At 34.8% G+C, this 107,603-nt stretch carries 103 protein-coding genes, 3 tRNA genes and 2 rRNA genes (1 of these 108 only partly in view); 13 read left to right on the top strand and 95 right to left on the bottom strand.

Going from position 1 to position 107,603, the window contains the following annotated elements; all coding sequences use genetic code 11:
- The 7 genes from rrf to HMPREF1135_RS00770 form a co-directional block, all read right to left on the bottom strand.
- Window positions 1-117 (bottom strand): 5S ribosomal RNA (gene rrf / locus HMPREF1135_RS00800).
- A 68-nt stretch (window positions 118-185) separates the two neighbouring features.
- Window positions 186-1,717 (bottom strand): 16S ribosomal RNA (locus tag HMPREF1135_RS00795).
- Window positions 1,718-1,902: 185 nt separating this feature from the next.
- Window positions 1,903-1,991, bottom strand: a tRNA-Ser gene (locus HMPREF1135_RS00790).
- Window positions 1,992-2,047: 56 nt separating this feature from the next.
- Window positions 2,048-2,133: transfer RNA gene (locus tag HMPREF1135_RS00785), tRNA-Ser, on the bottom strand.
- A gap of 120 nt (window positions 2,134-2,253) precedes the next feature.
- Window positions 2,254-2,658: a hypothetical protein gene (locus HMPREF1135_RS00780; protein ID WP_007590940.1), complete on the bottom strand. Its 405-nt coding sequence runs from the start codon at window positions 2,656-2,658 to the stop codon at window positions 2,254-2,256.
- Window positions 2,659-2,726: 68 nt separating this feature from the next.
- Window positions 2,727-4,019, bottom strand: coding sequence for a UDP-N-acetylglucosamine 1-carboxyvinyltransferase (locus HMPREF1135_RS00775; protein ID WP_007590939.1), 1,293 nt, complete (start codon window positions 4,017-4,019; stop codon window positions 2,727-2,729).
- Window positions 4,020-4,121: 102 nt separating this feature from the next.
- The gene (locus HMPREF1135_RS00770) at window positions 4,122-6,458 is read right to left on the bottom strand and encodes a hypothetical protein (RefSeq protein WP_007590938.1); all 2,337 of its coding nucleotides are present in this window, start codon (window positions 6,456-6,458) and stop codon (window positions 4,122-4,124) included.
- Between the two features lie 281 nt (window positions 6,459-6,739).
- Here HMPREF1135_RS00770 and HMPREF1135_RS00765 point away from each other — a divergent pair, with 281 nt between their 5' ends.
- Entirely contained in the window at window positions 6,740-7,312 is a 573-nt protein-coding gene (locus HMPREF1135_RS00765; RefSeq protein ID WP_007590937.1) for a TetR/AcrR family transcriptional regulator, read from the top strand.
- 40 nt (window positions 7,313-7,352) lie between these two features.
- Here HMPREF1135_RS00765 and HMPREF1135_RS00760 read toward each other — a convergent pair whose 3' ends face one another.
- From HMPREF1135_RS00760 to HMPREF1135_RS00730, 7 genes are all read right to left on the bottom strand, one after another.
- Window positions 7,353-8,837 (bottom strand): DUF438 domain-containing protein, encoded by a 1,485-nt coding sequence (locus tag HMPREF1135_RS00760; protein WP_007590936.1) that lies wholly within the window; start codon window positions 8,835-8,837, stop codon window positions 7,353-7,355.
- Window positions 8,838-8,981: 144 nt separating this feature from the next.
- Window positions 8,982-9,563: a TerD family protein gene (locus tag HMPREF1135_RS00755; protein WP_007590935.1), complete on the bottom strand. Its 582-nt coding sequence runs from the start codon at window positions 9,561-9,563 to the stop codon at window positions 8,982-8,984.
- Between the two features lie 113 nt (window positions 9,564-9,676).
- Complete coding sequence (locus tag HMPREF1135_RS00750; protein ID WP_007590934.1) at window positions 9,677-10,036, bottom strand: YccF domain-containing protein; 360 nt, start codon at window positions 10,034-10,036, stop codon at window positions 9,677-9,679.
- Between the two features lie 73 nt (window positions 10,037-10,109).
- Entirely contained in the window at window positions 10,110-10,427 is a 318-nt protein-coding gene (locus HMPREF1135_RS00745; protein WP_007590933.1) for an HIRAN domain-containing protein, read from the bottom strand.
- Between the two features lie 110 nt (window positions 10,428-10,537).
- Entirely contained in the window at window positions 10,538-11,527 is a 990-nt protein-coding gene (locus HMPREF1135_RS00740; RefSeq protein WP_007590932.1) for a helix-turn-helix transcriptional regulator, read from the bottom strand.
- Window positions 11,528-11,548: 21 nt separating this feature from the next.
- On the bottom strand, window positions 11,549-12,277 hold the full coding sequence (locus HMPREF1135_RS00735) for an NAD-dependent protein deacylase (RefSeq protein ID WP_007590929.1): 729 nt from the start codon (window positions 12,275-12,277) through the stop codon (window positions 11,549-11,551).
- 110 nt (window positions 12,278-12,387) lie between these two features.
- Window positions 12,388-12,459, bottom strand: a tRNA-Arg gene (locus tag HMPREF1135_RS00730).
- A gap of 269 nt (window positions 12,460-12,728) precedes the next feature.
- On the opposite strand from HMPREF1135_RS00730, the gene HMPREF1135_RS00725 reads away from it, so the two are divergent.
- Window positions 12,729-13,424 carry a DUF542 domain-containing protein gene (locus HMPREF1135_RS00725; protein WP_007590927.1) on the top strand — a complete coding sequence of 232 codons (696 nt, stop codon included), beginning with the start codon at window positions 12,729-12,731 and terminating at the stop codon, window positions 13,422-13,424.
- 60 nt (window positions 13,425-13,484) lie between these two features.
- Here the strand turns inward: HMPREF1135_RS00725 and HMPREF1135_RS00720 are convergent, their stop codons facing one another.
- Window positions 13,485-14,900 carry an alanine/glycine:cation symporter family protein gene (locus HMPREF1135_RS00720; protein ID WP_007590925.1) on the bottom strand — a complete coding sequence of 472 codons (1,416 nt, stop codon included), beginning with the start codon at window positions 14,898-14,900 and terminating at the stop codon, window positions 13,485-13,487.
- 207 nt (window positions 14,901-15,107) lie between these two features.
- Between HMPREF1135_RS00720 and HMPREF1135_RS00715 the strand changes: the two genes are divergently transcribed.
- Window positions 15,108-15,803, top strand: a complete 696-nt coding sequence (locus tag HMPREF1135_RS00715) for a L,D-transpeptidase family protein (RefSeq protein WP_007590923.1) — start codon at window positions 15,108-15,110, stop codon at window positions 15,801-15,803.
- Between the two features lie 46 nt (window positions 15,804-15,849).
- Here the strand turns inward: HMPREF1135_RS00715 and HMPREF1135_RS00710 are convergent, their stop codons facing one another.
- The 14 genes from HMPREF1135_RS00710 to HMPREF1135_RS00645 all read right to left on the bottom strand — a co-directional run bounded on the left by HMPREF1135_RS00710 (window position 15,850) and on the right by HMPREF1135_RS00645 (window position 28,326).
- Complete coding sequence (locus HMPREF1135_RS00710) at window positions 15,850-16,374, bottom strand: DUF2185 domain-containing protein (protein WP_007590915.1); 525 nt, start codon at window positions 16,372-16,374, stop codon at window positions 15,850-15,852.
- A 17-nt stretch (window positions 16,375-16,391) separates the two neighbouring features.
- Window positions 16,392-17,051 carry a hypothetical protein gene (locus tag HMPREF1135_RS00705; RefSeq protein WP_007590913.1) on the bottom strand — a complete coding sequence of 220 codons (660 nt, stop codon included), beginning with the start codon at window positions 17,049-17,051 and terminating at the stop codon, window positions 16,392-16,394.
- A gap of 155 nt (window positions 17,052-17,206) precedes the next feature.
- Window positions 17,207-18,355: a YcjF family protein gene (locus HMPREF1135_RS00700; protein WP_007590906.1), complete on the bottom strand. Its 1,149-nt coding sequence runs from the start codon at window positions 18,353-18,355 to the stop codon at window positions 17,207-17,209.
- A gap of 171 nt (window positions 18,356-18,526) precedes the next feature.
- A complete protein-coding gene (locus tag HMPREF1135_RS00695; RefSeq protein WP_007590905.1) occupies window positions 18,527-19,411 on the bottom strand; it encodes an acetamidase/formamidase family protein in 885 nt (294 codons plus the stop codon).
- Between the two features lie 69 nt (window positions 19,412-19,480).
- Window positions 19,481-20,023 carry a hypothetical protein gene (locus HMPREF1135_RS00690; protein WP_007590904.1) on the bottom strand — a complete coding sequence of 181 codons (543 nt, stop codon included), beginning with the start codon at window positions 20,021-20,023 and terminating at the stop codon, window positions 19,481-19,483.
- Between the two features lie 17 nt (window positions 20,024-20,040).
- On the bottom strand, window positions 20,041-20,607 hold the full coding sequence (locus tag HMPREF1135_RS00685; RefSeq protein WP_007590899.1) for an SMI1/KNR4 family protein: 567 nt from the start codon (window positions 20,605-20,607) through the stop codon (window positions 20,041-20,043).
- A 263-nt stretch (window positions 20,608-20,870) separates the two neighbouring features.
- The gene (locus HMPREF1135_RS00680) at window positions 20,871-22,298 is read right to left on the bottom strand and encodes a class I SAM-dependent RNA methyltransferase (protein ID WP_007590898.1); all 1,428 of its coding nucleotides are present in this window, start codon (window positions 22,296-22,298) and stop codon (window positions 20,871-20,873) included.
- Between the two features lie 57 nt (window positions 22,299-22,355).
- Window positions 22,356-22,619, bottom strand: a complete 264-nt coding sequence (locus HMPREF1135_RS00675; protein ID WP_007590897.1) for a hypothetical protein — start codon at window positions 22,617-22,619, stop codon at window positions 22,356-22,358.
- Window positions 22,620-22,697: 78 nt separating this feature from the next.
- Entirely contained in the window at window positions 22,698-24,902 is a 2,205-nt protein-coding gene (locus HMPREF1135_RS00670; RefSeq protein ID WP_007590896.1) for an ATP-dependent helicase, read from the bottom strand.
- A gap of 59 nt (window positions 24,903-24,961) precedes the next feature.
- Window positions 24,962-25,858 carry a TIGR01212 family radical SAM protein gene (locus HMPREF1135_RS00665; RefSeq protein ID WP_007590894.1) on the bottom strand — a complete coding sequence of 299 codons (897 nt, stop codon included), beginning with the start codon at window positions 25,856-25,858 and terminating at the stop codon, window positions 24,962-24,964.
- A 175-nt stretch (window positions 25,859-26,033) separates the two neighbouring features.
- Window positions 26,034-26,489, bottom strand: coding sequence for a DIP1984 family protein (locus HMPREF1135_RS00660; protein ID WP_007590891.1), 456 nt, complete (start codon window positions 26,487-26,489; stop codon window positions 26,034-26,036).
- A gap of 17 nt (window positions 26,490-26,506) precedes the next feature.
- Entirely contained in the window at window positions 26,507-27,379 is an 873-nt protein-coding gene (locus tag HMPREF1135_RS00655) for a DMT family transporter (RefSeq protein WP_007590890.1), read from the bottom strand.
- A gap of 64 nt (window positions 27,380-27,443) precedes the next feature.
- A complete protein-coding gene (locus HMPREF1135_RS00650; protein WP_007590888.1) occupies window positions 27,444-27,935 on the bottom strand; it encodes an NUDIX hydrolase in 492 nt (163 codons plus the stop codon).
- On the bottom strand, window positions 27,922-28,326 hold the full coding sequence (locus HMPREF1135_RS00645) for an SdpI family protein (protein ID WP_007590886.1): 405 nt from the start codon (window positions 28,324-28,326) through the stop codon (window positions 27,922-27,924). The genes HMPREF1135_RS00650 and HMPREF1135_RS00645 overlap by 14 nt, the downstream gene beginning before the upstream one ends.
- 183 nt (window positions 28,327-28,509) lie before the next feature.
- On the opposite strand from HMPREF1135_RS00645, the gene HMPREF1135_RS00640 reads away from it, so the two are divergent.
- Together HMPREF1135_RS00640 and HMPREF1135_RS00635 are read left to right on the top strand one after the other, a co-directional pair.
- A complete protein-coding gene (locus HMPREF1135_RS00640; RefSeq protein WP_007590884.1) occupies window positions 28,510-29,646 on the top strand; it encodes an exonuclease SbcCD subunit D in 1,137 nt (378 codons plus the stop codon).
- On the top strand, window positions 29,646-32,411 hold the full coding sequence (locus HMPREF1135_RS00635; RefSeq protein WP_007590882.1) for an AAA family ATPase: 2,766 nt from the start codon (window positions 29,646-29,648) through the stop codon (window positions 32,409-32,411). Before HMPREF1135_RS00640 ends, HMPREF1135_RS00635 begins: the two co-directional genes overlap by 1 nt.
- A gap of 64 nt (window positions 32,412-32,475) precedes the next feature.
- Here the strand turns inward: HMPREF1135_RS00635 and HMPREF1135_RS00630 are convergent, their stop codons facing one another.
- From HMPREF1135_RS00630 to HMPREF1135_RS00505, 27 genes are all read right to left on the bottom strand, one after another.
- On the bottom strand, window positions 32,476-35,547 hold the full coding sequence (locus HMPREF1135_RS00630) for a hypothetical protein (RefSeq protein ID WP_007590880.1): 3,072 nt from the start codon (window positions 35,545-35,547) through the stop codon (window positions 32,476-32,478).
- Between the two features lie 246 nt (window positions 35,548-35,793).
- Window positions 35,794-36,675: an Rpn family recombination-promoting nuclease/putative transposase gene (locus HMPREF1135_RS00625; RefSeq protein WP_007590879.1), complete on the bottom strand. Its 882-nt coding sequence runs from the start codon at window positions 36,673-36,675 to the stop codon at window positions 35,794-35,796.
- 247 nt (window positions 36,676-36,922) lie between these two features.
- Window positions 36,923-37,393 (bottom strand): GNAT family N-acetyltransferase, encoded by a 471-nt coding sequence (locus tag HMPREF1135_RS00620; protein ID WP_007590878.1) that lies wholly within the window; start codon window positions 37,391-37,393, stop codon window positions 36,923-36,925.
- Between the two features lie 18 nt (window positions 37,394-37,411).
- Window positions 37,412-38,140 (bottom strand): hypothetical protein, encoded by a 729-nt coding sequence (locus tag HMPREF1135_RS00615; protein ID WP_007590877.1) that lies wholly within the window; start codon window positions 38,138-38,140, stop codon window positions 37,412-37,414.
- Window positions 38,141-38,152: 12 nt separating this feature from the next.
- Window positions 38,153-39,331, bottom strand: coding sequence for a VWA domain-containing protein (locus HMPREF1135_RS00610; protein ID WP_007590876.1), 1,179 nt, complete (start codon window positions 39,329-39,331; stop codon window positions 38,153-38,155).
- A gap of 9 nt (window positions 39,332-39,340) precedes the next feature.
- On the bottom strand, window positions 39,341-41,569 hold the full coding sequence (locus tag HMPREF1135_RS00605) for a DUF5682 family protein (RefSeq protein WP_007590875.1): 2,229 nt from the start codon (window positions 41,567-41,569) through the stop codon (window positions 39,341-39,343).
- A 9-nt stretch (window positions 41,570-41,578) separates the two neighbouring features.
- The gene (locus HMPREF1135_RS00600) at window positions 41,579-42,664 is read right to left on the bottom strand and encodes an ATP-binding protein (protein ID WP_007590874.1); all 1,086 of its coding nucleotides are present in this window, start codon (window positions 42,662-42,664) and stop codon (window positions 41,579-41,581) included.
- 12 nt (window positions 42,665-42,676) lie between these two features.
- The gene (locus HMPREF1135_RS00595) at window positions 42,677-43,510 is read right to left on the bottom strand and encodes a HEAT repeat domain-containing protein (RefSeq protein WP_007590873.1); all 834 of its coding nucleotides are present in this window, start codon (window positions 43,508-43,510) and stop codon (window positions 42,677-42,679) included.
- A gap of 11 nt (window positions 43,511-43,521) precedes the next feature.
- Window positions 43,522-45,063, bottom strand: a complete 1,542-nt coding sequence (locus tag HMPREF1135_RS00590; RefSeq protein WP_007590872.1) for an SWIM zinc finger family protein — start codon at window positions 45,061-45,063, stop codon at window positions 43,522-43,524.
- A 46-nt stretch (window positions 45,064-45,109) separates the two neighbouring features.
- Window positions 45,110-46,354 carry a DNA polymerase IV gene (dinB, locus tag HMPREF1135_RS00585; RefSeq protein WP_007590871.1) on the bottom strand — a complete coding sequence of 415 codons (1,245 nt, stop codon included), beginning with the start codon at window positions 46,352-46,354 and terminating at the stop codon, window positions 45,110-45,112.
- A 4-nt stretch (window positions 46,355-46,358) separates the two neighbouring features.
- Window positions 46,359-47,804 carry a hypothetical protein gene (locus HMPREF1135_RS00580; protein ID WP_007590870.1) on the bottom strand — a complete coding sequence of 482 codons (1,446 nt, stop codon included), beginning with the start codon at window positions 47,802-47,804 and terminating at the stop codon, window positions 46,359-46,361.
- 105 nt (window positions 47,805-47,909) lie between these two features.
- A complete protein-coding gene (locus HMPREF1135_RS00575) occupies window positions 47,910-48,299 on the bottom strand; it encodes a thioesterase family protein (protein WP_007590869.1) in 390 nt (129 codons plus the stop codon).
- A gap of 55 nt (window positions 48,300-48,354) precedes the next feature.
- Window positions 48,355-49,347 (bottom strand): gamma-glutamylcyclotransferase family protein, encoded by a 993-nt coding sequence (locus HMPREF1135_RS00570; RefSeq protein ID WP_007590868.1) that lies wholly within the window; start codon window positions 49,345-49,347, stop codon window positions 48,355-48,357.
- A 120-nt stretch (window positions 49,348-49,467) separates the two neighbouring features.
- Entirely contained in the window at window positions 49,468-49,857 is a 390-nt protein-coding gene (locus HMPREF1135_RS00565) for an immunity 22 family protein (RefSeq protein ID WP_007590866.1), read from the bottom strand.
- A gap of 101 nt (window positions 49,858-49,958) precedes the next feature.
- Window positions 49,959-50,189 (bottom strand): hypothetical protein, encoded by a 231-nt coding sequence (locus tag HMPREF1135_RS00560; protein ID WP_007590860.1) that lies wholly within the window; start codon window positions 50,187-50,189, stop codon window positions 49,959-49,961.
- Between the two features lie 335 nt (window positions 50,190-50,524).
- Complete coding sequence (locus tag HMPREF1135_RS00555; protein ID WP_007590858.1) at window positions 50,525-53,005, bottom strand: SIR2 family protein; 2,481 nt, start codon at window positions 53,003-53,005, stop codon at window positions 50,525-50,527.
- 463 nt (window positions 53,006-53,468) lie between these two features.
- Window positions 53,469-53,681 (bottom strand): hypothetical protein, encoded by a 213-nt coding sequence (locus HMPREF1135_RS00550; protein ID WP_007590857.1) that lies wholly within the window; start codon window positions 53,679-53,681, stop codon window positions 53,469-53,471.
- A gap of 159 nt (window positions 53,682-53,840) precedes the next feature.
- Window positions 53,841-57,128, bottom strand: coding sequence for a DEAD/DEAH box helicase family protein (locus HMPREF1135_RS00545; protein ID WP_007590856.1), 3,288 nt, complete (start codon window positions 57,126-57,128; stop codon window positions 53,841-53,843).
- A gap of 280 nt (window positions 57,129-57,408) precedes the next feature.
- The gene (locus HMPREF1135_RS00540; protein ID WP_007590855.1) at window positions 57,409-58,725 is read right to left on the bottom strand and encodes a PIN-like domain-containing protein; all 1,317 of its coding nucleotides are present in this window, start codon (window positions 58,723-58,725) and stop codon (window positions 57,409-57,411) included.
- A gap of 85 nt (window positions 58,726-58,810) precedes the next feature.
- Window positions 58,811-59,032: a hypothetical protein gene (locus tag HMPREF1135_RS14280; protein ID WP_304411941.1), complete on the bottom strand. Its 222-nt coding sequence runs from the start codon at window positions 59,030-59,032 to the stop codon at window positions 58,811-58,813.
- 147 nt (window positions 59,033-59,179) lie between these two features.
- On the bottom strand, window positions 59,180-60,271 hold the full coding sequence (locus tag HMPREF1135_RS00535) for a restriction endonuclease subunit S (protein ID WP_007590854.1): 1,092 nt from the start codon (window positions 60,269-60,271) through the stop codon (window positions 59,180-59,182).
- A gap of 33 nt (window positions 60,272-60,304) precedes the next feature.
- Window positions 60,305-61,273 carry a site-specific tyrosine recombinase/integron integrase gene (xerA, locus tag HMPREF1135_RS00530; protein ID WP_007590853.1) on the bottom strand — a complete coding sequence of 323 codons (969 nt, stop codon included), beginning with the start codon at window positions 61,271-61,273 and terminating at the stop codon, window positions 60,305-60,307.
- A gap of 121 nt (window positions 61,274-61,394) precedes the next feature.
- Window positions 61,395-62,558, bottom strand: coding sequence for a restriction endonuclease subunit S (locus tag HMPREF1135_RS13620; RefSeq protein WP_007590852.1), 1,164 nt, complete (start codon window positions 62,556-62,558; stop codon window positions 61,395-61,397).
- Window positions 62,559-62,579: 21 nt separating this feature from the next.
- A complete protein-coding gene (locus HMPREF1135_RS00520) occupies window positions 62,580-64,088 on the bottom strand; it encodes a class I SAM-dependent DNA methyltransferase (RefSeq protein WP_007590851.1) in 1,509 nt (502 codons plus the stop codon).
- Between the two features lie 38 nt (window positions 64,089-64,126).
- On the bottom strand, window positions 64,127-65,851 hold the full coding sequence (locus tag HMPREF1135_RS00515) for an N-6 DNA methylase (protein ID WP_007590850.1): 1,725 nt from the start codon (window positions 65,849-65,851) through the stop codon (window positions 64,127-64,129).
- Between the two features lie 228 nt (window positions 65,852-66,079).
- The gene (locus HMPREF1135_RS00510; protein ID WP_007590848.1) at window positions 66,080-66,424 is read right to left on the bottom strand and encodes a hypothetical protein; all 345 of its coding nucleotides are present in this window, start codon (window positions 66,422-66,424) and stop codon (window positions 66,080-66,082) included.
- Between the two features lie 101 nt (window positions 66,425-66,525).
- Window positions 66,526-66,870, bottom strand: a complete 345-nt coding sequence (locus tag HMPREF1135_RS00505) for a hypothetical protein (RefSeq protein ID WP_007590847.1) — start codon at window positions 66,868-66,870, stop codon at window positions 66,526-66,528.
- A 149-nt stretch (window positions 66,871-67,019) separates the two neighbouring features.
- On the opposite strand from HMPREF1135_RS00505, the gene HMPREF1135_RS00500 reads away from it, so the two are divergent.
- The gene (locus HMPREF1135_RS00500) at window positions 67,020-68,060 is read left to right on the top strand and encodes a YeiH family protein (protein WP_007590845.1); all 1,041 of its coding nucleotides are present in this window, start codon (window positions 67,020-67,022) and stop codon (window positions 68,058-68,060) included.
- Between the two features lie 36 nt (window positions 68,061-68,096).
- Here HMPREF1135_RS00500 and HMPREF1135_RS00495 read toward each other — a convergent pair whose 3' ends face one another.
- From HMPREF1135_RS00495 to HMPREF1135_RS00440, 12 genes are all read right to left on the bottom strand, one after another.
- Window positions 68,097-70,301 (bottom strand): hypothetical protein, encoded by a 2,205-nt coding sequence (locus tag HMPREF1135_RS00495; RefSeq protein WP_007590843.1) that lies wholly within the window; start codon window positions 70,299-70,301, stop codon window positions 68,097-68,099.
- 108 nt (window positions 70,302-70,409) lie between these two features.
- A complete protein-coding gene (locus HMPREF1135_RS00490) occupies window positions 70,410-71,966 on the bottom strand; it encodes a type IV secretory system conjugative DNA transfer family protein (protein WP_007590842.1) in 1,557 nt (518 codons plus the stop codon).
- Window positions 71,966-72,571, bottom strand: coding sequence for a ClpP family protease (locus tag HMPREF1135_RS00485; RefSeq protein WP_007590841.1), 606 nt, complete (start codon window positions 72,569-72,571; stop codon window positions 71,966-71,968). The genes HMPREF1135_RS00490 and HMPREF1135_RS00485 overlap by 1 nt, the downstream gene beginning before the upstream one ends.
- A 78-nt stretch (window positions 72,572-72,649) precedes the next feature.
- A complete protein-coding gene (locus tag HMPREF1135_RS00480; protein ID WP_007590840.1) occupies window positions 72,650-73,135 on the bottom strand; it encodes a rhodanese-like domain-containing protein in 486 nt (161 codons plus the stop codon).
- An 81-nt stretch (window positions 73,136-73,216) separates the two neighbouring features.
- Window positions 73,217-73,810 carry an AAA family ATPase gene (locus tag HMPREF1135_RS00475; RefSeq protein WP_007590839.1) on the bottom strand — a complete coding sequence of 198 codons (594 nt, stop codon included), beginning with the start codon at window positions 73,808-73,810 and terminating at the stop codon, window positions 73,217-73,219.
- 22 nt (window positions 73,811-73,832) lie between these two features.
- The gene (locus tag HMPREF1135_RS00470; protein WP_007590838.1) at window positions 73,833-74,504 is read right to left on the bottom strand and encodes a vWA domain-containing protein; all 672 of its coding nucleotides are present in this window, start codon (window positions 74,502-74,504) and stop codon (window positions 73,833-73,835) included.
- An 86-nt stretch (window positions 74,505-74,590) separates the two neighbouring features.
- Window positions 74,591-75,694, bottom strand: a complete 1,104-nt coding sequence (locus HMPREF1135_RS00465; RefSeq protein ID WP_007590837.1) for a macro domain-containing protein — start codon at window positions 75,692-75,694, stop codon at window positions 74,591-74,593.
- Between the two features lie 73 nt (window positions 75,695-75,767).
- The gene (locus HMPREF1135_RS00460) at window positions 75,768-76,247 is read right to left on the bottom strand and encodes a pyridoxamine 5'-phosphate oxidase family protein (RefSeq protein WP_007590836.1); all 480 of its coding nucleotides are present in this window, start codon (window positions 76,245-76,247) and stop codon (window positions 75,768-75,770) included.
- Window positions 76,248-76,319: 72 nt separating this feature from the next.
- Complete coding sequence (locus HMPREF1135_RS00455) at window positions 76,320-78,263, bottom strand: PTS fructose transporter subunit IIABC (RefSeq protein WP_007590835.1); 1,944 nt, start codon at window positions 78,261-78,263, stop codon at window positions 76,320-76,322.
- Window positions 78,264-78,277: 14 nt separating this feature from the next.
- Complete coding sequence (gene pfkB, locus HMPREF1135_RS00450; RefSeq protein ID WP_007590834.1) at window positions 78,278-79,195, bottom strand: 1-phosphofructokinase; 918 nt, start codon at window positions 79,193-79,195, stop codon at window positions 78,278-78,280.
- A 61-nt stretch (window positions 79,196-79,256) separates the two neighbouring features.
- Window positions 79,257-80,492 (bottom strand): VWA domain-containing protein, encoded by a 1,236-nt coding sequence (locus HMPREF1135_RS00445; RefSeq protein WP_007590833.1) that lies wholly within the window; start codon window positions 80,490-80,492, stop codon window positions 79,257-79,259.
- Window positions 80,493-80,505: 13 nt separating this feature from the next.
- Window positions 80,506-81,258, bottom strand: coding sequence for a TraX family protein (locus HMPREF1135_RS00440; RefSeq protein WP_007590832.1), 753 nt, complete (start codon window positions 81,256-81,258; stop codon window positions 80,506-80,508).
- Between the two features lie 201 nt (window positions 81,259-81,459).
- Between HMPREF1135_RS00440 and HMPREF1135_RS00435 the strand changes: the two genes are divergently transcribed.
- The 3 genes from HMPREF1135_RS00435 (at window position 81,460) to HMPREF1135_RS00425 (ending at window position 85,295) form a co-directional block, all read left to right on the top strand.
- Window positions 81,460-81,795, top strand: coding sequence for a nitrous oxide-stimulated promoter family protein (locus HMPREF1135_RS00435; RefSeq protein ID WP_007590831.1), 336 nt, complete (start codon window positions 81,460-81,462; stop codon window positions 81,793-81,795).
- 69 nt (window positions 81,796-81,864) lie between these two features.
- A complete protein-coding gene (locus tag HMPREF1135_RS00430; protein ID WP_007590829.1) occupies window positions 81,865-83,607 on the top strand; it encodes an ABC transporter ATP-binding protein/permease in 1,743 nt (580 codons plus the stop codon).
- Complete coding sequence (locus HMPREF1135_RS00425; protein ID WP_007590827.1) at window positions 83,607-85,295, top strand: amino acid ABC transporter ATP-binding/permease protein; 1,689 nt, start codon at window positions 83,607-83,609, stop codon at window positions 85,293-85,295. The genes HMPREF1135_RS00430 and HMPREF1135_RS00425 overlap by 1 nt, the downstream gene beginning before the upstream one ends.
- Before the next feature lie 50 nt (window positions 85,296-85,345).
- On the opposite strand, the gene HMPREF1135_RS00420 is transcribed toward HMPREF1135_RS00425, so the two are convergent.
- From HMPREF1135_RS00420 to HMPREF1135_RS00380, 9 genes are all read right to left on the bottom strand, one after another.
- Window positions 85,346-85,774: a hypothetical protein gene (locus HMPREF1135_RS00420; protein WP_007590825.1), complete on the bottom strand. Its 429-nt coding sequence runs from the start codon at window positions 85,772-85,774 to the stop codon at window positions 85,346-85,348.
- Window positions 85,775-85,808: 34 nt separating this feature from the next.
- Window positions 85,809-86,108, bottom strand: coding sequence for a type II toxin-antitoxin system RelE/ParE family toxin (locus tag HMPREF1135_RS00415; RefSeq protein ID WP_007590822.1), 300 nt, complete (start codon window positions 86,106-86,108; stop codon window positions 85,809-85,811).
- Between the two features lies 1 nt (window position 86,109).
- On the bottom strand, window positions 86,110-86,358 hold the full coding sequence (locus HMPREF1135_RS00410; protein WP_007590820.1) for a type II toxin-antitoxin system prevent-host-death family antitoxin: 249 nt from the start codon (window positions 86,356-86,358) through the stop codon (window positions 86,110-86,112).
- Between the two features lie 115 nt (window positions 86,359-86,473).
- Complete coding sequence (gene crcB, locus HMPREF1135_RS00405; RefSeq protein WP_007590819.1) at window positions 86,474-86,842, bottom strand: fluoride efflux transporter CrcB; 369 nt, start codon at window positions 86,840-86,842, stop codon at window positions 86,474-86,476.
- Window positions 86,843-87,157: 315 nt separating this feature from the next.
- Window positions 87,158-87,880 (bottom strand): macro domain-containing protein, encoded by a 723-nt coding sequence (locus HMPREF1135_RS00400; RefSeq protein WP_007590818.1) that lies wholly within the window; start codon window positions 87,878-87,880, stop codon window positions 87,158-87,160.
- Window positions 87,881-87,934: 54 nt separating this feature from the next.
- Window positions 87,935-88,210, bottom strand: coding sequence for a hypothetical protein (locus HMPREF1135_RS00395; protein WP_242824830.1), 276 nt, complete (start codon window positions 88,208-88,210; stop codon window positions 87,935-87,937).
- 13 nt (window positions 88,211-88,223) lie between these two features.
- Entirely contained in the window at window positions 88,224-88,733 is a 510-nt protein-coding gene (locus tag HMPREF1135_RS00390; RefSeq protein WP_007590815.1) for a hypothetical protein, read from the bottom strand.
- A gap of 121 nt (window positions 88,734-88,854) precedes the next feature.
- Window positions 88,855-89,361 (bottom strand): YfbM family protein, encoded by a 507-nt coding sequence (locus tag HMPREF1135_RS00385; RefSeq protein WP_007590813.1) that lies wholly within the window; start codon window positions 89,359-89,361, stop codon window positions 88,855-88,857.
- A 34-nt stretch (window positions 89,362-89,395) separates the two neighbouring features.
- The gene (locus HMPREF1135_RS00380; protein ID WP_007590812.1) at window positions 89,396-89,797 is read right to left on the bottom strand and encodes a hypothetical protein; all 402 of its coding nucleotides are present in this window, start codon (window positions 89,795-89,797) and stop codon (window positions 89,396-89,398) included.
- Window positions 89,798-89,911: 114 nt separating this feature from the next.
- Between HMPREF1135_RS00380 and HMPREF1135_RS00375 the strand changes: the two genes are divergently transcribed.
- Complete coding sequence (locus HMPREF1135_RS00375; protein ID WP_007590809.1) at window positions 89,912-90,421, top strand: SMI1/KNR4 family protein; 510 nt, start codon at window positions 89,912-89,914, stop codon at window positions 90,419-90,421.
- A 56-nt stretch (window positions 90,422-90,477) separates the two neighbouring features.
- On the opposite strand, the gene HMPREF1135_RS00370 is transcribed toward HMPREF1135_RS00375, so the two are convergent.
- The 12 genes from HMPREF1135_RS00370 to HMPREF1135_RS00315 form a co-directional block, all read right to left on the bottom strand.
- The gene (locus HMPREF1135_RS00370; protein ID WP_007590807.1) at window positions 90,478-91,047 is read right to left on the bottom strand and encodes a hypothetical protein; all 570 of its coding nucleotides are present in this window, start codon (window positions 91,045-91,047) and stop codon (window positions 90,478-90,480) included.
- A 44-nt stretch (window positions 91,048-91,091) separates the two neighbouring features.
- A complete protein-coding gene (locus tag HMPREF1135_RS00365; protein WP_007590805.1) occupies window positions 91,092-91,739 on the bottom strand; it encodes a DUF4304 domain-containing protein in 648 nt (215 codons plus the stop codon).
- 414 nt (window positions 91,740-92,153) lie between these two features.
- A complete protein-coding gene (locus tag HMPREF1135_RS00360) occupies window positions 92,154-92,327 on the bottom strand; it encodes a hypothetical protein (RefSeq protein ID WP_242824829.1) in 174 nt (57 codons plus the stop codon).
- Between the two features lie 36 nt (window positions 92,328-92,363).
- Window positions 92,364-92,906, bottom strand: coding sequence for a DNA cytosine methyltransferase (locus tag HMPREF1135_RS00355; RefSeq protein ID WP_007590802.1), 543 nt, complete (start codon window positions 92,904-92,906; stop codon window positions 92,364-92,366).
- Entirely contained in the window at window positions 92,899-93,129 is a 231-nt protein-coding gene (locus HMPREF1135_RS00350; RefSeq protein WP_007590799.1) for a helix-turn-helix domain-containing protein, read from the bottom strand. Before HMPREF1135_RS00350 ends, HMPREF1135_RS00355 begins: the two co-directional genes overlap by 8 nt.
- 151 nt (window positions 93,130-93,280) lie before the next feature.
- Complete coding sequence (locus HMPREF1135_RS00345; protein WP_007590797.1) at window positions 93,281-94,738, bottom strand: relaxase/mobilization nuclease domain-containing protein; 1,458 nt, start codon at window positions 94,736-94,738, stop codon at window positions 93,281-93,283.
- Window positions 94,738-95,118 (bottom strand): plasmid mobilization relaxosome protein MobC, encoded by a 381-nt coding sequence (locus tag HMPREF1135_RS00340; protein WP_007590795.1) that lies wholly within the window; start codon window positions 95,116-95,118, stop codon window positions 94,738-94,740. Before HMPREF1135_RS00340 ends, HMPREF1135_RS00345 begins: the two co-directional genes overlap by 1 nt.
- A gap of 336 nt (window positions 95,119-95,454) precedes the next feature.
- Entirely contained in the window at window positions 95,455-96,417 is a 963-nt protein-coding gene (locus HMPREF1135_RS00335; RefSeq protein WP_007590793.1) for an AAA family ATPase, read from the bottom strand.
- Window positions 96,414-97,334 (bottom strand): hypothetical protein, encoded by a 921-nt coding sequence (locus tag HMPREF1135_RS00330; protein ID WP_007590792.1) that lies wholly within the window; start codon window positions 97,332-97,334, stop codon window positions 96,414-96,416. Before HMPREF1135_RS00330 ends, HMPREF1135_RS00335 begins: the two co-directional genes overlap by 4 nt.
- Window positions 97,335-97,426: 92 nt before the next feature.
- Window positions 97,427-97,810, bottom strand: coding sequence for a plasmid mobilization protein (locus tag HMPREF1135_RS00325; protein ID WP_007590791.1), 384 nt, complete (start codon window positions 97,808-97,810; stop codon window positions 97,427-97,429).
- Window positions 97,811-97,821: 11 nt separating this feature from the next.
- On the bottom strand, window positions 97,822-98,892 hold the full coding sequence (locus HMPREF1135_RS00320; RefSeq protein ID WP_007590790.1) for a site-specific integrase: 1,071 nt from the start codon (window positions 98,890-98,892) through the stop codon (window positions 97,822-97,824).
- Between the two features lie 11 nt (window positions 98,893-98,903).
- Window positions 98,904-99,095 carry a hypothetical protein gene (locus tag HMPREF1135_RS00315; protein WP_007392548.1) on the bottom strand — a complete coding sequence of 64 codons (192 nt, stop codon included), beginning with the start codon at window positions 99,093-99,095 and terminating at the stop codon, window positions 98,904-98,906.
- Between the two features lie 162 nt (window positions 99,096-99,257).
- Here HMPREF1135_RS00315 and HMPREF1135_RS00310 point away from each other — a divergent pair, with 162 nt between their 5' ends.
- On the top strand, window positions 99,258-99,860 hold the full coding sequence (locus tag HMPREF1135_RS00310; protein ID WP_007590789.1) for a helix-turn-helix domain-containing protein: 603 nt from the start codon (window positions 99,258-99,260) through the stop codon (window positions 99,858-99,860).
- Between the two features lie 20 nt (window positions 99,861-99,880).
- Window positions 99,881-100,531, top strand: a complete 651-nt coding sequence (locus HMPREF1135_RS00305) for a HEPN domain-containing protein (RefSeq protein WP_007590788.1) — start codon at window positions 99,881-99,883, stop codon at window positions 100,529-100,531.
- Between the two features lie 147 nt (window positions 100,532-100,678).
- Here the strand turns inward: HMPREF1135_RS00305 and guaA are convergent, their stop codons facing one another.
- Together guaA and HMPREF1135_RS00295 are read right to left on the bottom strand one after the other, a co-directional pair.
- On the bottom strand, window positions 100,679-102,232 hold the full coding sequence (gene guaA, locus HMPREF1135_RS00300) for a glutamine-hydrolyzing GMP synthase (RefSeq protein ID WP_007590787.1): 1,554 nt from the start codon (window positions 102,230-102,232) through the stop codon (window positions 100,679-100,681).
- A gap of 98 nt (window positions 102,233-102,330) precedes the next feature.
- Window positions 102,331-103,344 (bottom strand): hypothetical protein, encoded by a 1,014-nt coding sequence (locus tag HMPREF1135_RS00295; protein ID WP_007590786.1) that lies wholly within the window; start codon window positions 103,342-103,344, stop codon window positions 102,331-102,333.
- Between the two features lie 315 nt (window positions 103,345-103,659).
- Here HMPREF1135_RS00295 and glmS point away from each other — a divergent pair, with 315 nt between their 5' ends.
- Window positions 103,660-105,501 (top strand): glutamine--fructose-6-phosphate transaminase (isomerizing), encoded by a 1,842-nt coding sequence (glmS, locus tag HMPREF1135_RS00290; protein WP_007590785.1) that lies wholly within the window; start codon window positions 103,660-103,662, stop codon window positions 105,499-105,501.
- A 375-nt stretch (window positions 105,502-105,876) separates the two neighbouring features.
- Here the strand turns inward: glmS and rpsI are convergent, their stop codons facing one another.
- The 4 genes from rpsI to glyA all read right to left on the bottom strand — a co-directional run.
- Window positions 105,877-106,269 carry a 30S ribosomal protein S9 gene (gene rpsI / locus HMPREF1135_RS00285; protein ID WP_007590784.1) on the bottom strand — a complete coding sequence of 131 codons (393 nt, stop codon included), beginning with the start codon at window positions 106,267-106,269 and terminating at the stop codon, window positions 105,877-105,879.
- 23 nt (window positions 106,270-106,292) lie between these two features.
- Window positions 106,293-106,727: a 50S ribosomal protein L13 gene (gene rplM, locus HMPREF1135_RS00280; RefSeq protein ID WP_007590782.1), complete on the bottom strand. Its 435-nt coding sequence runs from the start codon at window positions 106,725-106,727 to the stop codon at window positions 106,293-106,295.
- Between the two features lie 173 nt (window positions 106,728-106,900).
- Window positions 106,901-107,425: an adenine phosphoribosyltransferase gene (locus HMPREF1135_RS00275; RefSeq protein ID WP_007590781.1), complete on the bottom strand. Its 525-nt coding sequence runs from the start codon at window positions 107,423-107,425 to the stop codon at window positions 106,901-106,903.
- Between the two features lie 61 nt (window positions 107,426-107,486).
- Window positions 107,487-107,603, bottom strand: the 3' end of a protein-coding gene (gene glyA, locus HMPREF1135_RS00270) for a serine hydroxymethyltransferase (protein WP_007590780.1). 1,131 nt of this gene lie beyond the right edge of the window; 117 of the gene's 1,248 nt are visible here — the last part of the coding sequence; its start codon lies beyond the right edge, outside the window; it ends in the stop codon at window positions 107,487-107,489.

Raw genomic sequence — 107,603 nt, 5'->3', positions numbered from 1 at the left:
AGCGGCATCCACCTACTCTCCCATACCGTCTCCAGTATAGTACCATCGGCCGACCAGGTCTTAACCATCGTGTTCGGAATGGGAACGGGTGTGTCCCCTAGACGCATCGACACCGCTAATATTATGTTTTTAGCACCTTTTAATTTAGTACTAAACAGTACTCACAACCCCTACTTTATCCTTAGAAAGGAGGTGATCCAGCCGCACCTTCCGATACGGCTACCTTGTTACGACTTCACCCCAGTTATCCTCCCTGCCTTCGGCAGCTCCTTCCTTACGGTTAGGTCACTGACTTCGGGCATTGATGACTCCCATGGTGTGACGGGCGGTGTGTACAAGACCCGGGAACGTATTCACCGCAGCATTCTGATCTGCGATTACTAGCGATTCCAGCTTCATATAGTCGAGTTGCAGACTACAATCCGAACTGAGACGTTATTTTTGTGATTTGCTTGGCCTCGCGGCTTTGCTTCACTTTGTTTACGCCATTGTAGCACGTGTGTAGCCCAAATCATAAGGGGCATGATGATTTGACGTCATCCCCACCTTCCTCCGGATTATCTCCGGCTGTCTCGTCAGAGTGCCCATCTTACTGCTGGCTACTGACGACAAGGGTTGCGCTCGTTGCGGGACTTAACCCAACATCTCACGACACGAGCTGACGACAACCATGCACCACCTGTATCCCTTGTCCCGAAAGACTAGCTTCATTACAAAGCTATTCAAGAGTATGTCAAGATTTGGTAAGGTTCTTCGCGTTGCTTCGAATTAAACCACATGCTCCACCGCTTGTGCGGGTCCCCGTCAATTCCTTTGAGTTTCATTCTTGCGAACGTACTCCCCAGGTGGAATACTTAATGCGTTAGCTTGCGGCACCGAAGAGTTTACCTCCCCGACACCAAGTATTCATCGTTTACTGCGTGGACTACCAGGGTATCTAATCCTGTTTGCTCCCCACGCCTTCGAGCCTCAACGTCAGTTGTCGTCCAGTAAGCCGCCTTCGCCTCCGGTGTTCCTCCTAATATCTACGCATTTCACCGCTACACTAGGAATTCCGCTTACCCCTCCGACACTCAAGCTATACAGTTTCCAAAGCAGTTCATGGGTTAAGCCCACGCCTTTCACTTCAGACTTGCATTGCCGTCTGCGCTCCCTTTACACCCAGTAAATCCGGATAACGCTTGCCCCCTACGTATTACCGCGGCTGCTGGCACGTAGTTAGCCGGGGCTTCTTAGTCAGGTACCGTCATTTTCTTCCCTGCTGATAGAGCTTTACATACCGAAATACTTCTTCACTCACGCGGCGTCGCTGGATCAGGGTTTCCCCCATTGTCCAATATTCCCCACTGCTGCCTCCCGTAGGAGTTTGGGCCGTGTCTCAGTCCCAATGTGGCCGTTCACCCTCTCAGGCCGGCTACCGATCGTCGCCTTGGTGGGCCTTTACCTCACCAACTAGCTAATCGGACGCGGATCCATCTTATACCTATAAATATTTTACCCCTGCACCATGCGGTGCTGTGGTCTTATGCGGTGTTAGCGGAAATTTCTCTCCGTTATCCCCCTGTATAAGGCAGGTTATCCACGCGTTACTCACCCGTCCGCCACTAAGTCTACCTAAATTCCATCCGAAAACTTCCTTTGGGCAGCTTCGTTCGACTTGCATGTGTTAAGCACGCCGCCAGCGTTCATCCTGAGCCAGGATCAAACTCTCATATAAAAGTTTAATCTAGCCTTCTCGCTAGCTTGCATCTGTTTTCACAGATCTACTGTTTTTTAAAGGTTTTAAATTCTGTTCGAATCTAAACGTTGTTTTTACTGAAATCTCATCAATTATTTTTTTTAAATAATCAAGTTATTTTCAGGGTTGTGTGTACTGTTTAATCTTAAATTATCAAGGATCAACGCAGAAGGAGGGATTTGAACCCTCGCACCGCTATTAACAGCCTACTCCCTTTCCAGGGGAGCCCCTTCAACCACTTGGGTACTTCTGCTTGGTTGCGAGTTATCCTTCTTCTGTTCACCTCTTTGCTTTTGGGCAAAAAGGAAGCGGAGAGGGTGGGATTCGAACCCACGCGCCCTTGCGGACAAACGGTTTTCAAGACCGCCTCGTTATGACCACTTCGATACCTCTCCGTAACTGCCTAATTATAATATCGCAACAAGGCATTAATGTCAAGCATTTATTTCTATTTTTTTCTAAAAAATTTAAAGGCCGTAAAACCCCTTTATTTAAGCCGATTTAACCCCTTTATTCTAATAGACTTCATAAACTATATCGCTGTCTGCTAAAAGATTTTCATCAAACTTTATCAGCAGATAAAGTTCTCCTGCTTGTGTTTCTCCCACACGATATCCAAGTGCAAACATATTATAGCATCCGCTTTTATCAAAAATGATATCACTTAACTCCAATATATCTACATCCTCATTTTTATGTTGCTCTTTGATAATACCCCTTGCCTCTTTATCAAGCCTCTCTATATCATTTATAATCCTTTCAAGAAGGTCCCCTAAATATGATAACAGCTCTTCTTCTCTGTATCCCGAAAAATCAAAGTTTATTTCTTTACCGTATACATTACCTGTAAAACAAATATTATCATCATTACTATGCCACTCTTTTCCGCCACATATATATAGCAGTTCTTCCCTTTTCATATATCCCCTTTTCTTATATTTATTTATTTATATAAAAAGCGGACAGCCAAGCCGTCCGCAAAACATTCTTATACAACCTTGATATTAAACTTTCTTGCCTCAACTTCACTGTCCACTTCTCTTATATCGGCGCCCAATGAAACCAACTTGCCTTCAAAATCTTCATACCCTCTTTTTATATACTTAATATCATCCACTGTGGTCTGTCCCTCTGCTGCAAGCCCTGCCAAAACAAGTGCCGCACCGGCTCTAAGATCCGGTGCTTTAAGCGCCGCTCCTCTAAGTTTTGCTACGCCGATAACCATAGCGGTATTACCCTCTACTTTGATATTTGTACCCATTCTTGCGAGTTCATCCACATATTTAAATCTGTTCTCAAATATACTTTCAACTACCAGACTGCTGCCTGTAGCAAGAGCCAAAGCGGTAGTTATCTGTGGTTGCATATCTGTAGGAAAGCCCGGGTAAGGTAATGTCTTTATATTTGTAGACTTTTGATTGTTCTTCGCAATAACCCTTATTGCATCGTCAAATTCCACAACCTCACATCCCATCTCCATAAGTTTTGCACTTATAGCTTCCATATGCTTCGGTATAATGTTCTTTACAGTAATATCACCTTTTGTAATAGCTGCGGCACACATAAATGTTCCGGCTTCGATCTGATCCGGTATTATGGAATATCTGCTTCCATGTAATGACTTAACACCGTTTATTCTTATAACATCTGTTCCTGCACCCTTTATATCCGCACCCATACTGTTTAAGAAATTTGCAACATCAACAATATGCGGTTCTTTAGCCGCATTTTCTATAACCGTTCTTCCTTCCGCCAATGATGCCGCCATCATAATATTTATAGTGGCACCTACAGATACGGTATCCAAATATATATCCGCCGCAACCAAATCAATGGCATGCGCTTTTACTCTTCCCGACTCAATATCAATCTCAGCTCCCAATGCCTTAAATCCCTTTAAATGCAAATCAATAGGTCTTGATCCTATATTACATCCGCCCGGCAAAGCCACCTCAGCACTCTTATACTTACCCAACAGTGCTCCGATAAAATAGTATGATGCTCTGATTTTTCTTATAAATTCGTCATCAACCAATACATCCTTTACTGAAGATGCATTAATTCTCACGCTATGTCTGTCAAGTCTTTCAACACTTGCACCGATAGCATTTATCGCCTCAAGCATTACATTAATATCTTTTACATCAGGTAAATTTTCTATATAAACATCTTCATCTGTCATTATCGCAGCTGCCAAAATACCAAGTGCCGCATTCTTTGCGCCGCCTATAGCAACCTCTCCTACCAATGGACTTCCACCGTTCATTATATATTGAGCCATTTTTCTCCTCTATATAAAACTATATATTTAAACTTTAATATTTAAGTAAATAAAAACCCAAATCAAATCTTTCTTTTTTATTACGATTACAATTTTATCACATTACATTCTAAAGGTAAAGAAACAAGAAAAGTCATTTTGAGCGCTATTGAATATACTTTGAGCCTCATTTATATCTATTTTCTGTACACTTGCCGTATTTATATCATATACTGTGACACTTTTTGAATCATACGCAGTTATTATAACCGGATTATTTATTGCTGTAAATGTGAACACAGGCTTTTTAACGGTTAAGAAATACATTGCTTCTTTTAATGTTATACCCTGAAATCTTGTAAGCCCGTTATTTTCCCAATAATTTACATATTCTCCGGCTTTGTTTACATCAAAATTTGTATTTGACGCTGTCTCAACAATTGCCCTCGCATACACCATTATACCTTTTCTTCTTACAAATCCCATATCTGTATATGCGGTATCTATAGCATTCACCGGATTATCATATATCCCTTCCAACTTGGAATTAATATAGACATAATACATATTGTCAAGATACGATTTGTTCAAATCAATATTATATTCTATATCGGTACTGTCAATTTGAAGATCCTTAAAGTAATAAGCCTCACCTTCAATCCACTTACCGGTGTCTATGACATAGTTCTTTGCTCTGAAACTGTCCATATAAGATGATACTCTGCTCTCACTTGCCACAGACTTGTTACTGATTATTGTATCCTCTCCCGACCTGGTAAAGTTTTCACCGTCATATTGATAAAGATCAATATGCACACGATTTCCCTTTACATCAATATTGTCAATATATCTGCCGTCATAAGTATATTCCTTTTGTAATTCCAAAAGATTATTGTATATACTCACCTTTTCAAAAATACTTCCTGTAGATTTACCGTTGATTGTATTTGAAATATTTTGAGATTCTATTGCTACTACCAAGTCGCTTCCAATATACCCTATAGGCAACATTATCTCATTTGCATTATCTAATTGCTTATTTTCTCCTGTAGCAAAATTATAAATATTCAATCCGTCTCCGATATTCCAGGATAATAAACTCTTATCCTGACTTATGGAATACTTTCCGTTTTCAAGGTTTTCCGCCACAGTCACATAATTTCCCGACAAAACATCAAGGCCTACAACTTTATCCATAAGCTTAAGATAAAGCATTGCATTATCACCCATATATGCAAGTTCATCTATCGATTCCTTTAAACTTTGAGCATCAATTTCTGTTTTTACAAAAGCCAGCTTTGAAACTTTTTTTGTGCTCTCCATATATTTAAAAAGGCAAACACCTACAGCTCCTATATGAGACGAGTCAACATTATATCCATAACTTATAAAGTACAATCCGTCTCCAAATTTCAGCGGATAAATATAACTGTTTTTTCCTACGCTGTAAACCTGTTCAAGACTTTCCTTTTTACTGTCTGATAAAAAGAGCTTATTATCTGCCAAGAATGCAATTTTCTCGCCTGTATTATCCGATATAGACCTGACATTTTTATTACCGATGCCTAAATCTATTTTCTTATTGTATTCAATATCTTTTGATAAACTTTGATTCATCGTTCTGGTATAATCCAGCATATAAAGTCTTTGTGTACCGGATTTGCAGATAAAATTCTCTTCTATATTATAAACTTTGTTTTCCGAACTTGCAGTAAAGCTGAAATGTATTTCCCCTACCTTACCGTTATAATTTACAAGGCTCACCTCTTTTTCAGAAGGTGTAAGGTTCATTCCGTTATAGCTTATCATATTGAAATCCGACTTCAATGTTACATATTCAAGTCCTCTTGAATTCCCTGTACCGTCACTTTCAAGGTATACGGTATTGTCTTTTGCCGTATTGCCGTCAAAATTATTATTTGAAAAAGTATTTGCCATATCTATAAGTCTTTTGGCAAATTCGGTATTGCTCCTGACTACCCTGCTGTAATAATGAAATGTCTGTCCATTTGTATACAATCTAAGTTCAAGAAAGTATTCTTTATTTTCTTCCACCAGACTTGACAGATGCAAATCTATAATATCGCCATCAAGTTTTGTCCTGTCTCCGCTTTCTACAAGTTCATTAGTATCAAATGTTCTTATACTGTAATCATACTCTTCAATATCTGCAATATTTGCATCTACCACTCTAAACTTCATACTGTAATCATCCAGTACCAATGACAGTATATTGTCGGCAGCCTCAACATCCGTCTCATCACTGTAACCATACATTTTATTTATATAATAATCTCCAAGTACATTATATAATCTCGGTATATTAATATCACTTGCCTCAATATCTCCACCTGTATTGTCAACTTTATTTTTTTTCAAAAAAGAGTATAATAAAAAACCTATTACCGCCAATAGGAATACAAATACAAATATAATATATCTAAATTTCTTAGTTCTCATAAAATTCCCTTATATCACATAATATTTTAAAGTCAAATAGGGCTCTTAACCCCCGGTATTTTATTATACTATACTTTTCACTTTACTTGAAATATTTTTTAATTAAAAAATATTTATTACATACTTAGTTTATACTTGCTTTTTTTACTGTAATTGACTATACTTTTAAGTATATTAATGTACATTGGTTAATTAACTGATATGGAATTCTTAAACATCGTCTATTGTACATTTAGTCGAAAAATTGGAAATTTTATTTTATAACACTATCGGGAGGTTTTATGAACGAAAAAACTGTAGACAGGCGAGTAAGAAAAACCAGATCGCAACTTAGAAAATGTCTGAGTATCTTGCTTGAAACAAAGAAAATCCAAAATATCACTGTAAAAGAACTTGCACAGATGGCAGACATAAACAGAGGAACCTTTTACTTACATTATAAGGATGTATATGATTTGATGGAGCATATACAAGCCGATCTTTTAAAAGAATTTGAAGATATACTTACCAAAATAGCTCCGGATACAGACAACCTTGTACCTTTTATAGAAGCTTTATTTGTATTTATATATGATAACAAAGATATGGCAAAAATATTCCTGCATGACGATTTGGATGCAAACTTCTCTAATGAACTTAGAAATAAATTGCAGACCTGTGTATTCAATAAGTATAAGGCTTTTATAAAGCAAAAGAATATGCCTTATTTTGAATTATATTACGATTTCATTCTTTCAGGAACACTCGGTCTGCTTGTAAGATGGATTGACAGCGAATTTGAGATGTCACCTCATGATCTCGCAGTACTTACTCTCTCATTTATACGCAACGGACTTACAAATATTATGGAATAATAAATCGAGCCTATGAAAAATTCATAGGCTCTTTATTATATCAGTTATTCTGACCTTCTTCTTCAAAATGCTTTCTTGCAAAATCCATATCCTGAACTATTTCCATTGTTCCAAGATATTTTTTATTTTTGTCTCTGACTGCCATATACTTTACAAGCATGTCCTTATTGTTCTTCTTCATCCAGATAGCAACTTCATCTCTGCTTCCGTTTTTAAATCCTGATATTATCTCTCTCACCATCGGCTCTATCTTTGGAGGATGGCATGAATACACATCCCTGTCAATTGCCATTAACGGTCTCTTAAATGCTTTAGGACAATCATTATCATTGAAAAATCTGTTTATATCATCGGCATCTATAAATGTAATCTCAAGAGGCATGGTATCTAAGAGTGCAATAAGCTGCTCCTTTGTAAAATGTCCTCCCGGAAGTACTATCTCACCGTCAATATCGTCAAACTCTCTTTTAACTTTCTCGGCTTTATCAAAACTTTCAGGTACAATATCAAGACAGTTCTCATATCCCTTGCTGTCAAGATAAATATTTAACCAGTCCTCATCTGTAAAGTTCACTGTACATATCGGGAATAAAATATTGGCTTCTTTATAAATCATCTCCTGCATACGGGTGATTACAGCCTTCATATCCTCTATCCATTTCTCATCTTCTTTTTCGATTTTATCAAGTCTTCCAAGCTCATCTCTGATTTCGTCATCTACAGACCACATTACAGTAGCAGGACCCGAAACATTATATTTGGTCTTTAACAAAGTATATAAAAGATCGCCCTTCTTTGCATAATGCATTGAAACTTCTCTTATCTTTGAAAGTAGCGCTCTGTCTATCTCATTGTTTTCCATTTTATCCAGAAATTCATTTATATACTTCTCAAGATTTTCATTTTCTCTTGTAAATGTAGAAAGCGGATGTCCCTTTGTCTCAATAAGCATTTTAGTGTCATCTTCATTTGCACCGCCAGCCATACTCATAGTATTCTTTATTTCATTTTCATTTCCAAGCTCATTGCTTGTTGTTCCATGAAACAGTGCCGAGTGAACGTCACATAATTTTTGAACCTCCTGATACGGCATTCCGGATTCCATCAGTGACTGCTCCGCCTTCATTATTTCACTTGCATCTACAGATTCAAATTTTTCTCTGAAATCTTTTTGAACCGACTCCAAAGATTCACCGTTTGAAAGTCTTATCAAATACTGCTTTAGTAACTCGGTACTGTCTTCAGTGTTATTTGGTATACTCTCCGCTACCCCTTTTAATTCTTTTTCTTCTTTTTTGTCCTCAGCTATCTCATATCCATGCTCTCTAAAAACTTCTTTTATTTTTTCAAGAGGAATGCCCTTCATTTCAGCACCCTTATTTATAGTAATAAAACGCCCCATAGAATTTAACATAACAGGATTTTTTATATCTTTAAATCCGAGACCTGCGAATATTTCAATAAAGTCAGGATATTCCTTTGCCAACTCAAAAACCGGTTTATTTAAATCAAGTATCTTACTCATATCATTCTCCTTTTCCCCATATAAGTTAGTATACCCTAATTATAATCTTATAAAAGACATTTTTCAGTATCATATGTTACAACATAAAAAAATATATAAAAAAGGACTGACACTTGAAAAAGTGCACAGTCCAAATTTTAAAATTTATTCCGCATCTATTCCGTACATATTGCAAAGAGCAGCCAATCCACCCTGATATCCGCTACCTATAGCATTGAATTTCCACTCGTCACCGTTCTTATACAGTTCACCGAATACAACTGCGGTTTCTATAGAGAAGTCCTCACCAAGGTCATATCTTAAAAGTTCTTCACCTGTATTCTCATCAAATATTCTTACAAAGGCATTTGACACCTGACCGAAGTTCTGCCTTCTTGCTTCCGCCTCATAAATAGTTACTGTGAATGCAATCTTTGTGATCTCTGCAGGAACTCTTGAAAGATCGATCTTTATCTGCTCGTCATCACCGTCACCTGCACCTGTAAGATTATCTCCCAAATGACTTATTGCACCTGACGGATGATTAAGGTTTCCAAAGAATACGAAATCATTCTGACTTGAAACCTTACCTGAATCTGTCAAGCAAAATGCTGCCGCATCCAAGTCAAAATCTGCACCTGTATCATAGGCATTTGTATCCCATCCAAGTCCTACCACAACATTCTTAAGTCCCGGATTTCCCTTTGTTAGACTAACTTTTTGACCTTTTTTTAAACTAATTGGCATATTATCCTCCTGATATATCATTGATATATAAATTACCAAAATTTGTTACCTCAATAATATATCAATTATACTCATTTTTCAATCAGCTACCATGTAATTTAAGAATGTCTTCATTAAATCACCCTGGCTCCAAAAGGCATTAATGAAAGTTTAGCCAATTTGAAGAACTGAAGTCCAAAAGGAAAACCTATTATGGTTATACAAAGGATCACACCGGCTGTCGCATGAGCGATTGCCATAGGTATTCCAAGTATAATAAGCCAGATAATATTTACAATCAAACTTGCCGCACCTCCGCCATATACCACTTCTTTTCCGAAAGGGAAAAATGCCAGTCCGGCAAATTTAAAGCATTGTAGACCTAAAGGTATACCTATGACCGTTATACAGCAAAGACAACCTGCAAATATCCACATCAGTCCACTCCAAAGTCCACAGAAAATAAACCACAAAACATTACCCAAAGTACCCATACTTACTCCTTATATTACCTTTATTTTGCGGGCAAGAAGCCATCCTCAGCTTTTACCTTTGTACAATAATAGACTAAATCTTATTATCCAACAAGGATTTTTTTGAAACCTTACATACAATACCGCAATCCGTTTTATATACCACCTTTACTACCGCACTCTCACCTATTTTATCATATAATCTTCCTGCACTGAATGATTCACCAAGCACTGTATATGGGCTGTTTGCCACATACCCGATCTTACCCAGTCCTTCACAAAGAACCTGTATAGCCTCTTTATCATATTCATTATCAGGCTCCTTCTCTAAGAAAAGTTTCATATCTTTTTCCAAAAATTCACTTCCGAAATAATGTCTTGTACCTGTAACTGTTATAAATACCTTTTCCATAACATCCTCCAATATGAGTTTCTCTTTTGATTATAAGATATCATATGTGCTGTCCTTTAAAAATACCATCAAAAAAGACTTTCACTTTTAAAGTAAAAGCCTTATTAAATCTATTCATATTTCATTATAAATTTCTTTGTGTATTCCCTAAGTTCATTAACAACTACTCTTGGAGATACTATTTCCACATCATTTCCAAGGCTGAATATCCACCCGAAAAACTGTGGGCTGACATTTATATCCACAATCAACTCACTGTGGTTTTCATCTATTTTTCTGAAAAGAGTATCTTTTCCGAATCTGTCTATAAATACCCCACACATATGATTTGCAAATTTTATACATACCTTGGTCTTTTCACCATGATACATACCGAATGTCGCCTTTGAGTATTTCGCCATATCAAAGTTTTTAAACTCTTCTTTTCCGGCTCTTTCATCATTTCCAACTTCGATATACATCATCTTATCTACACGGTAATGTTTGATTTTATTATCCCAGTCGTCAAAGGCGATCATATAGTAGTTTTCATCATCCCAAAGCAGTGCCCAAGGACTCACAACAAAATAGCTTCCACCATGTCTTTCCACAAGTTTCTTATCAATATCCCATTTGTAGTATTTGAACTTAATCTTCCTGTTTTGGTTTATAGCAGTATGTATATCATCCACATTGTAATAAACACTTTCATTCATAGTCTTTACACGATCGTTTATCACAATCTGTCTTTGTAATTGCTTGGCCTGATGCTCACTTACAAAATTCTTTACTTTAGAAATCAGGGACTTTGACTTTTTTTGAGTAATAAACTTTGCAGATTGTACAGCGTCAATAAGAAGCTTTACCTCTGCAAGCTCAAACTCTCTTCCTGCGATATGATAAAAGGTCTCTCTACCCCTTTGCTCCTTTATAACATCTATACCCAATTTTGACATATCCTTAAAGTCTTCATAAATGCTTTTTCTCTCGGCACTTACTTCGTACTTCTCAAGCTCCTCAAGTATTTGAGGCATAGTGAGACTATGCTCATCATCAGTCTTCTCTGTCATAATCTTCATAAGATATGTAAATTTAAATTTTTGATTGCTCCCCCTTGGCATAACTCACCTCTTTTTTATTTTCTATTGAACAATTATTCCGCTCATAATCTCTCCGATAGGAGCATTTATAGATAACTCGGCATTTACAGCTTTTCCGGTCTCCGACTTATTTATTACAACAAGATGCTTACCCTGAAAATAGTCAATAAAACCTGCAGCAGGATATACCACCAAAGATGTTCCGCCGATTATAAGAGTGTCTGCAGATGCAATAGCTCTTATCGCAGCGTTTATTACATTTCCGTCAAGCCCCTCTTCATATAGAACCACATCAGGTTTTATCATACCGCCACATTCACAATACGGTATTCCATTTTGATTTTTAACATAATTTGCGTCATAGGATTTTTGACACTTCATACAGTAATTTCTATGTATACTTCCGTGAAGCTCATAGACTGTTTTACTTCCGGCTTTTTGATGAAGTCCGTCAATATTCTGTGTCACTACAGCCTTAAGCTTTCCCGAGCTTTCAAGCTCCGAAAGTTTATTATGTGCTGCATTAGGCTTTGCATCAAGGCACATCATTTTATCCTTATAAAACTCATAAAAAACTTCAGGATATTTCATAAAGAAGCTGTGGCTTACCACCTGCTCCGGTGAATACTTATACTTTTGATGGTAGAGTCCGTCCGCACTTCGAAAGTCCGGAATACCGCTTTCGGTAGAAACTCCGGCACCACCGAAAAATACTATATTGGTACTGTCATCAATAATCTTTTGAAGCTCATTTATCTCTCTTTCGTACATAAGAATCCCCTTTCTTCCCATATACATCAGGTATCTTATACTATTTTATCACAGTAAATATTTACGGCAAGAATAAAAATAGCAATGAATAATTTCATTGCCGTAGTAAATGTTCTCTGCGGGAATCGAACCCACAATTACAGCTTAGGAGGCTATCGTTATATCCATTTAACTAAGAGAACCGATATATAATTATAACAAAAAAAGTATACAACAAATACATACTTCTTTCAAGCTGATTTTAAACCCTACCATTTCATCTGTTTTTGTATCTTTTAAATTCAAAACTATAATTATATTCTTATAATATTTTATTTTGTCTTATTTGTTACAGATTCCGATATTTTATAAGTGTATACTCTTTTATAGATATTGATGTAAGTTCATCTTTATCTATAAAACCGACAGTGAATTTGTTTATGATAATTCACTCACTTTAAGGAGGTATGCTATGATTACAGCTAAAATGTCACTTGCCGATATTGTTAAACAATATCCTCAAACAATTCCTTATCTTAACAACTTACACCTTGACTACTGCTGTGGTGGTCATATGCCACTTGATGAGTCTTTCACAGACGGGAGTATTGACATTACTTCACTTATAAATGAACTTAACAATATAGCTTCGCAGCCTGTTCCACAAAATAAAGAAAGAGTGGAATCCATAGAAGATTTTGAAAAACTAAGCGTTAATGAGATGCTTGATAATCTTGAGGCAACTCATCATGTTACAGAGCGTGAGATGATGGAACAAATCGAAAAGCTTTTAAACAAGATTTTGATAGTACATTATCAGCATCATGGTGCGGAACTTGCAAAGATTCACAACTTATTTGCAAGAATGAAAGCAGAACTTGAAGAGCATTTTGCAAAAGAAGAGAGGCTTATATTCCCGTTGATGCGTTCAAATCATCACCCTGACAAAGAGACTCTTGAATTGATAAGTGAACTTGAAGGTGAACATGTAGATGTAGGCGACATGATTAAGGAAATGCAACAGCTTACAAATAACTTTCAAGTACCGGCTGATACTTGTGTCACATATGCCAATACATTTAAACTTATGAAGGATTTCGTTGAGGATATTTTTGTTCATGTTTTCAAGGAAAACAGTATTACATTCCCTGAATATGCAGAACAATAATAATTAACAAAAGGTCTTAGATTTACAGTTATACATCTGTGAGTCTAAGACCTTTTTACTTTATATTTTATTATGAACGCCACGCTCAAAGAATGAATTTGTCTCTCTTACCACCACTCCGTTTAATGCTATCAAAGCTATCAGATTCGGTATTGCCATAAGTCCGTTACAAATATCCGCAATAGTCCATACCGCTTTAACCGTCATATAAGGACCTATAAAGATACATGCAATATAAACCCATCTGTAAACCGTTATAGCCTTCGGCTTATTTCCTATTATGTACTCAAGGCATTTTTCAGAATAATAGTCCCAGCCGAGAATTGTTGTAAAAGCAAAGAACACCAGACATACCATCAATATAAATGCAGCCACACTGTCCGGGAAAGGCAATCCCATCTGAAAGGCCTTTGTTGTAACAGCTACACCTTCAAGACCCATATCCCATGCACCTGTGATTACTATTGAAAGTCCTGTCATTGTACAGATAATAATAGTGTCTATAAAAGTTCCAAGCATTGAAATAAGCCCCTGTCTTACTTCTTCCTTAGACTGAGCCGCAGCCGCCGCTATAGGTGCACTTCCAAGTCCTGCCTCATTTGAAAATATTCCTCTGGCAATTCCCTTTTGCATGGCTACTATCATAGCACCAAACATACCACCGCCAAAAGCTCTTATTCCAAATGCACCTTGTACTATCTCAATAAGTGCAGCCGGTATCTTTCCCAGATTAAGTATAAGAATAATCATAACCACAGCTACATAAACAATTGCCATAAAGGGTACTATAATCTGCGCCACATTTGAAATTCTCTTTAATCCTCCTATTAGAACCGATGCCACAAAAACGGTCAGTATAATTCCTGATATAATAATAGTAAGAGAATAATCTCTTCCAAACAGATTTACATAATGAACGCTCTCTTTATCAAAGAAGTTTCCTATTGCACTTGTAATACCGTTTATCTGTGTAAAAGTTCCTATTCCAAAGAGCCCTACCATTATACCGAATATAGCAAATATTTTTGCCAGCCATCCAAACTGCTTGCCCATTCCGTTTTCAATATAATAAAAAGGTCCTCCGATAACATGTCCGTCTTTTTCAACGACTCTGTACTTTACAGCCAGAAGACATTCCGCATACTTTGTTGCGGTTCCTACTATAGCTGCTATCCACATCCAAAACAGTGCTCCGGGTCCTCCGGAAACTATGGCGGTAGCTACACCTACAATATTTCCTGTTCCGATTGTGGCCGATAGAGCTGTACAAAGTGCTGCAAAGCTTGATACCTCTCCGCTTCCGTCTTCCTCATCCGATGAGAACATATACTTGATTGCGAGAGGTAACCTCTTTATCTGAAGCCCCCTTAGTCTTACAGTCAAAAATAATCCCGTTGCCAAAATCAAAATAATCAGTGGTAATCCCCAAACAAAGTCATCCACCATGCTCAAAATTTTTGTTATCGTACTCAACATATGCCACCTCTCTTTGTGTATACTTTAGTATGTTATCACATTACACTGTTATATGTCACCTCTTTTTTATGTAAAAAGAAATAATGATTATATTTTTTTAATATTTTTTTCATTGACTAAAACATATTTATCAGTATAAAATCTTATTTATAGAAAATCTTTAATAATGAGATGTATTTACATCTCCAATGCAGAATGGAATAATATATGAAATTGATCAAGAAAATATGTGCAACTTTTATGGTGTTTACAACACTACTTGCAAGTACAACTATAAGCTCCCATGCCGCTCTTCCTGTAGAAAAGCTGGCGGTTTCAAAAACTGCAAGCCATATTGTGCTTATAGTCGGACATAAGAGCAATAAAAACAAGGTGACAGTCAATGACTATACAAAATCGGCTGACGGCACATGGAAAAAGAACTGGTATGTAAACGGTATTGCAGGTACAAACGGTATTTCTCTTCAAAAAGCTGAGGGTGACAGAAAAACACCTGAAGGAGTATTCAGTGCTATGTTTGCCTTCGGACTTAAGGATAATCCGGGAAGTATCTTGGAATATCGTAAAATCGGTGACGATGATTACTGGGTAGATGATTCAAACAGTGCATACTACAATAAATGGGTAAATACATCAAATGTAAAAAAAGACTGGAATTCAGCTGAAGATTTAAAAGCGGCTCATCCTTTCTATAACTATGCATTGGCACTTAACTATAATACAGAAGCCATACCCGGTAAGGGATCAGCAATCTTTATTCATTGTACAAAAACCGACAACGATACTTCATCAGCCGGTTGTGTAAGAATTCCTGAGGAGTACATGAAAAAACTTGTAAACAGCGTAGATGCCGATACAAAGATTGTTATAATTGAAAATGTAGATAAGCTTACAAGCTATTAATAAAAAACGTACCGATTCGGTACGTTTTTTATTTAAAACATTATTCTCAATAATCTGAGAATATACTCTTTAACATTTCCTCCACTTCATTATCAGACAGATCATAATTTTCCTGAACGACCTTTATATTCTCATAAATTTCTGCCAGCTCCTCCGGATCTCTGCTCTCATAGTCCTTTGAGTCTGCAATATTATGTTCATATAAGATCTCATCTATCTCCTGCCTTGCAATTATATTAAAATCATCCTTCACAAGCTGACCGTTTTCATCCCTGAGAAATCCGCTTCCTACAGGTGAGTTCAAAAAAGGAATAATATCCGTATCAATATTGGCAACGGCATTTAAAGTATATACTCCGGCATTTTCAGCATTTGACATATACTCTTCATCCTCATCTCCTGCAGTGAATCTCCATCCGCTGTCTTCTTTGCGGTCGGCATGCTCTCTGTACATATATCCGACTTTCCTGCCTTCTACCATTATTCTGTCGGAAGCTATACAACCCTCAGGACCGTCTGTCTGAAAAAGATCTTTTAAATCTTCAGGTTTTATACAACATTTTTTATTCATTATAAATTACTCCCCTATTAATTTTCTAAAATTTCTTCTATTATTTCGCTTATCTCAATTGTTTTAAAAGGCCATAGATCCGACTTGTTTGTAATATCATCATAAAAATTCTCAAGTGAGTCGGCAGGTGAGAGTACACCAAGACTGTAAGGTTTTAGTTTTATTCTTCCCATCTTTTTTAAATATGGCAGTAGTACACCCAGATCCTTATGATTAAACCAGCAGTCTGTTTCAAGTACAAACTCGGTATTCATTTTCTTATACGCAATACTGCTGTTTAAAAAATCATCTATGGTAGGCTTAAAATCCTGTAATGTTCTTGCACAGGCTATATGATATTCTATCTTTCTCGGTCTAACCTCCAAATCTGAGACAAAACAGATACCATATTTATCCTCAAACTTTATCGAGATAACATCTCCAAGTTCAAAATACGGTTCTCTACTTTTAACAGACTTAGGCTTTTTAATCGGTCTTGGATTCTCACTTTGAATTTGAAGAGCTAATTTATTTAAAGCTTTCTGTCTTGCTTTTACCGCCCTTTCATCTATCTCGTTCCATAGTTTGCTTGCACCTTTTGATATAATTTCCATAGCTTTATTTTTTATATCTTCATCCAAATGTCCTATCTTCCAAAGCGCATAGGCAAGAGATGTCCAGTATATCTCTGTATACAATTCATCTATGCAAAAATTTGCTTCCTCATCAAGCCATTCTCTTTTAATAAGCTCAACATCTATTCCATCCTTATATCACTCCACGATATCATTATAAATATCATAAGCATCATCACTGTCTATAATTTTAACTCCGTCTATCGCCATAAGACTCCTTATTTTGATAATAATTTTGTAAACAGCTTCTTTAAATTAGTTATATTGCCGTTTCTAAAGTCCTCATCTGTGACTATCATATTTATCTTCTCAATTATTTGCTTATTCAGCTTGGATTCAATTACTTTGTTAAGCCAGTCAACATCATCAATTGACTTAATTCCAAGGTAAATTTGCTCATATATGTAGACACATACTTCTCCTATTCCAAGGACTATAGCACCTGCAACAGCTGCATTTATTACAGAAGCCGCCAAATTAATTGCAGGAATTGCCTTTAGTGCATTTATAGCCGCCTTTGCCGCTACACCTACAGTTCCCGCTTCCACCAGAGAAGCTATGAATCTTTTAGAATTCTTGTCGTTCTTAATACCATATATCTTTGCTATAGCATTTATTTCACCGCTTTCCAAAGGTGTCAACAAGACCGCATCGGAAAGCGGAATAGGAATTGCCGCAATTGCCACGGCACTCAAAGTAAAAGTAGCAATTGCAGTTTGTGCAAACGACCTTTTTCTGTTTAGTTTAAATGCCTCGATGTCTTTTTTGGCAGCCTGCGTACCCTCAGGTATCAGTTCATATGTCATATCTATAAGCTCAGTTATACCCTCCTGTGCCACAAATTGCTCTTCATCTATTTCATATATCAAAGCAACTACAGGAATAATCCCCTTCAAGTTTTTTGAACTTTTCAGCTTTCCAAAAACCTCTTCTACCATATGTATATTTTTCTCACGCTCCGGCTTTGAATATGATTTTGTAATTACAACGATAATCGGAACCGAAGGATACATTGATGTTGCTTTAGAAAGACTTTTTATTGCCTCCGGAAATAATTTACTCGATGTACCTTCAACGCAAAACCATATAACATTTATTTCGGAATTCTCTCTTCCCTCTTTAACAGCCGTTTTAGACCATTTCTTTACTGCATTGACAGTCCCCATTCTTTTAAAAAACGAAGGCTCAAATCCTACAGTGTCTATAATGCGAAAATCCAATACATCACTTTCATATACTTTCAGTTCCTTTGTTGTTCCCTTATCACCAAAATCCGTTTCAGCTATTTCTTCACCTAAAACGGCATTGATTAAAGTAGATTTGCCAACACCGGAATCACCTATAACAAGTATATTACCTTTATCCATACTTTTCTCCCTTTATTATTTATTATTCTATTCAGCAACCACTTATTCTCTGATTCCATTATAAAAGCAATTGGTATATAGTCAATGTATTGATATTTAAACTGTAAAAAACCGGAGATGTATTCATTCTCCGGCTAATATTACTATATCAATATTTAATTATACTTTTATCTAAAACAATTCACCCAATATAGTTTTAGGTATGCACATCATAACCGTACGCTCGGGATCTACCACCTGACAAAACCTTAAATCACCAACAGCACTGATTAACATACCGGCATCATTAAATGAAAGTCCAAGCTTCTTTTGCATTACCTCATTTGTGATTCTTACTGCATGAAATACCGCTTTTTCAATCTCTTCGTGAGAATAGATCACACCACAGATATCATCGTTTTCAAGCATCGGTGTCTCAATACTAACACCCTTTATTACAGAGAGTCTCACTGTAACATCAGCTGAAATTTCTACACCGCTGACCATTATTTCTCCGTCTCCCATGGCTGCATGTACATCTCCTAAAGAAAATATTGCTCCGTCATGAAATACCGGGAAATAAAGAGTTGCTCCTTTTGCAATTCTCTTATTGTCCATATTTCCGCCATGATTTCCGGGCGTTCCGCAATTTATAGCTCCGTTCTTTGGTGCTACACCTATTACTCCAATCATAGGATTTACATCAAATACAATATTTTCATTAAAGTAAACCTTATTGTCTTCCACTTTCAAACGCTTTACAGACTCTTCTTTTACTAAAGAGCCAAGTACTCCGTTATCAGGGAGTGCGCACATCACACCTTGGTTTTCAAGTTTAATGTCAAGTATTTCAACCTTCAGCACATCACCTGCAAGAGCATTTTTTACATAAACAGGTCCTGTAGCCGGATTGATACAATCCCAGTTCAGGCTACCGATAGATGAACCCTCTTCACTTAACTGATTATCAAAGCAATCATGTGTACGAAAGATTAGCGTTTCACCGTCCTCAACTTCCGCTACACATTTATTTTTTCCATCAAATGCAAAAACCATTTTGTTCTCTATTATTTTCATATCTTCACAATCCCATATTCTTTTTTACTACAGGATTTTCTCCTTTCTGCTAAATATTCAGTATAATATCTAATTTCTAAGAATACCTTTAAGCTCTCTTATAATACTGTCTACAATGACTAAAGCATTGTCATAGTTTCTTTTTATGATTTCCCATTCCCTTTCAAGCTCTTCATTATTAAAGAAGCTTCTTTCTTCCCTTGAATGTACAGGCTCTAAGCAGGCCTGCGTCTTGTATCTTTCCACAAGAGCTTCCGGATATTCACCATATTTATTCTTATACTTTTTTCGTAATAGTATAAAATCTTTATTATCATATAATATTTCAATAAAAAAATTCCCATACTCATAATCCGGAAGAAGCTTAGAAAAAATCATTCGTATAATATCAGAAGACAAATCATCCGCATGTGTAAAAAATGAGACCTCAGAAAAGTCTCTATTATGAATATAATTATTCCGTATATACAGACAATATGAAAAATGGTACTCTATAGCAACCGGATTCTCCATAAGGTATTCTTTATCTTCTGCAGACATATCCTTTAGACAATCCTCTGCCACCTCATTTATAAACTCTATTTTATTTTTACAACTAACTTTTTTCCTCATATAAAGCTCTTATATATTTAATACAATCCAACAAAATCCTTCCAAAAGTCAAGACCTTTCTCTGTAACTATACTGCTCATCAAATCAATAAAATCTTTTTCGATATTCTTCCAAAGGCTATATTGACCTGTTCCCATAGCTTTGACCAGCTCTTCAAAGTCTGAAGCTATTTGTATTTTATTATCATAGCTCATATCACTTGTAAATGCATATATCTTTCCTGTTTTACATTCAAGCAGAACAGTATATGGATCTCCATTTGCAATAATAATAAGACCTTCTTTTTGTAAGATATGATAATCACCGTATTCGAGATTTCTATTTATTAACCAATCAAGTCCCGTCTCATCATTATTGCCAAATTGATAACTTAAAAAACCGACATTACCCCAGTTATATTTTAAAATATAATCCGAGAATACCTGAGCTAAAGATTCTATTTTCAGCAGTTGTTTTACTTTATTAATACTTGAATATGGAATCATCTCTTCTCTGAGAATCATTCCGTCAGTTATCTCTTCATCAAGTCCCTTGGTTTCATCAAGAATCGAAGATATTATCTCATCAATTGTTAATAGTTTCATATATGCACCATTTATATCCTGTTTAGACTATAAACTCAATATATTTTCTCCTCAAATAATTCAAATATTTATACAGCTCTTTTTCCACTAAATTTACACTATTTTTTCACTATTTTACATTAGTGGTTTGTAATGCTCTCGCTTCCCTACGGTCCAGCATAACAACCGCCTCCGCAGTTCGCCATTTCCGTTCTGTCTGCGTGCTTCGCACTTGACAATCACAGACGGCTATTGCATGGGTGGTTTGTAATGCTCTCGCTTCCCTACGGTCGCGACAGCATAACAACCGCCTCACAATTAACTGTGTTTGGGAACATGTCTACTCCGACACATTTTTCCATTCTGTAGCCTGCGGCTTCCATTATTTTAAGATCTCTTACAAAAGATGTGGGTTTGCAGGATATGTACACTATTTTCTTTGCACCGAATTCCAGTATCTTTGGCAATGCTTTTGGATGTATTCCGTCTCTTGGAGGATCAAGTATTATAATATCAGGATTAAAACCCAATGTATCCACCACCTTTAATACATCCCCTGCTATAAATTCACAGTTATCAAGACCGTTTTTCTTCGCATTTTCTATAGCGGCTTCTACAGCCTCCTCTACTATTTCCACACCATAAACCTTTTCCGACTCGGATGCAAGAATCTGTGCAATAGTTCCTGTACCTGAATAAAGGTCAAATACCGACTTGCCCTTGGTATCTCCAAGATATTTTCCGGCAACATTGTATAAAACCTCTGCTCCCTTGGAATTGGTCTGGAAAAATGAAAACGGTGTTATCTTAAAATCCAGACCGTTTAATCTCTCTGTAATATAGTCCTTGCCGTGTAATAGAGTTGTACCTTGATTGAGTACCGCATCGGCATATGAATCATTCTTTGTATGCAAGATTCCTCCGATTCTTCCGTTTAAAATCCCCTTATCAATCTCTGCCTTTATATAATCTGCCCATTCTTTTATAAGTTTTGCTTCTTCAACACCAAGTACTGAAGGATTCGGCAATGTATTAGGATCCTCTACAAAACCGAAACTGCTTGTAGTTACCAAAGAAACTAAAATCTCTCCCGTGTACTCACTTCTTCTGATAAGTAAATGTCTTAAAAAACCTGTATGACTGTTTTTATGAAAATATGATACTTTTCTCTCCTTAAAGAAGTTTAAAGTAAGCTCAAGTATCTTGGTAAAATCACTGTCCACTATCTTACATTCAAACACATTCACTATATCATAGTGGCTGCCCCTCTTATGCATACCAAGTGCCAAATCTCCGTCTTTTTGTTCATCACCGAATGAAAACTCCATCTTATTTCTGTATGCCAGATACTTTGGTGAAGGTATAACTCCCTCCCACTCAAAATCCTTATCTGTTGCACCTTCCATAAGCGCTTTTAACTGGTCATTTTTTAATTTAAGCTGATTATCATAGCTTAGAGTTTGATAAGTACAGCCTCCACATACCTCATAATGTATGCATGGACTTTCATTATCCTCTAATTTTGATTTCTCAATTATATTTAAAGTTCTTCCCTCGAGCTTTCCTTTTCTCTTTTTTGTAATTGCAAACTCTACGGTTTGACCTAGAATTCCTTTCTTTATAAGTACCTTTTCACCTTCATAATTTACATATGAACTGTCCGGAAACTGACTTTCTGTAATCGTACCCTTAAAAATATCGCCTTTTTTCATTATCACCTCATAAAAGATAAGGCGACCTCAAGGGCCGCCATCATATCATGTTATTTCTTATTCTTCTGTTTCATCATCAAAGTCATAGTCAAAATCATCATCAAAGTCTTCTTCGAAGTCTTCAAGATAATCAGGTGTGAAGAATTTATATACTGCAAAAGCAATACCTGCTACAGCAGCAATTGCACCGATAATAGCTAAAACCCATATAATGGTATTTTTCTTCTTCTCATCTTCTTCTCTCTTTGCCAAAAGACTGTTAAGTCTTGATGCATTAACTAATTCTTCCATTCTAGAACTTAAATTATTAAATTTATCCATAACCATACCTCTCTTTTAAAGATATATTTTGTGTAAAAAGTCAGGCAAAATGCTTAACTACTCAATTAATTGATTCTATCATATTTTAACCAGCTTGGCAAACCCTGCATACATCTTTTTAATTCCAAATTTCTCAAAATTTACTTTGACTTCAAAATCTCTGTCTCCGTCAACTATTTCAAGAACTTTGCCTGTTCCAAACTTTATATGCTTTACAGTATCACCTACAGCATAGTCAAGACTCTGCGCTTTTTCAACTTTAAACTGCTTTCCGAAACTAAGAGTCTTCTCAAAATTATTATTGGTTTTGGCTTTACTCTCCCAAGGCAATGCTTCGCCAAAACTGGCGCTTCTTTCTGTATACCTTTTTTCGGTATCAAGAACATGTTTATTTAAAAGTTCCCTCGGGATTTCACTTACAAATCTTGACATCAAAGAATACCTTGTTTCTCCGTTAACCATTCTCTGCTTAGCCGAAGTAAGTATAAGATTTTTCTTTGCTCTTGTTATACCTACATAAGCGAGTCTTCTCTCTTCTTCCAGATCCTCTCTTGAATTTGAACTCATAGCACTTGGAAAGAGCCCTTCTTCCATACCTGCAAGATAAACTGTATCAAACTCCAAACCCTTAGCACCATGTAGAGTCATAAGTGTTATCCTGTCGGCATTTTCATCCATCCTGTCAATATCTGCAACCAAAGATACATCTTCAAGGAATAGTGAAAGTTCTCCGTCCTCATATTCTCCCGACTTGTTTATAAGTTCCTCGATATTTTCTTTTCTGCTCTCTCCTTCTATCTCACCCTCCTCATAGAGGCTTTCAATATATCCGGTCTCCTCAAGCAGCTCTTCAATCAAATTTGCAATATTTGCCTTTTGTGCTACCTTCTCTCTAAACTCCTCAATCATTGCAATAAAACTTTTGATTTTATCACTTGCCTTACCTACTCCGGCCATTTCGCTTATACTCATGGCATCATATAAACTTATATTATTTTCATTGGCATACTCACTTACCTTTGCAATAGAGGTAGCCCCTATTCCTCTTTTCGGCACATTGATAATCCTAAGCAAAGCAATATCGTCATTACCGTTGGCAATAGTCTTTAAATATGCAAGTACATCCTTTATTTCTTTTCTTTGGTAGAAGTTTACACCGCCTACAAGTTGATATGGAATACCAAGAGTTACACAACGCTCCTCCAAAAGTCTCGACTGAGCATTTGTTCTGTAAAGCACAGCAAAGTCTCTGAAATTATCCCTTGCTCTGTCTCTAATATCCTTTATTATATTGTCAGCTTCTTCATTCGCAGTTTGGAATTGGCGAAGTTCTATATTTTCTCCACTTTCTCCCTCTGTCCAAAGGCTTTTATCTTTTCTTCCTCTGTTATTTTTTATAACCGCATTGGCCGCATCAAGTATATTTCCTGTGGAACGATAGTTTTGTTCAAGCTTTATTACCTTTACATTTTCAAATCTTTCCTCAAAACTCAGAATATTCTCTATATTTGCCCCTCTAAACTTATATATACTCTGGTCATCATCGCCAACTACACATATATTTCCATATTTTTGTGCAAGCAAGTAAATAAGCCTAAACTGTGCCGTATTGGTATCTTGATACTCATCCACCATTATATATCTGAATCTGTCCTGATAATAATCAAGTACTTCAGGACATTTTTCGAAAAGCTCCACACTTCTGCATATCAAATCATCAAAATCCAGAGCATTATTCTTTTTTAGAGTACTTTGATAGATTTCATAGAGTCTTGCTACACCCTTTTCATATGAATCCACAGCCGACTTCATATATTCAGAAGGTGACATCAGCTCATTCTTACAACTTGAAATAATGTTAAGTACTGCTCTTTCCTTGTATACTTTTGTGTTTATATCATTCTCTTTGAAAATCTTTTTCATAAGAGTTTTTTGATCATCACTGTCATATATTGTAAAGCTGTTGTCAAAGCCTATTTTATCTATAAATCTTCGAAGGAATCTTACACAGCTTGAGTGAAATGTCATTACCCAAACAAAATTTCCCTCTTCACCTATAAGCTTACCTATTCTTTCCTTCATTTCCTTGGCGGCTTTATTTGTAAAGGTGATCGCCATAATATTATAGGGATCTACATGTTTTTCCTCTATCAAATATGCAATCCTATGCATGAGCACACCGGTTTTTCCGGAACCTGCTCCCGCCAAAAGCAAAAGTGGACCTTCTGTAGTAAACACCGCCTGTTTTTGTTTATCATTTAATTTATCGTATATAGTAGACATAATACCTCTAAAAGTTTTCTTTATTTCATTTTAGACCAAAACATATGTTCTTGCAAGCCTTATACAAATTCTTCTCTGATCCTTTTATTTATATAATTGAGTACCCTTTTCTTATCCGCACTCCACATAGGTTCAATAAGAAGTTTTTTATCTCCGTCTCCGGTCATTCTATGTATAATTGTACTCTCCGGAAGTATTTTTAAACAATTTATAAGTACCTCGGTATATTCTTCAAGGCTCATTATTTTAAACGGGTGATTTTCATATTCCCTTGCAAGTCTTGTTCCTTTTAATATATGCAGCCCATGTATTTTTATACCGTCTATCTTTTTTTCGGAAAGATACTTGGCTGTGTTATACATATCCTCTTTACTTTCACCCGGCAAACCAAGAATCATGTGTACAATTACTTCAAAATTTCTTTTCTTCAGCTCATCATATGTCTTTTCAAATACATCCAGTGTATATCCTCTGTTAAATGCCCTTGCTGTATTTTCATTTATTGTCTGTAGTCCAAGCTCTATCCAAACCGGCTTAATCTTATTTAATTTTTCAAGAGAATTCAACATATCCTCACTGAAGCAATCCGGTCTTGTTGCAATTGATAGTGCCACTATTTCATCTTTTTGTATGGCCTGTTCAAACAAACCGATTAGCCTCTTTGTATCACCGTAAGTATTTGAAAATGATTGAAAATAAGCGATATACTTTCTATCACTTTCCTTTATAGAGTTTGGAATTTTAGCAGATACCAAGGTTTTTGCTTTTTCAATTTGTTTTTTTATATCATCGGCACTTACCGCAAATTCCCCCGAACCTTTTTCAGAGCAAAAACTACAGCCACCCACCCCAACCTTTCCGTCACGGTTGGGACAGGTGACTCCTGTAGTCAGTGCCAATCTGTACACTTTTGTTCCAAATTTTTCTTTACAATAATCCGATATTGTTTTTATCATAATCCCGCTTCCCTCCCTCACACAAACAGTCAGTAATTGGTAATAACAGTTATCTATAACAATACACTTGTACACTATCGGGGCATAACTGTAAACAAATGCTTGCCCAAGGCTCCGATATGTATGCAAACGCACATTTTTTTACTCGCCCTGAATATGCTACCATCTAAAAATATTATTCTATAAGTTCTGTAGTCCAGTTTGTTTCCTGGATCTTATTATCTATAAGTCTGATTTCTTTTGCTGTCTCATCAGTCTCTTTTTGCCAAGCTTTAACATCTATTACAGAAAGAATCTTTATCTCAGTACTTCTTGCTCTGTCTGTATTACTACTTCCTACATAAACTATATCTCTGTATGCACTTGCCTTTAACACTAAAGCGTCCTTTCTGGCAAGCAATTCAGTAATAGACTTTCCGTCAACCGTTGTTTCACAATTTGTCTTATTAATAGCTGCTATCAAATACTCAAGTCTGTCTATGCAGGCATCAAGTTCCTTTTTTAAATCCTTAGGATTCTCTGTAGGCTTTTCACCTTCCTGTACCAATACATTTCTGTTTATTCTGGCCTTCAAATCCTCAATCTTTATATTAAGATCCGCTCTTTCCTGTAATGCTACTGCTAATTTCATATAACTCCCTTCACATCCTATTCTTTCTTCTCTTTAATTTGAATTACAATTGACATCAGTATAAAACATATACCTACAAAAATCCTCAGACTCATATGTTCTCCAAGGAATATTACTCCAAGTAAAATACTGCTCACCGGCTCTATAGTGCTAAGAAGTGCCGCTGTCTGAGCTCCGCACATAGGTGCACCGATCTGAAATGTAGCAAGTGCCAATGTGGATATAACTGCCGCCATAAATACACTCATCCCTATAGCTGTTGCATCCATTTGAAATCTGAACTTACCTGATACAAGCATTACGATTGCAATCTCTATTGCAAGTAAAAATGAAAGCCATGCAGACATTTTAATTACAGGTATCTTACCGGCTTTTCCATGTGTCAATACTAATATGTATATGGCATATCCCACACCTGAAGCAAGTGCCATAACCATTCCCAAGATATTTATATTTCCGTCATGTTGATAAAATACTCCGATACCTATTGCACAGAATAATAAACATAACAGCTTTATCTTACTTATTTTCTTTCTGAAAATCAATAACTCAAGTAAAATAACAGCTGCAGGATAAGAAAAATGCAATGTGGACGCTAAACCTGATGATATATAACTGTATGATAAAAATAACAGTATACACATAATAACTTCCGGAACAGACAAAATAAATATTGATATAAACTCATCCTTAGTTAACCATATACTCTGTCCCATTAACATATAAATAGCCGCAAATACCGTTCCGCTTATCAAAAACCTAAGCACAAGCAAACTGTATGCATCGCCACCGTGAGCATATATGATTTTTGCAAAAAAAGGTTGCAGTCCGAAGAAAAATCCGGACAGTAATAAGTATACTTCACCTTTTATACGAATTTTCTTTTCCATAATTCCCCCTCAAATCCAATATTAATTTAATTATACAATATTGCTTTCAAAAATTCATCTATAATCATATATCCATTGATTTTCCGTCCAGATAAGCTTCCGTCAGCATCTCATCTTCATTATACACAAGTTTAAGTGAGAAAAAGTCTTTTCGCTCTTCCAAGAGTTTCAGAAAAATTTTATCACCTTCCCATAAATTCAGATTCAATACTTCTTTTTTATCTATCCATTTTAGTACACCTTCATTACATTCAATAGGCTCTCCCACTACATTTATGCCCACAAAAAGGTGCATATACTCTATAACTTCTTCACCTGTTTTGCCGTAAACAAAGGTGACAATACCTCTAAAATCAAAGTCACAAAGCTCATATCCTGTCTCTTCCCTTACCTCTCTGATAAGACAATCTTCAGGACTCTCCAGTTCTTCAAAATGTCCGCCTACACCGATCCACTTATCTTTATTTATATCATTTTTCTTGCTTACTCTATGTAGCATCAGGTATTTATCATCTCTCTCAATATAACATAGAGTGCAGAGCTTAATTTTTCTCATCTTTGTCCTTTCTGTTTCCATTTTTATCAAATCTTTTTCTGAGTGATATTTCTGTCGGAATAACCGGTATAAGCATTACAGCCATCTGAACATAGCTTATTATCAGGCCTGCAAATCCTACAGTGTCTTTGTCCTTTCCGATATAAAAGAATAATACAATTATACTTATTAACCCCAATACAATGCCAAATCTAAACCAGAGTTTCCCAAAAAATCTATTTGCATATTCCCAGGTTTCTTCATTTTTCATAGACATTGGCGTTCTATATCCCGAATATGCAAACTTACTTTTTGGCTTTTTGGGAGGTCTTTTATCATAAATATATCCAAAAATTATCATAGTCAACGGAATAAGCAAGTTCATAATAAACATAAAAATCCAAAAATTCATAAATCCATCCACCATCAAATATTATAGTTCTAATTCATAAAATCAGCCAAAAAAAGTCCAACATCTATCCTTATTATGCTATAATATTAACATATATATTTTTATACTTAAAGTCCCATTCTAATATAAATTCAGGACAAAAAAGTTATAAATCGTGATTTCACAAAAATGAAAGGAACAAAAATGAAGCTGATGCATCTATCCGATTTGCACCTTGGAAAGCGTGTAAATGATTTTTCCATGTTGGAGGACCAAGCCTATATACTTAATAAAATCATAAATATTATTGATGATGAAAAGCCTACCGGAATAATACTTGCAGGTGATATATATGATAAGCCCATCCCTCCTGCAGAAGCTGTGGAACTCTTTGATGACTTTTTATATAAATTGTCACAAAGAAATATACAGGTATTTATTATAAGCGGAAACCATGATTCTGCCGAACGTATTGCTTTCGGTGCAAGACTATTTGACAAAACCGGTATTTATCTGTCACCCGTATATAACGGTACTATCTCACCTATAGAAGTGCATGATGATTTTGGGAAATTAAATATCTACATGTTGCCATTTATTAAACCTGTACATGTAAGTAGATATTTTCCGGATAAAGAAATATCATCCTACACCGATGCAGTTTCCACAGTGATTGAAAATATGCATATAGATACAAGTAGCAGAAATATCCTTGTAACACATCAGTTTGTAACCGGTTCTTCCCGCACCGAGTCTGAAGATGTATCAGTCGGTGGCAGTGATAATGTTGACTCTGTGGTTTTCAAAGACTTTGACTATGTTGCACTTGGTCATATTCACCGCTCTCAAAGCTGTTGTAGTGAATATATAAGATATTGCGGTACTCCGCTAAAATACTCTTTTTCGGAATCAAAGGATACTAAAAGTATAACTGTTATTGACATAAAGGAAAAAGGTAATATAAAACTTGACTTTATTCCTCTCACACCGCTTCGTGATATGGTGGAGCTGAAGGGAACATATGAAGAACTTATGCTAAGGAGCTTTTATGAAAATACCACATACCCTGATGATTATGTTCATATAACATTGACAGATGAAGATGATATACTTGATGTTATCACGAGGCTTCGTGTAGTATATAAAAATATTATGAAGCTTGATTATGACAATCAAAGGACCAGAAGCAGCTCTGAGATTAATCTTATAAATGATATGGAGTCAAAATCACCTCTGGAATTATTTGACATTTTCTACGAGTCAAGAAACGGTCAACATTTAAGCGATATACAAAAAGATTTTATGGAAAATATTATTGAAGATATTTGGAGGAATAAATAATGAGACCGATAAAGCTAACCGTTTCAGCATTTGGACCTTACGCCGGAAAGACTGAGTTTGATTTTGATAAGCTTGGTACGGGTGGACTCTATCTTATAACCGGAGATACCGGAGCCGGAAAAACAACTATATTTGATGCTATTACCTACGCACTCTATGGAGATCCCAGCGGAAATAACAGAGAAGTTTCCATGTTCCGCTCAAAATATGCCGATATTAACACACCGACATTTGTCCGGCTTGTTTTCAACTATAAAGGAAAAGAATACACTATAGAAAGAAATCCGGAATACGAAAGAGCTGCGCAACGAGGAAATGGACTTACCAAGCAAACAGCAGGTGTAGAACTTATTCTACCTGACGGAAAACCTCTTACAAAGACAAAAGAAGTAGACAATGCTATAAATAATATTATAGGCATTAACAGAGAACAGTTTTGCCAAATAGCAATGATTGCACAGGGTGATTTTTTAAAGTTGTTGATTTCACCTACCAAAGAGAGAATTGAAATATTCAGGCATATCTTTAAAACAAAGCTTTATTCAGATTTGCAGGATAGATTAAAGTCCGAATTATCTGTACTTAATAACGATTGTTCAAAAATCAAGCAAAGCATATCACAGTACATAGCCGGAATAAACTGTTCCGACTCTTCGCTTTTGTCCCTTGATGTCACAAAGGCAAAAAAGGGTGATTTACCCACAGATGAATGTATCTTACTCATTGAAAAATTGATAGCTGAAGATACCTTAACTGAAGAAAAGGCTGACAATTCTATAACTGAAATAGAAAAGCAACTGGATATATTAAAAATAAATATTGAACGTGGTGAAGAGTTTGTAAAAGCCAAGCAAGCATTTGAACAAAATAAAGCCGAGATTTTGAAATTGACTGAAGAGAAATCTTCTCTTACTAATGCATTGGAAGAAGAAAATAAAAAAACATCTGTTCAGGAAGAACTTACCAAAGCATCTGCCACCATACAGGCACAATTGCCTGACTATGATGAGTTGGACCAAAAGGAATCCAAATTAAAAGGCAATGCTTTAAATATTGAAAAAAATAAAGCAGCACTCACAAAAACTCTTAAAGATATTGAGGATTTACAGGATGAAATAGAACGCTTAACTGAGGAAGCAAAAGCTCTGCAAAAATCCGGTGAACAAAAGATTTTATTTGAAAATCAAAAGACAATTCATTTGGAAAGTCTTTCAAAGCTTGAAGCTCTGTTAAAGAGTATGGAAGAACTGAAAAAAGTTTCTGCAAATTATAAAGAAGCGAAGAAAATATTTGAAGAAAAAAAGCTCATGGCAAGTGAGCTTGACGCATCATTTAGAGTAAAGTACAATCTTTACCTTGATTCTCAGGCAGGCCTTTTGGCAGAAAACCTTGTCGATGATATGCCTTGTCCTGTATGTGGCTCACTCTCACATCCTAAAAAGGCAATTAAACCTACACAAGTGCCAAAAAAAGATGAACTTGATATTCTTCAATCTAAAGTTTCAAAGGCAAATGATGATGCAAATACAGTCAGTCAGAAAGCAGGAAACTTAAAAGGTGTGCTTGATGAAAAGAAAGATACTACAGTAAACTCAATTAAAGAGTTACTTGGAGCTATTGAAATGAATAATGCCACCGATATTACAAAGGATAAAATAAGTGAGCTTAAGACTAATATAAAGGAACTTGAAGAAAATATTGAAATAGCAACGAAAAACAGCTCCAGAAAAGATGCTATTGAAAATAAACTTCCTCAGTTACGCACAAAGAAGGATGAGTTACAAAACAGTATTGTTGATATAAACAATACTATAAGTACTTTGGAATCCGAGAATAAATCACTTAATTCAAGAATCATTGATTTAAAAGAAAAGCTGGTATTCGATTCAAAACTTGAAGCATCCAAGGAAATTCAAAAAAATGAAGCTCAGATTTTAAAAATCAAAAAAGATATAGATCTGGCCACAAAGAGTTTAAAAGAATGTAGTGAAAATCTTGCCTCCGCAGTTGCAAGGAATGATGTACTCTTAAAGCAAATGGAGGGCAAGCAGGAAGTTGACCTTGAAGCCGAAAAAATCAAGTTGAATGAGCTTGAATCAAACAGAATTCAGCTTAGAAAAAACAAGGAATCTATTCATAGTCGAATTGTAAATAATAAGTCAAACTGTAACAATATAAAGCTAAAATCTTCTGAGCTTATAGATATTGAAAAAAAATATACATGGGTAAAGGCTCTGTCAGATACTGCAAACGGTAATATCACCGGAAAGGATAAAATAATGCTTGAAACATATATTCAAATGCATTATTTTGACAGAATAATTTCCAGAGCCAACACCAGGCTTATGATAATGACCGGCGGACAATATGACCTTATTCGAAGAGAAGAAGCCCTTAGTAAAGTTGGTCAAAGCGGCCTTGACCTTGATGTAATAGACCACTACAACGGTACTACCAGAAGTGTAAAATCACTCTCGGGCGGTGAATCATTTAAAGCGTCTTTGGCTTTAGCACTTGGACTCTCTGATGAGATACAATCCTCAGCTGGCGGTATTCAACTTGATACCATGTTCATTGACGAGGGCTTCGGCTCACTTGATGAAGACTCCCTCGCTCAAGCAATGAATGCCCTTGCCTCACTTGCAAGCAGCAATAAGCTTATCGGCATCATCTCCCATGTGGGTGAACTAAAGCAAAAAATCGACAAACAAATTATTGTTAAAAAGGACAAAACCGGCGGAAGCAGGGCTGAAATAATAGCATAAACAAAGGCTGTAGTAGTCATTTTCGATTACTGCAGCCCTTTTAATAATTATAAAGTTTTATATACTATTTTTTAATCCACTCTCCCAAAGATCCGTCTGAAATCTCACTAAGATAATAATTTATTCCGTTTTCATTAATCCATCCGGTCTCCATAATTCCGTCTTTATCAAACTTAAACCATGCATTTCTATTTGTATAAGGATTAAATATGTATGCCCACTGAGATGTTACATTCTTTCCGTTTTCCACATATTTCCAAACATTGTGACCGTTTACGGTTTCTTTTTTCCATCCTGTAAAAGTATTATGAAATACTTTCTTAGATCCCCTAGAAGAGCTTCCGGCTGATGAACTCGACATGCGGTTTTTTGCCTTGCTGTTTGGGTTCTTCGGTATAACGACTCTACCATCATCTGATGCCGGCTTATTCTTATTATCGGATACTTCAGTTTGAGGCGATACTTCAGGATAAGGCTTTTCAACTGAATTATTATCCTGCCTGCCATCGTTTGGTAATTCATTTTTTGGCTTTTCGTCATTTGAATTACCGGTTTTATTCGAAGTATCAGGAATAATCTCCTCTTCCCCAAAAGCTCTACCTCCTGCACCTGAAGAAAGTTTTTCTTTAGCTTCCGGTTTTAAAAGCAAAAGCCCGTTCATATCGATTTTTCCGTCTTCGTTTCGCTTCGGATCATTTTCAGTATCAAGGTTAATGAAATCATTTTCATCCACGGTAATTACTTTTGAAGCGGTATTTTTTGAATTATTCTCATCTTTATTCCAATAAAAAGTTGTTCCGTCCATTACATCAGAACCGGCTTGACTTTGCAAAGAAAGCTGCTCTCCTATATTTGTTCCCTTTCTAAATGACAATATACCTTTAGCACTGAACTCTGTTTTTAATGTTTTATCACTTGTATACAAAGCAACATTATAACTTCCGTTATTATATGATGTTGAATTTGAAATCTTTATATTCGGACCTGAATTTGAATCAATTCCCTTTGCTTTATTTTCATATGAAATTGAATTATCAAGTTTATGTGCACCATATACATTTGAGCCACCCATTTTAAATCCGTTACCGTTTCCGGCATCCAACATTATATTAGGCTTTTCAAACGATACATTTCCGTACTCATCCACTGTTCCCGGTGCAAATTCAAAGTTCTTTTTGTTACCGCCGTTCTTTATCAGTATATATCCGTTTCTATAAGCCACACTGTTTTTTATGATTACATCTCCTATAGACCCGGTTGCCACTTTGGCAAACAAATCCCAGCCGTCATCAGCATTATATGCCGCAATACAGCCGTCAAAAACATTACCTACTCCCGATGTTATTTTAGCTGCAAATCCGTCAGCATCTTCCATAGCCGAATCGGCATTATTCATTGATGTACAGTTTAAAATACAGTTGTAACTTGGCCATTTATCTTTAGAATCTTCGCTGCTCCCTGAAATCTGCAGTCCGGTTGTTCCGTTATTAAATAAATTTAATCTTTCCGCTATATTATGGCTTCCCGAGATTCCAAGTCCTTTATATCCGTCTGCAGTATTCGTAATATTAAACTGCTTAAGTTCCCAATAATCTCCGCCAAGGCTAAATCCCTTGCCGCTTCTATTAAAGTCTAATGTTGCAAAACCACCGTCTCCCTGTATTCTTATAGGATTATCTTCTCTTCCGTTTCTTCCCTTTTGTACAATAAGAGCTTTATTTGACATATCATAAACTTCAGGCTTCAATAATATTGTCTGCCCCGGCTTCGCATACTTTATTGCAGACTCCAAACTTATCGCATTATCATACCCTGAGCCGTCATTTCCATCCAAGCCTGTATTTGATACATAAATATAAGAGTCTTTTCCTATAGTCCTTAATGATACACTTTTATTTAATGTAACAGTTTCATAAGATTTAAGCTTCACAAAAGGTTCAGGTTCATAACCTGCTTCCGGAGTAAACTCAACACTGAAGTTTTTACCTGATGATAAATTATAATCTTTCTTAAGTTCCTCATTACAAGCTACTTCTAAGCTGTCTTTAAGTACATTATCTTGATAAATTTTAGCCGATCCGTTTGCATTGGCTTTAAACACTAATGTATAATTTTCTTCTGCCGCAGTATCAGGACTTGTAATCTTAGCCTGTAGATCTATATATCTGCTTTCTTGAGGTCTCCAATCATTTGCATCAAACTCACTCTTTTCAAATTTTATATTTGAATATGTGACATTCATACCTCTTGCAACAGCAAATCCTACATATGCAAAACTATCCTGTACATTCATAGGGTCATTTAACTCTTCATATCCGCTTATACTGTTCGCACGAATATCCTTTGCCTGTATAGGAATTTCATACTTATAAAGCTCAGAGCCGTCCATAGCAAGCTGATATACAACATAGCTTGAAGAATTTTTCTCCAACCTTACTCTGTAAGTATCTCCACTGCTTACCTTGCCTCCGTCCTTGTCAAATCCTAATCTGTAAACTTTAAATGTATCCGGATTAGGCTTTATCTTATTATCAATACCTGTGTACGCCCTTACTCCAAGCATATCCTTTACTTGAGTTGTAGAATTGAGTTCTCCCTTAGGTAATTGTGTTGCGCCTATAGATACCAAATTTGATTCAGAACTTGCCGGATCTCCTTTTTCACCTATAGAGTCCCTTACCATCAGTGCAAATCCCTCCTGTCCGTCAGGTTTCGGATTCATATAATCAATCCTTACATCCGCCTCAAGAATAAAATTTTCTTTACTCGGATCTATTTTTGTATAATAGAAACTTATTCCGTCAGCAGGATCGGAAGACACGAACTTTCCACCTTTTTTATTTATACTTCCGTCTTTTTTATATGTTGCCGATTTTAAAATTATTTCTCCATCTATATCTGCATCATCATTTACAGTATTTGTAATTGTAGACGTAGAAGGTCCAAAATACGTAAATTCCCATTCTTTTGCATTTGAATCCGTTGCATTGGAAATAACGGTATCACTTCTTTCTTCGGTTTCTGATGTTATCTCTACCCCGTTTGTCAAAGTACTTGCAAACACTTCCAAGTTATTACTTAACAGTAATATGCTTAAAATATATGCCATAAAGCATCTTAAAATATTTCTTTTCATATCCATCCCTCAAAAATCATTATTTTTTAACAATATACCACCATTCTGTTCTGTATTTTTTGTCACGTTCCTCCTTTATTTTTATACAATAAACTAATTTACTTATATAACAAAAAAGTTGTAAATACTATGTAAAAGTAGTCAAATAGTGCCTGTACCACTGATTTTTTGCCTATATAATTTAAAATAAAAAAGGTACTGCAAAATCAGATTTTGCAGTACCCCGTTTCAAGTTCCATTATAAACTCAGCTTTTAAAAGCATCCATCAAATTATACTTTTTAAGTAATTCATTTCTGTATGCCTTATTAGTATTAGCTTTAAGAATTTTTTCCAAATCCCCTTCCCTTACCAATATTTCATTCAGCTTGCTTATTATATCCGCCCCTTTTTCAATTCCTTTTTCAATGCCTTTTGCCTCTACTCTATCAAGTACTTCGCACATAGTCACTCTCTCCTTTCCGTTCAAATCATTTATAGTTTCCTCAAATCTTCCGTCTCCGGTCATTGCAGCCATCAACATTAACAATTCTTCTACATGATCAATTACAGTTTTATCAGGTACATAGTCCCTATTTACTCTCATTTGGTACAGGTAGTCAGCCAATATTTTAAAATCACTTTTAAATAAATCTATCTTTTCTCTATCCAAATATGCTATCTCGAAAAGATTTATCTTGAAATCATTAACATAAGGTTTTATATTTTCTTCTATGTCAAGTATTTCAAAAAGCGTTTTGGGATATTCCCACTTTCTGTCAAATCCAAGATATAATACTAAAGTAATTACAGGATATTTTATTTCATTCCTGTTTTCCCTCCTGCTTTGTTTTACATACTCTGCACCGTCATATCCAAAGACTCTAAATGGCATTAGCTTATCAGGTCCGGTTTGATTTTCCAATCCCAAAAATGCCATATTTATTTTACTTTTATTCCAATATTTTGCAACATCTCTGTCCTGAGTTCTGACTCTTCCGTCCACTTTCAGCATACTCATTGGTAAAGCATCAGTAAGGTTACCCTCATCAACTATCATATTACCGTCAAATAAAAGTACATTTAAAACATCTGCAAAAACATCATTATAATTTTCCAACATTTTTTGAGTTACATCTTTTTCTCTCATGTCTCCTCCCTATTATACCAAAAAATAAAATTACTATCTATTCCATCGGGGATTAATATTGTTTGATTTTAGAATTTTAAGAAAATTTAGAAATATAAGTCATGTAAGATATATAATATATTATCTTATATATTAACAAAATTCAATATTATATCATTAAATACTATGAATTAAAATATAAAAAAATAGACTACTACACAAAGTGTACCAGTCTATTCAACTTATCATACTGTATCAATTGTATTTTTTACGCTTCCGCCATCCTCCTTAATGTATCCCCTGTTATCCTGTATGTGGTCCAGTACGACATCGGCTCGGCACAAAGAGACAGGTAGAAATCAATGCTCGGCTTGTTCCAGTCAAGGCACCACCACTCAAGTCTGCCACAGCCTCTCTCTACAGCGATGGAGGCCAGTTTCTTTAATAAAGCCTTGCCATATCCTCTTCCTCTAAACTCCGGCAGTACAAAAAGATCCTCAAGATATATTCCGGCTCTGCCTAAGAATGTAGAGAAGTTGTGAAAGAAAAGTGCAAACCCGACTTCCTTTTCATTCTCCATTACAAAAACAACTTCCGCTTTCTGCTTATCAAAGATCCACTCTTCTAAAATCTTCTCATCAGCAACCACTTCATCAAGCATTTTCTCATATGATGCCAGCTCCTTTATAAAATAAAGTATTAAAGCGCAATCATCTCTTTTTGCAAATCTGAAATTCATATTTCCCCCTAATAAATTTTAATTATTCGAAACAGCCTCTAAATCTAAATCAATATCATATATATTATCGATCATTGCTCCGCTTTCTGTAGCAGTTATATACACAACCGAAAGGCTTGTCATAGGTTCTACCGAAACAATGGTTATCTTTGTAAGCACTGCATATGAATTATCCTTATGACCTATATATGCAATCGGCTTATACTCCGCTCCTGTCAAGCCTTCAAGTGCCTTATCAAAAGCAGCCTTGACCTCTTCATTTTCATCCATATAAGGATTTGCATCATTGTATTCCCAGTCTTCCTGTCCTTCCAAGAGTCTGAGATTACCTGTAATTTCAGCATTTCCTTCCAAGTCCTCATATACCTTTAAAATTACATACTCCGGCTTGGCATCCGGTACTACCATTTCCGCTCTGCAAAGGTATAAATAATTTGTTCCGGCAACAATCTGCGAACCAAGTACCGCCACTACATCATATCTGTAGCCATCCAAATCCTCTGTAGCCTTTTCAAAAGCTAACATAGCATTTGCATTATCCGTTCTGTCAAAATTATTATTTATTCCCCATCCACCTGTTATAGGTGCAGATTCATTTGTTTCATTTATTTCTTCTGCTTCTTTAGTAACGGTACTCTCCTGTGCTATAGTTGTTTCCTGAGTCTCTGTATTATCTGCCTTTACGCTGCAACCCATAATTGAAGCCGCACAAAGCATTCCCAGTGTAACAGTAAATAATCTTCTCATTTTCTTATCTCCTTATTTTTCCACACCGAATTTACCGGTTGCAAACTCACTCATATCCTCATTTTTCATTGCTTTTTCTAAGAGTCTCGGCAACATCTGCGGAGCGGCTGCAAAACAGGGAATACCGTTATTTGCAATTCTTTGTGCCATATTTGCATCATAATAAGGTTTGCCTGAGTCTGATATGGCAAGCAGACAGATCACAATAACACCGTCTTCCTTCATCTGTGTCAATCTTCTGAGAAGTCCTGCACGGTTTCCGCCCTCTTCAAGGTCTGAAATTAAAAAGAAAATCGTCTTCTTCGGGTTCTCAATATATTTAGTGCAATACTTTATTGATTTTTCAATATCCGTTCCACCGCCGAGTGTGAATCCGAAAAGTAAATCAATAGGGTCCTCGCATTTTTCACTTAAGTCCACTATATTTGTATCAAAAGCCACAACCTTAGTCTTTATAGCGCTCATACTTGCCAGGATACAGCTCATTATAGATGAATATATTACCGACTCTCCCATAGAACCGCTTTGGTCAATATCCAAAATTACAGTATATTTATTGGCGGCGGTTGTTGCGCTTCTCTCAAAGAAATAATACTTTTGAGGGATTATCTTCTTTAACTTTGTATTGTAGTCTTTGATACCCTTTCTTATAGTAGTCTGAAAATCAAGTGCGGATGCTGACGGAATGGGAGAATGCAACTTTCTGTTTATACTTGCCGTAACCGCCCTTTTTAAATCCGTTTCAAGCAAAGCATTTATCTGCTCCACTATTTTTCTTATAAACTCTCTTGCATTTTCCTTACTTTTCTTCGGTATCTGATCCTTTAGGGTAAGTATCATACTTGCCATATGCATATCCGGCTCTATATTTTCTAGAAGCTCAGGTTCAAATATCAGCTGCTTTAAACCGCATCTTTCCATAGCATCGGACTGAATTATCTTTACAATGTCCTTATCAAAAAGTGTTCTCACATCACCAAGCCATCTGCTTATCTGCGGACTTGATGCGCCTTTCCCGGCTCCTCCTCCGAAGCCGAATTTCATATCCCTGTTATAGATGGCATCAAGTGCCGTATCCATCATAAGATCTTCCTGACTTAAATCCGGTCCGTCTCCCATGCCTTCCATTCTTTTTTGTGCTTCAGAACCAAGTATCAGTCTCCATCGCCTCAGTCTGTCATTTGTATCCATTTATATCTCCTAAAAGTCTCCAAAATCAAAGTCTTCGAGAATCTCCGTGTCTACTTCCTTTATCTCAGAGTTTATTATTTCACTTACTTCCTGAGCATTGAGTCCCCATATTTCACCAAGATTTTCGGCAATCATATCTTTTTCCTTAGCGCTGTACTCTACAAAAGCTCTTCTTAAAAAAACTGCCGAACGTCTGAATTCCTCTTCATCCAAGGTATCCAGATACTCACTAAGGCTTTCCCAAAGTGTTAGTCTCCCTATAAGAGCATAATGATTTCTCATAGACAGACCGGCAAACCAGTTTGCACCAAGTTCTGCAGGCATACCTACAGAAAGTCGTATTGATACCTCTTTTCTAAGAGTAGGCTCATCTATCTTACCTGCATCAAGCAGTATTGCAGTAGCAAGTCCTGAGATTTTTGTATTCAAATCATCTCTATTTGAGAGTTCTGTAAGCTTATCAAACCAGAGGCTCTCATCCAAAAAGTCCTGTACCATAAAAACATTATGTATTTTTTGAATGTCCTCAGCCAATGCAGCCGCCGCTATATCATCACATGCCGACTCCCCGACAAGCATAAGTGAAGCTCTGATACAAAGTCTTTTGACAATAGGTATCAGAGGTTCTCTGTCCAGTTTTCTGATATCACTGAATGAAATCATATTTGAAAGTTTGCTCACGGTATCCGCAATATCACACATAGCTATTGCACCGTTTGCCGTCTCATCAAGACTTCTTTTTGCACCCTCAACTATCTTAGGAAGTCCGCAATTAAACGCATCTTCTATAACCTCCGCTATTTCAGATATCTTTGTAGCCTCTAAGAGCCTTTCACTCAGCACAAATGCTACAGCATCCGCTATAGTATCTCCCTTTAATACACTTTCAACTATCTGTATTTCTGCCTCCGGTGTCCACTGAAGTATCCAGTTCTCGGCCCAGGTTGCATTATCCTGACTGCTTCTTTTAATCTTAGCAAAATCAATTCCAAGTACAACAAGTCTGTATAAGAAAAACGATCTGTTTAAGTCAAGAAAAGCACTCTCCTTTGACTTTACTCTTAAGTTTTCTCTTAAATCAAGTTGCAATGGTGTAGCCACAAGCTCCTTATATTTTTCAAGCTTTAACTGCTTAAGTTTAGAAGTAAAGTCACTTTGTATAGATGTCTGCATAGCATCCTGTGGAACACTGCCTATCTTTTTTCCTATATCGGTCTCTGCAAAGCCCATTGCCATCTCACCGAAACTTCCACCACCCATACAGGTAATACTTGCATCCTTTAAATCTTCAAGTGTAGGAACAGAGCCTCCTCTAATAATTGCAAGTTCTCTTGCAAGCCTTGTCGCCTCTATTACCTGAGCGGATGAAACGATTCCGCCATGCTCTCTCATATACTTTGCCAAACTGCTCAGATACTTTCTTTCATGATAAGTAATATCTCCGTTTAAAAATCCCTGCCAAAGCAACTCGTAATACGCCGGCGCCGCATTTCCCGCACCATAACCGGTTCTTTTACTAAGCCTATAGTAAGAATACGGCATCAATGTAACATTGGATTCTCTTCTTCCCAACGCCTTATATTCCTTATCGGACATTGCTCCTTCAAGACTTTCAATAGCTGATGTATGAAAAGCACCCGTTATAGCCACTATCTTTTCAGTATCAAATCCCTTTTCTATATATTCCTTTATCTTTCTTTTCATAAAGCTTTCACGGACTATATCTCTTATAAAGGATTTGTCATCTGCATTTGTATCTTTTCTTATGCTTTCTCCAAACAAAGCACTGCCGGCTCTATAGGCATGCATATCCTCACTATGCTCCAAGGTTCTCTCCCAAAAACCTTCCATATCCGTTTCAATACTTTTCTTCGGATTTGTTTCTGAGATAATCTCCTCATCTTTAGTTTCATCATCCCCTTTTTCAAGTCCCAGAATAATATCGGATTCCAAGTCAAAAAAATGACATTCTGTATTATTTTCCCTTGCCCAAAGAATTGCCTGATACTCCGGCGAATATTCTGCAAAAGGATAGAGTATCGTATCAATAGGTGCTTCCTTTGTATATGCCATGATGGCAAATGGAGGAACAAGTTTTTTTAAGACAATATCATCTATCAAAAAGTCAAAATCCGCCGGTCCCTCTATAAGCACAAGTGAAGGCTTTACTTCATCCAAAAACTGTCTTAGAAAATATGCACCTGCAGGTGAAAAATGTCTAATTCCAAAAGTTTTCATGGCTGCCTCCTAGCCATTGAGCATCCTACATTCATTGTAGAGTCCAATCCACTCTTTTCCGCGCTTTTTCATTATATTCTCAAGGTACTCTTCCCAAACTTTTGAGTCTTTTGAATCTTCCTTTACTATTGCACCTTGAAGTCCTGCTGCAAGGTCCGCATCGCTTATCTCACCGTCTCCGAAACTGCCTGCCAAAGACATACTGTTTGTAAGTAAGGATATAGCCTCTGCAGTGGAAAGTACATTTGCTGTGGATTTGATTTTTTGCTTTCCGTCAAGTGTCTCACCCTGTCTAAGCTCTCTGAATATTGTACAGACCTTCTTTATTACCTCAGCCTCAGGCACCTTTGAAAGCAATGCCATACCTTCTGAAAGCTTCTCGATTCTGGTCTTTACTATATCCATCTCCTCTTCAAGAGTATTCGGACTTGGAAGCACCACTATATTAAATCTTCTCTTTAGAGCGGCACTCATATCATTTACACCACGGTCTCTGGTATTTGCTGTAGCTATTATGGAAAATCCCTTCTTAGCCGCACTCTCCTTACCAAGCTCAGGAATAGAAATTCTCTTTTCGGAGAGAATTGAAATAAGGGCATCCTGTACCTCGGAGGCACAACGTGATATCTCTTCAAATCTGGCAATTTTACCCTCTTCCATAGCCTCAAAAACAGGACTCTTTATAATTGCCTTATCACTTGGGCCTTCTGCTATAAGCATGGCATAATTCCATGAGTATCTTATCTGCTCCTCTGTAGTTCCTGCAGTTCCCTGTATAACACAGGTTGAGTTACCGTTTATAGCGGCACATAGATGCTCCGACAACCATGACTTTGCAGTACCCGGCTCACCGATCAAAAGTAATGCTCTGTCTGTTACCAAAGTGGCTATTGCTATTTCAACTATTCTCTTATTTCCTATGTATTTCGGCATTATTTTAACACCGTTGCACTCACCGCCCATAATGTAAGTAAGTACAGACTTCGGTGACATCTTCCATCCTGTGGGAACGGGATTTTTTTCAGCCGCAATAAGTGCATCTATTTCTTTTTGGAACATGACCTCCGCCGGAAGCCTTTGTAATTCTTCGCTCATATCTATCACCTTTTATTTCTTCTTAACTTCTACAGTTTTTAAAAATTCAACAGCCTTTTCATTATTAAATGTCTTTAAAGTCTCTATAGCATCGGTTTTACTTGCTCTATCGGATGTTTTTGCAAGTTCAATCAAAAAGTCTATATTATCTTCACTATACTTCAAAGACCTTATAGCTCTTTTTCTTATATCTTTCCTTGCCTCTCCGTTTATAACAGACAAATAAAAATCATTTTCTTCTTCTTTTGCGAGATCAGCGATAATATCAAATCTCAGATACATCTCGCTCTTTCCCATCGGATCAAAGTCTCTTTTTAGCGGCTCTACCATCATCTTGCCATATTCCATGATCCATCTTCCGATCATAAATGAGATCTCACTGTATCCGTCACCCAGTCCGTCAATAAACTTCGGCAATATTCTATAGTCTAAGAAGATATCAGGGTTTTCTTTTCTGGCTTCCACCAACGCTTCCCATCTACCACTTCCTGTTGTAGTAAGTGCAGTTATAATAGGCTCAAGCATCTTATAAGAATAATTTCCATTGACCCTTCCACAGCTTTTTTCAATATCTGAAAGCTCACCGGTTTCATATATACCTGCCTGAGTTTCAAGTACCGCATCTACAAGTGCAAGCAGATCCAAAGTCTTCTCACCGGGATTATCACATACAAACAGCTCCTCAGCCTGCTTTTTAATCTGTGCAAACACAGGTGCCGCCTTTGAAAGAGCCTCCATATCATCTACACATTTTTTCAGCCTGAAGTCTTCCTTTATAAGAGAGCTGCCTGTAATTACACTGTTTCTTAATTGTTCCTGTAATTTATATAAAATATCCAAATTCATAATAGCCTCCCTTAATATGCCAATCTGAGTATTTCGTTTTCCGTGATAATACTTCTTGGCTCTACACAAATCTGCTTCAGCATCGAGTCATAATGTGCCAATCCGAATAACACCTGATTTTTAAGATAGTCTTCACTTGGAAGTCCGAATATTGCGTCCATGGCTGTTTTATCCTTAGTCATAGCCCTTAGTAAGATCTGCTTTCCTTCTTTATCCTCTGCTACAACATCACTGCCGTTTGTACCTATCTTTGCAAACTCAAAAAGTACTCCATAAGCATTATCGGATAAAGTAGCTTTCAATATGTTTTTAGCAGGCTTTAAAAACTCTGTTATATTCTTCTTTGCAAAGCTTCTTATCTTTTTGATATCACCTATATCCAAATCTTCATCTCTACTGCTCTCATAACGGATTCTTCTGTTTTCTCCCTCATTTGCAGGATAGAAATAAAGCTTTTCAATAAACTTTTTACCAAAGAAGCTGTCATCTCTTTGAATATATTTCTTTGCTTTTAGTGGGCAATAATTGGCTGTATAATTTATATCTCCGGTATCAAGATCTATCCAATAGCCTTTATCTATATATTCTGCTTTTACATCATCATATTCCGATATAAAGCTTAACTCCGCAATTGATACATTTTCCTTTTTAAGACCTGTTTCACCAAGTTCTTCAAGCTTCCATACTCCGCCAAGTGCCTCATAGAGTATATTATCATCAGGGTCGGTAGAATCACTTTCAAGCTTTTTATTAAGGTAATCCCTTGCTCTCTTTTCGATATATCTAAGCTTTGTTAGCTCCTTTACCGCTAAAGATAACAAATACTCCTCAACATAGTCATTTGGATAATCGTTTCTTAACTCATCTATATAGCTCTTAGGATAATCATTTATTATTTCTTCTATAAACAGATCATTTTTTATCATTCTTAGGGATCTTAAGAATCTTTTAAATATTATCTGTACTCCCGGCAAATAGTAATCTCCCAACTGTTTTGCCAGTTCATCATATTTTTTATCAAATGCTTTATCCACGCAGGCTGCCACACCTGAACCGGTTATTTGACTCATAACATCTTTTAACAGATCCAAGCCCTCAATCTGCTTCTTTATCTTCTTTGTTTTAGCCGCTTTTGAGGCTGCACTTGTTTTTTTCGGCTTGTCAGGATTTTTCTCCTTTTCAATTTCCTTCTCGGCCTTTTTCTTTTCTCTTGCCTCTATCTTTTCTCTCTTATCCAAAATATCCTGAGGAATCTCAGCCGTTTCAAAGCTCTTGCCCTCTTTCATCTCAAACATCAAGCCTATAGCATGTTTGCATGGAAACTGTCTGCTTGGGCAAGAACATCTAAATACCGGTTCACCCTCTTTTTCAAAGTCTATGGAAACATTATAATTGCTCTTTCCACTTCCTTTGCACTCACCAAAATAAAGACTGTCATCAGCCGACTTCATTCTTTTTACAAAACTGTTTCCTGACGACAGCTTTCTGCCGTTTGAAACCGCATTCGCATTAGGTGCTATAGAAACTATAGCCTGCTCATCAAAAGTTCTCATATTCGATCCTTTCCGATATCTTTTGGATATATTATATCACAAATTTTTAACTGTTATATTTTTGCATAGAGTCCATTACTTCCCTCATTCGCTCTATATAATCATATACTTTTACATTATTTTGCATGTCCTTTATTTCATCAAAATTAAGATTATAATACATGCTCATTTCCTGCCATTTACTTTCGACTTTCTCTTTTACCATATCCTTTTCTACAGAGAAAATATCTGAAAAACTAAGCTGTCTTCCATCTTCCTCTCTCAAATGATAAAGCCCTGTACCAACAAGTCTTACCTCGCCTTTAGGTACATTCTTTAAAAGATTGCTCGCATTTTCATATATGGTATAGGCATCACTTGTACTTGCACTTATAAGCATGGATCTTGTTATACTCTTCATATTGGAATAAGTGATTTTAAGGGAAACACCTTCCCCGTAAAGTCCAAGTCTTTTTGCCCTCCCTGCCACACGAAAAGACAATATAAAAAGCACATCATCCAAAAGTTTAAAGCTTGATACATCCTTTTGAAATGTAAACTCCTTACTGATAGACTTTGTATCCTCTTCCCTATAAGGTATTACCTTTCTGTCATCATAGCCGAAAGCCAGATCAACAAGATATTCACCCTGCTTTCCCATAAACATTTTCACTTCATTACTTTTATTTTGTAAATCTCTTACTGTATCAACACCGTATAAATGGAGCCTTTTTGCAGTTTTTTCTCCTACTGTATATAATGATTTTACATTTCTATCAAGTACCAATGTTACAAAATCTTCTCTTGACTTTATTTCAAAATATCCGTCAGGCTTTTTCTCTTCACTTGCAGTCTTTGCTGCAGTCTTTGAATACGCCAGACCTACAGAGCAGGTAAGAGAGAGTTCCTCTCTTACCCTTTTTTTGATCTCAAACCCGATTTTTCCTGCTTCCTCCCATGAATCCACTTTTCCGGTCAGATCAAGATATCCCTCATCAAGTGCAATATACTCCGTTATATCAGTATAACTTTCCAGTATCTTATGCAACTGCTCCGATACTTTTTTGTATTTCTCAAAATTCGGATGCCTAAATATTCCTTTAGGACAACGATTAAACGCCTCTTTAATATTCATCCCTGAACGAATACCGTATTTTCTGGCTTCATAATTACAGGTCGATACAACTCCTCTTTCATTCGGCATTGAACCTATGATAAGCGGCTTACCTATTAGAGTCTTATCATCTCTCATCTCCACTGAAGCATAAAAGGCATCCATATCCACATGAATAATTATTTGACCTTCCGACATATCATTATCCTGCAAAGATTGTACCGTCAAACACATCTTCTATGTTCTTTCCTTCTATACTGAAACCGTATTCAGAAGCTTTTCCCATAGGTATACGAATAAGACTGCCATCTGAAGTTGTATAATCGGTAAAACTCTCCTTATCCGTACCTACCGGAACCAGTACACTGCCGATAGGAATATCGTAATCCCCAACTTCCTTACCGTTTATACCGTCCAATTTCTTAGCTTTTATGGAGATTTTAGTTGTCAATTGTATAGGTGTGGTAATTGTATAGTAGTTTTCCAAAATCTTCGGCATTCCTTTACTTCCAACAGTATATCTTCCTTCTATACCCAAGGTACTTATAGTATAAATCCTGTCTCCAAGATAAAATTCATCCGGATTTAAAAGAGAAGTATCTGCAAAACTTTCGGAAATTTCAAGTTTTTCTGATTTATTATTCAAATCAATTATTGATATACTGTTGTAATCATTGTCATACTGCAACTCAATATAGAGATAGGCATTATCTCCCTTTTTCACCACACTTGCCTTGGAAATACCATAGCTTGCATCTTCCTCATATGTGCTTTTTTCACCGTCAATTGTCACATTTATTTCCTGTAACATAAGATACTCGTCAATATCCTGTTCTATCTTCACAGTTCTAATTTTACCGTCAAGATCTATCTTTACCTCTTTATCTGTTGGTATTTCAAAAGCGTAATCCTTTGGCAAGCTAAGTATCTCTTCATTAAAAAACTCACCATATACTGCAAACTCCAAAGGTATGGAAACTATCCTTTCTGTATATTCATCCTTTGCAGTCATATAAATCATCATACAACCACTACTTAGTGTCCACGCAAGATCAGCTTTATCATTTGCTCCCAAATTAAAAGCATCGGGATTTGTCAGAACAGTTTTTAGCTTCTCACTAAATCCCTCTATATCTTCTCCATATTCATTTGCAAGATAATTATCCTTTTCAATCCTATCATATAGACCTGCTGAATCCTTTAATACATCCTCTATCTTAAGCTCCTTACCTGTATTTGAGTCTATATTTACTCCTCTAAGCAGTTCTTTTGTATCAGTACTTCCATTCATTACAGTAGTAGCCAGCAATACACTGAAAACACTTGTATCGGTTCGAGTCAGATTAATCCTTGGATAATATCCTCCCACCCAATCATTATTTATTTTGTTTACAATATCATTCAACTTTTCATTTCCCTCTACACTAAGTTGAGGTATTGTATTTCCATCACCCGCTATTTTGTTATATACATGTGCCTTTAGCATTTCCACGTCATTTTGTACTTTTGTTTCAGTTTCCTGAACGCTTTCTTTCTCAGAACTTTCAGCCACTGTACTTTCATTTGTATTAATTGTTATTGAAATTTTCTTTCCGCATCCTGCCAGTAAAAAAATTGCAGGAATCAAATATATAAAACTCTTTTTCATAAAGTCCTCCTTTTATCCTATACTATCACAAAATAATTGTACCACCAATAAAGATAGTCTTAAAATAAAAAAAGTGCAGTCGGTTTTACCCTTCTGCACCTTAGCTTATTTATCTAACTTACTGTCAGTCTTTGCCTGAAACTTTTCATTATTTACAATAAATCTTTCGTGAATTCCCTCTCCTATAAGACCTTTTTCATCATATGCCTCAACCTTGAATGTAAGAGCTCTTCCATCCACCTTTATAAGCTCAGACTTTATCACGACCTTCATACCAAGCGGTGTGGCTGATAAATGCTTTACATTTACACAAGTGCCTACTGTGGTAAATCCCTCCTCCAGTATATCGTTAACACTCATAAAACATGACTCTTCCATCAAAAGTATCATCATCGGTGTAGAAAACACCTCTAAACTTCCACTTCCTATACCTGCTGCAGTATTTTCCTTTGTTACAATAGTCTCTCTTTGTCCCTTTATTCCTACTTCCAACATAGTATTCTCCTTATCTATAGATATAGGCTATTTTATCATATTTTACTAATGAATGTTATACAGATAGAGTCAACATAACAGATTTTAATCTGTCGGTATAGCAGACCTCAAAGTTATTTGGTATTTCGATTTTTACATTATCGGAAATATAAATCTTAACATCCTTGTTTTTTGAAATATCCGTATTTACCGCTTTACTAATATCAAACGCTTTATTAAAAACCTTTTCAACTGAGAAAACATCAAGCCTTTTTGACTCATCAATTTCACCTGATGAATATATGATAAACTTCGGTGCATCCAAGACTTTGAGATTATATTTTGAATAAATATAATCTGCAAAGTTTCTTCCTTCTATTTCCAACGCTCGTGTAAAAGCCTTCTCCCAAAACTTTGCAGGATTACATGTCGAAACAGGTAGCATTACGCTTAATATGGCTTTTTTATTATTTCCTATAATATAAAGTGATACTCTTACATTTACTTGATTCTCCCCATATTTGTAGCTTAAATACTCATATCCGATAAATGAAAACTCTTTATCTGTAAATACATCTTTTACTTTTTCAGTGAATAAATCCTTATTTTTTGATGGATTATTTAAGTCTTCTATAGGATAATTAAGGTATAGATCACAGACCGGAAACTCCATATCTCTCACATCTGCAAATTCATCAATTGTAGCTTCAAGATTTTCATTATTGCACATATTGCTGACATCATCCTGCAAATGTATCTTCTCTTCCTTATCTTTTTTTATGTAAATAAAAGCATCCTCATAACCATACTCTGAATGAACTCTCACCTTTGCCTTTATATACATAGGAATTACTTCCCATTGGTCTATATAGAACATGTCCTCCTTATTTACAAGTAATACCTTACCTTTAACACATCCTCCCTTATTTGGAACTACATTAAAATACTTCTCACCTGTATTTATAGAATATCCCTCAAGTCTTGCATCATATGATTCCAAAGTATGTCCTAAGAGCTTATTTTGCAAATATTCAGATTTCAAAGTCCCATATACAAATATCTTGTACATAAATATCTCCCATATACCCTGTATTGAAATTTTAATACTGATATACTTATTCTTTGTAAAATTTATTTTCTGATATATTAGCACAATATAGAAAGTAAAATAAAGGAAATTAAGAAAACTTTACACCTTTAATATACCTACATACTTCATACTACTGCAACCTTCCGAATCTAAATCCGGAAAATCTTTAACAGCTACTCCCCAAATAACATTTCCTTCTAAAATCCCTTTTGCATTACACACCCTCTCAAATTCATCCAAATCAGAGATATAATCTTTTGCAAGCTCTCGTACATTACATAAAGAAGCCCTAAAACAAAACCAAAAGTCCTTTTCATCCAGTTCTTCCAATCCCGTTTCCCTGCAAAATCCACACTTTAGGCTAATATCGGGTTTAGCTCCAAGCCCCTCTTTGAAAAGTTTTAATTCATTTTCATATGGCTCATTATCCCAATACTGTTCAAAGTCATTCTCTTCGAATGTAGCTATCCATATATAGTAAGTTTTCATAAAAAATTATTCCTAATATATAACACGTAGATTCTTGTACTATCTTTTTATTAATTATGGGTTTGATTCCTATAAAACTAAAAATAAGCTACTAATGTTACTTAATACTTTAATCCTTCCGGAACCAGGATATTTTTCATATTTGGAGATACTTTTATCCTCGATATATGAAATGCATTTTTGCAATCATTACACCATATGACACCATATCCCATATTTGTCTTATCATCTATTATATGCATTGAATAATCCGTATTTATACTATTACAAACAGGGCAATTGCCGGGACTATTTTTATCAATAATAGATTTTAAGTTATTTGCCCACTTCAATATTTGTCCTCCTATAATCAAGTCAAGTAATATATTTACGACTCCAAGTACTGTATTAAGTTCTATACTCCAATTCCGGCTATATTTAGGTTTTATATAATATTCGTTCGGTTGTCAAATTTCTAGTTTTACCATCTGATTGAGTATGTTAAATTATGAACTTTTGGGATCACAAAATGTGACCCCGAACAACTTATTTCCCAATCTGGTTATATTCAAATTTATCTATACCCTCTTGTAACAAATCTTTTATAAACTTTACATTCCAATCTGGTTATATTCAACTACTATCGGATACAGAAATCGTAATATAAAATTGAACTTATCCTAATTCTTCAAATAGTTTTATTACACATGTTATAAATTATATTATCTAACTTTAAAATAATATTAGAAATTTCTTTATTTTTACTTCTATCATTCCTCTCATAACGATTTGAACTATTTATATATTCTTTCATTTTATCCTTTATTTGTATACACATAAACGAAAAAGATACTTTTTGATTATTATCAAAAATTTTATAAAACTTTTCATAGAAAACAATATATTGTCCAACCTGCCTATATGGATAATGTCTTTCTGGTGTTTTATTTGAACATATAAGTTTATGAGCTTCTGCAAAATTTTTATATGCATTTTCCTTATCATTATTATATATTGTTTTTTCCAACAACAATCTAGCTCTCAAACTCTCAACTTGATATGACTCTTCAGAATATCGTTCTTTTGAAAAAGCACTCGCAGTCTCTAAATATATTTCTGCTGCACTATAATCATGAATTTCCATAACTGCAAGTGCATACTGAATCCAGAAAAATTGGTTTTTTGAGTAATACTGAGTCTTTCTTGCATTTTCATAAAATCTAATATACATTTTATTAATTTCTTTATCTTCTCGGTTAAATATCATACGTAAATTTGAAAATGAAATAATTAATTTTAAAATAGAAATATTCTTTTGAATATATGCATGCTTTGATAAAAAATTTACCATTTCACATGAAATATCTAATATATCATTATTAAATCTATTATTCGCAATTATATGATATGCAACACTTGATGACTTGAATTTAATAGTATTGCGATCAAGTAGCACTAGATCTTTTATCTCTTTATACTTATCAAAATACAAAATATTAGTTCTAAAACCTAGTATAGTCTCTATATCGTCATATGTAATATCTATAGCAATAACATGACATATGAAAGCCATCAAAAGTATTTTTTTGCACTCTTCAGTTTTACATATTATACCTATAATTTCATTAAATTTATCAATAACATTTGGAGATTTATATATTTCCAACAGAATATTTCTAATTTCAGATTTACATTTCTTACTCAAAAAATTCTGCTTTTTATTTATTTTCATTGCTGCCTGACTTCCCCACAGATTGTATTGATTCAAATAATTTATAAAACTTTGTATCTCTAGTTGAGTTAAAAAATTCAGTTCATACATTGCCAGCGAATTTTCATCTAAATTAAGTCCCTTAATAAGTCTACCATAAAAATTATCATTTATATAACTTCTTGCCGTAAAAACAAATTTTATATTACTACAATTATATCTAAGTATAATTTCCCAGATAGAGCTATCTACTAGCTGATTATAATTTTCAAAAAACAAAAAATGCATTCCCTTTTCTGATGCAAGATGTGATAAATCGTCTGATAATGAAATATCAAATTTATCTAAATAGTATACACGTCCCAATAATTTTAAACGTTCCTCCACTTGTTTCATTACAACTGTTTTTCCGTTTGCTAAATCCGAATGAAATATAACAACTTTACCTTCTTTATTCAAAAACTTAATAGCTGAATCAACACATTCCCTTTCAACAACATAATTATTTTTATAATTAGTTGCAATCTTGTCATCGTCTACTATACCGTATAACAATAACTCAATAATGCTATTTGAATCAATGTTATTTGCAACACTTTTACTCTTTTTACATTCTCTCAGACAGATTAGTTCATGTTCTTTTTTAGACCTATTGTAGCTTTTATCAACTTTTTGTATATATTTGCTAAATTCTAGCAGCCCCTTATCATAGACTTCTCCAAATTTCTCCATTACTGATAATGTTCTTTTGCCAGGTTCAAAAGTTACAAATATGCATTTATCTTTTAATGATGAATCTTCTGAAAATATTTGTTGAAGTTCTATATCATATCCCAAGGAATATCCTATAAATATAACACTTTTAGCATTTACAATATCATGATGTAGCGCAACTGCCCAATCACTACCAGTAATTGTTCTTTTCAAATATGATTGTTGCGTCAACTTAAAGGTAGTATTAATATTATTCTCGTTTACTTCTCCAATATAACCATTAATATGTATTACAGCATTTTTCTGATTATGTACTTCTGAAATACGTGATGAGGATGTTATTGGCTCTCTCAATATACCTTTATTTCTTGATGCGAATTCCATTACATCATCATAATTTGTAGTATAAATTCTCTTCCAATCAATTCCTGCTATAACTTTATGCTCATCACCTACACACAAACAACTGTATTTTTTCTTAAGTATATTTATTAAATCTCTTAGTGTATTTCCTGCATCTAGATACCTTGTTGATATATAACTTAAGTCCTCGAGATCTTTTTCGTCTTCTCCATCTATATCTATATTTCCTTGTTTTATTAATTCTTTACACAAACCAGCTGCCATAGGAAAATCAGTATCATCAATATTTTTCGCTCCAACTGAAAAACCAGCACCTAAAAAAAGGATTGCATTCCCATCCAATACATTTTTTACTATTTTTTCTAGTTTATTATCTATCATAGCCACTCCTAATTTATCAAAAATCCATTTATTATTTACAATCTAATATAGTACAATAATAACACTATATGCTGTCAGAATAAACGTATTTCGTATTCTTTGTATACAACTATTGTCTGATCAGTCACTTCTGTCATGAAACTCTCCACTTGATCTTCCGCAGCTCTTAAAGCATGAGTATTGTGCTTAATATTACTACCTCTCCCAGCAACCTTGTTCAAGGTCACATTTTGTGACCTTGAACGTTCAGATACGTCAAGAAAAACTTCCTATCCCCTAATAATATAATTTTTTGCAAGGGATTCCTGATTTACAATCATGTTGTCTTTTTTATCCATCGTTTATCCTCCTATTCAAACTTTTCTAACATTCCAGACATTACACTACACATAGTATATCATGTGTTTAATGCTACACACTTTGAGAAATTGAATAAAGTACAAATATCCATGTCAGCCTTTAATTAAAATATACCTTTATTGACTACTTCTCTTAATTGCTGACTTAAAAATATATCACCAACAGAAACAAAAAACTCAATCACATTTTCATCACCGATAGCAGTAAGTATATTATCTATTATTATATTCCATTCTGGGAATTTTTTACACTCTTCATATAATTCAAATATTTTAGATACTACTTCTTCTTTACTAAGATTACTCTCTGCTTCCATAAATAACTCCTATTCTCTAAAATTTCAACAATCCATCCTATATTTATGTAACTTTATATTCAAAAAACCATCTATATGTCATCTCATCTTTATTATAGTTTAATATTTTAGCATTGGTATCTGATTTTACATATTATAATATGTATCAAAATACTATAACTACGCAGCAGCATTCTCATTAATGCTATCTATAATACCTTTGATATTTGCCCATACTCCCAAATCTGTAAATATCTCAACTATACTTCCCTGGTCTGTAAATGGAGCGTCTTGTAATACAGATAAATCTTTCATCATTCCATTGTGAACTATATACTCCACAATCTGATTTACAAAGTAAATCTGTCTGCTGTCAAGATTACTGTTCTCAAGATACTCTGAAAATGCTTCCTTCGCTGCATTCATATCAAGACCGACTATTTCTCTTACCAGCTCACCAAGCGGCTTTTGCCCGTATTCCTTCTCATACTCCTCTCTTGTGCCAAGTTCTGACCAAAGCACTTTTTCAAGTTCTTTTATATCATCCTTGCTTAAAGGAATATTAGATTTCAACTTTTGTATAGCCTCATTGTCCTGATGCTCTTTAATATAATATTCAGCCTTTGCACGATAGTTTTTCAACGAATCACTTTCAAGATCAGAGTCATTCCATTCTATTGAAATTATATCGTCAGTAAAGTTAGTATCATATATAATACCTCCCTTTGGGATATACTTCATAAGTCCACGGAGCTTTTCTCTTATTATCTCAAACTCGTTTACACCACAGCCCTCTATGTAATCAGTATGTAATATATCTCCTATAAGGTCTGATTGCTCATTTATTTCTGTAATATTAGCAATACTTGCAAGTTTTTTCGCATTCTTCCTTAAATCAGTAACAAACCTCTTATATGATTTACCTGCAAGACATGCAAGCTCTATGCCATACATCAATGCATCGAAACGCACTGCACTGATTTCATCATCTTCAGGTAAAATAAGAGGTGAAAGTTCTTCTCTTATCAACACAGTATCTTCAAATGTAAGTGCATTATAACCTTCTTCAGTAGAATATAATTCCACAAACTTTAAATGTTGCCTTACATCAAAGCTGTCTCTTGAAAGCTCTGATACCTTTGCTACCATCTCTTCAACAAGTCTTTTTCTAAACGCTCTAAGCTCATCACTCTGATAATCCAAATCCTGCAATCTATATGCAATTTCAAACTTTAAATTAAAGATGGCACTCTGTATAGGAATAGAATTATCTGTAGCCTTACCCTTACTTATTCTAAAGAAATCAAAATTACCACAAAAGTCAAAAATATAAAATTTAGACTTGTCAACTCCGTCAATAAGACCCGGACACAATCTTGTACCACGTCCTATCATCTGCCAGAACTTTGCATAACTCATTACTTTCTTAAAGAAAACAAGATTGACAACCTCCGGAACATCAATACCGGTATCCAGCATATCTACAGAAATAGCTATCTGAGGAAATTTATTTGCATCCGAAAAATCATCAATAATACGCTGTGCAAATTTAATCCTGTTGTCAATAACCTGAGCATATCCGGTTAGATGTGGATACTCTTTATTAAAGATTTCAAGAATCTTCTCAGCATGTGCATGATTCTTTGCAAAAATAATGCTCTTGCCAATTTTTTGTCCATAATCTATTTTAATTCCGTTCTTCATAAATGTATCAAGAACTTTACGAATAGTATCAGAATTAAATATCCACTCATTGAGTGCAGATGAGCTTATTGACTCCGGTAAATAACCATCCTCTGTCTCAAAAGTATTCTCATATATGCTCTTATCTTCATCTGAAAGATCCGCATACACAATTCCTTCCTCAATAAACTTAAGCTTCGTTTCCACTGAAAAAAAATCAACCAGATATCCATCCTTTACAGCCTGTGAGAGTTCATATCCGTATGTAGGAACTCCCTGCTCAAGATCAAATCTTTCATAAGTGTTTTTATCAATATCGTCTTTTGGTGTAGCTGTAAGTCCTACCAAAGGAGCATCAAAATATGTAAAAATATTTTTATATTTATTGTATATAGACCTATGTGCTTCATCACATATAACAAGATCAAAATGTCCGCATGTAAATATTTTTCTATCCTCTTCCTTAGCCGAATCTATGCAATTCATCATAGTCTGATATGTAGAAAAAACGCAATGAGCCTTATAATTATCCTTTTCATCACAAAGATTGGTTACTGAAAGGTCAGGATAATTATTTCTAAACGCTCTCTTTGCCTGAGTTACCAAAGATGTTCTGTCCGCAAGGAACAAGATATTCTTAATCCATCCTGCATCAAGAAGTACATGACACAACTCTATTACAGTTCTTGTCTTTCCTGAACCCGTAGCCATAACAAGTAATGCTTTCCTACGATGTTTTTTATCAAAAGCATTACATACCGCCTTGATTGCCGCCTCCTGATAATATCTACCGGCAATATTCTTATCTATAACGACATTTTCAAGAGATGTTCTCATTTTTCTTAAGTTGAACATCTTTTCCAAGTCTTCTTTTGAATATACGCTTGCTACCTTTCTTTCAGGATAATCACCATCTATTATTCTGGTCTCAAATCCGTTTGTAAGGAAAATACAAGGTCTTCTACCGAATTTTTTCTCAATAGCGTCTGCATAGTCGTTTGCCTGTTTTCTTCCGGCCACAACATCTACACATGTACGCTTTGCCTCTACTATTGCAAGTGGTTTGTGAGAAGCATCATAAAGTACATAGTCTACAAATCCGTCACCTGAATCTGTAGGTAATCCATCTATCTTTACCTCATTTAACCAATCAGAACCCTCTCTCCATCCTGCATCTGCCAGCATAACATCAATGTACATTTTTCTTGTTGAATATTCTGAGAGTTCAAGCGGCTTTGTAACATAGCTTTGGATCTTTTCTTCTCTCTGCTCTGTAAGTGAAGCCTTAAGTGATGCATTCTCTGCTATCAATTTATCCAAATCTATATCGGAAATTTCAGTTGTCTTTGGCGGCTCAACCTCTTTTGTCAGAAGTGATTTATCAAAGCTTTGTTCAACATAATTATCCGCATAACAATAGCTCACAAAATCAAAGAATATATGCAGATTCTCGAGACAAAGTATTGCCTTCTCCTCTGTTACCTTCCTTGCATTGTGAGTACCGTCATTACCTATCTTACGTATATAATCCATACGCTTAAACAGGTCTGCATCAATAATATCTTTGAATTCTTCGGTATTCATTAGGCTGATTAGATTGTCCTGATATGGTTTAGTCAATGAAGCATCTACCGAATACATCCATTTAATAGCAAACTCCATGGCTCTGCGGCAATTCATCACACACAGTCCCGGATCTATATATAAAACTTTTTCTGCCGCAATAGCAACATCTGAAAAGGTATCAAATCTCTTTTCCTTTTTCAAATAGTCAAAGTTGCCCATGCAAACCTCCCCGTAGTTTTAGTAAGTAGTATTTAGTAAAGAATATCTCAACTTTATAGAAATATTCTTAAAATTTTATTTATGTAAAACTCAATCGTGTTAAGAAAATCGTTAACTATGACCATTTTACAGTAAAGTTAGGGTTTTGTATATATGGATTTGCGGTTCCATGCTGGCAGAATATGAAGTGGTTAAACATTTTTTGTAACACTTTCTACCTTTTATAATTATATTCATTAGTCACTCCTGTTACAAAAATAATTTAACTCAACACAGTTGTTTATATAACGTCTGAAATCTTAAAATCAATAATGTCAAAATCTACATATTCTTCGTCTTCTCTTAAATATTTAGGATTCTTCTTTAGGTTTTCTAAATCTAAATTTTCAATGAATCTATCTATAGAAATAACTACTGTTACAAAATATACATATACATCATCATATGAATCCTCATCTAAATCATCATCTGTATAGCAATATAACTCTAGCTGATATTCTAATTCATAATTTATAAATATACCACCATTGGATACATATGAATTTACATTCTTTTTCCCTATAAACTCACAATCTTGAACACAATCAACCACTATACCAAAACCTAAATAACATTCGGAGTTCAAACATAAAAAATTTTGTATATCTTCTTCTATTTTCTTATTAACTCTCTTAATAAAAGCATCATCATCTCTATTTAAATCTATATACACTTGGGATTCAAGCAAATTGTACAACTTTGATGCATATCCTTGAAACATAGTTATTGTCATAAAGTCAATTGATACTCTCGGGTTAATCTCTGAAAATTCTTCTTGTAACTCGCTTCTGAGATTTATCAATATCCCTGTTTCTTCTGCTTCTTTATTTTTTTTTGATTTTTCTTTTTCCCACCAATCATCTTTTTCATCATTTGTGATAAAAATAATACTATTCACTTCTTTTATACTAGGTAATTTCAATATCTCTTTCCATAAAAACAAATCTCCAAACTTTTCTATTCCCTCTTTTCCATTATCCTTAAATCCTGGTGGCAATTCATACTTATATCTTAATTCTCCCTCCCTTATTATTTCTAGTTCTTCCTTAAACCCTATTTTACAACCAATTTGATTTTTATCACCTAAATTAGAGACAAATTTTTCAATATCATGTTCCAATTCATTAGAACGCAACGAAATAACCTTATATTCTTCTCCTACAATATCCTTATATGTTTCTATCTCTTCTCTAACTTCTTTAAATTTTTTCAAAATCTTATCAAAATATTCTTTTATAAATGGATAATTATATCTTTCTGATGTTTTAAGTTCTTTTTTAACACTATTTTCACTTTTATCAATAATTATTTTTAGTCTATTTTCAAAGTTTGAATATCTTTTCTTCAAATCACCAAATACAACATATTTATTTTTATTGTACTCATTAATAACTTGATTCGGAATCCATATCAAATCACTACACTTGTCAAATATCATCATAATATTTTTACTTGTATATAATGAATATCTTGCTAGATCTAAAATAACATTAGTATCTAAAACTATTATTGTTTTTTTGTCTTTTAATTTTTTCTTGAATTCACTATACTCCATCATTAAATCATGCCCCTCCCTCAAACATATTTGCTATATTTTATACAATACCATAATTTTATTATATTTTCACCCTTTAATTCTTTCATTAACATATAAATAACCTTCTATGTAAATGCAAACAAAAGGTATATCCTCCCACCTTAGCCAACACCTGATTTTGAGAGTAGATTTTTCGATCGCAAATTTTCCCATTCATACTTTGATAGTTGAAAATAAAATTATAATCAAATTTTTTAGTTTTTTTTACTTGCTCATTAAATCTTTTTGTAGAGTTTCTATATATTTTAATAAACTCAAAATCAAGCATAACTTTTTGATTTCATTATAAATTTTGTTTTTAACTACTGTTTCACCCATTACTACAATCTCTTTATTTTATGTTCTAGATTATTTATACTTTGCAAAACAAGACAATAGGTTTAGTGATTAATTATATTTATAATTGAACTCATTATTATTGTATTATAAATGTGTTTAGTTGTAAAACAACTTTTGATTTGTTGACTTGTTCGACAAAGGTAGAAAAATATTTTTGTTTCTCAAAGCTTGGAAAATAGTATTCAAAGTTCCTAATCTTCTGCATATTTATTGAGGCCTGTGCCACTTTAGATGCAAATGACATTATATATTTATTAGAGTACATCAGAAGATGTACTAAAAAAACAGGATCGTAACTTAACTTATCTATTATAGTTATTTTCCCAACATTAGGTGCCAGATGATATTTATTATCCTCATCAACTAAAGCAACATCACCAATTGTACCTGCATATGTTATAAGAATATCTCCAATATACAACTTTGATCTAGGTAAAAGGTCAGAAGTTTCTCTTTCAATCCATTTTATATCATCTAGAATAAGTTTTCCTCTTTTACAATTCAATCCTCTCAGCATTATAACATCACCAATTGAACCTACATCTTTATATTTTATATACTTAGTAAACTCAAAGCCTGCCAATTTAGTTACAGAAGCAATATCGCCAATTTTTCGCCTATTTTCTTTAATCTTATCACCCTCTACCAAATCACCAAAGAGCTCGAAAAATCGGGCTTTGATAAGTTCATCCAATTTAGAAATCACTTCTGTTCTCAATTTTATAATTCCATTTAATTTATCTAATATATTTGCGATAGACTCCTGTTCAGCAATTTCTAACAAATTAAGAGTATTCTTCTTTATATCAGGAACTGTAAGTTGCGGAATAGATGTACCACTAGACTGTGGTTTACACATCTTCAACGCATAGAACAAATATCTTTCTGATACTTTCTTCAAATCAGGAACAACAGTTATAAGCCTAATAACTGGTAAAAATGGTTCTCTTCTAATTACTGTATATCCTATAGTCCCCCTCGCTGCAACGGTAATACTTAGTTCTTTTTCTCTTGCTTCATCTGTATATCCGTACAAACCTTCATCTTTTTCGGCATTTGCAAAGATAGGGACTTTATAATCTTCTGTTTTTTCTTCTGAATACCTATCTTTAGGTACATCTCCGCCCGCATAGATTCTCTTACAGACTTCTTCCAATTTCACTCTCATCTACTATCCCTGCAAATCTCAAGTTGCAAAATTTCAAGCAATATATCTTTGATGGGAATTCTTTACATTATTTTGGTTTACCATAGCATATTGCATTGTAGTATCAATTTGAGAGTGACCAAGTATCTTTTGCACTTGCTCTATTGGCATTCCCTTATCTATGGCTCTAGTTGCCATACTTCTACGAAATTTATGCGGGTGGATTTTTTCAAGATTTAGCTTTCTACCAAGTTGTCTTAATCGAATTTCTACTCCACTTATTTTCAATCGATCATGCGGTGCATCCAATGTAACAAAAAGAGCCTCATTGTCATCATCCCTACTTTCAATGTAATCAATGAGGTGTACCTTTGCTTTAGCATCAAAGTATACTTTTCTCTCTTTATTTCCCTTACCATATACAACACATTCACGACCTTCCAAGTCTATATCACTGATATTTAAATTTACAAGTTCACCCACTCTTATACCGGTAGAATACAGCAAGTCTATTATAGCCTTGTCTCTTTTTGATGAGCAATTATCTCTAAGTCTTTCTATACTCTCATCAGAAATAACGCTCTTTACCACTGTCTTAGTTCTTATTTTATGAATACGCTTCATAGGACTTTTCAGAATATAATCTTCCTCTTCAAGCCATGAAAAGAAACTCGAAATATTTCGCCTTATATTGTCGATAGTAGTATTACTGCAATTATTTATCTTTTGATAATCAGAAAGATATTCTCTCATCTCTTCGGTGGTTACTCTTCTTACCGGTGTATCCTTGTTTTTTAGTAAATGTTCTATTGTTACTTTATAATACTGTATCGTCCTTTCAGAACATCCCTCCACTTTCTTTGCATCTAAGAACAGTTTCAAGAAATCTTCATTCGAAATATCCTGCTTAGTAGCCTCACAATCAGAAAAAGCCTTCAAGATTACCTCCTGAAGCTTTTTCATCTGCGAAATAGATAAGTACTCTGACATTTCGTTTAGTATTATTACAATTTTGTCTTCCATGATGATATTCTCCTTTGTATACCATCATCCTACGCCATCCAATTTCTTATTATATGTACTGATTTAATTATTCAATAACAAAACGTTTGCATACATTTGTTCTGTTTTTACTATTTGTCACCTACCCAAAGTACTTTTGCATAAGACTATCAAATAGTAACTGAGCTTTGTCCAATGCTTTTTGAACTTCAACTTTTGATTTGTTGACTTGTTTAACAAAATCTACATACTTAATTTGAAGTTCTTTAGGTGGTAATATCAGCTTAAATCCTCTAATTGCTTTAAGACCAACGTTCTTAATTGTACTTGCAGTTGCATTACTTTCTAAAAAGATTTTAAATGCATCTGTATTCATAACTCCATATACAAATTCTCTATTTACTTCAGATTTTAAATTACAGTAGCAAACACTTTTTCCTAACATAACTTCTTCACCATTATATAACGCTAACTTACCAAGAGTTCCATTTATCGATAACAAAATTGTATTATAATTCATTGTACTACAATGCTTCTTATATGTTTCTTTGTTTACCATCTTTGTTATAGGTGTTACCTCTATAACACCAGCCTTAAGATTATTACCATTTATAAATGGATATACACCATATTCATCATACTTAGGTGTTCCATGAAGTCCATCACCAATTCCATCACATGCATTATTCAACTTAATAACATCCCAGTCTTTTTCATTGATAATTGGATCTCCAAAGATTTCAACAAATCGGGCTCTGACAAGATTTTCTAATAATAATGATTCTTTTTTTCTACTCTCTAATATACTTCTTACCATATCAAACTGATTTGCAATTTTTAACTGCACATCTTTGTTAGGTATTGGCACATATGTATTTCTTATCATCTCACTATTTAGATTGTTTACTACTCCACCAACAGCCATAGCTTCAAACTTTTTATACGTACTTTTGGAGCTTAAATAGTAGTAAAGGAATCGTTTATCAAACACCTTTTTCTCATCTCTTAATACAAGCCATCCATCATGAATACACCCATCTATTTTTAATATATATGGGCGTCCAAAACTCATAGAATTTGATAATAAAAAATCTCCAGGCTTAACGTACCTTGATTTCTTCATTCCTTCTTTCTTAATTTTTTGAGCTGTTGAGGTTATGTACATTGAATCTGAAGTATCCCCAATCTTAATCCAGTTTATACCATTTTCGTCATTCGTAATAAACTTGTCAATTGGCCTTGGAGACCCCCCTCGTTCTACAGTACATACGTCACCAAGCTTTTTATATTCCCACAATTTCTGCATCTAAACTATCCCACACAAATCTCAATTTGAGATCCCTTTCAATAATTCTCTCAACACTCTGGTTTCTTCCATTATCTGCTCATTCAGCTTCTCTATTTCATCCAAAATCTCTGATGTTGGTGGATATTCTACGGGAACATACTCCACCTCCTTGTATTTATTGATGGATAAGTCATAATCTTTTTCTATGATTTCACTCTTAGGTACCATAAATGACTTATCTGTACGTTTTCTATCCTTTTCTCCATCAAGATTCTTAAAGCGGTCTATGATATCCGGTATGTCATTTTCTGCTATCGGTGTTCTCTTATCATCCAAACTCTTACCGTCTGCTGTCATATCATAGAACCATACATTATCAGTTCCACCATGATTGGTCTTTGTAAAGATAAGTATACCTGTAGACACTCCCGCGTATGGTTTAAAGACTCCGGACGGCATGGATATTACTGCTTCCAGCTTTTGATTTTCTATCAATTCTTTTCTTATAGCCTTATGAGCATTGGAAGAACCAAAAAGCACACCATCAGGTACTATACAGGCACATCTTCCACCTATCTTTAGCATTCTTGTAAAGAGTGCAAGGAATAACAGTTCTGTTTTTTTAGTCTTACATATTTTTAGAATATCTGTAGATACTATGTCAGAATCAAGGCTACCCTTAAATGGTGGATTTGCAAGTATCAAAGAGTACATATCCTTATCGGGGTTTTGATCGGATAAACTATCTCTGTATTCTATACAAGGATTTTCTATACCATGAGTCATCATATTCATAGCACCTATACGAAGCATGGTTCTATCCATATCAAATCCGTAGAACATGTTATTCATGAAATGTTCTTTATTCTTTTTATCCATAAGTACTTCTTTTTTATATTTTTCCTTTAAGTACTCACCACTGATTACAAGAAATCCTGATGTACCGCATGCGGGATCACATATAGTCTCATTTGGCTGCGGATCCATCATTTCTACCATCATCCTTATGATATGCCTTGGTGTTCTAAACTGACCGTTTACACCTGACTGTGCAATTTTAGAAAGCAGGTACTCATATACATCTCCTCTTACATCCGTGCTCTGTATCTTATCCATCATGGCATATATCTCATCCATAGCATCTACTATCTTTGAAAGCATCAAAGGTGTACTTACTTTAAATATTGCATCTCCCATATACTTACTGTATGCACTATTTTTATCACCATGAAGATTTTTTATAAAAGGAAATACCCATTCTTGCATTATGCTGTACATTCTTTGTGCAGGAAAATCATGAAAAACAGACCATTTAAGTTGTTCACCCTCTACTTTTCTATCTCCTATCACTACCTCACCATCAAAGATACTCTTAAACGGTAAACCAAGCATTGCTGCTTCTTTTGCTCTTATATTATCTGCACTGTCAATATCTCTGATGAACATCAGATATGTCATCTGCTCCACAACTTCAAGAGGATTTGTAATACCTCCTGTCCAGAATATCTCCCATAATCCATCAATCTTATTTTTTAATTCGCCTGTCATAATCTCCCTTTCCACTTTCGTTAAAAATAATATTTATTTTATTCCATATTATTTTTTATATTGTAAATTCGCTTCAGTTTTTCTCTTGAAGTTGAAAGCTTTTCTTTTAAGTCCGCTATCCTCTCAAGTTCCTCTTTGTATTTCTCCCCTATTATATTCTGTTCCTCAAATGAAGGCAAAGGAATTTCAAGTTTTCTCAACTTTTCTAAAGAAATTGTTGGGATTACGCTACCTACATATATACTTTTAAATAAAGCTCTCCCAAGCTCACTGTCAAAAAGTGCTTGCAAATAATATGGATTAGCTTTTATCTCATCTATTTCAAGAATAAACATATTTCCGGTTGCCAATATTTCCGTACCTTCTGCTACCTTTACAACCGCTGATTTAAAGTCCGGTGATCCTGTCTTTGTTAAAACGATTGAATTATTTCTTATACAAAACTTTTTTATATTAGCCTGTATATCCTTTAAGTACTGATTATCCGTAAAGAAAATATCTCCATCACTAATGTTTGAAATCATTATATATCTATAAGATGTGGGTTCGCTTGCTCTATTTTCATCTAAATATGATGCTTTTACCTGTGCTCCCCTTGTTATACTCTTTACAATACTCGAAAGCTCCACTCCGTCTTTAATCTCCGGCGCTTTCTCCAGATATCTACTTGCATTAATAATATAATCATTTTCTGCAATCTCATTTATGCTTATTGTTATAGATTTATTACTGTTCTTTTGTAATAATTCCATAATATCTGATATGTCATTGTCCGATAATATAGTTCTTCTTCCATCTTTTGTAAAATTCTCACCTGCATCAATCATCTTAATATTAGTGTTTCCATGACTGAAAATCACAAGAGTTGTTGCAATAGACGTTCCGGGTAGTAGTTTTGCAGGCAATAAAACCGTTGCTTCTATAAGACCGTTTTCAACAAAGTATTCCCTTATTTTTCTATCTGTAGAATTCCATGTTGTTCCATTTGTCATAATGGCTACAGCCCTTCCATTCAATTTCATCTGCTCAACCAATTTCAAGTTAAATATCCAGTCTGAAGAAACTCTCTTTATATTATCCGGAAAATCCACAAAATCTTTTACAATATCTTCAATATCAGGAATAGAGATCATAAAAGGATAATTTGCAAAAAGCTTATCTACCTTCTTTTCCGCTTTGTATAGCATAGCATCATTTAAAACTAAAGATATATACCTGTCCAATAGTGATGCCCTTATATTTGCAATAAAGTTAAACACCATATTAAGCTCTACACCGGTATATTTTAGATTCTCTCTTAACAATGCAAGCTCAACAAAAAAATTACCCTTGCCTGAACAAAGCTCCAATACACTATCATTTTCCTGCACATCCAATATCTTAGCTGCAAGCTTTAATATTCCTCTTGGAGTAGATGCCTCTTGGAAAACGTCTTCCAAGTCATTATTAAATAACAGATATGCAAGGAGATTCTTCGCATCAAATCCATATCCTTTTAATCTATTTAATACAGGCGATATCTCAGGAAAATAATAAATCAACTCACTTTTTATACTGTCATCTACATCACAAATATTCTCAAACAATTCAATACTGTCAAGGTCTTTAATTTTGTCCTTAGCTACCCTGTACAATAAATATGCTAATACTGTTGAATATCTTGATTTATTATCACCTGATATTTTACGAAGCTCACTGCTTATAGCATCTGAAATATCTGAAGTATCAATCTTTTCCAATCTCTTAAGATATGATATATTCATGCCACTCCTTCTAGGTTTTTAATAACCTTTATTTTATAAGGTTATAATAAACCTGAAAAATACGAAAGTCAATCCTAGTTTTAAGGTTTTTAATAACCTTATGATTTTTACTGAGTATGATATTCTCTATAAGTTTATTACAAATACACGAATTATATTTACTTACAAGAAAAAGGTGCCTTATCTGACGACAAAGACACCTATATACAATTCGCTTACACCTGCCTATTAGTAGTTTTCATCCTTTACAGGCACCTCTTTATATTCATCGATATTTATCATATCTTCATATATTAGCATGTTGGAGTTATAAGATGATTTATGTATAAGCCAAAATTCTTTCATATACTTAAACCAAGATGCTCTTCGTATTTTTAAACTGGGAGCACCCAATCTTGCCGGAGCTTCTTCAAAATTATCAATGGTATAGATATATTTATCATTAGTTTTATTTAGAAGATAACATCCGGCTTTTTTATATAGATTATCTATTTCAGTATAAATATCTTTTATATTATAGTTCTTATCTTGTTTTATACTATCTTCATCAAGTTGTAATAATACTTTATACATTCATTCTCCTTTTTCTTTGCAAAAATACATATAGGCCTTCTGAAACTTAATAAAAGCACTAAATATATTATCTATTGTTATATCCCACTCCGGACATTTTTCTAGCTTTCTTCATCATCTTCTTCGTCTTCAAGCTGTTCTTCCCAGTCAGGTATCATATCTTCATATACCCATTCATCTTTAGAGTATTCATTATGTACAAGAAAAAATTTATCCATATATTTAAACCAAGGCAATTTCCTTATATCAAGACTCGGTACACCAAGTCTTGCCGGCGCTTCCTCTATATTATCAATAGTATAGATATACTTATTTCCATCATTTTCAAGAAGATAACATCCGGCTTTACGATAAAGAGCATCTATCTCTTTATAGATATCATTTAAATCAAACTCTTTATCTTTTTTTACCTGTTCTTCATTAATCTGTAGTAAAACTTTAAACATAATAGCTCCTTTAATCTTTAAAAATTTTAAATTTCAAAATATTGTTTTTGCAATACATTTCTTGAAAAAAATTTCAGCACAAAATTTTCTCCCCACATCTCCCCTCATTGTACTATAATCATAATATAAAATTCAGAAAGGACATTAAGATGAATTCAATAAAATCTTTCTTATCAAAAAACTTATTCGGTATGCTTATATGCTTTCTCATCGCTCTGCCGGCGTGGTTTTTGGGGAAGAGATTTCCTATAATCGGAGGTCCGGTTATTGCGATTATTGCAGGTATGATTATTACACTTTTTTGGAATGAGAAGGGCAGGGCAGGTGCCGGAATAAAGTTCACTTCAAAATATGTTTTGCAGGCGGCTGTGGTTTTTCTGGGATTCGGCCTTAACCTAAGTGTTGTGCTTCAAACCGGCAGGCAGTCGCTCCCTATAATCATATGCACGATATCCACCGCACTTATAATTGCCTTTATTTTACATAAGCTGATGAATATCCCCGGCAATATCTCAACTCTTGTGGGCGTGGGTTCTTCCATATGTGGTGGTTCCGCCATAGCGGCTACCGCACCTGTAATAAATGCAGATGATGACGAGGTGGCACAGGCTATATCGGTTATCTTCTTTTTCAATGTACTGGCTGCACTGCTCTTTCCTGTTTTCGGCAAGATGATGGGATTTGATACTCTGAGCGGAGAGGCTTTCGGCATATTCTCAGGCACTGCGATAAATGACACTTCATCCGTTACCGCTGCCGCTTCCACTTGGGACAGTATGTGGAAGCTCGGCACTCAGACTCTTGATAAGGCGGTTACGGTAAAGCTTACCAGAACGCTTGCAATCATTCCCATTACTTTGGTGCTTGCAATAATCAATGCAAGGAAGTCAAATGATAATAATAACGGTTTCAGCCTTAAAAGATCATTTCCGATGTTTATCATATTTTTTATTATTGCATCCGTTATCACTACCGTTGCTTTAAGTGCAGGTGTACCTTCACATTCATTTGCTCCTTTAAAGGATTTCAGCAAGTTCTGTATCATTATGGCAATGGCTGCAATCGGACTTAACAGCAATTTGATAAAGCTTATCAAATCTGGCGGTAAACCTATTATTCTTGGCGGAATATGTTGGATAGGTATCACCGCAGTAAGCCTTCTAATGCAGCATATACTTGGTATTTGGTAAAAAAAGTGTGCAAGCCCCAAAAACTTGCACATTTTTTTAATTTATCATCACTTTATAAAGTATTACATCTCCATAGTCTTTATAAACTTCGGTACTTCCATCCTCCAATAGGTATCTTACAACATCCGCCGCTCTTTCCCTGCCTTCCAGATACTCATCTTCAACACAGATATATTTTATATCCGCATAATGCAGATAATCCTTAAAATTATCAAGTGTTCTTACAACGGCGGAATTACCTCCGCTTCCTGTAATATCTGTATAAGTCCTTATATCCGCACTCAATATTTTAAGTAAGTTGTCCTCTGACAATAATAGTGTTCTCGGATTGCCCAATTTCATCAAATCAATATATACATCTACAAAGTTGCTGTCTGTATTTCCCAACACTTCTTTGTCGATATATCTGTCATGATGATTATATATTCCAAGTTCTCTTATATACTTCGGACTTTCGGTAAGTCCTCTGATACCTGCCCAGTTTGTAACCCCCGTTATAAGAAGTGAAAATGCTATACATGGTATCAATGAATAGAATAGACTCTTAACCCCTGTTTCTTCAACAAGAAAACAAACCGTAATGATAACCAAAGCAAACAACAATATGAAATAATTACCGTCTACCTGATTTAATATAAATAAGCTAAACAGACTGACCGCAGCATCTACTCCGAGAATAATCATTATATATGTGAATATATCTCTATTACTCTTATTCTTAATGCAGTATCTTACAGTAAATACAGCCAGGATTATAAATAATACAGTTATCAGTACGGTAGGTGAAGCTATATAAATATGCGTCTCATTTGTCGGTGATATAAAAAGCTGGAATAATCTGTAAAATATATCTACACTCTCACCTGATGACATATTCATGCCTGCACTTCTATAATCTCCGATAGTATAAGGATATTTTGTCTCTATTCCAAGCTTATACCATACAGAAGAATATACCGAAGTAATAATATGACCGGTAAGTATATATGTTCTTGCATATACAAGTACAATTGCCGCAATCGGAAGGACTGACAGGTAGGCAAATCCGAATAAATTTTTGATTTTATTTTTATTCTTTATAAGGTCTGTAACAAGATAAATAATATTTGCAATGCCTATACCGAAGCTGAACAATAGACTCGTAGGCTTATATATAATACTTGCAAGCAGGGCTATCAATGCAAATGTAATATAGTAACTATGTCTTTTTTTCACATACAGGCACATATTCAGTATTGATATCAGCTGCATTAATAATGTGATCATATCAGTCTTTGCAGATAATCCCATATTCATAATTGCAGGTGTCACGGATACCAGTACTACTGCAAGCCATGACTTATCATCTCTTTTTTCACTGCAGACTTTTACTATCTCAAATACCGTAAAAAGTACCATTATTGCACATATGTAAGAAAAACTCAGTACAAATCCGAAGCTTTTCTTTGTATTAAGTGCAAGTGTAAGTATCTCAAGTCCCTTCGGGTAAACATATACATCGTTTACGGTTCCCAGATTGTCATATATTCCGGTATTTCCGATAAGTACAGACAAACTTCTAAGTCCGTACCTTAAAGAATCATAGTCCAAAGTAATATTGATTCTTCCAATTTGCAACAGTATTGCTGAAAGTGATATTGCGGAACCTATGCAGAAAAAATTTTTATTTTCAAAATCTTTCTTTTTTTCTGTATTATTCTTTACTAACGGTACTATTATTTTGAAAAATCTCATCAAAATATAAGTGACTACAACAAGTATTGCAAGTCCCAGAGTAAAGTATCTTACTCCTTTTTTTGAGGCAAGATGAAGTGCTGAAAGTACACATATGAAAATAATATATGTAAGACTTCCTGTGCTAAAGCTGTTTAAATAACGGGCTATAATGCCATCTTCCACACAGCTTTTTCTCACCTTTACAAGCACTATTTCACCAAGCCAAATGAGCACCAATAGGAAGATACAATCTACTATAAAAGCGGTGGCGGCCTGATGTAAAATCATATATATCAGACTAAAAAATCCTATATCTATAAGTCTTATATAATTGTTTTTTACCAATCTTAATATCAGATAAAATATAACAAATAGCAGTATATGTTCAAAATAAAGCATTTTTGTTTCCATCTCTCCGATATCAAATAATATATAAGTCTTTTCAGCCAATAAAGAAAAACTGTATATACTAAGAATGGCGGCACATATAAAAATAAGCAAATATCCGGTTTTCTTAATATTCATATATAAACTCCATACCTCTTGTAACACAAATCTTTCTCATCAAATCACCACCTATTTTCATCAATACTCTCCCTGTTCACCCTGTATTTTAAATTTTGTCTCTAATACCTAGAAAATGTCGAAAAAGTCATAGTCGTCTTCAAAGAATTCATCATTATCTTCAAAAGAGTCTTCAAAAGAGTCATCAAAATTTTCATTCGTTCCATTTTTCCTTCCCTCATGTAGTTTTACCATTTCAGGGTCGAGCTTTATTTTATATGACTTCGGTTCAAACTCGTCTGTTTCATATGAATCGTCTTCATATAAATCTGTTTCATATAGCTTTACACTGTTTTTAAGTTCTTCTATAAATAAGCTTCTTTCTTGGGTAAATCCTTCAAATACCTTCGGCTCTTTCATATTATTTGTAAGCTTCTTATACAGTTCGTTTTCCGTGATATTATATCTTTTTGAAAACTTAGGTTTTGAGCCTCTTCTGAATATAATCTGATTTCCAAGTTTCATATTCAGGCAATCCTCCGTCATTATTCCGGCTCTCATTCCGATATTTCTTGCAGTATCCAAATCATTTGAACCCATATAGACATATGTATCACAGTTGTTAATAATGGTTGTAGCACTGTCATTTCCATAAAGTGATGACAATTGTGACTCCGACTGTATCAAAAGTGTCACCGAGATACCCTTTTCCCTGAATATTGAAATATACTGGTCAAATAAAGGTACCGGACATCCGGTTGCAAAGTCGTCCGCCAGAAAATGTATAGGTCTTGGCAATACGCCTTCAGCCTGTCTTTCTCCAATTTCAAACAGTTCTTTAAATATATGTGCATAAAACATATTTATAAAACTGTTTAAGCTTGGATTTACGGGACTTGTAGTCACAAACAATGCTCTCTTTTCCATTGCCAGCTTCTCAAAGCTTATCTTATTTTCCATCTTGAACATTCTTCTAAGCTCAGGTGTAAAGACATATCCAATGGCCGTATTTAATGTACCGAAAACACAACTTGCGGTTTTTATAGGCAATCTCCTAAAAGATTTCCAGTTAACCGTAGCAAAGTTAAAAGTGTTTGTCATTTCAAGCTCTAAAAAATCGTAATCATAATTAGTCTTTATCTCGCTTGTATCATCTTCAAAGCTAAGCTTATCAAGCATCTCAAGGACATCTATAAAGCTCGGATTATCTTTTTTCATCAGTACATAGGATATAAATGCCGCAAAAAGTGAAGTAGCCGCCTCATCCCAGAACGGATCCGCATTGCTGTTTTCTCTTTTCTTATTTGCTGTGACAATGCTCTTGGCTACAAAAACTATATCCTGATAACTTTTGATGAAATCAAGCGGATCATAAGCTATATTTCCATTTTCAGGATGTACAAAGTCAAGATCCCAGACCTTATAATCTCTTTCTTCCAATAATGAAAAATATTTATTCACAATTCTTCTCTTTGTTACAGAAGTAATAATATTTCTGTTATATGATTCCAAAAGAAATGCTTCCGTTATGGAAAGGGTTTTACCTGAACCTGAGCCTCCGACTACCAAGATATTATTGTTTATACCGGTTATATTACTGTCTGTAGAAAATATACAATCTTCGCCTTCGCCTAAAATCACCCTGTCAATTTTGGATTGTATCTGCTTACCTTTTTTATCTCTCATTACCGCTCCGCTTCTTTTACAAAATCAATGACCTTTGAGAACTCTATTATTTCATCACATAGATTAAATGCAATTGCTTCATCAGGTGAGAAATAATGATCAAAATCAGTAGCTTTATCAATCTCTTCTTCAGTCTTTCCTGTATGTTTTGCCAGTAGACTGTTTATTTTCTTTTTCGTTTCAAGCATGCTGTCTGAAATGCTCTTTATGCTTGAAGCATTATCTGAAACCCTTCCGCCAAGCATCGGTTGATGTAGCATAAGTTCACTGTTTGGAAGCATATATCTTTTTCCTGCACATGCCAAAAGCACCGCACCCATGCTGTAGGCTTTTCCCCTACATATCATTCTTACAGGCGCTTTTGAGCCTACTATTGCATCATACATCAAAAGACCGCTGTTTATTTCTCCTCCGATACTGTTTATAAGCACTGTAATAGGCTCGTTTGACTCAAGATTCAGCTCCAATATTTTGTCGGTAAAATCGACAGCCGACTCATCTGTTATTTCACCGTTGATATTTATACATCTTTTACTGAAAAACTTTGCTTCCAGTGATACCTGTGTAATACCGCTGTTTGTCTTTATCAATGTACTTGTACTCATAATATCTCCTCTAATCAATGCCTTTTAAAGTTCTATATGACAAGTTTCACTCTATACTTATCCTAATTTGGATTATTATTAATTACCTGCCACTGTTTCTCCTGTCCAGTCTTTGATACCACCGAATTCATATACATTTGTATAACCCATATCATAAAGCTTTTGTGAAGCCTGTCTGCTTCTGTTTCCGCTTCTGCAATATACAAGTATCACCTGATCAAGGTCAGGAAGCTCTTCCGGCTGAGTATTTGTTATACTCTCATTAGGTATACATATAGCACCCGGAATATGGCCTGCTGCATACTCATCCTTGCTTCTTACATCGACAATGATATGTCCGTCTTCATTTGCCATCATCTGCTTAGCAGTTTCCTGATCAATATGTGTATAGCTGTCTTTTTTAGCTTCCTCACTTTCCTTCATAGTTTCCCCCGCTTTTTCACTTGTAGCTACACTGCTTGCAGCTGTTTCCTTTGCTGTAGTCTCCTGCATACTTGCATTATTTGAACATCCTACAACTGTGAGTAAAACTCCTGTTAATATAACTCCTGCTATCTTCTTCATATAAATAATACCTCTCTTATATTTGATTTCTTTCTGTACAATATATTAACATCACTATGTTACAATATCGCACATCTTCCATTATAGCATGAATTCATTTGTGTATCTATCAAATAAGTGCGAAGAACTCAACCACAAGCAGTTATTCTCAAGCAATGTCCGGCATCCTGCAATCCCCTTAGCTACCAACTTCATATGCTTTGAATTATCATAAATATATAATTCATCTATAAGCGGCATCAATTCCTTAAATTTTGACAATGAAACATAATATCTTCTTTTTATATCCTCCTCCGGAATACCATGTCCACCCATACTGACTCTGTGGGCAACTCTTTGAATTGCCAACTCAGGACTAATAAGTCCTACATAGTTCATAATTATCTTGTAACCGAGCTTCTTTGCCTTCAGTATATTATTTGTCATACTTCTTCCGGTCAATGTGGTTTCCTGATTGAATGAAACAGCTTTATTCATACAGTCTTTTATAAGCTTTACGGCCATCTTCATTGCTTTAGCCTGATCGGATTGATTTCTCCAATCTCCACCATTGGATATTACGATTTCATCTGAATTTACTCTTACACCGAAATCATGATTTTCCTGTAGTAATGTACTATATAAAGTTGACTTTCCTGCACCGTTTACTCCGGCAAATATCGTATATGTTGGCATGATTTTAATCCTCTACTATGTTTTATTTCTTGCGTTTCAAATAATCAAAAACTATTTCTTTTTTCCATCTATTATTAGATAAACTCTCTTCCATAACCATTGGAGAATCCGCTTTCATTACAGCGCACATAGCCTGTGATACTCCTTCATATATAAGCTTTGTACCCCTATCATCATGTATATAGTTCACGGCTCTTTCTCTACGTATTCCAAATCTCTCGGCTTCTGCACATGCATCTATATTTGCTCCTATGAAGATAAATTCCCAGCCATACTCTTTCTGCTCTTTTTCAATCATCTTCTTAACCTGCTCGTAGTTATAATTCATGCTTGCATTTTCCATTCCATCTGTTGTGATAACAAATATAGTCTTATCCGGCCTGTCTTCTTCTCTTGCATATTTATGAATATTGATTATATGTTTGATTGCACCACCAACTGCGTCCAAAAGTGCAGTCGATCCTCTTACAAAATACTCTTTATTTGTTATCTTATCCACTTTTTCAATCGGCACTCTGTCATGAATAACCTCGGTTCTGTCATCAAACAATACTGTTGATACATATGCCTTCTCTCCTGTCTGTTTTTGCTTTTCAATCATTGAATTGAATCCTCCGATTGTATCAGCCTCAAGACCGCTCATTGATCCGCTTCTGTCCAAAATATAAACTATTTCTGTTAATGTCTTTTTCATAAGATTTCTCCTTCAAATTTATTTTGTAAGCTTATGATACATTAACTAAGCCAAAAAAAGGTCAACCCTAAGGCGACCTTTTACATTTAACTTGAAAGCGGTTCCAATCCAAAGTCAAACAGTACAATGTCTATTTTTATTACATTGTAATCTTTATTTTTTATAAAGTATTCCACCACCTTGTCGGTCTGTGAAATAGGTGAAAGTGCATATCCTGCAATTCTTAAAAAGTCCACCGTCTCATCAATATTTAATCTAAGTCCGACTGCAAGTGCCAGTACTTTCTCTTTTGAAGGCTTTACATTTCCTTTTAAAAGCTTTGAAAAATACTGCTTTGAGATATTTGCAGTTGCGTAAACCTCGGAGTTTTTCAATCCCTTCTTGTTTATAAGCTGCTGCAAATGTTTTCCAAAAGATTCAGTATATATCTTCTTTAATAGATCCTCCAGTGATTCAGAAACATCCTCAAGCTTCCTCTTTCTCAAGAAATCCGGTACGTTTAAAGAAGAATGGCTATAATCATGTTGAGCTTCGCCCACTTCCGGTTTTCTTACATTCAGGTTCTGATATGGCGGATCTTTGTAACCAAGATATTCCTCATCATCTTCATATGCGTAGTAATCTTCATCCACAGGCAGATACTCTGTAGCATTTGCCGCAGCTACATAATCATCATCTATAAACTCTGTAACTTTATCCACCAGAGTACCGGATACCCGTACCGCATCACTTCCGAAAACCACAAGAAATATTTCTATTTCATAATCTTTTAAAAATTCCGTGAAGGCTTCTACAGCTATAGCTACACCGATTTCTTCCGGAAATCTGTATGTACCTGTTGCAAGCAAAGGAAATGCTATGGATTTGCAATTATTTTCAACTGCCATATGCAGCGCTTTATCATAGCATTGCCTAAGTATAGAAAGTTCGTTACTTCTTCCGTCCTTCCAAACAGGACCGCTTACATGAATAATGTATTTGGCATCAAGATTGAATGCAGGTGTAATACCGACATCTCCGGGATATAAATTTCCAAGCTTTCTTCGCTCCTCTAAAAGCTCTTTGCTTCCTGCCGCATTATATATGGCGGTTTCAACTCCACGTCCTATAAAACCGTAAGGATTTACTGTATTTACAATAGCATCCGCTTTTACCTTCGTTATATCATTTCTTATAATCTTAAAAGGCACTATACTACCTCCATTTATTTATATCCCAATTATATACTAATCTATCCGCTCATTCCACCTATATAAAGCCTCTTTACTTTTCATGCACCAGTTTACCGGTTATATGGTCAATACTCATTACATACATTTTCACTCTGCTGCCTGCGCTTTCAATTTCCTTTTCAATGGATTCCGGGCTTGGATAAAATCTTTTAGCAAGTCTTCTTAACTGATCATATATCTTTTCCTTGTCGCTCACTTCTTCTACATGCCCCAGACATACAACGCTTTTGAATGTATTTGCCCAGTCTCCCTCTTCTATATGGCCCTCATCTGTAGTTGTAAAACACACCTTGTTATCTTTTCCCAAAAGATCTACCTTAAGCCCCTGCAGTGAACCGTGAAAATATATTCTTCCTTCAGTTTCATCAAAATATTGATTTATCGTAACAGCATAAGGATATCCGTTCTCACCGTTCATAGCTATAACTCCTCTTGGTGCACTCCTTAGTATTTCAAAGCACTCCTCTTTTGTCAGCTGCTGTTTAAATCTTCTCATTGCTCTAAATTCCATATTATCTCCATTCAATTTTAAATATCTTAATTCATAAACAGGCCTATGGTAAAACCCATAAGCCTGTAATTTCTAGTTTTCTTTCTTTTTTCCAAGATTCAGTGATACTATCAACAGGAATGCACCCATTACGGTTCCGATAACTAAAGCAAGCAAATACATTACAGGGTTTGTCACAGCACCTACCAAAACCGCAAACATTCCACCATGTGGAGCCCTTGATCTGCAGTCAAAAATCATGCTGAGCGCACCTGCCACACCACTTGATAAAAACAGTGGCGGTATTACTCTTATCGGATTACTTGCCGCAAAAGGTATTGCTCCCTCTGTTATAAATGCAAATCCCATTACATAATTTACAAAAGCACTTCCTCTTTGTGTTTCAGGCCAAAGATTCTTATAAATCGTAGCCGAAAGTGCAATAGCAAGCGGCGGTATCATTCCTCCTACCATACTTGCAGCCATAACATCACTTCCTGCCGTTCCGGATGTTGTAACAAGCGCTGTTGCCGTAACATACGCAGCCTTATTTATCGGACCTCCCATATCTATAGCCATCATGGAGCCTACTACAAATCCTAAGATAACCTTTTCTCCACCGCTCAAAGCTTCGATAAAGTTCTTAAATGATGTCATAATAAATGCCATCGGAGCATTTACTACAAAGAGCATCAAAACACCCATTATAAATGATCCAAGTACAGGGAATAAAAATATCGGCTTTATTCCGTCAAGTGAACGTGGAATCCATGAGAATATATATCTGAGTGCGATAATAATACCGCCTGCCAAAAATCCGGCCACCAAAGCACCTAAAAATCCCGAAGGTGTGTAATTAAGCCATGCCGCACTTTTTAATCCGAGTATACTTGGATCTGCCAGAATTCCACCTACCATACCGACTATAAATCCCGGTCTGTCGGCGATACTTCTTCCTATAAAACCTGCCAATATAGGCAGCATCATACTGAATGCAAGCTTACCGAGTACAAACAAAAGTTCAGCAAATTTATTGTAGCTTGGATCCTCCGGATTGAAAGCATTAATACCCCAGAAAAATGACAAAGCTATAAGTATTCCGCCTGCCACTACAAATGGAAGCATATTGCTGACGCCTTCCATAAGATACTTATATATCTTACGTCCTACGCTCTCACCTTCTGTGCTTTCGCTACTGCTCTTTTCACCGCTATGATGATATACGGCTGCGTTTCCGTCCAAAACGGTCTGTATCAGTTCCTTAGGTTTATTTATTCCGTCTGCAACCTTAGTAAATAATGTAGGATGTCCGTCAAACCTTGCGATTTCAACCTTCTTATCAGCCGCAACGATAATACCTACAGCTCTTTCAATATCATCTTTAGTAAGTTTATTTTCTACACCGATTTGACCGTTGGTTTCAACCTTGACATCAAGTCCCATCTCCTTTGCCGCTTCTTTTATCTTCTCTGCAGCCATAAATGTATGGGCAATACCTGTAGGACATGCTGTAACGGCAATAATGTACTTCTTGTCTTCACTGCCGCTTTCTTCCTTAGGCTTCTCTTTTACCTCCTCGGTTGACTTTACAAAGTCCTCAAAGATTGTCTTTACCTCTTCCTTTGTGGTAGCATTGTCAAGCTTACCTTTAACCTCAGGATTCATAAGTGCTGTGGAAAGTGTAGCCAGTGCCTTTAAATGCTCATCAGCACCGTTTGCAGGAGCACAAATCATAAATATATGCTTTGCCGGCTGAGAGTCAAAACTTTCCCATTCAACTCCCTCATCACTTTTAGCATATATTATCATAGCCTTTTCAAAGCAACTTGCCTTGGCATGAGGTATTGCTATTCCGTCACCTACTCCGGTAGTTGAAAGTTCTTCTCTTCCCAAAAGAGCCTTATAAAACTCATCTTTATTTCCGATTATGCCTTCTTCTACCAACATATCAGTAAGCTTATTCAAGGCATCTTTTTTATCTTTTGCCATAAAGCCGAACTGAATCAAGTCAAATTGAATAAGTTGTGTTAAATTCATTTTACCCCCTAAAATTATAGTACCTCATCAACCTTTATTTGAACTAAAAGTTCTTCTATTAATTCTTTTTTACCTACTCCTGCAGAAAATGAAGTAGCGCCGCCTGCCGCTGATGCATACTGCAAACTGAGTCTAAAGTCTTTGGTCTCATCATACTTTGCTACAAACATTGCAAGCATACTGTCACCTGCCGCTATAGTTGAGACAACCTTACCCTTTGCTATATTTGCACCAAGGACTTCACCTGTAGATGTGAAAAGTATTGCCCCCTTACTTCCTCTTGAAACCAGTACATTTTGTGCACCCATTTCCTGAAGTTTTCCGGCATACTTTTTTATATCTTCAATGGTGCTTAATTCAACTCCAAACATTTCTCCCAGTTCAAATTCATTAGGCTTTACAATAAAAGGTTTGCATTTTAAAGTATTAAGGACCATATCCTTATTGCTGTCAACAACAAGCTTTGCGCCTTTTTGTCTTACCTTCTCAGCTATTTTTACAAAATCATAACTTTCCATACCCGGTATAATATTACCTGATAAAAAAACGGTATCCTCGCTGTTTAATCCTTCAAGCGTACCAAAAAACTCTTTTATATTTTCTGCACTTACCTTACTGCTTTGAGAGTTAATTTCAGTCTCGGTATCTGTGGTCAATTTGATATTAATTCTTGTAAATCCCTTTGTTTCAACGAAATCAGATTCTATTCCCTGTTTTTTTAATTCATTTTTTATAAAATATCCTGTAAATCCTGCTATAAAGCCCAATGCCTTACTTTCTATACCGATATTTTTAAGCAAAAGTGAAATATTTATACCCTTTCCACCTACAACATAATCCGATTCTCCGGTTCTGTTTAACTTACCAAGTTCAAAATTTTCAACCTTTGTAAGCATATCTATTGCCGGATTTAATGTTATTGTATAGTACATCCGCTACCTCCTTAACCAAATGCAGAAAATACCTTTATTTGAGCTACATTATAGCATAAATCTAAACCATTCCTTTTTTCTTTATTTCCTCAAGCCATGACGGAAACTCTTCCAATAACCTGGCATAAAGTTCTTCATTTGATACCTTTTTAAAATCGTCCAAAGCAAAAAATCCTGCATTGTCCACATATCTTCCGGTCATGGTATCCAGCTTTTCCAGTATACCGTAGTTCTTACCGCCTACCCCCACAAACTGCCAAAAAATCGGCAGATGTGAGGCCTCTGTGATGATATTTTGTATTTCTCTTTTTTGGTTTACACCTCCGTCTGTAATAAAAAGTACATAGGCAGGAATCTTGGTATCCTTATATTCATCCACTACCATTCTCATTACAATAGGCTCATTATTTCTTCCGCCAAGATCCAGCATCAGGTGTTTCCAATCTTCGGGAACTGCCGACGTGTAGTTTTTTAAATTCACGCTGTTCATCTTCCTCGCTGTAGTTCCGTAAAACCAAAAATCAAGTTCTCCGTCATCATCAAACTGTACTGCCAAAGGCAATGTCTTATTTACAATAGACTGAACAGTGCCGTTCTTAAATCTAGGTACCATAGACCCTGAGATATCTAAAACAAGTCCAACTCTAGCAACTGTAGTCTCAAGATTCTTTTTCTTTAACTCAAATACCAGAGGTTTTACAAGACTTACAAGCTCAGGTGCTTTTTCCATCTTCTTTTCAAGAGATACTTTTACAGGTTTCTCCACAACAGGCTCCTGTATCGGTTCACTTACTTCTTCCCCACCGAAGTATTTCAAAAGTGAAGACAGTCCGCCGTCAAATCCACTTGCCACGCATCCTATTCTCCAAACATCTTTGCGGTATATCTCCATGACAATAACCGCCTTTTCCTTGGAGAAATCATTGCCTCCAAGTGTCATTTCTATATCTTTAGCTCCGGATTGATATACTTTAGTATCAAGACTATTCATCTCTCCCATAGTCTGAGTGCCGTCAATACTTACAGTAAATACCAACCTATTGATAAAATCGGGAATTGTTGGCAGATTTAGAGTATACCTTACTCCATCAGCTATATATTCAACACTTACCTCACCTTTTGGGCTCACCTTTTGGTTATAGAAAATCATATATCTGTCATCTGAAAGTTTTCCGTTTTCATCCACTCCAAAACAGCAAAAATCATACTCTGCATTGCCTTTGACCTTCATATCAACAAAGATATTCTCATTTAGATTTACATGATTTTCAAGCTTGTCTTTCCAACCTTTTACCATATGTCCCCCTTATTTAAAATAAAATATTTATATTTCCATATAATAATATTCTGATAAAACCTATTAAAAATAAATGTGCCGGATAGTATATATAAAACAACCATTTCATGCTTTTATTGCTTCCGACTTCACCATTATACATTCTAAGCAGTGGTATGCACAAACAAATAAACAGCTGTAATACCGCATAAACCCTGTCGATGAATATAAAATAAACAGCCGCATATACTAAAGCAAAAATAATATAATCCACTGACTGCTTTTTAAAATCCCCTCTATGCATATACAAGAAAAAGGGAACCATAACTGCAATACATGACCAATCGGCAGGAAATGAAAGCAGGTTTGCAAGTATTATAAGGGCTACAGTTACAAAAGTAGGTAATTTATGTTTTTGCACTGCAAATATCAGAGTTGCTCCTATTGCAAGTGACCATATAACACTTGTCTGATTAAATATTCCGCTTTTAAACGGCAAAGAACTCAGTCCAAAGGCAAAGCTGTATGCAAAATGTGATATTACAGCAAATAAAAATAATCGCTTTATGTATTTTACAGAATCCTTAGTATAATAAGAACCCTCCGCTATAAAAAACCACATAATAGGAGCGGTAAGTCGTCCTATTATATGAAGTGCACATACAAACCATACCCTTTGAAGTCCCGGAAAAAGCAGCCATGTCAAGTGATCTATTGTCATTGCCACAACAGCAATTAACTTTAAATCACCTGTATTTAAGCCTCTTTCTTTTATTTTTGAAAACATAGTTTATGTTCCTTTCAATATTTACCATAATTTTATTCTATCATTTTAACTTTTTGATTTCCAGCTGAAATACAACTAATATTTTAGGCTTCCCTAACATTTTATCATAGAAAAAAACCTTAAATCATGCTATATTTATATATACATAATCTACGTTTATTATTGAATCTTTCATTTTCCTATATTGAAAGGATAAATTGTATGAATTCAGAAAAAATAGAAAAGAAAAGGCATGATGAATTACAGGCCGTAACTCGGATGATAGAAATATACTGTCGTGGGAAGCATGGCCATAATACCGCTCTATGTAAAGATTGTCAGAAGCTTATGGACTATGCACGCTCAAGAATTGAGCATTGTCCATTTATGGAAAGTAAAAGTTTTTGCAGTAATTGTATGGTTCACTGTTATTCTCCTGATATGAGAGTAAAAATCAAGGAGGTAATGCGTTATTCAGGACCGCGTATCATGTTTTACCACCCAATCATGTGTATACAACATGCTCTTACATCTTTAACAGCTAAATTAAAAATATAGCCTGAAGTTAGGTGTTCCAAATATGCTATATTTATTGATATTACAAAATAATATGGAGGTCTTTAGTTTATGATTAAAATGAGACTTATTCGTCTTTTGAAGGGATCCGGAAAGTATATCCTTTACCAGGTTCTTTGGCAATGGATATCTCTTATTATGCAAATAATCATTGCAATAAACATTACCGGGCTTATCCAAGAAGTTTTCTTAGATACAGCCTTTGAATCACATATTCCAAGAGTTGTTATTGTCGTCATTGCAGGTGTTTTGATAAGAGCGGTATGTGACAAACTCTACACAAAAGCAAGTTTTCATGCAGGTGCAAATGTAAAGAGAATCTTGCGTAACCGTATCTATGAAAAGGTACTTCGCTTGGGTCCTGCTTATAGAGAACAGGTACATACCTCTGAAATCGTACAAATGGCAGGTGAGGGTGTGGAACAGCTTGAAGTATATTTTAGCAGATATTTGAGTCAGTTTTTCTACTCCTTACTTGCTCCACTTACTCTATTTATAGTTGTAATGAGAATCAGCATGAAATCTGCCCTTATTCTTCTTGTAGCAGTTCCACTGATACCTATAGTTATAATGCTTGTAATGGTGGTAGCTAAAAAGCTGCTCAGCCATTATTTTGACATATATTACGGTCTTGGTGACAGCTTCCTTGAAAAGCTGCAAGGTATGACAACTCTTAAGATATATCAGGCTGATAAGACTGCTGCAGATGATATGGATAGAGAGTCGGAACAATTTAGAAAAATAACAATGAAAGTTTTGATGATGCAGCTTAACAGTACCTCTGTTATGGATATAGTGGCATATGGCGGTGCGGCTGTAGGAATTATCAGTGCCCTTTCACAGTTTTATAAAGCTGAGATTTCTCTTTTTGGGATGCTGATGATCTTATTCCTTGCAGCAGAATTTTTCCTTCCAATGCGAATTTTAGGAAGTTTTTTCCATATAGGTATGAACGGAATGAAAGCAAGTGATCGTATATTTGCATTCCTTGATCTCCCTGAGCAACAAAGAGGTAGTAAAGAGATAAATGATAAAGAGATAAAAATATCACTTGAGAATCTTTCTTTCTCATATGACTCAAGTAAGACCATATTAAATGGAATAGATATGACTATTGCACCAAAGTCCTTTGTTTCAATAGTAGGTGTCTCAGGCTCCGGTAAATCCACTATAGCAGGCATACTTATGGGTAAAAATCCTAAATACAGAGGAAGCCTGAAGATAAATAATGACGAGCATAGTGAACTTACATGCGAAACAATACTCTCTAATTTTACTTTGGTAGGGCATCGCAGTTGGATATTTACAGGTACTGTAAGAGAAAATCTTTTGATGGGCAATCCAAATGCTACAGAAAAAGAAATGAATGAGGCACTGGAGAAGGTCAACCTTCTTGACTTTATCAATTCTCAATACGGACTTGATACAAAACTGACCTCAAATGCAAGCAATCTCTCGGGAGGACAAAAGCAAAGACTCTCACTTGCAAGAGCTCTTCTTCATAATACACCGGTATATATCTTTGATGAGGCCACTTCAAATGTTGATGCCGGAAGTGAAGAGATAATAATGAATGTAATACATGAATTATCGAAGACAAAAACCATAATTCTTATATCACACAGACTTGCAAATGTAGTTAACAGTGATGAGATATTTATGCTTAAGAACGGAAGTATTGTAGAATCAGGGCTTCACTTTGAACTTATGAATAATAAAGGTGCTTATGAGAAACTCTTTACAGAGCAGATGAATCTTGAGAATTTCTCAAAAAGAAAGGAGGTGGCACAATAATGAAACAAACCACAAGAAGATCCGGGCTTTCTATTATGAGAAGCCTGATTGTTTTGGTAAAGCCCTTGACAGGCGTTATGTTACTTGGAATTTTTCTTGGAGTCATCGGCTTTTTATGTGCCATCTTTCTTACTATTACAGGTGGCTACGGTATACTGTATGGACTTTATACTCTGTTAAATAACGGATTTACTTCCGCTCCAAATCTTTCAGGAACAATATTTATTTCCCTTATCGTAATGGCTGTTGCAAGGGGTATTCTTCACTATGGTGAGCAGTACTGTAATCACTATATCGCATTCAGAATACTTGCAATTATAAGACATAAGGTTTTTGCTGTACTTAGAAAACTCTGTCCTGCAAAACTTGAGGGTAAGGAAAAAGGTAACCTTATTGCTATTATAACAAGTGATATAGAGTTATTGGAGGTATTCTTTGCACATACCATATCACCTATAGCCATTGCTTTTATCACATCTCTTATAATGGTTATATTTATATGGTCACAACATCTTATTGCAGGTATTATTTCATTACTTGCATACATGACTGTAGGAATTGCTCTTCCTCTTTGGAACGGTAGTCGCAGTGCAGATGCCGGAATGAAATTTAGAAATAATGTAGGTGAACTGAATAACTTTGTCATTAACAGCATGTATGGTGTGGATGAAATATTACAGTATAATCAGGGCGAGATACGCTTAAATGAGATGGACTCAAAGTCTTTAGAACTGTCTGATAATCAAAAAAAGCTCAGCTTTTTCGAGGGTTCTCAAAGAGCAGCTACAAATATTGTTATTCAACTTTTCTCATGGGTAATGTTCTTTTCTATGTTGATGCTTTATAAAAATGAGAGTATAACTTTTTCTCAGATGCTGATTGCTACCCTGGCTATGATGAGTTCATTCGGACCTACTGTTGCACTGTCTTCTTTATCAAACAATCTCAATCAGACTCTTGCCTGTGGTGAGCGTGTACTTTCGCTGCTTGAAGAAGAACCGGTAGTTGAAGAAGTATCCGGTAAAGAAAATACTGTATTTGAAGGTGCTGATGTTGAGTGCGTAAACTTCTCCTATGGAGATGAAACTATACTTGATAATGTTTCTCTTGATATAAAGAAAGGTCAGGTACTTGGAATACATGGTGTAAGCGGATCCGGTAAATCTACACTATTAAAACTGCTGATGAGATTCTGGGATGTAAAAACAGGTGAAGTGCATATTTCAGGAAAGAATATAAAGGATGTTAATACTGAGAATCTTCGTGAAATAACAGGCTATGTTACTCAGGAAACTGTAATGTTTCAGGGAACTATTGCAGATAATATAAGAGTTGCAAAGCAAAATGCAACTCTTGAAGAGATTCAAAATGCTGCTAAGAAAGCAAGTATACATGACTTTATATTAGGCCTTCCAAACGGTTATGATACCAATGTCGGCGAGCTGGGTGATTCGCTCTCTGACGGTGAGAAGCAGCGTATAGGGCTTACCAGAGCCTTCTTACATGATGGTGATTTCCTGCTTCTGGATGAGCCTACCAGCAATCTTGATGTACTGAATGAGGGTATTATCTTAAAGTCACTCTCAGAGGAAAGCGCAGGAAAGACTATTGTTCTCGTTTCACATAGAAAATCTACAATGTCTCTTGCAGATGAGACCTATGAGATGGCTAAAGGCAGATTCTCATAAAATTAAAAAGCACATAGATTAGAGTTTCTCAAGGCTATGTGCTTTATTTTTTATTTTCTTGACTTATAGAATTCCTTATACTTAGGATCGTCATATTCAAAGTATCTGTAACTTACCGCCTTTATCTTTACAATTTTTTGCCATATTTCAAAGGCCTTATCAAGCTCACCGCTTTCATATGCATACTTTCCCTTCATATGCTCCAATTCTTCATCAAAATTATGTAGATTCTCATTATTTTCATTCATTCTATCCAGCCATATTTTGGCATTTACCAAATCATTATTTTCAATAGCTTTATTAAAGAAAGATTTAGCATACCCATAGCCCTGATTCCACTTGGCCCCCGACTCCGGGAAGGCACTCCAGCCTTTATCTGCACTTTCAAATCCCTCTTTTAAATTACCTTCGTTGATTTTAGTTACCGCATCCTTTCCGAATTCGATAACACTTGCATATCTTTCTGCATCCAACAGCATATCTTACTCCTCTCGGTGTATTATATTTTTATAATCAATCAAATATCCTCGTAATATCCTGATATCGGTTAATAACACGATAAATATCAACATACTCTTTTCCTACTTTATAGATAATCACATAATCTCCCCATATTGCGTATTTATAATCCGTCCTAAAACTGACACGCTTTGAAAGATCGGCTCCTATTCCCGGAAACATTTGGAGGTTCTCAAATTTAGCATAAATTTCTTTAATTGTCTTTGTAGCATATTCTTCATTATCTTCTGCAATATATTCACGGATACTATTAAGATCTTTTGTAACAATAGGATTGATCCTTAGTCTTAACATCTTACTCTCCCACAAGTGCTTTCAGTTCATCCAAATCCAACCAACCTTCACCATCTTTTACCATCTCTTCAGCCTCCTGCAACTTCATCAAAAGCTTTTTCTCTGCACGATCACGCTCATAATCTTCAATATCCATAACTACAAAACGTCCTCTGCCATTTTTGGTCAAATATACAGGTTCTCCCTTATGACAATTTTTCAAGACTTCATTATAATTTCTCAAATCAGATACAGGTAAAATATTTGCCATATTCTTTTATCTCCTTCCTTTGATTTAATATTGTTTCTATAAGTTTTATTATACGCCAAATGTTGCGAAATTCAACGTGAAATTTTACAGCGTTTTATTTCATTTTATACAATGATTATAACTTTACCACTGAAGCCAACCTCTTTCCACATAATATGCCTAATATACAGCATACAACACTTAGTACAATATATAATCCGCCTAATGTATATTGCTTATTATCAAGCAAGTTAAACGCTTCAAGTGAAAATGTAGAAAATGTAGTGAATCCGCCACATATACCCGTCTTCCAAAACAGCACGGTATTACCCGATATATTGTCTTTGTTACTTGTAAACCCGACAATAAAACCGATTAATATTGCACCTGCTATATTTGTAATAAGTGTAAGTATCGGAAATCCTGTTTTAACCGGTATAAGGCTTATCGCATATCTTGCCATTGCTCCAACCGCTCCACCAAGTGCTACAAATAAAAAACTCATTAATTTCTCCTTTATTTTAATCCCCAATAAAATAATTACCATTTATATCTTTTGATATAATTAGTGTACTTTCCAGATACTCAATACATTCAAAAATATATTTATCCGAAAATTTATTCACTTTGTCTTCCAACTTATATTTAAGGTTTTCTATTAGCTGTTCCCTATTTTGCAAACAACCTGTTTGTATTAAATATAAAATCAATGTAATACAATCCAATTTTTTGTCTGTCTGTATAACATTAACATACTCAGCTGACTTTTGTACTGCAATATGTAGCCTGTTAAATTCATTGCTTACATTCTCACTACATATTACTTTGTATATCTCATCAAAAGTTTTTCCGCATCATCTATTCCATAGTATTCTTGATATTCTTTTATATCTTTTGCAACAGTATCAATTACACTTGAATATGGACCTGACTTCCATTTATCAAATTTAAAATACTCTTCTTTAAGGAAAAAGTTCAGAAAGTAACAGGTCTTGTGTAGCCTTATATTATTAAACCTCTTTAAGTTCAATCTGATATCAAGTAAAATCAGACTTGCAATATTAGCTCCAGGTTTTTTCGTAATTACGGACTTACTTGAAAATGCAGGCTCAAAGATTATAAAATTATATTTATCCGAAATATTTTCCAGTTTACATTCTATTACCTTTTTAACATCTTCCCAATTAAGACCTCCATTGCCACATCCTAAAGGTGGAATAGCAATCTTTTTTACCTCCAGTTTTGGCAATATATCGACAAAATAATCCATTGCCGTTTTAATATACTCTATCTTTGATTTTTCACGCCATTTATTTTTAGTAGGTAAATTTACAATAGTAATTCCATTTTCAGTAAAATAATGTACTTTTCCAATTGTCAATTCACTTGACTTACATGCTTTAATATACGACTTGTTATTTTCAGGAAATTTCAACTTAAACTGATAAGCAATTCCTTTTCCCATAACTCCTTCACAGTTTACCGCATTTATCAAGCAATCTGCACCACTCTCAAAAATATTTCCGCTAGTATACTCTATCATAAAATCTCTTTCTCTATGTTAAATAAAAAATACATATTTATTACAAAGTGATAGTTATTCAAAAGATCCACCACCCCTATATGTATTTACAATGCAGGTAAATCTCTTCCCGCATTTCGGACATTTTATAATATGGTAAATAATATCATCAACCCAATGTCCGTCTTTTTTATGTTCTCCTAATTTGCAACTTCCCTCAACTACTATAAAACCCCTGTTTTCAACCAGATCTTTAATATACTCTATGGTTTCTTCATATAGTTTGGGTGAGGAAAAGTATTCTGTCTTTTTGATATTAGAACAATAATCACACATATTTTTGCCAACCATAATCATTCCATTCCTATAAGTCAGTATATCTTTCCAAGTCCGTTAAATATTGCTTAAGTGCTTTGAGCATTTTTGCAAGCTCTACACAATCTATTTTGCCCATCTCTATTACAGCATACTTTTTCTTATTCTCATCAAAATCCGGATATCTGGTTTTATTGTGAAGTGCCGAAAACTTGATATCCTTTAGAACCTTTGTAAGCATCTGTTCTCTCAGTCTGTCCTCAACCATAGCATTGCCTTTGCCGTATATCTGCACCAATATCTCAATTGACTTATCAAGTGAATGCCCGATAGTCTTTTTTATCATTTCCTTATAATAAGCATTTGTCACATCCACAATCTGAGCAATTTGGGCTTTAATTTGTTTTTCCATAGCCTGCACGTAAAAGTACGCAGCCTGATTATAAAGCTCCCTGCTCTCAAGTATAACCGCAGATTTTTCATCCTGCATAGCAGTTTTAAGATATTCATGTGCCACTTCCAAAGAATCCTTCAAAAACTTTCGATTACCTAAATACATATATTCTCCTAAGTTCTTATAACTTTATACTTATTTTCTGATAAATACTGTTTTATCATTCCCACACTATTTCCAAACAATTGAAGACTTTTTGAATTTCCGGTCTCCACCTTCCATTATACTAGCAAATAATAATCACTACATTTCCATTTACTTCAAGTATTTTCTTATAAAAATCTCTTAGTCTTTGGAAATATGTCCTTAATTCTTCTCTTATTTTATCAGCATCTTCTTCATAATCCCAGATATTCGGATATATATTTGCTTCTTTAAACCGGCTTATACTTAGATTCTCCAAGGCTTTATCTATATCAAAATCCTCAAGTGCAAGTACTATATCCTTAACCTTCGACTTTTGTGTATAAGCTATATACTCCCCTGAACTTTTAATAGAGTTCACTCCAAAAACAGCCTCACTAAGATGATTATTTTCTATAGCATCATCCTTTCCAACTCCAGTCAGTGCGAAGTGAAGCGCATCCCACATCTTATCCATATCCAGTTGTATTTCTATATCATCACTACCGTCTTTATCATCTTCAATATCATCAACTGCTTCATTATAAAAGAGCTTCATCTCTTTTAAGTTTTTGTCGCTTAAATATTGATAATTTGCTATTATTCCCATTTTCAATTCTCCAAAAATATTATAAAACTACAACTTAACTCTTACTGCAAAGCAAGCTTTCTATCATAACCAAAACCATATTTTGTGGATTTATTTCAAACTCGTTTGATACTATACGCTTATTGAAGTATTTAACCGACTTATCATGATTAAGAAATTTATTTATACAAAGATACTGTTCAATTTCATCAAGTATAAATGCACTTTGTTTTAAATCCAAATCACTAAAACCGTTTGCATAATGAACGCTTTTCATAATTCTTTTCAACTTTGTCTTCGGGTATTCTTCTTTGAGTGTATCTCTCAGTAAAATAACCAATTCGTCAAATGTTTGACTGTCCTTTGCACTTACACCTGTAATAATATTTTCATTGCCTAAATGTTCAATCAGCTTGATCATTTGTTGTTTCAAATCCATAAGTTTATTTTCACTCATTAAAACCTCCCCTGGGTAGGATTTATCTTTATTAATATTTACTTTAATTGCTAAACATGATTATAATATAAGTTGATAAGTTAATTCAAGTTTGGAAAAAGTGGGGGATCAACAATGTTTGATAATATTGACTTCAAAAGTTTTTGGAGGGAAAGTGAGTATATAAATAAAGTCTGTACCGGAGATAATTTAACAGATGAGATGGTGCAAGAAGCTGAAAAAAGACTGGGCGTTAAGTTACCGAAATCATATATAGAGCTAATGAAAACACAAAACGGTGGTAAACCCAATAAAAATGTTTGGTTTGATGAAAAAAATAGGTACCGTGTTGATTTAGAGGAATTCTACAGTATATCTGAAAAAAAGGAAGATTCCATATTTGGAAAATTTGGAAATGAGTTTTGGTATGATGAATGGGAATATCCAAGAAATGTAGGTGTTATTATTGCCGATACAATCTCAGGCGGACATGAAATGATATATTTAGACTACAGAAATTGTGGCAAAGACGGAGAACCGAGGGTATCAATATGTATACAAGAAGATGATTTCGAAATAATTGTACTTGCATATAACTTTGAAGAATTTATATTGGGGCTTAGAGCCTCAGAAGAAATTGAGTAAAATTTTCAAAAAGCCGGCAGAATTCAAACTCTGTCGGCTTAATTAAATGGTAACATTTAATCTTTTTCAAATGACTGTTTTAATTCTGACAGCTCTTTTAGCTTTCTTTCAAATACTGAATCACTCATACCTTTCCCGGTAGCAATCTCATAATAAATATTAAATTCAGGATGGTTATTTTCTTTTACTACCGCTAACAGCTCTGCAAAATATCCCCATGCATTATTATAACTTTTTGTTGAACTGTAATCTTCTCTTTTAGGCATCCACTGCAGCTTTATAAAGTATTTATTCAGTATTTTGCTCCAGGTTTCCACATCGTCATCATAACAAAAGAACTTTGTTTCAAACAAACTGCCAAATCTCCTGTCCCAAAATTTTACACTGTCAGGCAAATACCAGGTATCACGAGGATTGCGGCATATCAATTCTATCGTTATCATTTCAAGTATTGCAGCCGGATCTCCTCCAATACAGCTATAACTTCCGGGAACTGAAGTTTGTGCGCCTTCCACTTTCAGCTCTTCATAAGCTGTGTTGCTATCAAGTAATACTAAAACAATTTTAGCTCTATCTCCAAAAGCTTTCCCTTCGCTTAATAATTTGTACTTATTAAATTCGTTCATTTAGCTTCCTTACTCTCATTGGAAAATGGTATCTTTAACCGTAATTATTCTTCAATCTTTAGTCCATTTAGATAGGCAAACTGTATCAATCCGGCACCATTAAACTCATTACTCACCTGAGAAATCTCTTCCTTAGGCATTTCTTTTAACTTATTATAAAAACTGATGTACTTATTCTTAAACTTATCTTCTTTAAGGATCTTATTAAAATACTTTTCAGCCCTATCTTTTCCACCAAAGTAATAGACATAGTACAGCAGGTTATGGACAGCCGGCTTACCGTTTAGGATATTATCAATATTGGTTTCTGTATCTTCAAAATCGTCAAATATAGGCATTATATAATCTCTGATAAGTCCGCTAATTTCTTCCACAGTATATTTATAGCTTGCCCCGGCCAACTGCCACCATTTAAATGGAGTTCTCCCCAACAGAGTTCCTATCTCCCCACCAAATACAAAACCATTATTGATATTTGCTTTTTTCATGCCTTTTGAATATACAGAAATATGTGGTACAAATTCTACACTACACTCATAGTTGTTTCTATTAGCTTGAAAATGAATTTCATAGGTAAGGTCTTTATTTTTAGATGTTTTCTTTAGTTTCTGTCCTTTGCTGATTATCTTAAAATCAGGGAAATTACCTGCTATTTCCTGCCAGGCTTTTTCACATAATTCTCTAGGTTTCATTTTTGTAGATACTCCTTAAGTATTCCATTAATTCATTTATAAGCCAATAACGGCTAGGTCCTGACTATTTTAAGGTCATATTCTGCGATCGGTTCATTTTATTATATCTTAATTATATATCATGAAACATATTATAACACTTTGTAATTGAATAGATAGAAAAAAGTGGGTTGAAAATCAACCCACCCCAATATTTGACAAAGAACCTAAAAAGCACATAACCCAAAGATTATCTATTCTTTAAGTTATGTGCTATGTTTATAAAATACTTTATTCCTTATTTATCATGATATTCAAGACTGACTCTCCCTAAAAGTACGATATAATCTTGCACAGTTCTCTCCATTACAAATTTAATGTTTTACTATCAAACATATATTTCTTTGTTGTATAATAATATCTTGCCTGATATATTCACGATTTAGGATAATATTTTGATATATTTCCACTAAAACAAATGCAAATATACATCTTCTGTAATGCCTCTATCTCAATACTTTCAAAAAATTTCATTTCTTTTCTTACTGTTCTTGCAACAGAAAATATATTATTTAACATATCATTCGTCCCGCTAACAATAATATTCATATTAACCTTCATATTTTCCTTACAAGATTTCAGCATCTATTTAACAAATTCAAATTTTCCTTTTTTATACCCAACAAATACAACCCTTTTACGCATCTGCGGAACTCCATAATCGGCTGCACAGAGGATTTTATATTCAATTTTATAGCCCATATCCGAAAATTTTTGAATTATACTGTCCTTTATCTGACCTCCAAAAAGCCCTACAAGACCTGGTACATTTTCTATAACAAATGCTTTTGGTCGTATTTCATCTACCAGTCGAATATACGAAAGATAAAGTTTATTGCGAGGATCATCAAATTTTCGCGGCCCTGACAATGACATTCCTTGGCATGGCGGACCTCCTATAATTACATCAATGTTAGCATCACCTATAATAGGTTTTATATTTTCTTTATATGTAATCTGTGTTATATCTCCACAAATTGATTTAGCACCCTTATGATTCAACTCAAATGTTTCTAACGCCTTAGCATCATTATCAATACCGAGAAGAATATCAAAACCAGCATTCTCAAAACCTAAGGACAGCCCACCTGCACCGCAAAACAAATCTATAACTTTAAGTTTAGACACTTTCCCTTCTCTCCTCGTTAACTTCTATTCTCTCCACGATCTCTGAAATATCGCAATCTAATACATCACATATCCTTACCAGCACATCAGTCGTAACATTCTCACTGTTCTTTATTTTATAAAATGTGCTTTTGCTCACCTTTGCTTTTTCCATAAGCTCCGTATTTTTCATTTCTATATCTATCAATATTTTAAATAATTTCTTATAACTAAGCTTTGACATGACTAACCTCCAGTTTTGTCTTTATATACATCATACTTATTCTATTTTAACACAATAATTGAATAAATAGCAATATTTTATTCTGTTTTATCGAACTGTCTTTTGTAAAAAAAATAATCGGTACAGTCATAAGACCACACCGACCATAAATTTATCTTTCAGCTTCTTTCAATATTTTACTCTTTTCCTTAGGGTTATCTCTTTCTTCATTTTGGTGTTCCCTAATTGCACCAATAACCGACTCTTTTTTCTCTGCTTTATTTCTACCAATATATTCATTCATATTATTTTTCAAATGTTCCAACTCTTCGTACTGTGCTGATAATGAACTATGTTTCTTTGAAATCGCCTCTTGTTTAGCATGCAATTCTTTGGAATACTCATTTAATTTCCTGAAAAGATTTTTACTTGATTTTGTCTTCAACACTCCTATTACAATATGACTCAAGTGCGGAAATTGCTTCAGAAAAATATCTATTTCTTCATAAGACTTCTGATATGCTTCCACATCTTTTCTGTTCATCATCATATAGATCTTATCGTTTGGATTTTTTCGGTAGCCTTCATAATGTTCTCTTTTGCTGATGCAGATTTGAATATGCTTTACTACTTCTTTTATCCTTTTTTGCTCCCATGACAGCTTATCAAACTCTCGCTTCAACTCATTCTTTTCGGTTGATATTCGACTAATACCACGCTCCAATTCTTCCATTGAGTTAAAACCTTTATTTCTGATTTCAACAAGCGTAGAAGCGGCAGTTTTAAGATTGTGCTTTGTTGCCCAACGCTCATATCCTTTGCTGGACTTTGCTTTATTATTATTTGTAAGATTTATAATATTGCCAAGTTCTTTGTCTTTATTCAGGATTCGCTCTTTGATTCTTTCTTCAGTATAATTAACTCCTATTGTCTTTGCTCTGGTAAATCTCTGTTGACCTTCCTTTCTAAAGGCAATGTGCTTACCAAGTTTTATCTCATAACCGAAGCTTTTCATCCTGTCTAAAAAGTCTTGCCAGTTGACAGACAGCTTTATACTTCTATCAATATCAAACTGAAGTCTTGATTTATAGCTGCTTCCTTTTTTATCTTCATTCCAATCATGCCAACTTACAAACTTTCTTCGCTTAATTTCGTTGATTTCCTTTTGCGTTTCTTGGTCGATCACAGATAAGTTATGTTCCCTGCAAAGCCTATCGCTTTGATTTCTGATGTTCATATAGGAACCGTAATAGGAATGATATACCTTGCCCTCATCCACATCTATGGAATTGAAAATGATATGATTATGAATATGATCTTTATCAATATGAGTAGCTAAAACATACTCATATCTCCCCTCTAAAATCTTATCGCAAAGTTCAATTCCCACTTGATGGGCTTCTTCAAAACTAACTTCTTCAGGAACAAAGGATTGAATTAGATGATGAGCCAAAGTCTTTGTTTTTGAGTTAAACTGCTTCTTTGTAAGTTCAAATTCTTTATGAGCATTTTCTCTGCTGCATAGGTGCGTTGTAACATAGATTTCATCATCTGTCTTATCTCCGTTACAGATATAGTCTATCGCCTTTTTAAGAGTAGTTTTAATCGGATGTATTTTAGTAACAGCCATCAGCCGATCACCTCATTGATAATATAATCCGAAACTTTTTCTCTAAATTCTGATAGAAAAAGTAGTTCCCCTTGTAAAGCTTTCTTGATACCTTCAATATCATCTTTGTAAATAACTCCTGTGCTGTTTACTGCCTTTGCAATCTGATTCAGATTCGCTGAGTTACGACTGACAAGAGAAGATAATTCCCTTAATTCTTTTCTAAATTCCCCGGATATATCAATGCTGATAATTCTATTTTTAAAAATACTGTCTCTGTAAAATTCTCGTTTATTCTTAAAATTTGTTAATGCAAATCTTCGGTTAAGTTCCTTAATATCTTCTTCATTCACCATAAAATGAATGGTACAATTATTTTTTCTATTAACACTCTTTGACATTTTTTACATCTCCTTTCTTCTTTGGGGTCTTAGGGTTCTCCCTAGGGTCTGCCCCAGCCAATTATCTCCAACGAAAATTTATTTGAGTTGCTTAGATAATTAGGCGAGGGTAAAATTGATTAAGCTGAATTTGCAGCTTACAAGTCTACTTTTTGGACTGTGGTCAAAAAGTATATGCTTGCTATCTACCTATAATTCATGATTTTTATAAATTCATCTTTAACTTGCACAGAAAAAATAGATGTAAATTCTTCATTTACCGTTTGCACCGTTCATACCGTACGACATTCTCTTATATACGAAACATCAAACGGTACGAACGGTTTGAACGGCATTTTAATAAATCACATCCTCTGAATTATATTTAACTTGATAGTTATTGTTGTTTTTTCCTCGCTTCATTGTAATGCTGATTCCATTTTTCCTGAGAATATCTTTATTACGATTTAAGGTCTTGCCGAATTGCTGCGGACTTTCTATCTCTAATTTTATCTTTGAGCAAATATCAACTATTGTTCCATCTATTTCTTTTAATTTAGGCATAAGTTGAACTAATCTTTGAATGGACGGTTCCAGCATTTCAATCGGATCCACTTTATCAAGTTCCAATATTTTTTTCGATGGATGAATTTTTACTTGATATACCCTTGATTCAAAAAGCCTACTGGTTAAATCTAAGCTAAACTCTGTATCAAATTCCGATGATTTATTTATAGCTATTATAGTGTCTACTGAACCGGATAATGCTTGAGAACCTATTACTTTTTCACTTACACTTTTGATAGATGAATCCTTTTTTGTGTGATACATCATAATAAAAGTGCAACCATATTTTTCTATAAGCTCATAATACTTTGCCATAACCTCATAGGTATCATTGTAATCATTGGCATTATATTTTCTGTCATATTTTATCTTAGAAAAGGTATCAACTACGAACACCTCATAACCCAATTCAACATCAGATTTTATAATTCTTTCAAACTCATCAAAGTCTACATAACTTGTGCCTTCATAAAATTTCATAGTGTTTGAACAAGGTATATCTAATCTCTTAATTCTTTCTTGAATAAGTTTTCCGGATAGTTCATTACAATAGTAAACAACATTTGTTTTACGCACCTTGTTTTCAAGAAAATCAATTCCTTCATTGATACATATCCCAAGATTCAGTCCTAATGCCGTCTTACCTTTTTTAGGTGAGGCTACAATCAATGTAATGCTTTTTCTTGCAATAATGTTATCAACAATATACTTATCAGAGGCATCAAACTCAGTGTTTATCGTATATGCTTTCAACGAACTGCCTCCCTTGTTTTTCTGTGATAGTTATAATCCCAATAATTGTTTCCACCGACTTCATGTGCCTTTTGAATGCTCTGATTTAAGTATTTAATATACGCAACCTCCGTTCTTCTCTTACTCATATCACACATTCGATTTAGGGCTGATTGTAGGAATATCTCAAGCATTAAATCTGCATTTCCATGTGTAAAGCTGTTTAAGATAAGAAGTAATTGAAAATCGTCTTTACTTGCATCACCTGTGGAATATTCACCTCTAAAAAGCTCTCTGCCTTTGCGATTAGTCATATAGATTGCTTTTAAAATCCCTTCAATATCCGGAACATCACTATCTATGCTTTTATAGTATGCAATTTGCTCTTGAATCGTTTCTTTAATGGCATATTTTTCATAGTAAAGATTTAACTTATACTGTTCATTCTTTACTTCTGTGCAAGTTCCTATGACATCACCGGTTATAGCAATGCACTTATTTGATTTATACATTTCAAAACGATCAGCTTGATTGTTGATATTCTTATGAATTCTACCCTTGGCAAATATGTGGACTCCGTTGCCCGATACAGAGATTTCCTTATATGTTTCGCCAAAATCACTTATGATGTCTTGCACATCCTCAAAGCTGTCCTTAACATTATCTAAATCAATGCAGACAAACGGATCATCTTCAGTTAAGACAAATGATAGTCCATCACAGCCGCTTCTTTCTAGTCCCTCTAAAGCAGTTTCAAAATCTGTCCAGTTCTCTTTTTTGTTCCATTCATTTGCTTCATAAGTAATTGGACTGATTGGAATTTTTACAGTTTTTGTATTCCCATTTTTGTATTGGTTATGATAAATCTTAAACCATAACCATTGCTTGCATTCTTTTAATTCCTGAGGAATATTGTTAATATATTTTTCTTTATTCATCGTTATTACCTCCATAATCATGTTGATGATAGAAGTACAACCTGATAAAATGTTATTTGAGATTTGCAATCTTATCAGGTTGCTTCTTGGCTCTATCTATTGCCGTAGGTAGAGTCATTTTTATTTCTATTCACCGTTTCAAACATCTCCAGAATATATGCCAGAAGTTCAAGTTCATTTTCATCAATATCGCAGTCCAAATTAACATTTTTAAAATATTCTTCAAGCATATTCAGTTTTGTTTTCAGTTCGTCAAATACTCTTATATTTCCAAATACTTCAACGCTATGATTTAAGCTCATTTGAATCATATAGTCCTGTTTGTTTAATCCTGACAATGCTATTTTCTCTTCCAATAAACTTTTTTCTTCCGGAGACATTCTGAAATTCACTATAATATTTCTTTTTCTGTTTTTATCAACTTTCAGTTTTCTACCTTTTGACTGTAGACTTTCTCTTTTAAATATCTTACTCATCTTGACTAAACTTAATTCCTTTCTTTCTCTATAATCCGTGTGATTTCCAACTGTTTGGATGGATACAAATGTGCGTAATTTAAGGTTATTGAGATACTTTCATGCCCTAATCTTTCTGCAATCACCACAGGAGAAAAACCCTGCTCTATCAGGTACGCAACATGTGAATGTCTTAAATCATGAACTCTAATTCTTTTCACTCCTGATAATTTACAGCCTCTATCCATTTCATGATGTAAATATGATTTTGTAAATGTAAATAGCCTTGCCTTTGAATCCAGATGATAATACATTACGAAGAAATCAGACATTTCATTACATAGAAATTGTGGTAGTTGAATTACTCTATTACTTTTTTCTGTCTTTGGACTTGTAATATAATCTTTTCCTTTTAGCCTTTGAAATGATTTAGTGATTGTTAAAGTTTTCTTTTCAAAGTCAAAGTCATCTTTTGATAATGCCAGCAATTCACCCTCTCTAATACCGCACCAATAAAGTATCTCAAAGGCATAATATGAAACAGGCTTACTTTTAATACTTTCAGCGAATTTTTCATATTCCTCTTTCGTCCAAAATAACATCTCCTGTGCCTTTGATTTCCCCATCTTAGTAGTTTTATAAGTGGGATTACTTGTTAAGCCATAATACTTATTGGCATGATTAAGAATTGCATTTAGTTGATTCTGAATTGTTCTTAAGTAAGTTTGAGAATATGACTTTCCTTCACCATCAGATTTTTTAAGTAATTCATTCTGCCACTGTAAAATATCCGGAGCTGTTATTTCAGCTATAGATTTTTTGGCAAAGTAAGGTATTATTTTCGTTTCTATAATATGCACCTTTGTTAAGTAGGTGTTGTATTTAATTCTCGGTCTTAAATCATTCAAATAGATTTCAACAAATGACTCAAAAAGCATATTCAAATCTCTCGACTTACTTGCCAAAAACTCCCGTTCATACTCCAAAGCCTCTCTCTTTGTAGCGAATCCACGCTTTGTGTGAATCTGTTTCATCCCTTGCCAATCAACATACCTTAAATAGATTTTCCATGTGCCTCTTTCTTTATCCTTACTGGCTGACACATCATCACCTCCTATACTTCTTTCGTTTGACCATAACAGTTTTCTTCATAAAATTTTCGATTAACCTTACCTGCAATTACTATCAGGTTCGGATTGTCTTTTAGCATTCTCTCATTTAATTCTTTTATCATTTTGTATGCTTTGGGTTTTGAAACTCCCCAATCTTTACTGACTTCTTCAGCATCAACATACATCTTTCTCATATTTTCTCATCCTTCCTTATTTATTTGAATTTATAATATATATTAGTATAATAATTTATATATTAGATGTCAATAGCTATTTTTAATTTTTATCAGTATTTCTCTTTATTTTTAGTATACGATTTGATATAATAAGAAGTAATAAATATAGGAGATTATAATATGAATAATAACTCTGTATCCGAACGTTTGAAATATCTTCGTTCTATAAATAAAAAAACACAAAAGGAGTTTGCAGAATTTTTAGGAATACCTCAGCCTTCTATGTCTGCATACGAAAACGGAAAGAACAATCCTACAATTGATGTGCTGATAGATATTGCTGATAAATGCAATGTATCTTTAGATTGGCTTGCCGGAAGAAGTGACTATACTTTCGGTCTTTCAAGCATGAGAGATTTTGTATTATTTATGTATGAACTGGCAATGAAAAAAGAAATCGGATTTGAAATAATTGTGGAAGATAAATTCCCCAATAATGACATTGAAACCGATGAAAATAAATGGAATGTTAAACTTGTGTTCTATGGTAATGACAAAGAGCATCCGTTTAACGCTGATGCATGTAATATCTTAAAAGAGCTGTCCGATAATCTGTTTGACTTGGAGTCCTACTCTATTACAAAAGAACAGTTTGATTCTATGAAAAATAAGTCTCTAGAATACTACACTCTACCACTAACACAGAAAGAGTCTGAAGAGCTGTCAAGAGATGAGATTTTAAAAAAGAGAATTGAATACCTGAAAAAACACAATTTATTATAATTTAATTATTAGGAGAACAAATGAGTAAAAAATTACATAAACTAATAAAATCATGTATAGAAGAATCCCATATATCATTTATAAATACAAGTTATATAGATTCTAAATCTACTAATAAAATCATAAATTTTTTGTATAAAAATAGAGATGATATTCAGAAAAATATACATTCTTCATTATGTTTTGATATGGGATACATGGTCAAAATACATTGGTTAAATAATTTCCCAGAAACAACAAAAGAATTTGGTTATATTATGTCCTTCAAAGAAGCAGGTGATATTTTAGTCGAACATTCTCAGGATGTTAAGGCTGACTATATGGTCTACTCTGTCATGTTTAATTATATGCAATATTTAGAATTGGCATTTAAAAACATTTTATATTACAACAATTCAAAAATCCCATACACTCACGATATAAATGATTTATGGGAAGTTGCAAAGCCTATAATAAAAAATAAATTTAAAAAAAATGAATTTGAAATATTAATTATTGATTCAATAATTAAATCTATATTTCCAAAAAATAGCACATCTATGAATTTTAGGTACAAAACAGATAAACAAGGTAATGACAATATTCCTAATACTTTCACATTGGATTTATATGTTGTAAAAATTTGGATTGATATATTTGACACAATTATATGCGATACCTACAACTCATAAAATATTTTGTATTAAAAGCCTATTTATTGAACCAAAAATCACCCGAAGAATTACTCTTCAGGTGATCCCTTTCTAAACTCTGCAAGCATTTTGCAAGCACGAAACTCACAAAACCGCTATTTATAAGGCTTTACACCCTGTTTTTAACTATTCCAGCTCAATAGTTCCAGGAGGCTTACTTGTGATATCGTAAAGTACCCTGTTTACATGGTCTACCTCATTGATAATCCTGTTGGTCACCTTTTCAAGTACTTCCCAAGGGAGTCTGGCAGCCTCTGCTGTCATAAAATCTATTGTCTTAACTGCACGAAGTGCTATGGCATAGTCATAAGTTCTGTAATCTCCCATTACTCCTACACTTCTCATATTTGTAAGAGCCGCAAAGTACTGGTTGATTTCCTGTGAAATTCCTGCCTTATCTATCTCCTCACGATATATAGCATCTGCATCCTGAACTATCTTTACCTTCTCGGCTGTAACTTCACCGATAATTCTGATTCCGAGACCCGGTCCCGGGAACGGTTGACGGAACACAAGATGCTTCGGTATACCAAGCTCAAGTCCCGCCTTTCTTACCTCATCCTTGAAAAGATCTCTAAGCGGCTCTATGATTTCCTTGAAATCAACATAGTCAGGAAGTCCTCCTACATTGTGATGTGACTTGATTACTACACTCTCTCCACCAAGTCCCGATTCTACAACATCAGGGTAAATTGTTCCCTGTACTAAGAAATCTACCTTACCGATTTTTTTAGCCTCTTCTTCAAAGACTCTGATAAATTCCTCACCTATTATCTTACGCTTCTTTTCAGGCTCGCTTACACCTGCAAGTTTTGAGTAGAATCTTTCCGCTGCATTTACTCTGATGAAGTTCAGCTTATAATTGCCGTTCGGTCCGAATACAGCCTCAACCTCATCACCTTCATTTTTTCTAAGAAGTCCATGGTCAACAAATACACAGGTAAGATTCTCACCTACCGCCTTACTGAGCATTACCGCCGCAACTGATGAGTCAACACCGCCTGAAAGTGCACAAAGTACCTTACCGTTGCCGACCTTTTCTTTGATTGCCTTTATACTGTTTTCTACAAAGGCATCCATTTTCCAGTTACATTCACATTTGCAGACATTCTTTATAAAGTTTCCAAGCATTACATGACCATACTCTGAATGCAAAACTTCGGGGTGGAACTGTATTCCGTAGAGATTCTTTGCTGTGTTCTCATATGAAGCTACAGGACAGTCATAACTATGTGATGTAATCTCAAATCCTTCACCAATTTTACTTATATAGTCTGTATGGCTCATCCACACAATGCTTTCCTTCGGCACATTCTCAAACAATGCACTGTCGGCCTTATCAACTGTCAGTTTTATTTTACCGTATTCTCTTACACTTGCTCTCTCTACCTTTCCGCCAAGCAGATGCTGCATAAGCTGTGCACCGTAGCATAGTCCAAGTACAGGAACTCCAAGTTCAAAAAGCTCTTTTGAATATGTGGCTGAATCCGGCAGATAGCAACTGTCCGGTCCTCCTGTAAGTATGATTCCCTTCGGATTTTTCTTCTTGATCTCTTCTAAAGGGGTTTTATATGAATAGATCTCACAATAAACATTGCTCTCTCTTACTCTTCTTGCAACTAATTGATTGTATTGGCCTCCAAAGTCCAAAACAATTATAAGCTCCTGCTTTAATTCCATCTGTATCTCCTATACTTGATAAATTAATTTGTACATACAATAATATATCCTAAATAGAAAAAAAACGCAAATATTCTCTCGCTCTTAAACGTATAATTTTACTTTTCAGGTTTGTCCTTCGCAACACTTGTTGAAACTATAAAATTTCTCATATTCTTATTTTCATCAATTCGTATATAAGCATAATACTCATTCCAGAATATAGAATCACTGTTGGTACGCCATGATATTCCATATACAGAATCTGTAGGCTCGGATTCATTCGGTATTAGCCAAAGTTTCTTTTTAAAAATATTTTTTACATTATCTGTATCAAAAGTATCTAACAGCCCCAGCTCTTCAAGCTTAATATCTATGCCGACATTTTTCACTGCATTCTTACAGTCCTCATCCATATAGAAATTCACGACCTTCGAATCTGTTATATTCACATCTTTATCAAGACTTCCATACAAATCTATTGCGCCTATAAGTGTATCATCTTTGACTAATAAATATGGTGCTCCCCTTAGAGTCTCTCCGGTACTTCTATATCCCTTTTCTACAGTAAGACTCTGATTTCTCTCATACTTGGTATAAGAACCGCTTGTCAGCATTTCACTGTATTCGTATGTATTCTCATCATTCATGATATATATATCAAATCCCCCGTCTAAAAAGTCTTCTACACTTGTCTTACTCAGTGTTACTTTCATCCCTCCTACAGTCATTACAGGGGGCTTTACCGGTAAACCTATAAGAATATATCCGAAGCATAAGAAAACAAACAATAATGCCAATACTGCAAGAGAAAATATAGCATTATATGTACGCTTTCTTGCATTAAAAAAAGATCTAACAGGTATTGCTATAATCATTCCACCAAGAGCAGCAGCCCCTGAACCCATAATGCTCATTAACTTCAGCACTATAAGTACCGTAATAACTATACTTAAAATATATAAAAATATCTCACCGATTTTCATTTTACTTGTATCGGTTTGATTATTTGCCGCTCCACGCATATCGTATACTGAACTTTTTTTCAGCATGCTTCTAAGCCAAAGTGCTATAACAGTAAAGCAAACTCCTAAGAATACCATTAATCCTATAAATAATAATCTGACGCTCATACTTCCCCTCCTATTTACGAATTTACATATGATTATTCTACCATAATTTTATATATTTTTTTAATTTTTGTAAAAAAGCATTCCAAATTTCTTTTTCATATGTTATCATAACACAAATTTTTCTTTACTGAGGAATAAGGAAAAATTAGCGCCAGGACTTCGGGGAGTCCCAAGTCGACGAGGTAAACAGTTATCGAAAGATTCGGCGGATGCTGTTTCGGAATAGTGCATCGTAAGAGAAAGAAAAAAAGCGAAATCAAGATCGTAACAAAAGCTTTCTTCGCACAATAAACAATTAAATAGGAGAAAAATACGATGTGCGGTATTGTTGGTTTTGTTGGGCAGGGGAATACAAAGGATATTCTACTGTCCGGTCTTTCGTGTCTTGAATACAGAGGCTATGATTCTGCCGGAATAGCCCTGTATTCTCATCCTTTTACTGTGGTAAAATCTGTAGGTAAATTGGAAGAATTGAAGAAAAAGCTTGCAGCTTCGAGGGAATATGAGTTTCCCTGCTCTATGGGAATCGGTCATACACGTTGGGCAACTCATGGTAAGGCTGATGAAAAAAATTCTCATCCACACTTATCTATGAATAAAGAAGTGGTGCTGGTTCATAACGGTATTATTGAAAATTTTGCAGATTTAAAGAACTTTTTACAAGACAAAGGATACAGTTTCTACTCGGAAACCGATACCGAGGTTGCTGTAAACCTGATTGAATATTTCTACTTGAAAGAAAAGAATATTTTAAAGACTCTCTTCTTAGTGCAAAAAGAGTTGAAAGGTTCTTACGCCTTTGCAATTATGTTCGAAGATGATGCAAATACTCTTTATGCAATGAGAAAGGACAGTCCTCTGATTGTAGGAAAAGGAGAAAATTCTTTTTATATTGCCTCAGATATTTCCGCATTTTTTGACTATACAAATGAAATATATGTCTTGGAAAACAAGGAGATTTTAAGCCTTTCAGAAAATGAAATACATATTTATAACAAAAATAAGGAAGAGGTAAAACGCCCTTCCACTATAGCCGACCTTGATCAAAGTCGAATTCATAAAGGAGAATATCTGCATTTTATGGAAAAGGAGATCTTTGAGCAACCACAGGCCGTAAAAGATACTCTGCTTTATGCCCGCGGTAAAGAAAATGATGACTTTTCCTATGAAGCCTTCTCTATGAGTGAAAGTGACTTTAAGGATATTAGAAGAGTCAGAATAATTGCATGTGGATCTGCATACCACGTAGGCTATTTATTAAAGTCTGTTTGTGAAAGCCTGGCAAGAGTTCCGGTACAGGTGGAGTTTGCAAGTGAGTTTCGCTACAATCATCCGATTTTAGAAGACGGCGAACTGGTTATCAGTATAAGCCAGTCAGGAGAGACTGCGGATACTTTGGCTGCAGTAAAAGAAGCAAAGAAATTGGGAGCAAAAACTCTTTCCATTGTAAATGTCAAGGGATCTGCAATTGCCGTAGAATCCGACTTTGTCTTTTATACACAGGCAGGACCTGAAATTGCAGTCGCCACTACAAAGGCATATAGCTGTCAGCTTGTTGCAGGTTACATTTTCTCACTGCTTTTGGCTAAAGCAAAGGGGCAAATCAAGGATGAAGAGATCCATAGTCTTAAAGATGAGCTTTTCAGGCTTCCGGGAAAGATCCAACAATGTCTTTCCCTTGATGGTGAAATCCTACCTATGGCAAAGAAGCTTAAGGACTCAGACAATATTTTCTTCCTCGGAAGAGGTCTTGACTGGGCCATCTCCATGGAAGGAGCTTTGAAGCTTAAAGAAATCAGCTATATTCACTGTGAAAGCTACAGTAGCGGTGAGTTAAAGCATGGTACAATAAGTCTAATAGAAAAAGACAGTCCTGTAATCGCTCTTCTTTCCCAGGAGGAACTCGCCGGAAAAAGTATTTCAAATATTCACGAGGTAAGAAGTCGAGGGGCAAAATGCTTTGCTCTCACTATGGAAGATATTTCAGTCGGAGAAGATGACTTTGCTCAAATACTTAGTGTACCGAAAACCCATCCTCTCTTTGCCGGAAGCCTTTTGGTAGTTCCACTACAGTTTCTCTCCTATCAGGTAAGCCTCTTAAAGGGCTTAGACCCTGATAAGCCGCGAAATCTGGCAAAGTCTGTTACGGTGGAATAAATATTTTTTTATTTATTATTTATTTGAAGTGGCATCTATATTTAATATTTCATTCAATATAGATACCGCTTCTTATCGATTATCATACTTAAAAGGCTATATTTATCATCTTTACAAACTCGTTACTGCGTATAGAAACATATATACAATTCCTCTTTTAAATAATGGAAGTCCATTAGCCGTATTGCTAAGTATCTTCATCTGCCATTTTCATCTAAAAACGCATTTTTCGTTTTTATTTTCATATAATCTTATATATATATTGTAAATTGAAAAATATCAACGGATTATACGTTTTTATTTTTTACTTAATACTTTTTTAAAACGCAAAAAACTCCGGAACATTGTTCCGGAGTGTAATATTGCAATATATGATTATCTCTTTGAGAACTGTGGTGCTCTTCTTGCTGACTTAAGACCGTATTTCTTACGCTCTTTCATTCTTGGATCTCTTGTAAGGAATCCTGCCTTCTTTAAAGTCGGTCTGTACTCCTCATCTGCGTGAAGAAGTGCTCTTGATATACCATGTCTGATAGCTCCGGCCTGGCCTGTGAAACCACCACCGCAAACATTTACAAGTACATCAAACTTATTTACATTGTCTGTAGCCACTAAAGGCTGACGAACAACAACCTTCAATGTCTCAAGACCAAAATACTCATCAATATCTCTTTTATTTATTGTTATCTTACCTGTTCCAGGTACAAGATATACTCTGGCGATAGAACTTTTTCTTCTACCTGTTCCGTAAAACTTATCGTTAGTCATACCATTCTCCTTCTTAAAGATTATTAGCCTTTAATTTCCAATACTACCGGCTTCTGTGCCTGATGTCCATGAGTCTCGCCTGCATAAACATGAAGCTTTCTGTACATATCTCTACCAAGTGGTCCCTTTGGAAGCATGCCCTTGATGGCAAGCTCTACTACTCTCTCAGGCTTCTTTGCAAGAAGTTCACGAAGAGTTGTCTCTCTCATACCACCAACATACTCTGAATGGTTGTAATAAATCTTCTGATCTAACTTTTTACCTGTAACCTTTACCTCAGCGGCATTGATTACGATAACATAGTCTCCACAATCAACATGTGGTGTAAATTCCGGTTTGTTCTTTCCTCTTAATACACTTGCAACTTCTGAAGCAAGTCGTCCCAATGTAGCTCCCTTTGCATCGACAACATACCATTTTCTGTCGATCTTATCCGGATTAGCCATAAAAGTTTTCATTGACTGACCTCCATTAATCTTTTAACTTCGCTTTATATGGATAAATGCTCTCCGGGGCATTGGAATAAGCATTAATCTCTAATGTCACAATTAATAATTATATTTAATCATAGCTTAAATGTCAATATCCTTTAAGCTATTTATTTTTATTTTTTTATTTTAATTTGACCTTTTTATTTTCCCTCATATTTTATAAGGCTGGCAATATTGTATTTTGAAAGCTTTTCTCTTCCCTTGAGACCTTCAAGTTCCATTACAAATACAATCTTTACAATCTCACCGCCAAGGCTTTCAACAAGTTTTGTGATCGCCTCAATTGTACCGCCCGTAGCTATCAAATCGTCTATTATAACAACTTTGTCGCCCGGCTTTATGGCATCCTTATGAATTTCAATTGTAGCCTTGCCGTATTCAAGATCGTAATCCATACTTACGGTCTCACATGGAAGCTTACCTTTTTTTCTTACAGGGATAAAAGCTTTATGCTCTACATAAGCCACAGGTACACCGAAGATGAAGCCTCTTGATTCAGGTCCCAAGATAAGGTCATAATCAAGACCTTTAAGTTCAGCTCTTAAGCCGTCTATACTCATAACAAGTCCGTCAGGGTCCTGTAATATAGTAGTCACATCCCTAAAAATTATTCCGGGCTCCGGAAAATCGGGGATACTTCTTACATAGTCCTTTAATTCTTTCATAATACACACCAAATCGGCCCAAAATATTTATTGGGCCGGCCTTTCTGAAATATTTACAATATTATTTATAGATAGGATACTTATCCATAAGTTTTGTAACTTCAGCTCTTATCTCATCTGCCTTTGCATCAAACTCAAATGCAGCCATTCTGATAAGTCTTGCTATAGTCTTCATATC

Origin of the sequence: Lachnoanaerobaculum sp. OBRC5-5 (assembly GCF_000296385.1) — a bacterium.
Lineage (GTDB): Bacteria > Bacillota > Clostridia > Lachnospirales > Lachnospiraceae > Lachnoanaerobaculum.
This window is presented reverse-complemented; position numbering and strand designations above follow the sequence as displayed.

Bases quoted from the DNA above. Each gene is read 5' to 3' on its own strand.
- HMPREF1135_RS00695 (WP_007590905.1), bottom strand. From the start codon at position 19,411: ATGAAAATAATAGAGAACAAAATGGTTTTTGCATTTGATGGAAAAAAT.
- HMPREF1135_RS00740 (WP_007590932.1), bottom strand. From the start codon at position 11,527: ATGCCAAGGGGGAGCAATCAAAAATTTAAATTTACATATCTTATGAAG.
- HMPREF1135_RS00635 (WP_007590882.1), top strand. From the start codon at position 29,646: ATGAGACCGATAAAGCTAACCGTTTCAGCATTTGGACCTTACGCCGGA.
- HMPREF1135_RS00780 (WP_007590940.1), bottom strand. From the start codon at position 2,658: ATGAAAAGGGAAGAACTGCTATATATATGTGGCGGAAAAGAGTGGCAT.
- HMPREF1135_RS00410 (WP_007590820.1), bottom strand. From the start codon at position 86,358: ATGGCAAATATTTTACCTGTATCTGATTTGAGAAATTATAATGAAGTC.
- HMPREF1135_RS00325 (WP_007590791.1), bottom strand. From the start codon at position 97,810: ATGAGTAAGATATTTAAAAGAGAAAGTCTACAGTCAAAAGGTAGAAAA.
- guaA (WP_007590787.1), bottom strand. From the start codon at position 102,232: ATGGAATTAAAGCAGGAGCTTATAATTGTTTTGGACTTTGGAGGCCAA.
- HMPREF1135_RS00535 (WP_007590854.1), bottom strand. From the start codon at position 60,271: ATGAGAGTGAAATTGGAAGAAGTCTGTAAGAGAATCTATGCGGGCGGA.
- HMPREF1135_RS00720 (WP_007590925.1), bottom strand. From the start codon at position 14,900: ATGTTGAGTACGATAACAAAAATTTTGAGCATGGTGGATGACTTTGTT.
- HMPREF1135_RS00770 (WP_007590938.1), bottom strand. From the start codon at position 6,458: ATGAGAACTAAGAAATTTAGATATATTATATTTGTATTTGTATTCCTA.
- HMPREF1135_RS00475 (WP_007590839.1), bottom strand. From the start codon at position 73,810: ATGCCAACATATACGATATTTGCCGGAGTAAACGGTGCAGGAAAGTCA.
- HMPREF1135_RS00440 (WP_007590832.1), bottom strand. From the start codon at position 81,258: ATGTTTTCAAAAATAAAAGAAAGAGGCTTAAATACAGGTGATTTAAAG.
- HMPREF1135_RS00345 (WP_007590797.1), bottom strand. From the start codon at position 94,738: ATGGCTGTTACTAAAATACATCCGATTAAAACTACTCTTAAAAAGGCG.
- HMPREF1135_RS00595 (WP_007590873.1), bottom strand. From the start codon at position 43,510: ATGAATTTGGATATTTTATATAAATTACAGGAACAATTAAGAAACAGT.
- HMPREF1135_RS00375 (WP_007590809.1), top strand. From the start codon at position 89,912: ATGTTTGATAATATTGACTTCAAAAGTTTTTGGAGGGAAAGTGAGTAT.
- HMPREF1135_RS00455 (WP_007590835.1), bottom strand. From the start codon at position 78,263: ATGAATTTAACACAACTTATTCAATTTGACTTGATTCAGTTCGGCTTT.
- HMPREF1135_RS00630 (WP_007590880.1), bottom strand. From the start codon at position 35,547: ATGAAAAGAAATATTTTAAGATGCTTTATGGCATATATTTTAAGCATA.
- HMPREF1135_RS00430 (WP_007590829.1), top strand. From the start codon at position 81,865: ATGATTAAAATGAGACTTATTCGTCTTTTGAAGGGATCCGGAAAGTAT.
- HMPREF1135_RS00310 (WP_007590789.1), top strand. From the start codon at position 99,258: ATGAATAATAACTCTGTATCCGAACGTTTGAAATATCTTCGTTCTATA.
- glmS (WP_007590785.1), top strand. From the start codon at position 103,660: ATGTGCGGTATTGTTGGTTTTGTTGGGCAGGGGAATACAAAGGATATT.
- HMPREF1135_RS00470 (WP_007590838.1), bottom strand. From the start codon at position 74,504: ATGAAAAAGACATTAACAGAAATAGTTTATATTTTGGACAGAAGCGGA.
- HMPREF1135_RS00670 (WP_007590896.1), bottom strand. From the start codon at position 24,902: ATGTCTACTATATACGATAAATTAAATGATAAACAAAAACAGGCGGTG.
- HMPREF1135_RS00660 (WP_007590891.1), bottom strand. From the start codon at position 26,489: ATGAAATTAGCAGTAGCATTACAGGAAAGAGCGGATCTTAATATAAAG.
- HMPREF1135_RS00360 (WP_242824829.1), bottom strand. From the start codon at position 92,327: ATGAATATTATTGTTAGCGGGACGAATGATATGTTAAATAATATATTT.
- HMPREF1135_RS00735 (WP_007590929.1), bottom strand. From the start codon at position 12,277: ATGTACGAAAGAGAGATAAATGAGCTTCAAAAGATTATTGATGACAGT.
- HMPREF1135_RS00500 (WP_007590845.1), top strand. From the start codon at position 67,020: ATGAATTCAATAAAATCTTTCTTATCAAAAAACTTATTCGGTATGCTT.
- HMPREF1135_RS00565 (WP_007590866.1), bottom strand. From the start codon at position 49,857: ATGAAAACTTACTATATATGGATAGCTACATTCGAAGAGAATGACTTT.
- HMPREF1135_RS00610 (WP_007590876.1), bottom strand. From the start codon at position 39,331: ATGGATACAAATGACAGACTGAGGCGATGGAGACTGATACTTGGTTCT.
- HMPREF1135_RS00415 (WP_007590822.1), bottom strand. From the start codon at position 86,108: ATGTTAAGACTAAGGATCAATCCTATTGTTACAAAAGATCTTAATAGT.
- HMPREF1135_RS00395 (WP_242824830.1), bottom strand. From the start codon at position 88,210: ATGGTTGGCAAAAATATGTGTGATTATTGTTCTAATATCAAAAAGACA.
- HMPREF1135_RS00435 (WP_007590831.1), top strand. From the start codon at position 81,460: ATGAATTCAGAAAAAATAGAAAAGAAAAGGCATGATGAATTACAGGCC.
- HMPREF1135_RS00340 (WP_007590795.1), bottom strand. From the start codon at position 95,118: ATGTCAAAGAGTGTTAATAGAAAAAATAATTGTACCATTCATTTTATG.
- HMPREF1135_RS00575 (WP_007590869.1), bottom strand. From the start codon at position 48,299: ATGTTGGAAGTAGGAATAAAGGGACAAAGAGAGACTATTGTAACAAAG.
- HMPREF1135_RS00580 (WP_007590870.1), bottom strand. From the start codon at position 47,804: ATGAAAAAGAGTTTTATATATTTGATTCCTGCAATTTTTTTACTGGCA.
- HMPREF1135_RS00655 (WP_007590890.1), bottom strand. From the start codon at position 27,379: ATGGAAAAGAAAATTCGTATAAAAGGTGAAGTATACTTATTACTGTCC.
- HMPREF1135_RS14280 (WP_304411941.1), bottom strand. From the start codon at position 59,032: ATGCTTGATTTTGAGTTTATTAAAATATATAGAAACTCTACAAAAAGA.
- HMPREF1135_RS13620 (WP_007590852.1), bottom strand. From the start codon at position 62,558: ATGCAGAAATTGTGGGAATATAAAAAGCTTGGTGACGTATGTACTGTA.
- HMPREF1135_RS00370 (WP_007590807.1), bottom strand. From the start codon at position 91,047: ATGAACGAATTTAATAAGTACAAATTATTAAGCGAAGGGAAAGCTTTT.
- HMPREF1135_RS00460 (WP_007590836.1), bottom strand. From the start codon at position 76,247: ATGGAATTTAGAGCAATGAGAAGATTTAAACAGCAGCTGACAAAAGAG.
- HMPREF1135_RS00590 (WP_007590872.1), bottom strand. From the start codon at position 45,063: ATGAGAACTTTTGATGAGCAGGCTATAGTTTCTATAGCACCTAATGCG.
- HMPREF1135_RS00420 (WP_007590825.1), bottom strand. From the start codon at position 85,774: ATGCTGTTGGATGCAGAAAGATATGCAAGTGTTATCGAATTCGGAAAG.
- HMPREF1135_RS00495 (WP_007590843.1), bottom strand. From the start codon at position 70,301: ATGAATATTAAGAAAACCGGATATTTGCTTATTTTTATATGTGCCGCC.
- HMPREF1135_RS00710 (WP_007590915.1), bottom strand. From the start codon at position 16,374: ATGAATAAAAAATGTTGTATAAAACCTGAAGATTTAAAAGATCTTTTT.
- HMPREF1135_RS00380 (WP_007590812.1), bottom strand. From the start codon at position 89,797: ATGAGTGAAAATAAACTTATGGATTTGAAACAACAAATGATCAAGCTG.
- HMPREF1135_RS00640 (WP_007590884.1), top strand. From the start codon at position 28,510: ATGAAGCTGATGCATCTATCCGATTTGCACCTTGGAAAGCGTGTAAAT.
- dinB (WP_007590871.1), bottom strand. From the start codon at position 46,354: ATGTCGGAAGGTCAAATAATTATTCATGTGGATATGGATGCCTTTTAT.
- HMPREF1135_RS00760 (WP_007590936.1), bottom strand. From the start codon at position 8,837: ATGAGTAAGATACTTGATTTAAATAAACCGGTTTTTGAGTTGGCAAAG.
- HMPREF1135_RS00685 (WP_007590899.1), bottom strand. From the start codon at position 20,607: ATGAAACTATTAACAATTGATGAGATAATATCTTCGATTCTTGATGAA.
- crcB (WP_007590819.1), bottom strand. From the start codon at position 86,842: ATGAGTTTTTTATTTGTAGCACTTGGTGGAGCGGTTGGAGCAATGGCA.
- HMPREF1135_RS00365 (WP_007590805.1), bottom strand. From the start codon at position 91,739: ATGAAACCTAGAGAATTATGTGAAAAAGCCTGGCAGGAAATAGCAGGT.
- HMPREF1135_RS00275 (WP_007590781.1), bottom strand. From the start codon at position 107,425: ATGAAAGAATTAAAGGACTATGTAAGAAGTATCCCCGATTTTCCGGAG.
- HMPREF1135_RS00520 (WP_007590851.1), bottom strand. From the start codon at position 64,088: ATGACAGGCGAATTAAAAAATAAGATTGATGGATTATGGGAGATATTC.
- HMPREF1135_RS00515 (WP_007590850.1), bottom strand. From the start codon at position 65,851: ATGAATATATCATATCTTAAGAGATTGGAAAAGATTGATACTTCAGAT.
- HMPREF1135_RS00425 (WP_007590827.1), top strand. From the start codon at position 83,607: ATGAAACAAACCACAAGAAGATCCGGGCTTTCTATTATGAGAAGCCTG.
- HMPREF1135_RS00645 (WP_007590886.1), bottom strand. From the start codon at position 28,326: ATGAATTTTTGGATTTTTATGTTTATTATGAACTTGCTTATTCCGTTG.
- rplM (WP_007590782.1), bottom strand. From the start codon at position 106,727: ATGAAAACTTTTATGGCTAATCCGGATAAGATCGACAGAAAATGGTAT.
- HMPREF1135_RS00725 (WP_007590927.1), top strand. From the start codon at position 12,729: ATGATTACAGCTAAAATGTCACTTGCCGATATTGTTAAACAATATCCT.
- HMPREF1135_RS00700 (WP_007590906.1), bottom strand. From the start codon at position 18,355: ATGGATAAAGGTAATATACTTGTTATAGGTGATTCCGGTGTTGGCAAA.
- HMPREF1135_RS00715 (WP_007590923.1), top strand. From the start codon at position 15,108: ATGAAATTGATCAAGAAAATATGTGCAACTTTTATGGTGTTTACAACA.
- HMPREF1135_RS00620 (WP_007590878.1), bottom strand. From the start codon at position 37,393: ATGAATTTCAGATTTGCAAAAAGAGATGATTGCGCTTTAATACTTTAT.
- HMPREF1135_RS00680 (WP_007590898.1), bottom strand. From the start codon at position 22,298: ATGAAAAAAGGCGATATTTTTAAGGGTACGATTACAGAAAGTCAGTTT.
- HMPREF1135_RS00385 (WP_007590813.1), bottom strand. From the start codon at position 89,361: ATGGGAATAATAGCAAATTATCAATATTTAAGCGACAAAAACTTAAAA.
- HMPREF1135_RS00775 (WP_007590939.1), bottom strand. From the start codon at position 4,019: ATGGCTCAATATATAATGAACGGTGGAAGTCCATTGGTAGGAGAGGTT.
- HMPREF1135_RS00615 (WP_007590877.1), bottom strand. From the start codon at position 38,140: ATGAGAAGATTATTTACTGTTACACTGGGAATGCTTTGTGCGGCTTCA.
- HMPREF1135_RS00545 (WP_007590856.1), bottom strand. From the start codon at position 57,128: ATGGGCAACTTTGACTATTTGAAAAAGGAAAAGAGATTTGATACCTTT.
- HMPREF1135_RS00550 (WP_007590857.1), bottom strand. From the start codon at position 53,681: ATGGAAGCAGAGAGTAATCTTAGTAAAGAAGAAGTAGTATCTAAAATA.
- HMPREF1135_RS00765 (WP_007590937.1), top strand. From the start codon at position 6,740: ATGAACGAAAAAACTGTAGACAGGCGAGTAAGAAAAACCAGATCGCAA.
- HMPREF1135_RS00675 (WP_007590897.1), bottom strand. From the start codon at position 22,619: ATGGATAAATTTAATAATTTAAGTTCTAGAATGGAAGAATTAGTTAAT.
- rpsI (WP_007590784.1), bottom strand. From the start codon at position 106,269: ATGACTAACGATAAGTTTTACGGAACAGGTAGAAGAAAAAGTTCTATC.
- HMPREF1135_RS00295 (WP_007590786.1), bottom strand. From the start codon at position 103,344: ATGAGCGTCAGATTATTATTTATAGGATTAATGGTATTCTTAGGAGTT.
- HMPREF1135_RS00540 (WP_007590855.1), bottom strand. From the start codon at position 58,725: ATGATGGAGTATAGTGAATTCAAGAAAAAATTAAAAGACAAAAAAACA.
- HMPREF1135_RS00485 (WP_007590841.1), bottom strand. From the start codon at position 72,571: ATGAGTACAAGTACATTGATAAAGACAAACAGCGGTATTACACAGGTA.
- HMPREF1135_RS00400 (WP_007590818.1), bottom strand. From the start codon at position 87,880: ATGATAGAGTATACTAGCGGAAATATTTTTGAGAGTGGTGCAGATTGC.
- HMPREF1135_RS00510 (WP_007590848.1), bottom strand. From the start codon at position 66,424: ATGTATAAAGTATTATTACAACTTGATGAAGATAGTATAAAACAAGAT.
- HMPREF1135_RS00750 (WP_007590934.1), bottom strand. From the start codon at position 10,036: ATGGGTACTTTGGGTAATGTTTTGTGGTTTATTTTCTGTGGACTTTGG.
- HMPREF1135_RS00330 (WP_007590792.1), bottom strand. From the start codon at position 97,334: ATGAATAAAGAAAAATATATTAACAATATTCCTCAGGAATTAAAAGAA.
- HMPREF1135_RS00555 (WP_007590858.1), bottom strand. From the start codon at position 53,005: ATGATAGATAATAAACTAGAAAAAATAGTAAAAAATGTATTGGATGGG.
- pfkB (WP_007590834.1), bottom strand. From the start codon at position 79,195: ATGTACTATACAATAACATTAAATCCGGCAATAGATATGCTTACAAAG.
- HMPREF1135_RS00480 (WP_007590840.1), bottom strand. From the start codon at position 73,135: ATGAAGAAGATAGCAGGAGTTATATTAACAGGAGTTTTACTCACAGTT.
- HMPREF1135_RS00445 (WP_007590833.1), bottom strand. From the start codon at position 80,492: ATGGTAAAAGGTTGGAAAGACAAGCTTGAAAATCATGTAAATCTAAAT.
- HMPREF1135_RS00605 (WP_007590875.1), bottom strand. From the start codon at position 41,569: ATGAAAACTTTTGGAATTAGACATTTTTCACCTGCAGGTGCATATTTT.
- HMPREF1135_RS00350 (WP_007590799.1), bottom strand. From the start codon at position 93,129: ATGTCAAAGCTTAGTTATAAGAAATTATTTAAAATATTGATAGATATA.
- HMPREF1135_RS00690 (WP_007590904.1), bottom strand. From the start codon at position 20,023: ATGAGGAAAAAAGTTAGTTGTAAAAATAAAATAGAGTTTATAAATGAG.
- HMPREF1135_RS00570 (WP_007590868.1), bottom strand. From the start codon at position 49,347: ATGTACAAGATATTTGTATATGGGACTTTGAAATCTGAATATTTGCAA.
- HMPREF1135_RS00665 (WP_007590894.1), bottom strand. From the start codon at position 25,858: ATGATAAAAACAATATCGGATTATTGTAAAGAAAAATTTGGAACAAAA.
- HMPREF1135_RS00505 (WP_007590847.1), bottom strand. From the start codon at position 66,870: ATGTTTAAAGTTTTACTACAGATTAATGAAGAACAGGTAAAAAAAGAT.
- HMPREF1135_RS00315 (WP_007392548.1), bottom strand. From the start codon at position 99,095: ATGAGAAAGATGTATGTTGATGCTGAAGAAGTCAGTAAAGATTGGGGA.
- HMPREF1135_RS00755 (WP_007590935.1), bottom strand. From the start codon at position 9,563: ATGCCAATTAGTTTAAAAAAAGGTCAAAAAGTTAGTCTAACAAAGGGA.
- xerA (WP_007590853.1), bottom strand. From the start codon at position 61,273: ATGGAAGACAAAATTGTAATAATACTAAACGAAATGTCAGAGTACTTA.
- HMPREF1135_RS00625 (WP_007590879.1), bottom strand. From the start codon at position 36,675: ATGAGAGAAAAAGATGTAACTCAAAAAATGTTGGAAAATTATAATGAT.
- HMPREF1135_RS00390 (WP_007590815.1), bottom strand. From the start codon at position 88,733: ATGTATTTAGGTAATCGAAAGTTTTTGAAGGATTCTTTGGAAGTGGCA.
- HMPREF1135_RS00745 (WP_007590933.1), bottom strand. From the start codon at position 10,427: ATGGAAAAGGTATTTATAACAGTTACAGGTACAAGACATTATTTCGGA.
- HMPREF1135_RS00305 (WP_007590788.1), top strand. From the start codon at position 99,881: ATGAGTAAAAAATTACATAAACTAATAAAATCATGTATAGAAGAATCC.
- HMPREF1135_RS00650 (WP_007590888.1), bottom strand. From the start codon at position 27,935: ATGAGAAAAATTAAGCTCTGCACTCTATGTTATATTGAGAGAGATGAT.
- HMPREF1135_RS00600 (WP_007590874.1), bottom strand. From the start codon at position 42,664: ATGAGCGAAGAATTACAAAGGCTTCCGGCGGAGGTCATGTTCCAAAAA.
- HMPREF1135_RS00490 (WP_007590842.1), bottom strand. From the start codon at position 71,966: ATGAGAGATAAAAAAGGTAAGCAGATACAATCCAAAATTGACAGGGTG.